This window comes from Nocardioides eburneiflavus, assembly GCF_004785795.1.
Classification (GTDB): domain Bacteria; phylum Actinomycetota; class Actinomycetes; order Propionibacteriales; family Nocardioidaceae; genus Nocardioides; species Nocardioides eburneiflavus.
In genome coordinates, this window is the sequence record NZ_SRRO01000001.1 from 281,206 (window position 1) to 392,755 (window position 111,550).

General features: G+C 72.9%; 109 protein-coding genes, 3 pseudogenes and 1 riboswitch (2 of these 113 running past the window's edge). Of the genes and pseudogenes, 49 read left to right on the forward strand and 63 right to left on the reverse strand.

Annotation, left to right across the window (positions count from 1 at the left end):
• A protein-coding gene (locus EXE59_RS01360) for an ABC transporter ATP-binding protein (protein ID WP_135837293.1) crosses the window boundary here: on the forward strand, window positions 1-23 show its end. It extends 994 nt beyond the left edge of the window; only the last 23 of its 1,017 coding nucleotides appear in the window; its start codon lies beyond the left edge, outside the window; the stop codon is at window positions 21-23.
• Between the two features lie 105 nt (window positions 24-128).
• On the opposite strand, the gene EXE59_RS01365 is transcribed toward EXE59_RS01360, so the two are convergent.
• From EXE59_RS01365 to dacB, 13 genes are all read right to left on the reverse strand, one after another.
• Entirely contained in the window at window positions 129-1,223 is a 1,095-nt protein-coding gene (locus tag EXE59_RS01365; RefSeq protein WP_246056427.1) for a GNAT family N-acetyltransferase, read from the reverse strand.
• Window positions 1,224-1,407: 184 nt separating this feature from the next.
• Complete coding sequence (locus EXE59_RS01370; protein ID WP_135837295.1) at window positions 1,408-2,025, reverse strand: hypothetical protein; 618 nt, start codon at window positions 2,023-2,025, stop codon at window positions 1,408-1,410.
• Between the two features lie 9 nt (window positions 2,026-2,034).
• Window positions 2,035-2,529: a DUF3180 domain-containing protein gene (locus EXE59_RS01375; RefSeq protein ID WP_135837296.1), complete on the reverse strand. Its 495-nt coding sequence runs from the start codon at window positions 2,527-2,529 to the stop codon at window positions 2,035-2,037.
• A gap of 13 nt (window positions 2,530-2,542) precedes the next feature.
• Entirely contained in the window at window positions 2,543-3,112 is a 570-nt protein-coding gene (gene folK / locus EXE59_RS01380; protein ID WP_135837297.1) for a 2-amino-4-hydroxy-6-hydroxymethyldihydropteridine diphosphokinase, read from the reverse strand.
• Window positions 3,105-3,539, reverse strand: a complete 435-nt coding sequence (folB, locus tag EXE59_RS01385; RefSeq protein ID WP_135837298.1) for a dihydroneopterin aldolase — start codon at window positions 3,537-3,539, stop codon at window positions 3,105-3,107. Before folB ends, folK begins: the two co-directional genes overlap by 8 nt.
• 14 nt (window positions 3,540-3,553) lie before the next feature.
• Window positions 3,554-4,363, reverse strand: a complete 810-nt coding sequence (folP, locus tag EXE59_RS01390) for a dihydropteroate synthase (RefSeq protein WP_135841044.1) — start codon at window positions 4,361-4,363, stop codon at window positions 3,554-3,556.
• A 32-nt stretch (window positions 4,364-4,395) separates the two neighbouring features.
• Window positions 4,396-4,974, reverse strand: coding sequence for a GTP cyclohydrolase I FolE (gene folE, locus EXE59_RS01395; protein ID WP_246057026.1), 579 nt, complete (start codon window positions 4,972-4,974; stop codon window positions 4,396-4,398).
• Between the two features lie 38 nt (window positions 4,975-5,012).
• The gene (ftsH, locus tag EXE59_RS01400; protein ID WP_425464500.1) at window positions 5,013-7,079 is read right to left on the reverse strand and encodes an ATP-dependent zinc metalloprotease FtsH; all 2,067 of its coding nucleotides are present in this window, start codon (window positions 7,077-7,079) and stop codon (window positions 5,013-5,015) included.
• A gap of 122 nt (window positions 7,080-7,201) precedes the next feature.
• Window positions 7,202-7,753 (reverse strand): hypoxanthine phosphoribosyltransferase, encoded by a 552-nt coding sequence (hpt, locus tag EXE59_RS01405; protein ID WP_129454905.1) that lies wholly within the window; start codon window positions 7,751-7,753, stop codon window positions 7,202-7,204.
• Between the two features lie 138 nt (window positions 7,754-7,891).
• Window positions 7,892-8,827 (reverse strand): hypothetical protein, encoded by a 936-nt coding sequence (locus EXE59_RS01410; RefSeq protein WP_135837300.1) that lies wholly within the window; start codon window positions 8,825-8,827, stop codon window positions 7,892-7,894.
• A 203-nt stretch (window positions 8,828-9,030) separates the two neighbouring features.
• Window positions 9,031-10,014 carry a tRNA lysidine(34) synthetase TilS gene (gene tilS / locus EXE59_RS01415; protein ID WP_135837301.1) on the reverse strand — a complete coding sequence of 328 codons (984 nt, stop codon included), beginning with the start codon at window positions 10,012-10,014 and terminating at the stop codon, window positions 9,031-9,033.
• A 7-nt stretch (window positions 10,015-10,021) separates the two neighbouring features.
• Window positions 10,022-11,038, reverse strand: coding sequence for a zinc-dependent metalloprotease (locus EXE59_RS01420; protein WP_135837302.1), 1,017 nt, complete (start codon window positions 11,036-11,038; stop codon window positions 10,022-10,024).
• A 63-nt stretch (window positions 11,039-11,101) separates the two neighbouring features.
• Window positions 11,102-12,643, reverse strand: coding sequence for a D-alanyl-D-alanine carboxypeptidase/D-alanyl-D-alanine endopeptidase (dacB, locus tag EXE59_RS01425; protein ID WP_135837303.1), 1,542 nt, complete (start codon window positions 12,641-12,643; stop codon window positions 11,102-11,104).
• Window positions 12,644-12,758: 115 nt separating this feature from the next.
• Here dacB and EXE59_RS01430 point away from each other — a divergent pair, with 115 nt between their 5' ends.
• Window positions 12,759-13,295 (forward strand): inorganic diphosphatase, encoded by a 537-nt coding sequence (locus EXE59_RS01430; protein WP_135841046.1) that lies wholly within the window; start codon window positions 12,759-12,761, stop codon window positions 13,293-13,295.
• 18 nt (window positions 13,296-13,313) lie between these two features.
• On the opposite strand, the gene lon is transcribed toward EXE59_RS01430, so the two are convergent.
• From lon to EXE59_RS01460, 6 genes are all read right to left on the reverse strand, one after another.
• A complete protein-coding gene (lon, locus tag EXE59_RS01435; protein ID WP_135837304.1) occupies window positions 13,314-15,680 on the reverse strand; it encodes an endopeptidase La in 2,367 nt (788 codons plus the stop codon).
• A 218-nt stretch (window positions 15,681-15,898) separates the two neighbouring features.
• Window positions 15,899-16,780 carry an RNA polymerase sigma-70 factor gene (locus tag EXE59_RS01440; RefSeq protein ID WP_281280280.1) on the reverse strand — a complete coding sequence of 294 codons (882 nt, stop codon included), beginning with the start codon at window positions 16,778-16,780 and terminating at the stop codon, window positions 15,899-15,901.
• Window positions 16,777-17,358 carry a carboxymuconolactone decarboxylase family protein gene (locus EXE59_RS01445; protein ID WP_135837305.1) on the reverse strand — a complete coding sequence of 194 codons (582 nt, stop codon included), beginning with the start codon at window positions 17,356-17,358 and terminating at the stop codon, window positions 16,777-16,779. The genes EXE59_RS01440 and EXE59_RS01445 overlap by 4 nt, the downstream gene beginning before the upstream one ends.
• A gap of 45 nt (window positions 17,359-17,403) precedes the next feature.
• The gene (locus EXE59_RS01450; RefSeq protein WP_135837306.1) at window positions 17,404-17,982 is read right to left on the reverse strand and encodes an alpha/beta fold hydrolase; all 579 of its coding nucleotides are present in this window, start codon (window positions 17,980-17,982) and stop codon (window positions 17,404-17,406) included.
• Window positions 17,979-18,659, reverse strand: coding sequence for a class I SAM-dependent methyltransferase (locus EXE59_RS01455; protein ID WP_135837307.1), 681 nt, complete (start codon window positions 18,657-18,659; stop codon window positions 17,979-17,981). Before EXE59_RS01455 ends, EXE59_RS01450 begins: the two co-directional genes overlap by 4 nt.
• A gap of 1 nt (window position 18,660) precedes the next feature.
• Window positions 18,661-20,739, reverse strand: a complete 2,079-nt coding sequence (locus tag EXE59_RS01460; protein WP_246056428.1) for an acyl-CoA dehydrogenase family protein — start codon at window positions 20,737-20,739, stop codon at window positions 18,661-18,663.
• 36 nt (window positions 20,740-20,775) lie between these two features.
• Between EXE59_RS01460 and EXE59_RS01465 the strand changes: the two genes are divergently transcribed.
• Window positions 20,776-21,651, forward strand: coding sequence for a sulfotransferase domain-containing protein (locus EXE59_RS01465; protein ID WP_135837308.1), 876 nt, complete (start codon window positions 20,776-20,778; stop codon window positions 21,649-21,651).
• A 26-nt stretch (window positions 21,652-21,677) separates the two neighbouring features.
• Here EXE59_RS01465 and EXE59_RS01470 read toward each other — a convergent pair whose 3' ends face one another.
• The 5 genes from EXE59_RS01470 to EXE59_RS01490 form a co-directional block, all read right to left on the reverse strand.
• A complete protein-coding gene (locus EXE59_RS01470) occupies window positions 21,678-23,114 on the reverse strand; it encodes a C40 family peptidase (protein ID WP_135837309.1) in 1,437 nt (478 codons plus the stop codon).
• 290 nt (window positions 23,115-23,404) lie between these two features.
• On the reverse strand, window positions 23,405-24,451 hold the full coding sequence (locus EXE59_RS01475) for a phosphatase PAP2 family protein (RefSeq protein WP_246056429.1): 1,047 nt from the start codon (window positions 24,449-24,451) through the stop codon (window positions 23,405-23,407).
• A 21-nt stretch (window positions 24,452-24,472) separates the two neighbouring features.
• Window positions 24,473-25,474: an ABC transporter ATP-binding protein gene (locus EXE59_RS01480; RefSeq protein WP_135837310.1), complete on the reverse strand. Its 1,002-nt coding sequence runs from the start codon at window positions 25,472-25,474 to the stop codon at window positions 24,473-24,475.
• Between the two features lie 4 nt (window positions 25,475-25,478).
• Window positions 25,479-27,113 (reverse strand): ABC transporter permease, encoded by a 1,635-nt coding sequence (locus EXE59_RS01485; RefSeq protein ID WP_135837311.1) that lies wholly within the window; start codon window positions 27,111-27,113, stop codon window positions 25,479-25,481.
• On the reverse strand, window positions 27,110-28,207 hold the full coding sequence (locus EXE59_RS01490) for a thiamine ABC transporter substrate-binding protein (protein WP_135837312.1): 1,098 nt from the start codon (window positions 28,205-28,207) through the stop codon (window positions 27,110-27,112). Before EXE59_RS01490 ends, EXE59_RS01485 begins: the two co-directional genes overlap by 4 nt.
• Window positions 28,197-28,306: riboswitch (TPP riboswitch) on the reverse strand. It overlaps the preceding gene by 11 nt.
• 40 nt (window positions 28,307-28,346) lie before the next feature.
• Between EXE59_RS01490 and EXE59_RS01495 the strand changes: the two genes are divergently transcribed.
• Genes EXE59_RS01495 through EXE59_RS01510 form a run of 4 tightly spaced genes read left to right on the forward strand, consistent with a single transcriptional unit; the run spans window position 28,347 to window position 32,031 of the window.
• Window positions 28,347-28,802, forward strand: a complete 456-nt coding sequence (locus EXE59_RS01495) for a GNAT family N-acetyltransferase (RefSeq protein ID WP_135837313.1) — start codon at window positions 28,347-28,349, stop codon at window positions 28,800-28,802.
• Window positions 28,803-28,857: 55 nt separating this feature from the next.
• Complete coding sequence (locus EXE59_RS01500; protein WP_135837314.1) at window positions 28,858-29,517, forward strand: hypothetical protein; 660 nt, start codon at window positions 28,858-28,860, stop codon at window positions 29,515-29,517.
• Between the two features lie 7 nt (window positions 29,518-29,524).
• Entirely contained in the window at window positions 29,525-31,399 is a 1,875-nt protein-coding gene (locus EXE59_RS01505) for a putative nucleotidyltransferase substrate binding domain-containing protein (protein WP_135837315.1), read from the forward strand.
• Window positions 31,396-32,031 (forward strand): exonuclease domain-containing protein, encoded by a 636-nt coding sequence (locus EXE59_RS01510; RefSeq protein ID WP_135837316.1) that lies wholly within the window; start codon window positions 31,396-31,398, stop codon window positions 32,029-32,031. The genes EXE59_RS01505 and EXE59_RS01510 overlap by 4 nt, the downstream gene beginning before the upstream one ends.
• Before the next feature lie 71 nt (window positions 32,032-32,102).
• Here EXE59_RS01510 and EXE59_RS01515 read toward each other — a convergent pair whose 3' ends face one another.
• Complete coding sequence (locus EXE59_RS01515; RefSeq protein WP_135837317.1) at window positions 32,103-33,788, reverse strand: sodium:solute symporter family protein; 1,686 nt, start codon at window positions 33,786-33,788, stop codon at window positions 32,103-32,105.
• Window positions 33,785-34,063: a DUF4212 domain-containing protein gene (locus EXE59_RS01520; protein ID WP_135837318.1), complete on the reverse strand. Its 279-nt coding sequence runs from the start codon at window positions 34,061-34,063 to the stop codon at window positions 33,785-33,787. The genes EXE59_RS01515 and EXE59_RS01520 overlap by 4 nt, the downstream gene beginning before the upstream one ends.
• Window positions 34,064-34,358: 295 nt before the next feature.
• On the opposite strand from EXE59_RS01520, the gene EXE59_RS01525 reads away from it, so the two are divergent.
• Complete coding sequence (locus EXE59_RS01525) at window positions 34,359-34,811, forward strand: hypothetical protein (RefSeq protein WP_168218355.1); 453 nt, start codon at window positions 34,359-34,361, stop codon at window positions 34,809-34,811.
• On the opposite strand, the gene EXE59_RS01530 is transcribed toward EXE59_RS01525, so the two are convergent.
• The gene (locus tag EXE59_RS01530; RefSeq protein WP_135837319.1) at window positions 34,739-35,866 is read right to left on the reverse strand and encodes an aldehyde dehydrogenase family protein; all 1,128 of its coding nucleotides are present in this window, start codon (window positions 35,864-35,866) and stop codon (window positions 34,739-34,741) included. The genes EXE59_RS01525 and EXE59_RS01530 overlap by 73 nt on opposite strands.
• An 85-nt stretch (window positions 35,867-35,951) precedes the next feature.
• On the opposite strand from EXE59_RS01530, the gene EXE59_RS01535 reads away from it, so the two are divergent.
• The 3 genes from EXE59_RS01535 to icmF are packed head-to-tail and all read left to right on the forward strand — an operon-like array spanning window position 35,952 to window position 40,495.
• Complete coding sequence (locus EXE59_RS01535; protein ID WP_135837320.1) at window positions 35,952-36,707, forward strand: helical backbone metal receptor; 756 nt, start codon at window positions 35,952-35,954, stop codon at window positions 36,705-36,707.
• Between the two features lie 11 nt (window positions 36,708-36,718).
• Window positions 36,719-37,219, forward strand: coding sequence for a MarR family winged helix-turn-helix transcriptional regulator (locus EXE59_RS01540; RefSeq protein ID WP_135837321.1), 501 nt, complete (start codon window positions 36,719-36,721; stop codon window positions 37,217-37,219).
• A gap of 36 nt (window positions 37,220-37,255) precedes the next feature.
• A complete protein-coding gene (gene icmF, locus EXE59_RS01545) occupies window positions 37,256-40,495 on the forward strand; it encodes a fused isobutyryl-CoA mutase/GTPase IcmF (RefSeq protein WP_135837322.1) in 3,240 nt (1,079 codons plus the stop codon).
• A gap of 109 nt (window positions 40,496-40,604) precedes the next feature.
• On the opposite strand, the gene EXE59_RS01550 is transcribed toward icmF, so the two are convergent.
• The gene (locus EXE59_RS01550; protein WP_135837323.1) at window positions 40,605-42,566 is read right to left on the reverse strand and encodes an ATP-binding protein; all 1,962 of its coding nucleotides are present in this window, start codon (window positions 42,564-42,566) and stop codon (window positions 40,605-40,607) included.
• A 121-nt stretch (window positions 42,567-42,687) separates the two neighbouring features.
• Between EXE59_RS01550 and EXE59_RS01555 the strand changes: the two genes are divergently transcribed.
• Window positions 42,688-43,035, forward strand: coding sequence for a response regulator (locus tag EXE59_RS01555; RefSeq protein ID WP_135837324.1), 348 nt, complete (start codon window positions 42,688-42,690; stop codon window positions 43,033-43,035).
• 7 nt (window positions 43,036-43,042) lie between these two features.
• On the opposite strand, the gene EXE59_RS01560 is transcribed toward EXE59_RS01555, so the two are convergent.
• The 5 genes from EXE59_RS01560 to EXE59_RS01580 are packed head-to-tail and all read right to left on the reverse strand — an operon-like array spanning window position 43,043 to window position 47,769.
• Window positions 43,043-43,819, reverse strand: coding sequence for a SurA N-terminal domain-containing protein (locus tag EXE59_RS01560; protein ID WP_135837325.1), 777 nt, complete (start codon window positions 43,817-43,819; stop codon window positions 43,043-43,045).
• A 56-nt stretch (window positions 43,820-43,875) separates the two neighbouring features.
• Window positions 43,876-44,265 carry a hypothetical protein gene (locus EXE59_RS01565; RefSeq protein ID WP_135837326.1) on the reverse strand — a complete coding sequence of 130 codons (390 nt, stop codon included), beginning with the start codon at window positions 44,263-44,265 and terminating at the stop codon, window positions 43,876-43,878.
• A gap of 41 nt (window positions 44,266-44,306) precedes the next feature.
• On the reverse strand, window positions 44,307-45,734 hold the full coding sequence (locus EXE59_RS01570) for an aminobutyraldehyde dehydrogenase (protein WP_135837327.1): 1,428 nt from the start codon (window positions 45,732-45,734) through the stop codon (window positions 44,307-44,309).
• 11 nt (window positions 45,735-45,745) lie between these two features.
• Complete coding sequence (locus tag EXE59_RS01575) at window positions 45,746-46,069, reverse strand: cupin domain-containing protein (protein ID WP_210428842.1); 324 nt, start codon at window positions 46,067-46,069, stop codon at window positions 45,746-45,748.
• A gap of 50 nt (window positions 46,070-46,119) precedes the next feature.
• Window positions 46,120-47,769: a PucR family transcriptional regulator gene (locus tag EXE59_RS01580; protein WP_246056431.1), complete on the reverse strand. Its 1,650-nt coding sequence runs from the start codon at window positions 47,767-47,769 to the stop codon at window positions 46,120-46,122.
• A gap of 97 nt (window positions 47,770-47,866) precedes the next feature.
• Here EXE59_RS01580 and EXE59_RS01585 point away from each other — a divergent pair, with 97 nt between their 5' ends.
• The 7 genes from EXE59_RS01585 (at window position 47,867) to EXE59_RS01610 (ending at window position 57,107) form a co-directional block, all read left to right on the forward strand.
• Complete coding sequence (locus EXE59_RS01585) at window positions 47,867-49,405, forward strand: CoA-acylating methylmalonate-semialdehyde dehydrogenase (RefSeq protein WP_425464501.1); 1,539 nt, start codon at window positions 47,867-47,869, stop codon at window positions 49,403-49,405.
• Window positions 49,398-50,768 (forward strand): aspartate aminotransferase family protein, encoded by a 1,371-nt coding sequence (locus tag EXE59_RS01590; RefSeq protein ID WP_135837330.1) that lies wholly within the window; start codon window positions 49,398-49,400, stop codon window positions 50,766-50,768. Before EXE59_RS01585 ends, EXE59_RS01590 begins: the two co-directional genes overlap by 8 nt.
• Window positions 50,765-52,180 (forward strand): NAD(P)/FAD-dependent oxidoreductase, encoded by a 1,416-nt coding sequence (locus EXE59_RS01595; protein WP_135837331.1) that lies wholly within the window; start codon window positions 50,765-50,767, stop codon window positions 52,178-52,180. Before EXE59_RS01590 ends, EXE59_RS01595 begins: the two co-directional genes overlap by 4 nt.
• Before the next feature lie 17 nt (window positions 52,181-52,197).
• Window positions 52,198-53,400 (forward strand): MFS transporter, encoded by a 1,203-nt coding sequence (locus EXE59_RS01600; RefSeq protein ID WP_210428843.1) that lies wholly within the window; start codon window positions 52,198-52,200, stop codon window positions 53,398-53,400.
• Window positions 53,401-53,715: 315 nt separating this feature from the next.
• On the forward strand, window positions 53,716-53,871 hold the full coding sequence (locus EXE59_RS23565) for a hypothetical protein (RefSeq protein WP_168218356.1): 156 nt from the start codon (window positions 53,716-53,718) through the stop codon (window positions 53,869-53,871).
• Between the two features lie 221 nt (window positions 53,872-54,092).
• A complete protein-coding gene (locus EXE59_RS01605; protein WP_135837332.1) occupies window positions 54,093-55,544 on the forward strand; it encodes an HNH endonuclease signature motif containing protein in 1,452 nt (483 codons plus the stop codon).
• Window positions 55,545-55,853: 309 nt separating this feature from the next.
• Window positions 55,854-57,107, forward strand: coding sequence for an IS256 family transposase (locus tag EXE59_RS01610; RefSeq protein WP_135837333.1), 1,254 nt, complete (start codon window positions 55,854-55,856; stop codon window positions 57,105-57,107).
• Between the two features lie 141 nt (window positions 57,108-57,248).
• On the opposite strand, the gene EXE59_RS01615 is transcribed toward EXE59_RS01610, so the two are convergent.
• Window positions 57,249-58,379 (reverse strand): IS30 family transposase, encoded by a 1,131-nt coding sequence (locus EXE59_RS01615; RefSeq protein ID WP_425464502.1) that lies wholly within the window; start codon window positions 58,377-58,379, stop codon window positions 57,249-57,251.
• 153 nt (window positions 58,380-58,532) lie between these two features.
• Entirely contained in the window at window positions 58,533-59,549 is a 1,017-nt protein-coding gene (gene fgd / locus EXE59_RS01620; protein ID WP_135837334.1) for a glucose-6-phosphate dehydrogenase (coenzyme-F420), read from the reverse strand.
• A gap of 41 nt (window positions 59,550-59,590) precedes the next feature.
• Between fgd and EXE59_RS01625 the strand changes: the two genes are divergently transcribed.
• Window positions 59,591-60,526 (forward strand): TIGR03619 family F420-dependent LLM class oxidoreductase, encoded by a 936-nt coding sequence (locus EXE59_RS01625; protein WP_135837335.1) that lies wholly within the window; start codon window positions 59,591-59,593, stop codon window positions 60,524-60,526.
• Here the strand turns inward: EXE59_RS01625 and EXE59_RS01630 are convergent.
• Window positions 60,523-61,509, reverse strand: coding sequence for an LLM class flavin-dependent oxidoreductase (locus tag EXE59_RS01630; protein WP_135837336.1), 987 nt, complete (start codon window positions 61,507-61,509; stop codon window positions 60,523-60,525). The genes EXE59_RS01625 and EXE59_RS01630 overlap by 4 nt on opposite strands.
• 115 nt (window positions 61,510-61,624) lie before the next feature.
• Window positions 61,625-63,145 carry an AMP-binding protein gene (locus tag EXE59_RS01635; protein ID WP_135837337.1) on the reverse strand — a complete coding sequence of 507 codons (1,521 nt, stop codon included), beginning with the start codon at window positions 63,143-63,145 and terminating at the stop codon, window positions 61,625-61,627.
• A 115-nt stretch (window positions 63,146-63,260) separates the two neighbouring features.
• Here EXE59_RS01635 and EXE59_RS01640 point away from each other — a divergent pair, with 115 nt between their 5' ends.
• Complete coding sequence (locus tag EXE59_RS01640; RefSeq protein WP_168218357.1) at window positions 63,261-63,689, forward strand: PNPOx family protein; 429 nt, start codon at window positions 63,261-63,263, stop codon at window positions 63,687-63,689.
• A gap of 9 nt (window positions 63,690-63,698) precedes the next feature.
• Here the strand turns inward: EXE59_RS01640 and EXE59_RS01645 are convergent, their stop codons facing one another.
• Complete coding sequence (locus EXE59_RS01645; protein ID WP_210428846.1) at window positions 63,699-65,015, reverse strand: GAF domain-containing sensor histidine kinase; 1,317 nt, start codon at window positions 65,013-65,015, stop codon at window positions 63,699-63,701.
• Complete coding sequence (locus EXE59_RS01650; protein WP_135837338.1) at window positions 65,012-65,728, reverse strand: response regulator; 717 nt, start codon at window positions 65,726-65,728, stop codon at window positions 65,012-65,014. Before EXE59_RS01650 ends, EXE59_RS01645 begins: the two co-directional genes overlap by 4 nt.
• Window positions 65,729-65,851: 123 nt before the next feature.
• Here EXE59_RS01650 and cofH point away from each other — a divergent pair, with 123 nt between their 5' ends.
• The gene (gene cofH, locus EXE59_RS01655) at window positions 65,852-68,263 is read left to right on the forward strand and encodes a 5-amino-6-(D-ribitylamino)uracil--L-tyrosine 4-hydroxyphenyl transferase CofH (RefSeq protein WP_135837339.1); all 2,412 of its coding nucleotides are present in this window, start codon (window positions 65,852-65,854) and stop codon (window positions 68,261-68,263) included.
• Here cofH and EXE59_RS01660 read toward each other — a convergent pair.
• Both EXE59_RS01660 and EXE59_RS01665 read right to left on the reverse strand, forming a co-directional pair.
• Window positions 68,214-69,041 (reverse strand): sigma-70 family RNA polymerase sigma factor, encoded by an 828-nt coding sequence (locus EXE59_RS01660; RefSeq protein WP_135837340.1) that lies wholly within the window; start codon window positions 69,039-69,041, stop codon window positions 68,214-68,216. The genes cofH and EXE59_RS01660 overlap by 50 nt on opposite strands.
• 120 nt (window positions 69,042-69,161) lie before the next feature.
• Window positions 69,162-70,130 (reverse strand): helix-turn-helix transcriptional regulator, encoded by a 969-nt coding sequence (locus EXE59_RS01665; RefSeq protein ID WP_135837341.1) that lies wholly within the window; start codon window positions 70,128-70,130, stop codon window positions 69,162-69,164.
• Window positions 70,131-70,313: 183 nt separating this feature from the next.
• On the opposite strand from EXE59_RS01665, the gene EXE59_RS01670 reads away from it, so the two are divergent.
• Together EXE59_RS01670 and EXE59_RS01675 are read left to right on the forward strand one after the other, a co-directional pair.
• Window positions 70,314-70,652: an ANTAR domain-containing protein gene (locus EXE59_RS01670; RefSeq protein ID WP_168218358.1), complete on the forward strand. Its 339-nt coding sequence runs from the start codon at window positions 70,314-70,316 to the stop codon at window positions 70,650-70,652.
• A 10-nt stretch (window positions 70,653-70,662) separates the two neighbouring features.
• Window positions 70,663-71,373: a GAF and ANTAR domain-containing protein gene (locus EXE59_RS01675; protein ID WP_135837343.1), complete on the forward strand. Its 711-nt coding sequence runs from the start codon at window positions 70,663-70,665 to the stop codon at window positions 71,371-71,373.
• A gap of 3 nt (window positions 71,374-71,376) precedes the next feature.
• Here EXE59_RS01675 and EXE59_RS01680 read toward each other — a convergent pair whose 3' ends face one another.
• The gene (locus EXE59_RS01680) at window positions 71,377-72,090 is read right to left on the reverse strand and encodes a GAF and ANTAR domain-containing protein (protein WP_135837344.1); all 714 of its coding nucleotides are present in this window, start codon (window positions 72,088-72,090) and stop codon (window positions 71,377-71,379) included.
• A 154-nt stretch (window positions 72,091-72,244) separates the two neighbouring features.
• On the opposite strand from EXE59_RS01680, the gene EXE59_RS01685 reads away from it, so the two are divergent.
• Genes EXE59_RS01685 through EXE59_RS01715 form a run of 7 tightly spaced genes read left to right on the forward strand, consistent with a single transcriptional unit; the run spans window position 72,245 to window position 79,045 of the window.
• Window positions 72,245-73,402, forward strand: a complete 1,158-nt coding sequence (locus EXE59_RS01685) for a glycosyltransferase (RefSeq protein ID WP_246056433.1) — start codon at window positions 72,245-72,247, stop codon at window positions 73,400-73,402.
• Window positions 73,399-74,466 (forward strand): glycosyltransferase family 4 protein, encoded by a 1,068-nt coding sequence (locus EXE59_RS01690; protein ID WP_210428847.1) that lies wholly within the window; start codon window positions 73,399-73,401, stop codon window positions 74,464-74,466. The genes EXE59_RS01685 and EXE59_RS01690 overlap by 4 nt, the downstream gene beginning before the upstream one ends.
• The gene (locus tag EXE59_RS01695; protein ID WP_135837345.1) at window positions 74,463-75,491 is read left to right on the forward strand and encodes a glycosyltransferase; all 1,029 of its coding nucleotides are present in this window, start codon (window positions 74,463-74,465) and stop codon (window positions 75,489-75,491) included. The genes EXE59_RS01690 and EXE59_RS01695 overlap by 4 nt, the downstream gene beginning before the upstream one ends.
• Window positions 75,492-75,520: 29 nt before the next feature.
• A complete protein-coding gene (locus EXE59_RS01700; RefSeq protein WP_210428848.1) occupies window positions 75,521-76,384 on the forward strand; it encodes a glycosyltransferase family 2 protein in 864 nt (287 codons plus the stop codon).
• Window positions 76,381-76,818 (forward strand): SRPBCC family protein, encoded by a 438-nt coding sequence (locus tag EXE59_RS24315; protein ID WP_135837346.1) that lies wholly within the window; start codon window positions 76,381-76,383, stop codon window positions 76,816-76,818. The genes EXE59_RS01700 and EXE59_RS24315 overlap by 4 nt, the downstream gene beginning before the upstream one ends.
• Window positions 76,815-78,431: a phytoene desaturase family protein gene (locus EXE59_RS01710; protein WP_135837347.1), complete on the forward strand. Its 1,617-nt coding sequence runs from the start codon at window positions 76,815-76,817 to the stop codon at window positions 78,429-78,431. The genes EXE59_RS24315 and EXE59_RS01710 overlap by 4 nt, the downstream gene beginning before the upstream one ends.
• Window positions 78,428-79,045: a methyltransferase domain-containing protein gene (locus EXE59_RS01715; protein ID WP_135837348.1), complete on the forward strand. Its 618-nt coding sequence runs from the start codon at window positions 78,428-78,430 to the stop codon at window positions 79,043-79,045. Before EXE59_RS01710 ends, EXE59_RS01715 begins: the two co-directional genes overlap by 4 nt.
• A gap of 15 nt (window positions 79,046-79,060) precedes the next feature.
• Here EXE59_RS01715 and EXE59_RS01720 read toward each other — a convergent pair whose 3' ends face one another.
• Genes EXE59_RS01720 through EXE59_RS01730 form a run of 3 tightly spaced genes read right to left on the reverse strand, consistent with a single transcriptional unit; the run spans window position 79,061 to window position 81,392 of the window.
• Window positions 79,061-79,267, reverse strand: coding sequence for a CDGSH iron-sulfur domain-containing protein (locus tag EXE59_RS01720; protein WP_246056434.1), 207 nt, complete (start codon window positions 79,265-79,267; stop codon window positions 79,061-79,063).
• The gene (locus EXE59_RS01725; RefSeq protein WP_135837349.1) at window positions 79,264-80,214 is read right to left on the reverse strand and encodes an iron-containing redox enzyme family protein; all 951 of its coding nucleotides are present in this window, start codon (window positions 80,212-80,214) and stop codon (window positions 79,264-79,266) included. The genes EXE59_RS01720 and EXE59_RS01725 overlap by 4 nt, the downstream gene beginning before the upstream one ends.
• A complete protein-coding gene (locus EXE59_RS01730; protein WP_135837350.1) occupies window positions 80,211-81,392 on the reverse strand; it encodes an alcohol dehydrogenase catalytic domain-containing protein in 1,182 nt (393 codons plus the stop codon). The genes EXE59_RS01725 and EXE59_RS01730 overlap by 4 nt, the downstream gene beginning before the upstream one ends.
• Before the next feature lie 42 nt (window positions 81,393-81,434).
• On the opposite strand from EXE59_RS01730, the gene EXE59_RS01735 reads away from it, so the two are divergent.
• From EXE59_RS01735 to EXE59_RS01745, 3 genes are all read left to right on the forward strand, one after another.
• On the forward strand, window positions 81,435-81,716 hold the full coding sequence (locus tag EXE59_RS01735) for a CinA family protein (RefSeq protein WP_210428850.1): 282 nt from the start codon (window positions 81,435-81,437) through the stop codon (window positions 81,714-81,716).
• A 110-nt stretch (window positions 81,717-81,826) separates the two neighbouring features.
• The gene (locus EXE59_RS01740; RefSeq protein WP_135837352.1) at window positions 81,827-82,567 is read left to right on the forward strand and encodes a GAF and ANTAR domain-containing protein; all 741 of its coding nucleotides are present in this window, start codon (window positions 81,827-81,829) and stop codon (window positions 82,565-82,567) included.
• 10 nt (window positions 82,568-82,577) lie between these two features.
• The gene (locus tag EXE59_RS01745; RefSeq protein WP_135837353.1) at window positions 82,578-83,039 is read left to right on the forward strand and encodes a hypothetical protein; all 462 of its coding nucleotides are present in this window, start codon (window positions 82,578-82,580) and stop codon (window positions 83,037-83,039) included.
• A 19-nt stretch (window positions 83,040-83,058) separates the two neighbouring features.
• Here the strand turns inward: EXE59_RS01745 and EXE59_RS01750 are convergent, their stop codons facing one another.
• The 3 genes from EXE59_RS01750 to EXE59_RS23570 all read right to left on the reverse strand — a co-directional run bounded on the left by EXE59_RS01750 (window position 83,059) and on the right by EXE59_RS23570 (window position 85,483).
• Window positions 83,059-84,021 (reverse strand): TIGR03557 family F420-dependent LLM class oxidoreductase, encoded by a 963-nt coding sequence (locus EXE59_RS01750; protein ID WP_135837354.1) that lies wholly within the window; start codon window positions 84,019-84,021, stop codon window positions 83,059-83,061.
• On the reverse strand, window positions 84,021-84,752 hold the full coding sequence (locus EXE59_RS01755; RefSeq protein WP_168218359.1) for a helix-turn-helix transcriptional regulator: 732 nt from the start codon (window positions 84,750-84,752) through the stop codon (window positions 84,021-84,023). The genes EXE59_RS01750 and EXE59_RS01755 overlap by 1 nt, the downstream gene beginning before the upstream one ends.
• A gap of 68 nt (window positions 84,753-84,820) precedes the next feature.
• Window positions 84,821-85,483: a hypothetical protein gene (locus tag EXE59_RS23570; protein WP_168218360.1), complete on the reverse strand. Its 663-nt coding sequence runs from the start codon at window positions 85,481-85,483 to the stop codon at window positions 84,821-84,823.
• Between the two features lie 124 nt (window positions 85,484-85,607).
• On the opposite strand from EXE59_RS23570, the gene EXE59_RS01760 reads away from it, so the two are divergent.
• The gene (locus tag EXE59_RS01760) at window positions 85,608-86,285 is read left to right on the forward strand and encodes an HAD family hydrolase (RefSeq protein ID WP_135837356.1); all 678 of its coding nucleotides are present in this window, start codon (window positions 85,608-85,610) and stop codon (window positions 86,283-86,285) included.
• A gap of 4 nt (window positions 86,286-86,289) precedes the next feature.
• Here the strand turns inward: EXE59_RS01760 and EXE59_RS01765 are convergent, their stop codons facing one another.
• The gene (locus EXE59_RS01765; protein ID WP_135837357.1) at window positions 86,290-86,898 is read right to left on the reverse strand and encodes a flavodoxin family protein; all 609 of its coding nucleotides are present in this window, start codon (window positions 86,896-86,898) and stop codon (window positions 86,290-86,292) included.
• Window positions 86,899-87,232: 334 nt separating this feature from the next.
• Here EXE59_RS01765 and EXE59_RS01770 point away from each other — a divergent pair, with 334 nt between their 5' ends.
• From EXE59_RS01770 to EXE59_RS01780, 3 genes are read left to right on the forward strand one after another with little or no spacing between them, the layout of a single operon-like run.
• Window positions 87,233-88,672, forward strand: coding sequence for an FAD-dependent oxidoreductase (locus EXE59_RS01770; RefSeq protein WP_135837358.1), 1,440 nt, complete (start codon window positions 87,233-87,235; stop codon window positions 88,670-88,672).
• Complete coding sequence (locus EXE59_RS01775) at window positions 88,672-89,154, forward strand: transporter substrate-binding domain-containing protein (RefSeq protein ID WP_135837359.1); 483 nt, start codon at window positions 88,672-88,674, stop codon at window positions 89,152-89,154. Before EXE59_RS01770 ends, EXE59_RS01775 begins: the two co-directional genes overlap by 1 nt.
• Window positions 89,151-90,152 carry a cation efflux transmembrane domain-containing protein gene (locus EXE59_RS01780; protein ID WP_135837360.1) on the forward strand — a complete coding sequence of 334 codons (1,002 nt, stop codon included), beginning with the start codon at window positions 89,151-89,153 and terminating at the stop codon, window positions 90,150-90,152. Before EXE59_RS01775 ends, EXE59_RS01780 begins: the two co-directional genes overlap by 4 nt.
• Here the strand turns inward: EXE59_RS01780 and EXE59_RS01785 are convergent.
• The 5 genes from EXE59_RS01785 to EXE59_RS01805 form a co-directional block, all read right to left on the reverse strand.
• Window positions 90,149-90,610 (reverse strand): hypothetical protein, encoded by a 462-nt coding sequence (locus EXE59_RS01785; protein WP_135837361.1) that lies wholly within the window; start codon window positions 90,608-90,610, stop codon window positions 90,149-90,151. The genes EXE59_RS01780 and EXE59_RS01785 overlap by 4 nt on opposite strands.
• A gap of 51 nt (window positions 90,611-90,661) precedes the next feature.
• The gene (locus EXE59_RS01790; protein WP_135837362.1) at window positions 90,662-91,261 is read right to left on the reverse strand and encodes a rhomboid family intramembrane serine protease; all 600 of its coding nucleotides are present in this window, start codon (window positions 91,259-91,261) and stop codon (window positions 90,662-90,664) included.
• Window positions 91,258-92,991, reverse strand: coding sequence for a TIGR03618 family F420-dependent PPOX class oxidoreductase (locus tag EXE59_RS24975; protein WP_168218361.1), 1,734 nt, complete (start codon window positions 92,989-92,991; stop codon window positions 91,258-91,260). Before EXE59_RS24975 ends, EXE59_RS01790 begins: the two co-directional genes overlap by 4 nt.
• 179 nt (window positions 92,992-93,170) lie before the next feature.
• On the reverse strand, window positions 93,171-93,851 hold the full coding sequence (locus tag EXE59_RS01800) for an HAD family hydrolase (RefSeq protein WP_135837364.1): 681 nt from the start codon (window positions 93,849-93,851) through the stop codon (window positions 93,171-93,173).
• 128 nt (window positions 93,852-93,979) lie between these two features.
• Window positions 93,980-94,768 (reverse strand): DMT family transporter, encoded by a 789-nt coding sequence (locus EXE59_RS01805; RefSeq protein WP_135837365.1) that lies wholly within the window; start codon window positions 94,766-94,768, stop codon window positions 93,980-93,982.
• A gap of 197 nt (window positions 94,769-94,965) precedes the next feature.
• Here EXE59_RS01805 and EXE59_RS01810 point away from each other — a divergent pair, with 197 nt between their 5' ends.
• Entirely contained in the window at window positions 94,966-95,859 is an 894-nt protein-coding gene (locus EXE59_RS01810) for an ArgP/LysG family DNA-binding transcriptional regulator (RefSeq protein WP_135837366.1), read from the forward strand.
• On the opposite strand, the gene EXE59_RS01815 is transcribed toward EXE59_RS01810, so the two are convergent.
• Entirely contained in the window at window positions 95,856-97,469 is a 1,614-nt protein-coding gene (locus tag EXE59_RS01815) for an amidohydrolase (RefSeq protein WP_135837367.1), read from the reverse strand. The two genes, EXE59_RS01810 and EXE59_RS01815, sit on opposite strands and share 4 nt — an antisense overlap.
• A gap of 269 nt (window positions 97,470-97,738) precedes the next feature.
• On the opposite strand from EXE59_RS01815, the gene EXE59_RS01820 reads away from it, so the two are divergent.
• Both EXE59_RS01820 and EXE59_RS01825 read left to right on the forward strand, forming a co-directional pair.
• The gene (locus EXE59_RS01820; protein WP_168218362.1) at window positions 97,739-98,569 is read left to right on the forward strand and encodes a mechanosensitive ion channel family protein; all 831 of its coding nucleotides are present in this window, start codon (window positions 97,739-97,741) and stop codon (window positions 98,567-98,569) included.
• 81 nt (window positions 98,570-98,650) lie between these two features.
• On the forward strand, window positions 98,651-99,814 hold the full coding sequence (locus EXE59_RS01825) for a YibE/F family protein (protein WP_135837369.1): 1,164 nt from the start codon (window positions 98,651-98,653) through the stop codon (window positions 99,812-99,814).
• On the opposite strand, the gene EXE59_RS01830 is transcribed toward EXE59_RS01825, so the two are convergent.
• Complete coding sequence (locus tag EXE59_RS01830; protein WP_135837370.1) at window positions 99,811-100,233, reverse strand: Fur family transcriptional regulator; 423 nt, start codon at window positions 100,231-100,233, stop codon at window positions 99,811-99,813. The two genes, EXE59_RS01825 and EXE59_RS01830, sit on opposite strands and share 4 nt — an antisense overlap.
• A gap of 79 nt (window positions 100,234-100,312) precedes the next feature.
• Here EXE59_RS01830 and rpmE point away from each other — a divergent pair, with 79 nt between their 5' ends.
• The 7 genes and pseudogenes from rpmE (at window position 100,313) to EXE59_RS01865 (ending at window position 103,923) form a co-directional block, all read left to right on the forward strand.
• On the forward strand, window positions 100,313-100,462 hold the full coding sequence (gene rpmE / locus EXE59_RS01835) for a 50S ribosomal protein L31 (RefSeq protein ID WP_135837371.1): 150 nt from the start codon (window positions 100,313-100,315) through the stop codon (window positions 100,460-100,462).
• Window positions 100,459-101,532, forward strand: coding sequence for a CobW family GTP-binding protein (locus EXE59_RS01840; protein ID WP_135837372.1), 1,074 nt, complete (start codon window positions 100,459-100,461; stop codon window positions 101,530-101,532). The genes rpmE and EXE59_RS01840 overlap by 4 nt, the downstream gene beginning before the upstream one ends.
• A 41-nt stretch (window positions 101,533-101,573) precedes the next feature.
• Window positions 101,574-101,696, forward strand: a pseudogene (rpmF, locus tag EXE59_RS25045) (50S ribosomal protein L32); the annotation flags it as partial.
• Window positions 101,684-101,803 (forward strand): hypothetical protein, encoded by a 120-nt coding sequence (locus tag EXE59_RS01850; RefSeq protein ID WP_425464529.1) that lies wholly within the window; start codon window positions 101,684-101,686, stop codon window positions 101,801-101,803. The pseudogene rpmF and the gene EXE59_RS01850, both read left to right, overlap by 13 nt.
• Window positions 101,804-101,876: 73 nt before the next feature.
• Window positions 101,877-102,167 (forward strand): annotated as a pseudogene (rpsN, locus tag EXE59_RS01855) (30S ribosomal protein S14); the annotation flags it as partial.
• A 68-nt stretch (window positions 102,168-102,235) separates the two neighbouring features.
• On the forward strand, window positions 102,236-103,237 hold the full coding sequence (locus EXE59_RS01860; protein ID WP_135837374.1) for a permease: 1,002 nt from the start codon (window positions 102,236-102,238) through the stop codon (window positions 103,235-103,237).
• Complete coding sequence (locus EXE59_RS01865) at window positions 103,234-103,923, forward strand: TIGR03943 family putative permease subunit (RefSeq protein ID WP_168218363.1); 690 nt, start codon at window positions 103,234-103,236, stop codon at window positions 103,921-103,923. Before EXE59_RS01860 ends, EXE59_RS01865 begins: the two co-directional genes overlap by 4 nt.
• 75 nt (window positions 103,924-103,998) lie before the next feature.
• Here EXE59_RS01865 and EXE59_RS01870 read toward each other — a convergent pair.
• The 7 genes and pseudogenes from EXE59_RS01870 to EXE59_RS01900 form a co-directional block, all read right to left on the reverse strand.
• Window positions 103,999-104,277, reverse strand: a pseudogene (locus tag EXE59_RS01870) (HU family DNA-binding protein); the annotation flags it as partial.
• 117 nt (window positions 104,278-104,394) lie between these two features.
• Window positions 104,395-104,853 carry a hypothetical protein gene (locus EXE59_RS01875; protein ID WP_135837376.1) on the reverse strand — a complete coding sequence of 153 codons (459 nt, stop codon included), beginning with the start codon at window positions 104,851-104,853 and terminating at the stop codon, window positions 104,395-104,397.
• Between the two features lie 3 nt (window positions 104,854-104,856).
• Window positions 104,857-105,522: a PAS and ANTAR domain-containing protein gene (locus EXE59_RS01880; RefSeq protein ID WP_135837377.1), complete on the reverse strand. Its 666-nt coding sequence runs from the start codon at window positions 105,520-105,522 to the stop codon at window positions 104,857-104,859.
• A 43-nt stretch (window positions 105,523-105,565) separates the two neighbouring features.
• Entirely contained in the window at window positions 105,566-105,937 is a 372-nt protein-coding gene (locus tag EXE59_RS01885) for a universal stress protein (protein ID WP_135837378.1), read from the reverse strand.
• A 55-nt stretch (window positions 105,938-105,992) separates the two neighbouring features.
• Window positions 105,993-108,056 carry a tripartite tricarboxylate transporter permease gene (locus tag EXE59_RS01890; RefSeq protein ID WP_135837379.1) on the reverse strand — a complete coding sequence of 688 codons (2,064 nt, stop codon included), beginning with the start codon at window positions 108,054-108,056 and terminating at the stop codon, window positions 105,993-105,995.
• Window positions 108,057-108,066: 10 nt separating this feature from the next.
• Complete coding sequence (locus EXE59_RS01895) at window positions 108,067-109,275, reverse strand: type 2 periplasmic-binding domain-containing protein (protein WP_135837380.1); 1,209 nt, start codon at window positions 109,273-109,275, stop codon at window positions 108,067-108,069.
• A gap of 79 nt (window positions 109,276-109,354) precedes the next feature.
• The gene (locus tag EXE59_RS01900) at window positions 109,355-110,476 is read right to left on the reverse strand and encodes a PrpF domain-containing protein (RefSeq protein WP_135837381.1); all 1,122 of its coding nucleotides are present in this window, start codon (window positions 110,474-110,476) and stop codon (window positions 109,355-109,357) included.
• Window positions 110,477-110,687: 211 nt separating this feature from the next.
• On the opposite strand from EXE59_RS01900, the gene EXE59_RS01905 reads away from it, so the two are divergent.
• Window positions 110,688-111,550, forward strand: the 5' portion of a protein-coding gene (locus tag EXE59_RS01905; protein ID WP_135837382.1) for a LysR family transcriptional regulator. 46 nt of this gene lie beyond the right edge of the window; the window shows 863 of its 909 coding nt (coding positions 1-863); the start codon lies at window positions 110,688-110,690; its stop codon lies off the right edge, out of view.

A 111,550-nucleotide genomic window follows, 5' to 3' on the forward strand; every position in this document is an offset into this window, starting at 1 on the left:
CGCTGCGGGAGTCGCTGCGCTGAGGCTCCGCGACCCCTCGGCGGCCCCTTGGCGGCAACCACCGGCCACCCGGTGGTTGCCGCGCTTCTGACCCGTTGCAACGGACAGTAAGCGCACGAAAGGGACTGTCAGCCGACCGCCACGTCCTTGTGCCAGGACTCCGTGACGTACTTCGTGCCCCACCCCATCGAGGTGTAGAGGCCGTCGGCGCCGGTCGGTGAGTCGGCATCGACCTCGAGGCCCACGCGGTCGCGGCCGCGCGAGGCAGCGTCGGCGATGATCGTGCGCAGCAGGCCGGTGGCCACCCCGCGGCCGCGCGCGGACTCGAGCACGCCGAGGTAGGAGACGTACGACCCGTCGGGACCGGTGGCCGACTCGCTGACCGTGCCGACCAGGGCGCCGGCCGGCTCGACCTCGTCCCCGTCGGTGATCTCGGCCAGCCACCAGTGGTCCCAGCGGTGGCCGGGGTCCTCGCGGAGCCGGTGGATGAACTCGTGGAAGGTCTCCTCGGCGGAGTTGAAGTGGTCGGTGAACGCGCCCTCCAGCACGTCGTGGACGGCGCGGAGGTCCGCCTCGTCGGGCATCCCGCCCGAGTCCGGCCCGCCCTGCCGCTCGACGAGGCGGAACACGACGCCCTTGCGCTCCCAGCGCGCCGGGTCGGGCACCAGCTCGGCCTCCGCGGCCTCCACCGACCGGCTCATCTGCCACCAGGTGCGGACGCGGGTGAAGCCGGCGTCCTCGAGCCAGCCGTGCTGGCGCTCGTCCTCGGCGAAGGCACCGGTGTCGATCTGCTGCTCGGCGAGCCCGCGCGCGGCGCCGACGGCCTTCGCCTGCGCCTCGGCCCACTCGAAGAGGACGTCGCTGCACCGGTCGGCGAGGCGCTCGTCGATCTCTCGGTCGACGATGTGGACGAAGAGCATCCGGCCCTCGGCGCGGTCGTGCACGCTGCCCCAGGCCTGGATCCGGCCGTCCGGGTCGCGTACGACGAGGTTCTCGCGCATCGCCAGGCCGCGCTCGGAGACCTCGACCAGGACCTCGTCCTCGCCCGACCCGGCCCAGCCGCGCCCGGCCCGCTCGTGGCCGCGCAGGAGCTCGGTGAGCCGCGCGACGGTGGCCGGGTCGTCACCGTCGGGACTGTCCGCGGACCATCCCGCGGGAAGTCCGGGGTCCTCGGGCAGCGCGTCGCTGGGGTCGCTCTCGAACCGGTTGTCCTCGGGGATCACGGGAGACCATTCTTCCGTACGCCCGCGCGGGCGGTGCGTCACCCACATTCCCGGTCTACGGAATGTGGCTGGGGCACCGCGCAGGCGAGCGACACGGCACGACACGCACGCGAGCGGTGGCCCACCCACATTCCCGGTCTACGGAATGTGGCTGGGCCACCGCTCGGCGGGGCGTACGGGCGCGTCAGGCGCTGCGGTGGTTGCGGCGCGCGGCGGCGGCGCGCAGCGAGTCGAGCTCGGCACGGACGACGTCGATCTCGGCCTCGAGCTCGGCGACGAGGACGATCGCCTCGGCAGCGCGGGACTCCGCCTCGTCGCGACCCCGCTCGGCGGTGTCGCGGCCCTGCTCGGCGGCGTCGGCGCGACGGGCCTCCTGGGCGCGCTTGAGGCCCTGCTCGGCGGCGTTCTTCTGCGCGTCGGAGAGGGCGCGCTCGAGCACGCCGATGGCGTCCTCACGCTCGGCGATGCGGCGCGACATGTCGGCGGCGAAGGCGGCCGACTCGGCCGTACGGCGCTCGGTGATCGCGCGGTACTCCTGGGCCTGGACGGCGCGGTCACGCGCGGCGTCGCGGCGGGTCTGCATCAGCTCGGAGTGCGTGATCCGGGTTGCGGCGGCACCGGCGAGCACGGCCACGACGGCAGCGACAGCGGTCAGCCCGGCCGAGGTGGACACGAGGGCGCCGGTCACGAGCACCGCGCCGACGGCGAGGAGCGCGACGGCAACGGCCAGGCGCGTGCTGCGCTGGCGCCGACGAGCAGGCATCCGGGACGCCTGTGACTGCTGGGGCTGCTGGGAAGGCATGCCGCCAGACTAGGGCTGCGACCGCCCGCCGTCGGCGCGACACGCTCGCTCCAGCGCGAGCGAGGCGAGTGTCACCCCGGTCGCTCCCGCCGCTGCGACGACCGATCGGAGAACCCACCGGTCGGCGAGCTGGGACGCGTCGCCCAGCCAGCTGACGCCGTACCCGACGTATCCGGCGGCCACCAGCGTGCCGCCGATCGCGCAGGCCCGCGCCAGGACGAGCCGGTTGACGGCCCGGTGCGGCTCCAGCCGCTCGCCGCGCACGTGCACCGTCTGCCAGGTCTGCCAGGCGAGGAACGCCATGATCGCGGCGACCATCACCAGCGCCAGCGCCTGGACCCACGACACCAGCGGCGCCCGCCCGCCCAGGGCGACGGCGGCGGGGTGGATCGCCCAGCCGATGACGAGCCCGGCCACCGCGCACACCGTCAGGGCGCGGGCGCTCGTGGGGCGGAGGGTGCCGCGCGGCTCCGGCGGGTCGTCCTCGGGTCCGGACGAGCTCACCTCGGGACTGCGCTCACTCGACCTCGAGCACGAGGTCGTCGCGCTTCTTGACCCCCGCCGTGTCGGTGGACTGCAGCAGCTCCGCGATCGGGCCGCGGTCGGGGAAGACGGCGTCGGGCTCGAGGTCGTGCCACGGCTGGAGCACGAAGGCGCGCTCGTGGGCGCGCGGGTGCGGCAGCCGCAGGAAGTCCTCGTTGGACCGGCGGTCGCCCACGACGATGAGGTCGACGTCGAGCGTGCGGGGCGCGTTGCGCACCTCGGTGCGCTCGCGCTCGAACGCGTCCTCGACCGCCAGCGCGCGCTCCATCAGGCGGGCCGCGGGCAGCGTGGTGTCGGCGAGCAGGACCGCGTTGAGGTAGGCCTTGGAGCCGTCCGGGGAGTCGACCGGCTCGGTCTCGTAGACCGGGGAGACTCCGGTGACGAAGAAGTCCGGGGTGTCGGCGAGCGCATCGACGGCGCCCTGGAGGGAGGCGAGCCGCTCCCCCAGGTTGGAGCCCAGAGCGACCACCACCCGGCGGATCGGGTGCATCTCCCCGGTGAGGGAGTCGGCGTCCACGATGTTGGGGTTGGGGGTCTCAGTCATGAGCGTTGCCTCGCGTTCTGGTGATCGTCAGCGCGACGTCCGAGTACGTCGCGTCGATGGGTGCATCAGGTTTGTGGAGCGTGACCCGCGCCCATTCAACACGAGTGTCCAACAGGCACACATCCGCGATGCGCTGAGCGACGGTTTCTATCAGGTCGACCGGGTCGCGCTCCACGGCGGCCTTCACGTCGTCGACCAGCGTGCCGTAGTTCACGGTCTGCGCAAGGTCGTCGGAGGCAGCCGCGGGCCGGGTGTCGATGCCGAGGACGAGGTCGACGACGAAGACCTGGCCCTCGCGCCGCTCGAAGTCGAAGACGCCGTGGTGGGCGAAGCACTCCACGCCCGTCACGGCCAGCTCGTCCTGAGCGCCGTGCTGAGGAGGCGCGCCAGCACCGTCTCGAAGTAGAGGGCGTCCCGCGCCCGTCACGAAGGGCTCGTCTGTCACGTCGCTCCTCCGGTTCGCGTCATCGCGCCCGCGACGGCCAGCGCGTCCAGCGTGGCGCGTACGTCGTGCACCCGCAGCACGTCGACCTCGCGACCGGCCAGCAGGGCGACGAGCGCGGCGTGGGCGTGCTCGCGGTCGTCGACCGGCCGCGAGACGCCGTCGGCGGCCAGGAGAGCGCCGAGGAACGACTTGCGGCTGGCGCCGACGAGCAGCGGGCAACCGAGCCCGTGCAGCACGTCGAGGTGGGTCAGCAGCTCCCAGTTGTGGTGCGGCTCCTTGGCGAAGCCCAGCCCGGGGTCGAGGACAACCCGCTCGCGCGCGATGCCGGCGGCCTCGGCCGCGTCGAGCCGCTCGGCCAGCTCACGGCGTACGGTCGCGACCACGCCGTCGGGCGAGTAGTCGGTGAAGTCGCGCATCCGGTCGGCGTGGGCGCGCCAGTGCATCGCGACGTAGGTGGCGTCGCTGCCGGCGACGACCTCGAGGATCCGCGGGTCGGCGAGGCCGCCCGAGACGTCGTTGACGATCCTCGCGCCGGCGGCGAGGGCCGCCTCGGCGACCTCGGCGCGCATGGTGTCGACGGACACGACCGCACCACCCGACGCGAGCTCGCGGATCACCGGGACCACGCGGTCGAGCTCCTCGGCGACGAGCGGGCGGGTGGCGCCGGGGCGGGTGGACTCGCCGCCGATGTCGAGGAGGTCGGCGCCCTGCTCGAGCAGGAGCCGTCCGTGGTCGACCGCGGTCTCGGTGGTGTCCCACCGGCCGCCGTCGGAGAACGAGTCAGGGGTGACGTTGACGATCCCCATCACCCGGGGAGCACGCGACGGGGCCGCCCGGCTCACCTGGTGCCTGAGTGGATCAGCGCCATCGCCTCGGCGCGGGTGGCCGGCGTGGTGAGGAACGTCCCGCGCACCGCCGACGTGATGGTGCGCGCACCTGCCTTGCGCACGCCGCGCATCGTCATGCAGAGGTGCTCGGCCTCGATCACCACGATCACGCCGCGCGCCTCGAGGAGCTCCATCAAGGAGTCGGCCACCTGGGTGGTGAGCCGCTCCTGGACCTGCGGGCGCTTGGCATAGACGTCGACGAGCCGCGCGAGCTTGGACAGCCCGGTGATCTTGCCGGTGTCGGCGGGGATGTAGCCGACGTGGGCCACGCCGGTGAACGGCACGAGGTGGTGCTCGCACATCGACCACAGCTCGATGTCGCGCACCAGCACCATCTCGTCGTGACCGAGGTCGAAGGTGGTGGTCAGCACGTCCTCGGCGCTCTGGTGCAGGCCCTGGGTGAGCTCGGCGTACGCCCGCGCGACGCGCGCCGGGGTCTCGAGCAGGCCCTCGCGCTCGGGGTCCTCGCCGATGGCGTACAGCAGCTCGCGCACGGCCGCCTCGGCGCGGGCGTGGTCGAAGGCGGGCACGTCCTGGGGCGCCCGCTCCCGGAAGGTGATCGGGTCGGTCACGGCGCGTCCGGCCTGGGCGGGGTGGGAGTGTCACCGCCGAGCTCGGGGGTGCCGTGGACGTCGCCCCCGGCGCCGGGCGGGGTCAGGATCGCTCCGGCACCACGCGTCTCCTCCTCCTGCGAGGTCGCGTCCGCGAGGACCCGGTCGCGGATCTCCTGCGGGATGTCGACCGGCGGGATCGTCGACGGCACCCGCTGCGGCGACCCGGTCCAGGCCGGACGGGCCGGGCGCCGGGTCAGCGGCTCGAAGATCTCGGCGATCTCGGCCTTGTCGAGCGTCTCCTTGTCGAGCAGCGCGAGCACCAGCGCGTCGAGGACGTCGCGGTTGGTCTCCAGGATCTCGAAGGCCTCCTGGTGGGCGTGGCCCAGCAGCGTCTTGACCTCCCCGTCGACCGCGGCGGCCGTCTCCTCGGAGTAGTTGCGGGTGTGGCCCATGTCGCGGCCGAGGAACGGCTCGGAGTTGCTGTCACCGAGCTTGACCGCGCCGAGACGCTCGGTCATGCCGTACTGGGTCACCATCGCGCGAGCCAGGTTGGTGGCCTTCTCGATGTCGTTGCCGGCGCCACTGGTGACGTCGTGGAAGATCAGCGCCTCCGCGGCCATGCCACCCAGCATGTAGGCGAGGGAGTCGAGCATCTCGCTGCGCGTCTGGGAGTACTTGTCGCGGTCGGGCAGCACCATCGTGTAGCCCAGCGCGCGACCGCGCGGCAGGATCGTGACCTTGTGCACCGGGTCGGTGCCGGGCAGCGCCGCGGCGACCAGGGCGTGGCCGCCCTCGTGGTAGGCGGTGATGAGCTTCTCGCGCTCGCTCATCAGGCGCGTACGCCGCTGCGGACCGGCGATCACGCGGTCGATCGCCTCGTCGAGGGACGCGTCGGTGATCATCTTGGCGTTGCTGCGGGCGGTGAGCAGCGCGGCCTCGTTGAGCACGTTGGCGAGGTCGGCGCCGGTGAAGCCGGGCGTACGGCGCGCGATGCTCAGCAGGTCGATGTCCTGCGCGATCGGCTTGCCGCGCGAGTGCACCTGGAGGATCTTGTGGCGGCCGTTGAGGTCGGGGGCGTCGACCTGCACCTGGCGGTCGAAGCGGCCCGGGCGCAGCAGCGCGGGGTCGAGGACGTCGGGGCGGTTGGTGGCGGCGATGAGGATGACGCCGCCGCGCACGTCGAAGCCGTCCATCTCGACGAGGAGCTGGTTGAGGGTCTGCTCGCGCTCGTCGTGGCCGCCGCCCATGCCGGCGCCGCGGTGGCGGCCGACGGCGTCGATCTCGTCGATGAAGACGATGGCGGGCGGGTTCTCCTTGGCCTGCTCGAACAGGTCGCGGACCCGGGAGGCACCCACGCCGACGAACATCTCGACGAAGTCGGAGCCGGAGATGGAGTAGAACGGCACGCCCGCCTCGCCGGCGACGGCGCGCGCGAGCAGGGTCTTGCCGGTGCCGGGCGGGCCGTAGAGCAGGACGCCCTTGGGGATCTTGGCGCCGACGGCCTGGAACTTGGCCGGGTCGGTGAGGAACTCCTTGATCTCACCGAGCTCCTCGATCGCCTCCTCGCAGCCGGCGACGTCGCTGAAGGTCGTCTTGGGCATGTCCTTGGTGATGAGCTTGGCCTTGGACTTGGCGAACTGCATGACGCCGCGTCCGCCGCCGCCCTGGGCCTGGTTCATCAGGAAGATGAACAGCAGGATGATCAGCGCGAAGGGCAGCAGCGTGGCGAGCAGCGAGCCGAGGAAGCTGGGCTGTGGGTTCTTGGAGTTGTAGGTGTCGAGCGTCCCGTCGGCCTTCGCCTGCTTGACCGCGGCGAGGATCTCCTCCTGCTCGCCCTGGATGTAGTAGGCGACGACCTTGTCGCCCTCCTCGCGGGTGCCCTCGTCGAGGGTCGCCTGGATCTCCTGGTCGCCGTCGATGAAGGTGATCTTGTCGACCTCTCCATCCGCGATGTAGGAGGCGAGGGTCGAGGTGTTGACCTCGTCGTAGCCGTCACTGGGCGCGAGGAACTGGATCGCCAGGAGCACCGCGAAGGCGGACAGGACGATCCACAGCCAGGGACCCTTGATTATGCGCTTCACAGGCAACTTTCACCGGTTCGGAGTTGAGGTGGCGACGCTACACGCCGCCGGGGCCCACATTGTTTCAGGCGGGGTGAAGCGAGCGGTCCGCCCACGCCCGCCACGCCCGTACGAGGGCCTCGTCAGGAGTAGACGTGGGGCGCGAGGGTGCCGATGTCGCGCAGGTTGCGGTAGCGCTCGCGGTAGTCGAGGCCGTAGCCCACGACGAACTCGTTGGGGATGTCCCAGCCGACGTACTTGGGCTCGACCGGCATCGACAGGGCCTCGGGCTTGCGCAGCAGCGTGGCGATCTCGACGCTGGCGGGGTTGCGGCTCGAGAGGTTGTTGACCAGCCAGCTCAGCGTGAGACCCGTGTCGATGATCTCGTCGACGATCAGCACGTCGCGCCCGCTGATGTCGGTGTCGAGGTCCTTGAGGATCCGTACGACGCCGCTGGACTTGGTGCCGGAGCCGTAGGAGCTGACCGCCATCCAGTCCATCTCGAGGTGGCGCGGCATCGACCGGGCGAGGTCGGCCATTACCATGACCGCACCGCGCAGGACGCCGACCACGAGCAGGTCGCGTCCCTCGTAGTCCTCGGTGATCTGGGCCGCCATCTCGGCCAGTCGCTGCTGGATCTGCTCCTCGGTGAAGAGGACGTTGACCAGGTCGTGCTCCACGTGGGACGTGTCCATGGGCTGCAGCCTAGGGCCGCTCGTGGGCGCCGACTCCACCCACCCGATGGATTTCCGCCCGTACGCGTGGAAGTTCAGGACCTCCCGGCCAGGGCCACGCTCAGGCGCCGATGAAGTTCCACTCGTGCGCGTGGAAGTTCAGGTGGCGAGGCGCCCGGGGAAGTGTGGTCGCCAGTCGTCGCTCGGCCGATCGGGCAAGTCCTCCAGCCCGCGGGCGCGCAGGAGGCCGAAGACGCGCTGGACCGTCCGCCCCGGGTCGCCATAGATGCCCGACGCGACGACGACCAGGATCTGCCACCCCTCGTCGTCGATCTCCTCACGCCGGTCGAGGTCGGCCTCCCACTGCTCGATGCGCTCCACGTGGTGCCGGCCGTCGTACTCGACGACGACCTTGACCTCGGGCCAGCTGAGGTCGAACCGTCGGACCTGCTCGCCGTCGACGACGCGGACGCTCGCGTTGACCACCGGCTCGGGCAGACCCGCGAGCACGATGAGCATGCGGAGCCGGGTCTCCATCGGGGAGTCCACCCGCGCGCGGACGTACGCAGCCGCCCTCCGCGCAAGCCGGCCGGCGTGGCCGGACGCGTGCCGCGCGGCGCGCTGTAGGTCCTTGACCCGCACCCGGTGGCGCCTGACCATCCAGTCACCCGCGACGACCAGCTCGACCAGGGAGACCTCCTCGGCGAGCTCGACGAAGAGGTCGACCAGGACCGACACCCGCACGCCGTGGCGCACCGCGACGGCCGCGCCGGCCCGTCGGTGGGTGACGACCCCGGCGCGACGCAGCCGGTGGGAGTCGTCCGGGACGGTGACGTGCTCCCGTGGCCGGGTCTGCACCGGCACCCGCCAGACGCGAGCGGCAGAGGCATGGCTGGCGTACGCGCTGTCGAAGTAGCAGGCCAGCGCGGCCTGGACCCTGAGCAGCGCCGAGTCGGGCACGTCGGCGGCGACGATGACCCCGTGCAGGAGCCGGCGGAAGGCGGGCGAGTCCACCGTCGCCCGCGGGATGCCGGCCTGGAGCGCGCGGAACCGCGGGAAGGGCTGTCGGGGATCGAACGGTCGGTCGCGGTGCACCTCCCCAGCGTGCAGTGATCGCGACCTGGCCCGCGTACGTCATCCACAGGCGGGCACCGCGGCAGCCTGGCCAGCTCGATGAACTTCCACCCGAGCGCGTGGAAGTTCATGGGCTGCTGGGTGGCTCCACGCTCAGGACCCGATGGACTTCCACCCGTACGCGTGGAAGTTCATCCGGACGGACGGGAGGAGGGCGGGAGGGGTCAGGCGGGAGGAGGAGCCTCGAACACCAGCAGCCCGTCGCGGCGCAGCACCCGGAGCGGCCCGGGCAGGTCGATCCACTTCTGGCCGCGCCAGTCGGTGAGGAGCGCGTCGACCGCGAGCACGTGGTCGCGGGTGAGCTCGGTGGCGGGCGCACCGGCGTCGAGCGCGGCACGGTGCAGCGCCCGGCGCCGGAGCGCAGGGGGCACGGCCGCCAGCCAGGCCGCGTCGAGGGCCCCGTCGCGGCGGGCCTCCGCGAGGGCCTCGGCCGCCAGGTCGTCGAGCAGGGCGGTGTCCTCGCGCAGCTGCGCGGCCGTACGCGCCAGCGCCTCGGCGACGCCCGGCCCGAGCTCGGACTCGAGCATCGGCAGCACGCGGTCGCGGACGCGTACGCGGGTGTAGCCGGGGTCGTGGTTGTGCGGGTCGTCCCAGGCCTCGAGCCCTTCCACGAGGCACGCGGTGACGGTGTCGGCCCGGCGTACGCCGAGCAGCGGGCGCGCGAACACGCCGAACGCCGGACGCATCCCCTGCAGCGACCGGCCGCCCGAGCCGCGGGCCAGGCCCAGCAGCACGGTCTCGGCCTGGTCGTCGAGGGTGTGGCCCAGCAGCACGCGCTGCGCCGCCAGGTGCTCGGCGACCTGCTCGAGCACTGCGTACCTCGCCTCCCGGGCCGCGGCCTCGGGTCCCAGCCCCGAGGCCACGTCGACGGCGACGCGGGCGGTCAGCGTCTCGTCGACGCCCATCCGCGCGAGCTGGGCGACCACGCGCTCGGCACGGTCGGCCGAGCCGGCCTGCAGGCCGTGGTCGACGGTGACGCCCACGACGCGCAGGCCCGGCCGGCGGGCCTCGAACACGGTCGCCGACGCCAGCGCCAGGGAGTCGGCGCCGCCGCTGCACGCGACCGCGACGGTGTCCCCCGGGGCGAGGTCGGACAACACCGCGCGGACCGGGAGCCGGACCGCCGCGACCGAGGGGTGCAGGGTCACCGTGTCGTCACAGCACCCGGGCGACCCAGGCGTCGGGGTCGCTGATCTCGGCCTTGGACGGCAGGGCCTCGGGGCCGCTCCAGACGGCGTTGAAGTCGTCCATGCCGACCTTGTCGACGACGTGGCGCACGAAGACCGCGCCGTCGCGGTACTGCGCCATCTTGGCGTCGAGGCCGAGCAGCCGGCGCACGAGCCTGTCGAGGGAGCCCGCGCCCTTGCGCCGCTGGTTGAACTTGGTGCGGATCTCCGCGACCGACGGGATGACCGTGGGGCCGACCCCGTCCATCACCACGTCGGCATGGCCCTCGAGCAGCGACATGACCCCGGTGACCCGGTCGAGGATCTCCTTCTGCTCGGGCGTCGAGACGAGGTCGAGCACACTGCCGTTGCCGCCGCGGAGCGCCTCGACCCCGCGGCGCAGGCCGTCGAGGAGCGCGCTCGGCTCGATGGTGTCGGCGACGGCGTGCATCTGGGCGAGGAGGTGAGGACCGAGCCACGGGTTCGCGGTGAACTGCACGCGATGGGTCTCCTCGTGCAGGCACACCCACAGCCGGAAGTCCGTCGGGTCGGCGCTGATCTCGCGCTCGACGTGGACGATGTTGGGGGCCACGAGGAGCAGCCGTCCGTGCGGGTCGTGGAACGGGTCGAACTGCCCGAGGACCTTGCTGCTGAGGAAGCCGAGCATGAGCCCGACCTCGGCGCCCGTGACCCGCGAGCCGAAGGCCTCGGCGAACGCGGACGGCGGGCCCTTCTTCTCGACGAGCTTGTCGACGACCGGGCTGAGGATCGTGGCGAACCCGTCGGCGTTGGCCCGCAGCCAGCCCGTACGGTCCACGACGAGCACCGGCGCGGTCCCCGTCTCGGTGTGGAGGCCGGTGAAGTCGCGCACGAGCGGGGTGGAGCGCTCGGCACCCTCGCGGAGCTCGACGACCGCCGCAGCGGCCTCGTCGGGCGAGACGTCGGGCCCGGGCCCAGCGATCCGGGATCCCACGGTGACGGCGAAGTCCCAGTCGACGAGGTTCATACGGCGACAGTAGCCGGGGCACGATCACCGGCGGGGTTTCGAGACGGTCGCTGCGCGACCTCCTCAACCAACGGTGGGCGTCGAGCAGCGGCACGCGGCGAGGGCGGCGGCGGCGCGGTCGAGGGCCTCCTGCGCGTCGTAGCGCGCGTCGGGCGGCGACTTGTCGGCGCCGAGGACGAAGGCCATCGGCACCCCGTCCCGGTCCACGGCGATCCCGGCGAGGGCGTGCACGCCGGTCAGGGTGCCGGTCTTGGCGCGCACCAGCCCGCGTGCGACGGGAGGTCCCTCGGTGAAGCGGTAGGTGAGCGAACCGGTGAAGCCGGCCACCGGCATCCCGGTGAGCAGGCTCCGCATGTCCTCGCCACCGGGTCCGGCGGCGTGCTGGAGCAGCCCGATGAGGGTGGAGGTGGCGACCCGGTTGCGCCGCGACAGGCCCGAGCCGTCGTGCACCTCGTCGCCGGCGACGTCGATGCCGAGGCCGGCGAGGGTCTCGAGCACGCCGGCCGCGCCGGCCTCGAACGATCCGCTGCCGGCGGTGGCGAGCCCGACCTGGTGCGCGACGACCTCGGAGCCCTCGTTGTCACTGACGTCGAGGATCCGCTCGGCGACCTGCGAGAGCGGTGCGCTCGCGGCCGAGGCGAGCTCCTCGGCGGCCGCCGGGGCGATCACGCGCCGTGGCTCGCCGGCCACCTCGAGGCCGGCGGCGCGCAGGGCGTCGGCGAAGACCCGGGCCGCGGCCAGGGACGGCTCGTCGTGCTTGCGGTCGCTGTCGGGCTCGTCGCCCCCGTCGACCATCAGCGCGGTGATCGGGCTGACGATGTCGTCGGGTACGTAGTCGCGGCGCCAGGCCGGGTTGTCGCTCGGTCCGGTGAAGAGGCTGTCGTCGAAGCGGACGCGGACACGACCGCTTCCCCCGAGCGCCTCGGCGGCCTCGAGGGCCAGGGTCGTCACGTCGGCGCGGGCCGGGTAGGTGGACTCGCCCTCGGCGAGCGTGAGCGGCCTGCTGGCCAGGAGCGGGTCCCCACCGCCGACGAGCACCACCTCGCGCGGGCGCTCCCCGCGCACCACCCGCGTGGTGAAGGTGTGGTCGGGGCCCAGCGCCTCTAGCGCGGCGCCGAGGGTGAGCAGCTTGGTGGTCGAGGCCGGCAGGTAGCGGCCGTCGCCCGAGGTCCAGCCGGGCGACCCGGGCGCGAGGGGCGCGACCTCGGCGACGACGTGGCGACCGAGGTCGGGGGCGGCGAGGTCGGCGGACAGCGCCGCGGCGACCCGGTCGGGGTCGAGCGCGGGTCCGGGGACGGCGCCGGCATCGGTGCCGGCGTCGATGCCGGCGTCGATGCCGGGAGGAGCATCGTCCACCGAGGGCGGCGACCACTCCGGCAGGTCGAGCCCGGCGGGCGCGAGCACCTGCTCGGGCTCGGTCACCGGGTCGGCGGCCAGCCACGGCAGGTAGCGCGGGCCCCACTCGAACCGGTGGGCGCCCACCCCGGCAGCCAGCAGCGCGAGGACCAGGAGCGTCGGCAGCCACACCGACAGCCAGTGGCGTGCGGTCCCGCCGGAGTGGCGTACCTCACGTCGCCGGACTCTCGACCCTCTCGCTTCGCGCATCGGGGTCATTGTGCGCGACACTGCCCCGAGGACAACGCGTCGGGCCATCGCCGGACGTGGCGAGCTTTGACTTGGCGACGGCCCGACGGTGTGCCGGAGAGTGGAGGAAGACGTGCTGACGTTCGACGTGCTGGTGGAGATCCCCAAGGGTGAGCGCAACAAGTACGAGGTCGACCACGAGACCGGGCGCATCCGCCTGGACCGCATGCTCTTCACCTCGACCGCCTACCCGGCCGACTACGGCTTCATCGAGAACACCCTCGGCCAGGACGGCGACCCGCTCGACGCCCTCGTCATCCTCCAGTCGCCGACCTTCCCGGGCTGCCTCATCGAGTGCCGCGCGATCGGCATGTTCCGCATGACCGACGAGGCCGGCGGCGACGACAAGGTGCTCTGCGTGCCCGCGCACGACCCGCGCCTGGAGCACCTGCGCGACATCAACCACGTCTCCAAGTACGACCGGCTTGAGATCCAGCACTTCTTCGAGGTCTACAAGGACCTGGAGCCCGGCAAGTCCGTCGAGGGTGCCGACTGGGTCGGCCGCACCGAGGCCGAGCTCGAGGTGCAGGCGTCCTTCGAGCGCTTCAAGACCGAGGGCCACGGCAACGACCTCGACAACATCGCCGACGAGAGCCTGGGCGAGGACGCCTGAGCGGCGCCCGCGCCGCGGTCAGGCGGCGCTGACCGTCGCGTCGAGCGTCGCAGCGTCCGGCTCCAGTGCCTCGGCGAGGATCTCGGTGACCCGTCCGACGGGGCGTACGTCGAGCTCTGCCAGCAGCTCGGCGGGCACGTCGTCGAGGTCCGGGCGGTTGCGCTCGGGCACGAACACGGTCGTCAGACCGGCGCGCTGGGCGGCCAGCAGCTTCTGCTTCAGCCCGCCGATGGGCAGCACCCGACCCGCGAGCGACACCTCGCCGGTCATGCCGACGTCCGAGCGCACCGGGCGTCCGGTCAGCAGCGACACCAGCGCCGTCACCATCGTGACGCCCGCGGACGGGCCGTCCTTCGGGACCGCGCCGGCCGGGAAGTGCACGTGGATCGACCTCTCGAACACCGCCGGCTCGATCCCGAGCTCGACGGCGTGCGCACGCACCCAGGACAGCGCGATGGACGCCGACTCCTTCATCACGTCGCCGAGCTGGCCGGTGACGGTGAGTCCTGCCTGGCCCTCCGCCACGGACGTCTCGACGTAGAGCACGTCGCCGCCGAGGCCGGTCACGGCCAGGCCGGTGGCGACACCCGGCACGTCGGTGCGCTCGTGGCTGTCGGGGGTGAAACGCGGGCGCCCCACGAGGTCGACCAGGCCTTCCACGTCGATGTCGACCCGCTCGACCTCGCCGGTGGCGAGCCGCGTCGCCGCCTTGCGGAACGCCTTGGCCAGCAGCCGCTCGAGCTGGCGTACGCCGGCCTCGCGGGTGTGGTTGGCAGCGATCTCGCCGAGCGCGGCGTCTGAGATGGTGACCTCGTCGGCGGTCATCGCTGCGCGCTCCAGCTGCCGCGGCACGAGGAAGTCCCGCGCGATGGCGACCTTGTCGTCCTCGGTGTAGCCGTCGATGGTGACCAGCTCCATGCGGTCCAGCAGGGCCGAGGGGATCTGCTCGACCACGTTGGCGGTCGCGATGAAGAGCACGTCGGACAGGTCGAGGTCGAGCTCGAGGTAGTGGTCGCGGAAGGTGTGGTTCTGCGCCGGGTCGAGCACCTCGAGCAGTGCGGCCGCCGGGTCCCCCCGGTAGTCGGCGCCGACCTTGTCCACCTCGTCCAGGAGGACGACCGGGTTCATCGACCCGGCCTCCTTGACCGCACGCACGATCCGTCCGGGCAGGGCACCGACGTACGTCCGTCGGTGACCGCGGATCTCTGCCTCGTCGCGCACGCCGCCGAGGGCGACGCGGACGAACGTACGGCCGAGGGCCCGGGCCACGGACTCGCCGAGCGAGGTCTTGCCGACACCCGGAGGCCCGGCGAGCAGGACCACGGCGCCGGAGCCGCGGCCGCCGACGACCTCCATGCCGCGCTCGGCGCGACGGGCCCGCACCGCGAGGTACTCGGTGATGCGGTCCTTGACCTCGTCGAGGCCGTGGTGGTCGGCGTCGAGCACGGCTCGGGCCGCGACCACGTCGGTCGAGTCCTCGGTCGTGACGTTCCACGGCAGCTCGAGCACGGTGTCGAGCCACGTCCGGATCCAGGCGGTCTCGGGGCTCTGGTCGCTGGAGCGCTCCAGCTTGTCGACCTCGCGCAGCAGAGCCTCGCGCACGGCGTCCGGGACGTCGGCGGCCTCGATGCGGCCGCGGTAGTCGTCGGCACCCTCGGGCTCGCCTTCTCCGAGCTCCTTGCGGATGGCCGCGAGCTGTTGGCGGAGCAGGAACTCGCGCTGGTTCTTCTCCAGGCCCTCACGGACGTCCTGGCCGATCTTGTCGTTGACCTCGTCCTCGGCGTCGTAGGCCCGGGTCCACTCGACGAGCAGTCGCAGCCGCTCGCCCACGTCGGGGGTCTCGAGCACCTGGCGCTTCTGGTCGTCGGAGAGGTACGGCGCGTAGCCGGACATGTCGGCGAGCGCGTCGGCGTCGCGGACCTGTCGTACGGTCTCGATCACCTGCCACGCCTCCCGGCGCTCCAGGATCGAGACGACGAGCGAGCGGTACTCCTCGGCCAGGGCGCGCAGCTCGTCGGTGAGGGGCGTCTCGGGGACGGCCTCGGCCTCCACCCACAGGGCGGCGCCGGGTCCGGTCACGCCGGCGCCGATGGCGACGCGGAGCTCGGCACGGAGCACGACGGCCGGCCTGCCACCGGCGAACCGGCCGACCTTGTCCACCACGGCGACGACGCCGTGGGTGGCATAACGGTCCTCGAGGCGCGGGGCGACCAGCACCCGGGTCGGCTCGCCGTCGGGCGCGGAGTCGTGCGCGAGGCGGGCGGCATCGATGGCCGCGCGTGCGGAGTCGTCGAGCTCGATGGGCACGACCATGCCGGGCAGCACGACCGTGTCGCGGAGGAACACCACCGGCAGCGAGGTGGGTAGGGAGAGGTTCTGCGTCATGTCCCGTCCAACGCGCGGCTCCTCCGGGCCCATACCCGATCCGGGTTCGCCCAACGCGAACGAGCACGTACGACGGGCCGGCGGACGCCGTGCTGGACTTGTCGACCGACATGGACGCTGGACGCACGGTATTCCCTGTGTCGAGCGGACATCTGTCCGCTCGAGTCCGGCCCGGGGCCGGGGCCGGGGGCGGGGCCGGGACCCGGGGAGCCACGCAGTCACCTCGCCAGCGGCACCTCGTCGACGACCCGGCCGAGCTTGTCGGGGTTGCGGACGAGGTACAGCCGCGTCACGACGCCGTCCTCCACGAGCATGGTGCCGACGCCGTCGGGCCGGCCGGCGACGACGAACTGGATCGCCGGCGAGCCGTTGAGCCACACGGGCACCAGCTCGAGTGCCTCGGGGGTGACCGCGATGAGGAACCGGAAGACCTTGTCGCGTCCGAAGATGGGGTTGAGCGCGGCCTGCACCTTGCCGCCGCCGTCGGTCATCAGCACGACGTCGGGTGCCAGCACGTCCATCAGCGACTGGAGGTCGCCGCCCGCGGTGGCGGCGCGGAACTTCTCGATCACCGCGTCCCGCTCGGCCGCGCTGACCGACGTCCGCGGGCGGCGCTCGGCCACGTGCGTACGCGCGCGGCTGGCGACCTGCCGTACGGCGGGCTCGTTCTTCTCGACCGCCTCGGCGATCTCGGCGTACGGCACGTCGAAGACCTCGCGCAGCACGAAGACGGCCCGCTCGACCGGCGGCAGCGTCTCCAGCACGAGCAGCATCGCCGTGGAGACGCTGTCGGCCAGCTCGACGTCGAGCGCCACGTCGGGCGCGGTGAGCACGGGCTCGGGGAGCCAGGTGCCGACGTAGTCCTCGCGACGCCGCGCCAGCGTGCGCAACCGGTTGAGCGAGAGCCGGGTGGTCATGCGGACGAGGTAGGCGCGCGGGTCGCGCACCTCGTCGACGAGCACGTCGGCCCACCTCAGCCAGACCTCCTGGAGCACGTCCTCGGCGTCGGCGGCGGAGCCGAGCATCTCGTAGGCGACGGTGAAGAGCAGGTTGCGGTGCGTCGTCCAGTGCTCGATCAGGCGGGTCTGCGTCGGCGTCACGTCGTGATCGTCCCAGCCGGCGCGAGCGGCAGCTCGCACACGTCGCTGTAGCCCTGCGAGGCCAGCCCCATGGCCGCGTTGAAGCGCGAGCGCTCGTTCTCCACGGCGACCATCATGGTCAGCTCCACGACGGCGGCGTGGCCGAGCTGCCTGTCGAGGGCGGCGACCATCTCGTCGGTGACCTCGGGCGGCGTCGCGGTCATCGCCTCGGCGTACGCCATCACGTCGCGCTCGAGGTCGGTGAAGGCGTCCGACTCCCGCCAGCGCGGGACCTCGCGCACCTTGGCCTCGTCGAGTCCCTTGGCGTGGGCGAGGAAGTAGCCGAAGTCCAGGCACCACGAGCAGCCGATCGCGCCGGCGGCGGCCATCTCGGCGTACGCCTTGAGGTGCGGGTCGAGCGCGGTCCATCGCGCCACCTTCTGCTCGAAGCCGAAGACTGCCTTCAGGACGGGCTTGTTGTGCCACAGGACGTAGGCGTTGTCGGGGACCTGGCCCCACCTGCGCCGCGCGACGCGGGTCATGATCGCGCCGTACGCGCCGTCGAGGCTGGCCTTCGGGATGCGGAAGTTGCTGGGCATGTCATCTCCATCTCTCGGGTCGATGACATGGAGACACCGACCGCCTCAGGCCTGTGACAACCAGTCCTCGACGGCCTGCGCCACCTCGAGGTGGATCCCGACGGTGCGGACGGCGTCGCTCGGCACTGCCATGCTGTGGTCGGCGTCGGCCACCTCGAGGACCGTGCAGCCGGCATCGGCCAGCTCGCGGGCGACGGCGGCGTCCCACAGCTCGTCCGCCGGGCCGCCCACGAGGAGCTGCGTCCCGGGGTTGGCGGCGATGCCCTCGGCGACGACGGGGTCGACGAGGAGCGGGGTCAGCCAGATCGCGTCGAGCCCGCGCTCGGCGGCGTACGACGCGGCGCGGGTGCCGAGCGACTTGCCGACGAGCAGCACCCGGTCCGCGTCCTCGGCGGCGTGCGCGTCCGCCACGTGCCGGCGTACCCACTGCTCGGGGTCGTCGTCACGGCGGGTGGTCGTGTCCCACCAGATCTGCTGGACGGTGAACCCGTGCTGCAGCAGGGCGCGGCGGGTGAACTCGAGGAGCGGCGCGGAGGGCGAGTACGCCCGGCCGGGCGCGACCAGCGCGACGCCGCGGCTCTCGCCGGACGGCTCCCACCTCGTCGGTGCTCCGCCGAAGGTCATGTCGTCCCGCCCGTCCCCGGACGTACGGCCCGGAAGTAGCCCAGCGCCCCGTGCAGCTGGAGGTCCACCGTGTCGCACCCGGCCGCTCGCATCCACCGGATCGCCTCGCCCGACGAGCACATGGGGCCGAGGATGCCGGCGCGGGCGCCGGCCCGGCGCAACGGCTCGAAGCGCGCGCCGGTGTCGGTGAAGATCGAGCTGCCGGTGAGCACGCCGCCCGGGGCGAGGACGCGCACCATCTCCTCGATCGCTGCGCGCGGGTCGGGGAAGCAGTGCAGTCCGGTGAAGGACGCGACGAGGTCGAAGGCGCCGTCAGCGAAGGGCAGCTCGCCGACGTCGGCCACCACGGGCGACACCTGGTCGGCGACCCCGCGCCGTGCCGCCGTGGCACGGGTGCGGCCCAGCATGGTGGGCGAGATGTCGGCGGCGACGACGCTCACGTCCTGGCCTGGCCGCAGCCCGCGCAGGGCCACGCCGGACCCGCTCGGGACGTCGAGCACCCGCGCGCCCGGCGGGAGCGTGCCGAGCTCGGCGGCGGCCCGGTCGACGAGGCGCAGGTCGCTGCCGGTGCCGATCCGCCACACGTGGCGGCCGACCTCGGGGTGCTCGACGAGCCAGGGGTAGATGTAGGACCACAGCGGGTCCTCGTGCCAGCCGCCGAAGCCCGGGAGCCGCACGTCAGTCGTCCGAGCCGATCGGCCAGCCCAGCAGCTCGGCGCTGCGCAGCATCTCCTCGGGCACCCCGAAGGCGTCGACGAGGTCGACGGCGAGCGGCCGGACCTTGCGGCACAGCGCGTTGATCTCGCGGCTGATCGCCTTGGACCGGGTGCTGGAGAGACGCCCGTGCTCCATGTACCAGGCGCGGTCGGCCTCGATGGTGGTCAGCGCGTGCAGGTCGCAGAGCAGGTTGAGCGCGACCTTGAGGTCGCCGTCGGGCAGCTCCGCGGCCTTGAGCACGAACGCCTCCAGCACCAGCCGCTCTGTGTGCGCGCGAGCCGCTGCGATGACGTGGTCCTGGACGCGCGAGAAGACGGCGCCGGGGTTCATCCCCTGGTCGATGCCGCGCTTGAGGCGCCTCGCGACGCCGCCGATCATGTGCTCCTCGCGGAAGCGCAGCATCGCGAGCTGGTAGTTGGGGTCGAGCAGCCCGGCCTCCTGGTCCCAGCGGTCGCCGCCGGGCAGCAGGTCGCGTACGGACTGGACGAGCTTGTGCACCGCGGTGCGCTCGACGACGGTCTCGACCGCGAGACCCGCGACGAAGCGGGCCATGCCGAGCTGGTCCATGTCCTCGAACTCGCCGGCGTAGTCGGTGAGCAGGCCCTTGGCGACGAGCTGGAGCAGGACGTGGTTGTCGCCCTCGAACGTGGTGAACACGTCGGTGTCGGCCTTGAGGGCGGCGAAGCGGTTCTCGCTGAGGTAGCCCGCGCCGCCGCACGCCTCGCGGCACTCCTGGATGGTGCGGGTGGCGTGCCAGGTGCCGAGGGCCTTGGTGCCGGCGGCGCGCGACTCCAGCACCCGCCGCGCGTGCTCGTCGCTGCCCTCCTCGCCTGCGCCGGGGCCGGAGAACACGTCGTGCAGCTGCCCGGCGACCACCTCCTGGGCGAAGTGGAGGGCGTAGGTCCGCGCGACCAGCGGCAGCAGCCGGCGCTGGTGCATGCCGTAGTCGAGGAGCACCTGCTCCTCGTCGGGCGAGACCGCCTCGAACTGGCGGCGGCGCACGGCGTAGCGCGTCGCGATGGTGAGCGCGACCTTGGCCGCGTTGATGCCGGCGCCGCCGACGCAGACGCGGCCCTGGACGAGCGTGCCGAGCATGGTGAAGAAGCGCTTGTTGGGGTTGTCGATCGGCGAGAGGTAGCGACCCTCGGGGGTGACCTCGGCGAACTGGTTGAGCAGCGCGGAGCGCGGCACGCGTACGCCGTCGAACCACAGCCGGCCGTTGTCGACGCCGTTGAGGCCCATCTTGGGACCGCAGTCCTCGATGCGTACGCCGTCGAGGACCCGCCCGTCCTCGCGGATCGGGACGACGAAGGCGTGCACGCCGTGGCCCTCGCCGTCGACCTCGAGCTGGGCGAAGACCACCGCGAGCTCGGCGTGGGCGGCGGCGTTGCCGATGTAGTCCTTGCGGCTCGGCTCGTCGGGGGTGGTGATCACGAACTCCTGCGCCGCGGCGTCGTACGTCGCCACCGTGCCGAGGGCCTGGACGTTGGAGCCGTGCCCGCTCTCGGTCATCGCGAAGCAGCCCATCGTGCGGCCGGCGACGAGGTCGGCGAGGTGGGCGTCGTGGTGGTGCTTCGTGCCGAGCTGGAGGATCGCGCCGCCGAACAGGCCGAACTGGACGCCGACCTTCACCAGCACCGAGAGGTCGCCGAAGGCGAGGGTCCCGAAGGCCGCGACCGAGGCGCCGATGTCGCCCCCGCCGCCGTACGCCTCCGGGAAGCCCATGCCGGTCTGCCCGGTCCCGGCCATCATCACCACGACGTCCTTGACGCGTTCGCGGAAGTCGGCGGTGGTCATCTGCTCCTCGTCGACGAGGATCTGCGCGTGCTCGGCGAGGTTGGCCCGGACGAGGTCGCGGACCTCGCGGTAGCGGCCGTCGAGCAGCGTCCGGAGGGCGTCGACGTCGACCTCGGGCTGCCGGTAGCCCTTGTCGGCGGGGACGTCGCTGTCATCGATGTGGGCCGTGGCAGCCTCCGGCTCCACGGTGGGCATCTCGTCGAGCGGATCGGAGGAGGTGGGCGGGACCTGGTCGGTGGCCATACCTGTCACGGTAGTGGGGGCGGTAGGTTCACCGCGATGAACGTGTCAGATGCCACCCCTCCGGGCGACGGGCTCGGGTCGATGGCCTACAACTTCGCGGTCGTCGGCGTGCAGAAGGGCGGCACGTCGACGCTCGCGGTCACGCTCAACCAGCACCAGCTGGTGTGCCAGGCGCCCGACAAGGAGCGTCACTACTTCGACGACGAGACCGTCGACTGGTCGGCGCCCGACCACGAGCGCGACTACACCGCGCCCCGCCGCGCCCGGGTCCACCGGCTGCTCGGCGACGCCTCCCCCACCTATCTCTACTGGCCGCACGCCCTCGAGCGGATGCGCGCCTACAAGCCGGACATGCCGCTCATCGCAGTCTTCCGCGACCCGCTGGAGCGGCTGTTCTCGCACTGGGTGATGCTCCGCTCGCGCAACCTCGCGTGGCCGGACTGGCCCGACTTCCTCACCGAGTGGCCGCACACCTCCCTGCCCGACGAGGTGCCCGACGGCGTACGCACGATGCGGTGGCGCCACATGACGGGCCTGGCCCGCGGGTTCTACGGCGAGCAGCTCCAGCGCGGCTTCGAGCTCTTCGACCGGCGACAGTGGCTGCTGCTGGAGCTGCGTTCCATGCTGGGCGACTTCGGGGCCACAGTCCACCGCACCACCGACTTCCTCGACCTGCCGCGCTTCGAGCACGTGCCGCCGCTGAAGAACTGGCACGCCGGCGCCCAGCAGGTGCCCGGCACCGCGCCGACCGCCGACGACCTGGCCCGGGTGGCCGAGGTCTACGCCAAGGACCTCGCTCTCTTCGAGGAGCTCTCGGGCATCGACACCTCGGCGTGGCCGACGCGCCTGGTCCTCGACGGCGCGATGGACCCCGGGGAGCTGGCCGCCCGGTTCGCGCGGAAGGTGCGCTGAGGCGCGGTCCGGCGCACCGGCAGGGTTCAGGGGCGGGCGAAGAAGTTCGGCGCCCGCCAGTAGTACATCGACTCCTGGGTGACCGGGCGGCCCGTACGCGGCGCGTGGATGATCTGGCCGTCGCCGACGTAGATCGCGACGTGGTAGATCGAGCTCGGGCTGCTCGACGAGCCCCAGAACACCAGGTCCCCGCGCGCGAGCTGGCCGGCGCTGATCTTCGTCGACTGGGTGTACTGCGCGACGGAGTAGTGCGGCAGCGACTTGCCGCCCTGCGCCCACGCCACCGACGTCAGGCCCGAGCAGTCCCAGGCGTCCGGTCCCGCAGCGCCCCACTTGTACGGCTCCCCGATCTGCGAGGCCGCGAACGCGGTCGCCGCGGATGCGCCGGTCGAGGCCGGCGGCGGGACCGGGGTGGGCGTGGGGGTGGGCGTCGGCGTCGGGGTGGGCGTGGGGGTGGGCGTCGGCGTCGGGGTTGGCGTGGGGGTGGGCGTGGGGGTGGGGGTCGGGGTGGGCGTGGGTGTTGCGGTCGGCGTGGGCGTGGGGGTCGGGGTCGACTGCTGCTCCTGCTCGGCCTGCTCCTGCGCCTCCTGCTCGGCCTGCTCCTGCTCGGCCTCCTCCTGCTGGGCCTGCTCCGCCAGTTCTTGGGCCGCTGCCTCGGCCTCGGCCTGCGCTGCTGCTGCGGCTGCCTCGGCCGCCGCCTGCTCGAGCGCGGCCTGCCGCTTCTCCGCGAGCCGGATGCTGATGCCCTCGAGCTCGGCGAGCTCGGCGATCAGGTCGGCCTTGGTGGAGGAGATCGCCTCGGCCTGGACGCCGGCTGCGGCCTCCGCGGCTGCCGCGGCGTCGCGAGCCGCCTCGGCGTCGGCCTCTGCCGCGACGGCCCGTTCGGAGGCCTGCGCGGCCGTGGACGCCGTCACCTCGGCGACGGCGGAGGAGGCGATGAAGGAGTCGTACTGCTGGTCGAGCGCGTCGGAGGTGTTGCCCATCGTGACCGTGCGGTCGATCAGCGACTCGATGCCGTCGGCCTCGACGATCGCGGAGAGCCCCTGCAACTGGGTGCCGTCCTCGTAGGACTGGACGACCGTCGCTGCGTAGAGCTCGCGCTGCCGCTCGACGTCCTCCCGGGCGGCCTCCGCGGCCGCTTCGGCCGCCTCGGCGTCCCGGCGCGCCTCGTCTGCCCGCCACCGGGCACCGTTCCACGCCTCGGCGGCCTGGGCGGCCAGGTCGCCGGCGGCGGTCAGCGCGAGGTTGGCGCGGATCAGGTCGGCCTGGACGGCCGCCACGTCGCGGCCCTTCTCGGCCGCCCGCTCCTGCGCCGCAGCGACGTCGCCCTCGCTGGGCACCGGGTCGTCCGCATACGCGCCGTGGCCGCCCCCGACGGCCAGTCCCGCGACCAGGACGACGGCGCCAGCCCAGCGCGCGGTCGAACGCCGGGGCGCGGGCTGCGGTCGCGGTGCGGAGGGCACGGGGGTTCCCCTTGGTGGTCTCGGGCCCGCGCGACTTCCCCTTCGCACGGGCAACGCGAGGCACGTTAGTGAACTTTCGTCACACTGGGAACACTTTCCCCAACTTTTTCACCTTCATGCGGCGTGTCGGCTTGCAAACTACACGATTGTAGTTCCCGTTTCCGTGCCGGCAATCACCGGTTGACCGGTGGTCTCTGAGCTTTCCGACCGTTGCAACGGGTGATAACCCGAGGAACCACCGGGTACCCGGTGGTTGCCGAGAAGGGGCCCGGCAGGGGCCCCGGGCAGCCTCAGTCGGCGTCGACCGGCACCTGACGCGTCGTCGAGGTCGGGTGCGAGGACAATCCGTGTCTGTCGAACTTCTGCCCGCTCGCGAGCCCGCCGAGCCAGAAGGAGAACAGGGCGATCACGACACCGGCGAGGTCGTCGGCGATGTAGTGCCAGCCGAAGTAGAGGGTCGCCACCACGGTGATCGCGAAGTTGGCCCAGAAGACGATGTGGAGGATCCGGTTGCGCAGGGTGTACTGCACCATCAGCGCGACGAGCAGGGTGATCGCGACGTGCAGCGACGCGAAGCCGGCGACGGACTGCACCGCCCCCTCGGCTCCCTTGCGCAGCACGCCGTCCCGGCCGTAGGAGAGGGCGTCCATCAGTGCGCTCGACCCGGTCTCGGGGAGGTCGGTGTAGAGGTAGCTGTAGTTGAAGCCGGGGCCGAGGGTCGGCAGCGCGTAGTAGGACGCGGTGCCGATCGACCAGGCCAGGCACTGCGAGGTGGCGAACCAGTAGCCGAAGGTGATGTTGCGCGACCACACCAGCCACGCGGCGAGGGCGAGCGGCACGAGCGGCAGGAACCACAGGTAGATCGTGGAGAGGATGTGCGCGGAGAACCCGGTGCCGAAGATCGTGTGCAGGATCGTGGCCGGCTCGTGGCCGAACATCAGCGCCCGGTCGATCAGGTGCAGCTCACGGTCGTACTTGTCCTCGCCCATGATGAAGGGCAGGAAGGACTTGAGGTTCCGGTAGCAGACGTAGGTGATGTAGAAGGAGACCAGCCCGAGGACCACCAGGATGATCCGCTCGCGGTCCCAATGGGTGCGGATCCGCTCGCGCGCGATGTCGGGCATCAGCGCAGGCTTCATCCGCGAGTACCACAGCGTCCGCGGCAGCAGGTCGAGCAGGAACGCGCCGAGCACCAGCAGCGGCAGCCTGAGCCAGGAGGGCCCCAGGAACCCTTCGGGGTCCACGAGCGGTCGGTCGAGGGTGAACGACGCGGCCAGCGCCAGCACACCCATGACCGCAGCGACTCCCACGAGCAGGGCATAGGCCGGTCTGTACACGGACGTCAGTGTAGGGACGGGTCAACCCCCGGCCGCGATCGACAGGACCGCGAGCCTCGTCACGTCGACCCGCAGCGCGACCTCGTCGCCGGGCGACACGCGACTGCCCAGCGGCGCCACGGCGTCGACCGCGCCGACGCCGTCGGCCTCCACCACCAGCCGGACCACCTCGGGCGTCACCCGCGCCGACTCCACGACCGCGCGGAGCCCACCGGCCGGGTCGACCACCAGGGCGGAGCGGCGCAGCGCCACGGCGTACGCCGGCGGCAGGTCGGCGGCCGACAGCACCCGCGCTGCGGCGTCCCCGCGCACCACGCGGGCATAGCCCAGGAACAGGGCGGTCTCCTCGTCGACCGGCTCGCGCCAGACCTCGTCGATCGCCCCCTGCTGGACCACGCGCCCGCCACGCATCACCGCGAGCCGGTCGGCGAGCGCGAACGCCTCCTCGTGGTCGTGGGTCACCAGCAGCGCCGTCGTCCCCGCCGCGTGCAGGATCGAGCGCAGGTCGCCGGCCAGCCGCTCACGCAGCGTGGCGTCGAGGGCCGACAGCGGCTCGTCGAGCAGGATCAGCCGCGGCTCCACGGCGAGCGCCCGGGCCAGCGCGACCCGCTGCCGCTCGCCGCCGGAGAGGGTGCCGGGCAGCCGGTCGTCGTAGCCGGTGAGCCCGACCAGCTCGAGCAGCTCGCGCACCCGGGCCGCGACCCGCGCCGAGGGTGTACGCCGCAGCCGCAGGGCGTACGCCACGTTGCGGGCGACGGTGAGGTGGGCGAAGAGCTGGCCGTCCTGGAACATCAGTGCGAAGCCGCGCTTGTGGGTCGGCACGCCGGCGAGGTCGGCGCCGGCCCACGCGACCGAGCCCGCCGTGAGCGGCTCGAGCCCGGCCACGGCGCGCAGCAGGGTGGACTTGCCGCAGCCGGAGGGTCCGAGGACGGCGAGCACCTGACCGGGGTCGAGGACGAGGGACACCTCGTCGACGGCGGCGGTGTCGCCGTAGCGCACGGTGACGTCGGTGAGCTCGAGCATGGCCCTAGAACGCTCCCACACCCGGCACGCGCAGCCGCTCGACGGCCAGCATCACCACGGCGGTGGCGGCCGCGAGGACGACGGACGCAGCGAGCGCCATGCCGTAGTTCATCTCGCCGGGGTGACCGATCAGCCGGAAGATCACGACGGGCAGCGTCGGGCTGGTGTCGCGGGCGAGGAAGGACGTCGCACCGAACTCCCCCAGCGAGGCGGCGAACGCGAAACCGCTGGCGGCGAGCATCGGCTTCCACACGACCGGCAGGTCGACGGTGAGCAGGGTGCGCCCCGCGGACGCCCCGAGCGAGGCCGCGGCCTGCCGCTGACGGTCGTCGATCCCGCCGAGCACCGGGGCGAGGGTGCGCACGACGAGCGGCAGCGCGACGAGCGCCTGCGCCATCGGCACCAGCAGGGGCGAGTCGCGCAGGTCGAGCGGCGGCCGGTCGAGGGTGATGAGGAAGCCGAAGCCGAGGGTGACCGCGCTGACCCCGAGCGGCAGCATGAAGAAGCCGTCGAGGGTCGAGCGCACCCGCCGCTCGGCGACCGAGTGCGAGCGCCGCGTGACGATCACCGACACCACGACGCCCACCAGCAGCGCCATCCAGGTGGCGTCGACGGCGGTGCGCAGGCTGGTCGCCAGCGCGGCGGTCACCGGGACCAGCAGCGCCTGGTTGTCGCCCACGGTCGTGAGCGCGCGGTAGTTGTCGAGGCCCCAGCCGTCCCCGACCGCGAGCGAGCCGACCACCAGCGTCAGGATCGGCAGCAGCATCGCGCCGAGCACCAGCAGCGTGGCGACGACGACGGGTGCGTCGGAGCGGCGTACGGCCCGTACCGGCGACACCGTGCGCTGGGCCGTCGGGTCGGGGGTCGCGCGCAGCCGCGCGGCGAGCGCCAGCAGGACGACGACCACGACGATCTGCAGCACCGACAGGGCGGCTGCCGCCTGGAGGTCGAAGATCGTCGTGGTCAACAGGTAGATCTCGGTCTCGACGGTCGCGTAGCGGACCCCGCCGAGGGTGAGCACGACGCCGAAGGCCGTCGCGCAGAAGAGGAAGACGATGCTGGCGGCGCCGACGATCGCGGGGCGCAGCGCCGGCAGGGTGACGGTCCGCAGCACCTGCCACGGGGACGCCCCCAGCGCAGCGGCCGCCTGCCCGGGGCGCGGGTCGAGCGACTCCCACGCGACGCCCACGGTGCGGACGACCACGGCGACGTTGAAGAACACCAGCCCGGCGACGATCGCGACCGGGGTGCCGTCGAGGCCGAGGAACCCGAGCGGGCCGCCCTCGCCCAGCAGCTGGCGGAACGCGACGCCCACGACGACGGTCGGCAGCACGAACGGCACGAGCAGCGCGGCCCGCACCGCGGCGCGGCCGGGCAGCGCCAGCCGGTGCAGGGCGTACGCCGCGGGCAGGCCGAGCACGACGGCGAGCAGGGTCGCGGTGCCGGAGGTCCACACGGTGAACCACGCGACCCGGTGCACGCGCGGCCGGGCGAGGACGTCGAGCACCGCTCCCGGCGCGAACCGGCCGTCCACGACGAACCCCTCGGCGACCATGCCGGTCACCGGCAGGACGAAGAGCACCCCGAGCACCAGCACCGGCGCGGCGGCCAGCGCGAGGAGGGCGAGGACCCGCCTCATCGCGAGATGACGTCGGTCCACTCGGTCAGCCACTGCTCGCGGTTGGCGGCGATCTCCTCCGGTGAGACCTCGAACGGGTCGGTGGGCTGCGGGGCGAACTCGGCCCAGTCGTCGGGGACGGTCGCGCCCGGCATGACCGGGAAGACGTACATCGCGTCCGGCAGCGCGCTCTGCACCTCGTCGGTCAGCATCCAGTCGACCAGCGCCGCGGCGCCCTCGGGGTTGTCGGCACCCGCGAGCACGCCGGCATACTCGACCTGGCGGAAGCAGGTGTCGAGCAGGGCGGCGGTGGTGGTGCGCCCTCCGCTGACGGTGAAGGCCGGGGAGGAGTCGTACGACACCACGATCGGGCGGGTGCCCTGCTCGGAGCCGGCGGTGAAGTCGCCGTAGTAGGCGTCCTCCCACCCGTCGACGGCCTTGACGCCGTTGGCCAGCAGGTCGGTCCAGTAGTCCTGCCAGTCGTCGCCGTGGGCCGCGACGGTGGCGAGGAAGAACGCCATGCCGGGGCTGCTGGTCGACGCTCCGGGCGTGACCATCAGGTCGGCGTACGCCGGGTCGGTGAGGTCGTCGAGCGTCTCCGGGGGCGTGATGCCCTCCGCCTCGAACCAGTCGGTGTCGACGTTGACGCAGACGCTGGCGGAGTCGATCGGGACGAGGCGGTCGCCACCCTCGGCCAGGGCGTACTCCTCCGGCGGGGTCGCGGTCGTGTCGACCTCGGCGAACGCGCCCTCGCCCAGCGGCCGCGAGGCGAAGGTGTTGTCGATGCCGAAGGCCGCGTCGGCGATCGGGTTGTCGGCGGTGAGGCTGAGCTTGGTGGCCAGCGTGCCGGCGTCGCCGGCCGCGCGGACCTCGAGCCGGTAGCCGGTCTCGTCCTCGAACGACCGCACCAGCTTCTTGGGCAGGTTGAACGACTCGTGGGTGGCGAGGACGACGGTGCCGCCGGGCTCCCCTGCCTCCCCCGGTTCCCCGGGAGTCGCCGTCGAGGTCGAGGGCTCGGTGGCGGTCGGCCCCTCGCCCTCGCCGGCGAGGCTGCAGCTGCTCAGCAGCAGGCTCGCCGTGGCGAGGAGGGCAGCGCGTGCGCGTACGTGCTTCATGTGGACTCCCTTGCGCCGGTGCTAACCGGATCAGGTTCGGAGGGTCTGCGGCTGGTCCGCACTCTCAGCACGCCTGCGCGTGCTCCCCTGTCGTGTGGGACCAGCCTAGCCCCGTGCCCGCTGCCCCTACGCTCGCCCCATGCCCAGCCTCCGCCACGTCCGCGTGCTGACGACCACCGTCGACGAGCTCGCGCCACGCACGGCGTACGACGTGTGGCGGCTGCGGCAGCAGGTGTTCGTCGTGGAGCAGGACTGTCCCTACCCCGACCTCGACGGCCGCGACCTCGAGGAGGGCACCCGCCACGTCGTGCTGCTGGACGACGACACCGTGCTCGGCACCCTCCGCGTGCTCGACGACGGGGACGCGGCGCGGATCGGACGGGTCGTGGTGGCGCCGGCGGGGCGCGGGCGCGGACTGGCGGCGCTGCTGATGGACGAGGCGATGGCGCTGTGCGGGGGCCGCGAGGTCCGGCTCGACGCCCAGAGCGGGCTGGCCGGCTTCTACGCGGCGTACGGCTTCGAGGTGACCGGGCCCGCGTTCGACGAGGACGGCATCAGGCACGTGCCGATGGTGCGGGCAGCAGTGCGCCCGTAGGCCTTGCGCTGGGGCCGGGACGAGCAAGACTGGAGTGACACGGCTTCCGAAGGAGATGACCGCCGTGATCACCCTCGCCCACGACCTCGAGAGCATCCACCACGACCTCGCGCACCGCCTGGCCCTGGCCGCCGACGCACGACCCGACGTGCGCCACCCGCGCGACCACTACACCGCCATCGACACGTTCCTGGCCGCGGCCAGCCGGCACAACGCCGCGATGGTCGACGCGATCGCGCCACTCGTCCGCCACCTGCCCGGCGGCCACGACCTCGCGCACGAGTTCCTGGCCGCCAGCCGCTCCTACGAGGAGTCCCTCGCCCAGGTGAAGGCCAAGCTGTACGGCTCCACGTTCGCCGTCGGGCGGCCGTGGCCACCCATCTGGCAGGACGTGCGCCACGAGTTCGACCGGGTGCGCGACCTGGAGCGACGGCTCGCCGCGACCCTGCTCGCGACGGAGCCGGACGACCCCCGCGACCTGGGCATGCTGCTCCACCACGCCGAGCTGGCCTCGCCCACGCGACCTCACCCCTGGATCCCCCACCAGGGCGTGGTCGGGCACCTCGCGCGCGCTGTCGCCCGCCGGGTCGACCGGTTCTGGGACGCCGCCGAGGGACGCATGGTCCCCGAGCCGGTGCGCCACCACGACCGCGACCACCAGGGTCCGCTGACCCAGTACCTCCTGGGCGACCCGCACCTCGGGGAGGAGTCATGATGATGGAGTGCCCCTCAACGTCGAGCTCGCGGAGATCCGGGACTTCCTCGCGTCCCACGCACCGTTCGACTCCCTCCCGGCTGCGGTCCTCGAGTCGGTCCCGCCCCGGCTGAGCATCGGCTACCACCGCCGCGGCACCGTGGTGCTCGCCGAGGGCAGCACCCCCGTCGAGCTGCTGGTCGTGAGGTCGGGTGCCGTCGAGCTCCGCGACCGCGACGGCGAGCTCGTCGAACGGGGGGCTGCCGGCACCTGCATCGGCGGCGCCGCACTGGCGACCGGGGCACCGCAGCCGGTCACGGTCCACGCGATCGAGGACACCCTGGTCCTGGCCTGCCCGGCCGAGCTGTTCCACCAGCTGCGCGAGCGGCACGCCGACTTCGCCTCCTTCTTCGAGCACCGCGCCGGACGGCTCCGTGAGGCCGTCGCCCGGCAGCGACGGGAAGGGGCCGGCGCAGAGCGGTCGGTGCTGTCCAGCACGGTGGGCGACCTCGTGGGCCGGGCACCGGTGAGCGTCCGCGCCGACGCCTCCGTCCTGGAGGCTGCGCGGACGATGTCGGCCGAGCGCATCTCCTCGGTGCTCGTCAGCGACGGCGAGGTCCTCGTCGGCATCCTGACGGACCGCGACCTGCGCACCCGGGTCCTCGCGGCCGGGGTGGACCCGGAGAGCCCCGTGTCGACGGTGATGACGCCGGACCCGGCGACCACCCGCCCCGCCGCCCCGGCCCTGGAGGCCCTGCTCGAGATGGTGCGACGCAACATCCACCACCTGCCCGTGGTCGACGACGGCCGACCCGCCGGCGTGATCACGGCGACCGACCTCCTCCGGCTCCAGCAGGCGAATCCCGTCTTCCTCGTCGGTGACATCGCCAAGGCCCCCGACGTGGCCACGGTCGCGGAGCTGGCGGCCCGGCTGCCGTGGGTCGTCGTCGGGCTCGTCCGGCAGGGCACGTCGGCCCACGACGCCGGCCGGGTCGTCACCACCGTCGGGGACGCGATCGAGCAGCAGGTCATCGCGCTCGCCGAGGCCGGCCTCGGTGCGCCGCCGGTGCCGTACGCCTGGCTGACCCTGGGCTCGCGGGCCCGGTTCGAGCAGGCCCTCGCCCCCGACCAGGACCATGCGCTGCTGCTGCACGACGACTACCGGTCCGACGAGCACGGGCCCTGGTTCGCCGAGCTCGCCGAGCTCGTCACGCGCGGCCTGGAGACCGTCGGCTACCCCCGGTGCCGCGGCGACAAGATGGCCACGAACCCGATGTGGCGCCAGCCCCTCCACACCTGGCGCGGGCACGTGGCGCGCTGGGTCGGCACGCCCAGCCCGGAGGCGATCCTGGAGGCCAGCGTGTTCTTCGACCTGCGCCACCAGTACGGCGACCCGGACCTGACCGCGGAGCTGGTGGCCGACCAGCGCCGGGCAGCCAGGGGCGCGCCGATCTTCCTCGCCCACCTGGCCGCCGCCGCGGCGTCGCACCACACGCCGCTCGGCTTCTTCCGCGGCCTGGTGGTGCATCGGTCCGGCGAGCACCGCGACACGCTCGACGTGAAGCGGGGCGGCATCAACACCATCGTCGAGATCGCTCGCCTGCACGGGCTGGCGTGCGGGTCGGAGGAGGTGTCGACCCTCGCTCGGCTCGAGGACGCCGTGGCGGCCGGACGGCTCAGCCCGACACTGGGAGCCGACCTGCGCGACGCGTGGGAGTTCCTCGGTCACCTGCGGCTGCGGCACCAGGTCGATCGGGTCCGCGTCGGGAGGCCGGCCGACAACTGGGTCGACCCGTCGACGCTCAGCCACTTCGAGCAGCGCCACCTCAGGGCGGCGTTCGGCGTCATCAGGGCCGCCCAGGGCGGCATCGCACAGCACTACCCCGTGCGTGAGCTGACGTGACGCCCGACGACCGGACCCCGCTCGACCGGCTGCCCCTCCTGGCGGTGGACCTCGAGACCACGGGGCTCTCCCCCGCCCGGGACGAGGTGCTCGCCGTGGGATGGGTGCCGGTGGACGGCCTGCGCATCGTCCTCTCCGGCGGCCGGCGCCACGTCGTACGCCGCGACGACCCCGGCGACGCGGTCACCATCCACGGCCTGACGCACGACGACCTCGAGGAGGGCCGGCCGCTCGCGGAGGTGCTGGCCGAGCTGCGACGCGCCCTGGCGGGACGCGTGCTCCTCGCCCACCACGCCCCGTTCGAGCTGGCCTTCCTCGACGCGGCACACCGGTCCGTGGGCGAGCGTCCGGTCCTGCCGCCGGCCGTGTGCACCCTCGAGCTCCAACAGCGCCTGCTGTCCCGTCAGGGCGAGGTCCGCCCCGGGGACCTCCGCCTGTGGAGGGCCCGGGAGCGCCACGGGCTGCCGGTCACGGCTGCCCACGACGCCCTCGGGGACGCGCTGGCCTGCGCCGAGCTCTACCTGGCGCAGACCGCCGAGCTGGGTGCGAGCGGACCGCTCAGCCTGCGGGACGTACGCCGCCGCGACCCGTGGGTGGACCGCCTCAGGTCCTGGTTGCGCGGACGCCGCTGAACGACGTCGACGCCGGGGTGGTGGGCACCCCGGCGTCGACGGTCCTCAGCGTTGCGCCAGTGGATCTCGCATCAGTGGATCTCGCCCTGGGCGTGCTTGGCGACGAGCTCGGTCTTGCCGGGGTAGCGGATCTCCTCGACCAGCTCCTGCATGACGGGGCTCGGCTTCGGGGTGAACTGGGAGACGATGATCGTCACCGCGAAGTTGATCAGCATGCCGATCGTGCCGAAGCCGGTCTCCAGGATCCCGAAGATGCCCTCACCGTTGCCGTAGATGTCGATCGTCCACAGCATGTAGGCCATCGTCGTGACGAGTCCGGCGAGCATGCCCGCCGTCGCGCCCATGGCCGTGCAGTTCTTCCAGAAGATCCCGAGCACCAGGATCGGGAAGAAGCTCGCTGCCGCCAGCCCGAAGGCCAGCGCCACCACTTGGGCGACGAATCCCGGGGGGTTGATGCCGAGGTAGCCGGCGACCACGATCGCGCCGCCCATGGCGATGCGGCCGACCATGAGCTGACGCGCCTCGGTGGCCTGGGGGTTGATCTTCTTGAAGTAGACGTCGTTGGCGACGGCGCTGGAGATGACCAGCAGCAGTCCCGACGCCGTCGACAGCGCCGCGGCCAGCGCGCCCGCCGCCACCAGGCCGACGATCGGGGCCGGGAGGCCACCGATCTCGGGCGAGGCGAGCACGATGATGTCGTTGTTGATCAGGATGTCGCTGTAGCTGACGACCGTGTCCGCACCCAGGTCGGCGACAGGGGAGCCGTCGGCCTGGGTGATCAGGCCGACCTCGGACCACGTGTTGAACCACGACGGCATCTCGCCCAGCGCGGTGCCGTTGACGTCCTCGATGATCTGCAGCTTGCTGAAGGCCGCCACCGACGGGGCGGTCGTGTAGAGCAGGGCGATGAAGAAGAGCGCCCACAGCGCCGAGTACCTCGCGGCCCGCACGCTCTTGGCCGTGTAGAAGCGGACGATCACGTGCGGCAGGCCCGCGGTGCCGAACATCAGCGACGCCGTGATCAGCAGCATGTTGAGCATGTTGGTGCTGCCGAAGGCGGCGGTGTACTCGGGGATGCCGAGCTCGGTCTGCAGCGCGTCGAGCTCCGCGAGGATCGTCCCGAAGCCGACCTGCGGGATCGGCACGCCGGTCACCTTGGCAGAGACGGCGAACGCCGGGATCAGGTACGCGATGATCAGCACGGTGTACTGCGCCACCTGGGTCCAGGTGATCCCCTTCATGCCGCCGAGGACGGCGTAGAAGAAGACGATCGCCATGCCGATGATGACGCCGGTCGTCGGGTCGACCTTGAGGAAGCGGGTGAAGACCAGGCCGACGCCCGCCATCTGGCCGGCGACGTAGACGAAGGACACGACGATCGCCGCGACCACCGCCACCAGGCGTGCCGTCTCGTTGTAGCGGTCACCGACGAAGTCGGGGATCGTGTACTTCCCGAACTTGCGCAGGTACGGGGCCAGGAGCAGCGCGAGGAGCACGTAGCCGCCCGTCCAGCCCATGAGGTAGACGGAGCCGCCGTAGCCGTTGCCCGCGAAGGCGATGATGCCGGCCATGGAGATGAAGGAGGCCGCGCTCATCCAGTCCGCTGCGATCGCGGCGCCGTTGGCCGGGGCCGGGATGCCTCCGCCTGCGACGTAGAAGCCCGCTGTGGAGCTGACCCGGCTCCGGTAGGCGACGAAGATGTAGATGCTGAACGTGAGGACCACGAAGACGAGGGTCCAGGTCTGGATGTCGCTCACGAGTGGTGCACCTCCTCCTCGTACTCGTCGATCCCGAACTCGGCATCGAGCTTGTCCATGCGGACCACGTAGACCGCGATCAGGATGACGAAGGTGATGATCGAGCCCTGCTGGGCGAACCAGAAGCCGAGCGGGAAGCCGGCGACCACGACCTCGTTGAGGGGCTCCACGAACAGGATGCCCGCACCGAACGACACGAGCGCCCAGACCGTGAGCAGCACGGCCATCAATCTCAGATTTCGGCGCCAGTACTCCCGGCGCTGGTGTTCATCCACGGTGACCTCCACTGGCTGACGACTCGGAGCTTGCGTGTCCAGCAGCGAAACAGCGCTCGTCACAGCGGGTCAAGGCGTGGATGTGAGCGGGGTCACACTTTTCGGCAAGCGGTCGGAAACCGTCGGCAGGTGGCGCGGCGAGGCCGGAGAGGGCCGCTCCGGTCGCCCCGCAGCGCCGTTGGTCGCACAGGACCGACCGTTCGTCGCGCGCCGACCCCCCGTTCGTCGCGCGCGACGGCACGCGGCCACCGGCCGCCGACGCCCGATCACCCGGACCGTTCCGTAGAGTCCCCCCATGACCGCAGCAACGGCGAGGAGTGCAGCCCGAACGCGGCGCAGGCCTGACCCGGCGAAGCGCCGCCTGGCCGGGGCGGTCGCGATGGTGGCCTTCGGGTCCTTCCTCCCGTGGATCGACACGGCCGTCGGCTCGGTGTCCGGAGCCCGCGGCGCCGGCCTGTGGACGTTCTACGCCGCGATGCTCGGGCTCGCGGGGGCCCTGGTCCCGATGCGCCGGCTGGCGGCGGTGCAGGCGGCCGTCTTCGCCGCCGTGGCGGTGGCCGTCCCCGTCTGGCAGGTCGTGCACCTGCTGACCCTGGTCGGGATGAACGGCTGGGTCCCCGGTCCCGGCCTGGTGCTGGTGCTCGGCGGTGGCGTGCTCGGCGGCAGCGCCGCAGCTCAGCTGTTCCGTGCGCCGGCCACGACCATGAGCACCGGGCCGAGCACCTCCTCGCGCACCAGGCGCGACTGACGCGAGAGCCCGCCGATCACGGTGGGGGCGAACCACCAGCCGTCGCGGTCCAGGACGCTGCCGCCGAGGGCGATGTGGCCACCCTCGGTGCGGGCGAGGTCCACGTAGCGGCGCACCCGGTCGCGGGCCACGCCCGAGCGCAGGGGCCCGCACATGGTGTCGGGCTTGGACGGGTCGCCGGGCACCACCTCCGCCATCGCCTCGACGGCGGAGCGGAGGGCCTCGGCGTAGCGGTGGGGTGGCACCACGACGCTCGCGGGCAGCCGGCACGCCTGGCCGGCGTTGGCGGCCACCGTCACCGCGGCCGCGGACACCACCGCCGCCAGGTCGGCGTCGTCGGCAGCCTCGATGGTGAGCGGACCGCCGACGTCGAGGCGTACGCGCTTGCCGGCCCGCTCGGCCGCGACCTGCACGCGCTCGGCCGTGACCGCCGAACCGGTGAACGAGACCTCGTCGACGCGGTCGTCGAGGGTGAGGGTGATGGCGACGTCGACGTCACGGGTGGCCAGCACGTTGAGGACCCCGCGCGGCAGGACGTCGAGGGCGATCCGACCGAGCTCGATCGCGGCGCTCGCCGCCTCGGGCGCGGGCTTGAGCACCACGGTGCCCCCGGCCGAGAGCACCCGGCCGACCTCCTCGATCGCCACCGCGAGCGGCGAGGTGGCGGGCGTGACGACGGCCGTGACCCCCGCCTCGCCGGGTTGCTCGCCGCGCATCAGGGCGATCGGGGCGTCGAGGTGGGCGGCGCGGAGGGACACCGGCACCCCGGTCTCGGCGGCCATCAGGGCGGCGAGGTCGTCGGAGCGCTCGGCCAGCGCGGCCTGCAGGCGCCGGATCGCGTCAGCGCGCAGGCCGACGTCGGTGCTCCACTGCGTCGCGTCGAAGGCGCGCCGCGCGGCAGCGGCCGCCGCGTGGGCCTCCGTGACGCCGGCGTCCGGCACGTCCCAGAGAACCTCGGCGGTCGCGGGGTTGCGGGCGGCGTACGTCCACCCCTCCGCCGTCGGCTGCTCCACGCCGTCGATCGGCAGCCCCCGAGACCGGGCGTGCTTGCTCATGGGGAGAACTCCATCATGCGACCGGTCCGGATCCCATCACCCGGTCGTCCGGTTGCCCGCACCCCATGTGACTAGCCTCGACGCCATGCGTGACGACCTCGGTGCCGACGTCCGGCTGGGCGGCCCTGCGCGACGGGTGGTCTGCCTCGTCCCGTCCCTCACCGAGGCGATCGCGGCGTCCGCGCCGGACCGGCTGGTCGGAGCGACCGACTGGTGCACCCACCCGCCCGACCTCGACGTGCCCCGGGTCCGCGGCACCAAGAACCCCGACCTCGCCGCGATCCGCGACCTCGCTCCCGACCTCGTGGTCGCCAACCAGGAGGAGAACCGCGAGCTGGACGTGCGCCGGCTCCGCGACTCCGGCGTCGCCGTGTGGGTGACCCGGATCGAGACGGTCGAGGAGTCGCTGGCGTCGATGTCGCGGCTGTTCACCGCGGCCCTGGGCCTGGCGGACCCGCCGTGGCTCGGCGAGGCGCGGTCGCTGTGGGCCACCCCGCTGTCCCCGCGGTTGCGCGTGGCGGTCCCGATCTGGCGCGACCCGTGGATGGTGGTCGGGGCGCAGACCTACACCGACCACCTGCTGGCCCGGGCCGGCCTGACCAACGTGCTGGCCCACGGCCCGACCGCGCGCCACGGGCGCTACCCCACCCTCACGCCGGAGGAGATCGACGGCGCCGGCGCCGACCTGGTGCTGCTGCCCGACGAGCCGTACGTCTTCACGGCCGACGACGGGCCGGAGGCCCTGCGCACGCCGACGCGGCTGGTGTCGGGCCGGCAGCTGACCTGGTACGGCCCGGCGATGGTCGAGGCGCACGCCGTCCTGACCGGGCTGTCTGGATAGCCTCCCGTGCCATGACCCGCGACCCGATCAGCGAGGCCCACCGCCAGTGGGTGGCCCACGGATGGGGGGACGCCGCCGACGGGATGGCGATGGTGACGTCGGTGGTCCGCGCCCAGCAGCTGCTGATGGAGCGGATCGACGCCGTCCTGCGGCCGCGCGGCCTGACGTTCGCCCGCTACGAGGTGCTGCGCCTGCTGTCCTTCGCCCGCGACGCCGCGATGCCGATGTCGCGGCTCGGCTCGCTGCTCCAGGTGCACCCCACCAGCGTCACCAGCGCCGTCGACCGGCTCGTCGCCCAGGGCTACGTCGAGCGCGTGCGCAGCGACGAGGACAAGCGGGTCGTACGCGCGGTGCTCACCGACCCGGGCCGCGAGGCGGTCGACGAGGCGACCGCGGCCCTCAACGGCGCCGTCTTCGAGGCGCCCGGGCTGCCCGGGGGCGAGGTGCGTGCCCTCACCGACCGCCTCACCGCGCTGCGCAACGGCCTGGGCGACGGGGAGCCCGACAGGTGACTCGCGAGTAATACTAGGAAGTCCTAGTATCTCCTCATGGCCGACCTCCCCCGTCCCGAGCTGCACCGTCCGCAGCACCCGATCCGCCTCGTCACCGCCTCCAGCCTGTTCGACGGCCACGACGCGTCGATCAACATCATGCGGCGGATCTTCATGAGCCAGGGCTGCGAGGTCATCCACCTCGGCCACAACCGCTCCGTCCAGGAGGTCGTCGACGCGGCGCTCGAGGAGGACGTGCAGGGCGTCGCCGTGTCGTCCTACCAGGGCGGGCACGTGGAGTACTTCGAGTACCTCGTCGAGTCGCTGCGCGCCGCGGGCGCCGACCACGTCAAGGTCGTCGGCGGCGGGGGCGGCGTGATCGTGCCGTCCGAGATCACGCGCCTGCGCGAGTCGGGCGTCACGATCTTCTCCCCCGAGGACGGCCAGAAGATGGGCCTCGTCGGGATGATCAACTCCGTCGTCGCCGACTGCGACACCGACCTGTGGGCCGACCGGGCGGTCACCGTCGACCAGGTCCTGACCGGGGACCGCTTCGCCGTCGCCCGCGCGATCACCGGTGCCGAGGAGGGTCGCCTCGACGAGACGATGCTCGCCGAGCTCCGGGACGCCGCCGCCCGCCGCGTCGTACCCGTCCTCGGCATCACCGGCACCGGCGGCTCGGGCAAGTCCTCGCTGACCGACGAGGTCGTACGCCGCTTCCGCACCGACCAGCAGGACAAGCTGCGCATCGCGGTGGTCGCCGTCGACCCGACCCGGCGCAAGGGTGGCGGCGCGCTGCTCGGCGACCGGATCCGGGCGAACTCGCTCGACGGCGACCGGGTCTTCTTCCGCTCGCTCGCCACCCGCGGCGCCCACGAGGTGCCCGAGCACCTCGGCGACGTGATCACCGTGATGAAGGCCGCCGGCCACGACCTGGTGATCGTGGAGACGCCCGGCATCGGCCAGGGCGACGCCGGCATCGTGCCCCTGGTCGACCACTCGCTCTACGTGATGACGCCGGAGTTCGGCGCCGCCTCGCAGCTGGAGAAGATCGACATGCTCGACTTCGCCGACACGGTCGCGATCAACAAGTTCGAGCGCCGCGGCGCCAAGGACGCGCTGCGCGACGTCGGTCGCCAGCTGGTGCGCAACCGGGAGGCCTTCGGCAAGCAGCCCCACGACATGCCGGTCTTCGGCACGAGCGCCGCCACCTTCAACGACGACGGCGTGACCGCGCTCTACCAGCACCTGCGTGACGAGCTCGCCGGCGTCGGCCTGGCCGTCAGCGAGGGCACGCTGCCGCACACCGACGTACGCCACTCCTCCGGCATCCGGCAGGTCGTCCCGGCCGACCGGGTGCGCTACCTCAGCGAGATCACCGAGACGGTCCGCGGCTACCACGCGAGGACGGCCGAGCTGGCCGAGGTGGCCCGCAACCTCCAGCGCGTGCAGTACGTCGCCGACCAGCTCGCCGACGGCGACCTGGGTCAGGTCGCCGCCCTCCTCGAGTCCGCGCGCAGGGCCGTCCCCCACGAGGTCGCCGACCAGATCGAGCGCTGGCCCGCGGTCGTGGAGTCCTACTCCGGCGACGAGCAGGTCGTCGTGGTGCGCGACCGGGAGATCCACACCAAGCTGACCCGCGAGTCCCTCAGCGGCAACAAGATCCCGCGCGTCTCGCTGCCCCGCTTCACCGACCACGGCGAGCTGGTCCGCTTCTGGCGCAACGAGAACCTCCCCGGCTACTTCCCGTTCACCGCGGGCGTCTTCCCGTTCAAGCGCGACAACGAGGACCCGGCCCGCATGTTCGCCGGCGAGGGCGACCCGGCACGGACCAACCGCCGCTTCAAGATCCTCTCCGAGGGCAACGACGCCACCCGCCTCTCGACGGCGTTCGACTCGGTGACCCTCTACGGCCGCGACCCCGACCCGCGCCCCGACGTCTACGGCAAGGTCGGCACCTCCGGCGTCTCGGTCGCGACGCTCGACGACATGAAGGCGCTGTACGACGGCTTCGACCTCGTCGCCCCGACCACCAGCGTCAGCATGACGATCAACGGCCCCGCCCCGACGGTGCTGGCGTTCTTCCTCAACACCGCGATCGACCAGCAGGTCGACGCCTTCCGCGAGCGGGAGGGCCGCGAGCCGTCGGACGACGAGCGCGCCCGGCTGGCGGCGTACGCCCTCGCCAACGTCCGCGGCACGGTGCAGGCCGACATCCTCAAGGAGGACCAGGGCCAGAACACCTGCCTGTTCTCGACCGAGTTCAGCCTCCGGATGATGGCCGACATCCAGGAGTGGTTCATCGCCCACCAGGTGCGCAACTTCTACTCGGTGTCGATCTCCGGCTACCACATCGCCGAGGCCGGGGCGAACCCCATCAGCCAGCTCGCGTTCACCCTCGCCAACGGCTTCACCTACGTCGAGGCCTACCTCGCGCGCGGCATGGACATCGACGACTTCGCGCCGAACCTGTCGTTCTTCTTCTCCAACGGCATGGACCCCGAGTACAGCGTGCTCGGCCGCGTCGCGCGCCGCATCTGGGCGGTGACGATGAAGGAGAAGTACGGCGCCTCCGAGCGCTCGCAGAAGCTGAAGTACCACGTGCAGACGAGCGGCCGGTCGCTCCACGCGCAGGAGATGGACTTCAACGACATCCGCACCACGCTGCAGGCGCTCATCGCGATCTACGACAACGCCAACAGCCTCCACACCAACGCCTACGACGAGGCGGTGACGACCCCGACGGAGGAGTCCGTGCGCCGCGCGCTGGCGATCCAGCTGATCATCAACCGCGAGTGGGGCCTGGCGATGAACGAGAACCCCCTCCAGGGCTCGTACGTCATCGACGACCTCACCGACCTCGTCGAGGCAGCGGTCCTCCAGGAGTTCGACTCGATCAACGAGCGCGGCGGCGTTCTGGGGGCGATGGAGACCGGCTACCAGCGCGGGCGGATCCAGGACGAGTCGATGCTCTACGAGCACCGCAAGCACGACGGCTCGCTGCCGATCATCGGCGTCAACACCTTCGTCAAGGAGTCGGCGGCGGACGCGCAGCCCAAGGAGATCGAGCTGGCCCGCGCGACCGACGCCGAGAAGGAGTCGCAGCTCTCGCGCGTACGCGCCTTCCAGGCTGCGCACGCCACCGAGGCGCAGCAGGCGCTCGCGCGGCTCAAGGACGCGGCGGTGGCCGGCGAGAACGTGTTCGCCGTGCTGATGGACGCAGCGAGGGTCTGCTCGCTCCAGCAGGTCACCGAGGCGTTCTTCGAGGTGGGCGGCCAGTACCGCAGGAACGTCTGAGCTCGCGGACGAGCGCAGCGAGGACGCGAACGCGAAGAGGTTGAGGAAGCCCCGCGGCCGAGGAACGAGGTCGCGACGGGCGGCTCGAAACCTGAGCTCGAAACCTGAGCTAGCCAGCGGCAGGCAGGTCGAACCGGAACACCGACCCCCGCCCACCGGGTCCGGCCAGGCACTCGATGGTGCCGCCGTGCCGATGCACGATCGTCTGGCAGATCGTCAGCCCCATGCCGGTGCCGCGGAAGTGCGCGCGCACCGACCCGCTGCGGTGGAACCGCTGGAAGATGAGCGAGCGCTCCTCCTCCTCGACCCCGACGCCGCGGTCCTCGATCTCGACCACCACCCGGGCACCGTGCCGCTGCGCGCGGACCGTGATCGCCGCGGGCTCGCCGGGGACGGCGTACTTGACGGCGTTGCCGATGAGGTTGCCGAAGAGCTGGCGCACGGCGACCGGGTCGGCGTGGACCGCGGGCAGGTCGGCGTCGACCTCGAGCACGTCGTCCGGCCCGAGCAGACCGGCGGTCTGGGCGAGGACGCCGTCCGGGCCGGCGAGGCGTACGTCGGTGGCGCGCAGGTCGCCCGCCTCGGCGAGCGCGTGCTCGAGGAGGTCGCCGATCAGGTCGGCCATCTGCTCGGCGGAGCGCTCGGCGCGGCGCAGGGGCATCATCGCGTCGGAGTCGGGCTCGAGGTCGTCGACGGCCAGGGAGAGCCAGGAACGGATGGCCGACAGGGGCCCGCGCAGGTCGTGCGCGGCCGTCGAGGCGAAGCCGGCGAGCGGGCGCAGGCCGGAGCGGTGCTCGGTCACTTCGCGCAGCACGAGCAGCACGCCGGCGCGCCCGGCTCCGCGCGACAGCGCGGCCCGGGACACCGCCAGCACGATCTCCTCGCCGCTGCGCAGTGGGATCACCACGTCGCCCACGCCGAGCTCGGCACGCGCGGCGCTGGCCTCGGCGGCGTCGGGTCGGAGCAGCAGCTCGACGAGGTCGGCGACCGCGTCGGCGTCGGTGGCGCCCGGGCTCACCCGGTGGGCGAGTCGCCGGCTGGCGCCGTTGCTGCGCTCGACGCGGCCGTCGGGGTCGAGCACGACCAGGCCCTCGCCCATGCTCTCGGTCATCTCGGCGAGCAGCTCGGCCTGCTCGGCCGCCTCCTCGCGGGCTCGGGTCGCCGCGGCGAAGAGCACGTCGACGCGGTCGCCCAGCGCCCCCACCGCCAGCCCGGTCAGCAGCACTCCGACCACGAAGAGCTGGGAGATCAGCACCTCTGCCACCGGGTCCACGATCGCGTCGAAGGGGCCGTGGCCGGTGAGGCTCAGCGCGAGGGCGATGGTGCCGAGGGCCAGGCAGTGCAACGCCGCGGGGAAGGTCCGGAAGCGCGCGGCGGACCACACCGCGAACCCGATCAGCATGAAGGTCACCGGGTGGGGCTGGAGGAACACGGCGACCGTGGTGCCCACCGACACGATCCACAGCACGGCCAGCTCCACGCGGCGGCCCTCGTGGGTGCGGGGCGGGATGTCCTGGGTGTGCCACTCCCAGGCGAGGTGGCCGACCGCACCGATCGTGAGGACCCCCACGACGTGACGGGCGAACCAGGCCACGGCGGTCATCGCCGTCGCGTCGGCGGCGTCGGCCCACACGCCGGCCGTGCCGATCAGGGCGCCGGCGAGGCAGCCGACGGCGACGGCCGCGCCGGCCATGGTCAGCGTGCGCGGCGACCGGATGCTGGCGGTGCCGCCGGCGCCGAGCATCTCGGGGCACCACCGCCGCAGGAGCAGGCCGATCACGGCCGTCTGCACGGTGACCGACAGGGCACCGAAGAAGCCCAGGACCGGAGAGACGCCCGTGACGACCACCAGCACCCCGTGGATCGCCATCAGCGGCAGCAGCACGCGGGCGACGTGGCGCGACGACTCCGCCAGCAGCCACAGGATCGCGACCCCCGAGCCCGGCCAGATCAGGCTGAGGACCTGTCCCTCGATCGCGGTCAGCCGGCCGACGACGGTCAGCAGCGCGTACGCGAGTGCGAAGCCTGCGGCCCGAGCCGGCGACAGGGCCGTCGCGGGGGCCGTCGTCATGGCGGACACCCTACGTTTCCCGCACGCTCATCGCCCGTGATCCACAGGGTCGAGGTCACGATCTCCTCAACGCTCGGCGCGCACGTAGGCAGCGGCGCCCGATCGGGTCCAGACTCGGACCATGTGCCTGCGCAGCCTCGTGGCCGACGACGAGCCGGACATCCGCGACTTCATCGGCCACGTGCTCGAGCGGGCCGGGCACCACGTGACGACCGTGGGGGACGGGGCCGAGGCCCTCGAGCGGGCCTCGGAGCAGGACTTCGACCTGATGGTGCTCGACCACCACATGCCCCGGATGACCGGACTCGCCGTGGCCGACGAGCTGAGCCGGGCGTGCCCGGACACGAAGGTCCTGCTCATGTCGGGCGACCTCGACGTGGGTCGCGCCCACCCGCACTTCCTGCCCAAGCCGTTCAACCGCGGCGAGTTCATGGCCGCGGTGGACAGCCTGCTGGGCCCTGCCGACTGATCGGGCGCTAGAGGTTGATCGTGATGTCGGCGTTGGCGCGCAGGTCCTCGACGAGCGCCGTCGCGACCTTGCCGATCTGCTGGTTGGTGGCCTGCTCGGCGAGCTGGTCGCGCACCTGGGCGAACGGCGGGATCTTCTGCGCCTGCTCGCCCGCCTGCGCCTGCTGCTCCTTGGCCTGCGCGTAGAGCTCGCGGAGCTCCTTGTCGGTCGGCTCGATCGGACCGCTCTCGTCCGTGACGAGCTGCTCGACGAGGACCTGGGTCTCGACCTGGTCGCGGGCCTGCTCCGCGGTGACGCCCTGCTGCTCGACGGCCTCGAGAAGCTCGTCGGCGGACTTCATGCCGTTCTGCTCGGCGAGGTCGGTGAGCTCGGCGTCGACGTCGTCGTCGCTGACCTCGAGCCCGCGCGCCTCGGCCTCCTGGGCGAGGAGCTCGGTGTCGACGAGGTCGTCGGCGGTCTGCTTGCGCAGCTGCTCCTCGTCGGGGGCCTCGCCGCCCATCTGGGCCTGGGACGCGGCCTGCGCGAATGCTGCCTCGTAGATCGGGACGAACTCGTCCTTGGTGACCTCCTCGCCGTTGACCTCGGCCACCACGTCGGGGATCGCGTCGAGGTCGGGGCCTCCCTCGGCGCCGGCGCCGGCGCTCGCGCTCGAGGTCTCGCTCGGCGAGGCGTCCTTCTCGGAGTCGGCAGACGAGTCGCCGCTGCCGCCGCACGCAGAGAGGGCGAGAAGGCTGGTGGCGGCCACGAGGCCGAGGGCAGTACGGGTTCGCATCAGGTGAGTCATCGCGATCGACCGTACGCACCGAACCTGAGCGCGCTTCTCAGGATCCCGAGGCCCGTTCAGAGGTGGTCGGGGACGATCAGGGCGTCGGGGTCCTGCCGCACGGGGAGCTGGGCGAGGGCCGTACGGACGAGGGTGAGGCGCGCGGCGACGGCGACCTTCTGGCGCAGGCGGCCCACGCCGCTCTCGCCGAAGGTCTGCTCCACCGCGGCAGCGATCTGCGCGTCGGTGAACGTGGGCCGGGTGCCGGCGGGGACCTCGACGTCGGGGAGGGCGAGCAGCACCGGCAGCACCTGGCTGCCGACGGCGTCGAGCAGGTGGTAGCGGTCGATCTTGCTCATCGACTCCCAGGCCGCCTCGCCCTTGGCGCGGCGCCCGACCTTGCCGCCGGCCACGATCTTGGCGGCGGCGGTGACGGCGACGGTCAGCTCGTGCTCGGTGAAGCGCATGGGTCCAGCATGCCGGACGACGCGCGGCTCCCAGAAGTGCGTCAGTAGTGGGCGGTCATCACGTGCTTGATGCGCGTGTAGTCGTCGAAGCCGTAGCCCGACAGGTCCTTGCCGTAGCCCGACGACCCGAACCCGCCGTGCGGCATCTCGGAGACGAACGGGATGTGGGTGTTGACCCACACGCAGCCGAAGTCGAGCTCGCGGGTGAGCCGGTCGGCGACCCCGACGTCGCGGGTCCACACGCTGGCAGCGAGGCCGTACGGCACGCCGTTGGCCATCGCGACCGCGTCGGCCTCGTCGTCGAAGGACTGGACGGTGAGCACCGGACCGAAGACCTCCTCCTGCACGATGCGGTCGTCCTGGCGCACGCCCGTGACGACCGTCGGCGCGAAGAAGAACCCCGCGTCGCCGTGGCGGGTGCCGCCGGTGCGGACGGTCGCGTGGCCGGGGAGGTCGGCGAGGAACGCCTCCACCTTGGCGAGGTGTGCGGCGTTGTTGAGCGGGCCGTACTCCGCCTCGTCGTCCGACGGCGGCCCGGGGCGGGTGCCCTCGGCCGCCTTCACGAGCAGGTCGGTGAGCTCGTCGTGGACGCTGCCGTGCGCGATGACGCGGGTGGCGGCGGTGCAGTCCTGGCCGGCGTTGAAGTAGGCGGCCGCCGCGATCAGCTCCGCCGCGCGCGGCAGGTCGGCGTCCGGCATGACGACCACGGGAGCCTTGCCGCCGAGCTCGAGGTGGACGCGCTTGAGCGACCTCGCCGCCGACAGCGCGACCTCGGTGCCTGCCCGGACGGACCCGGTGATCGCGACGAGCCCGGGCGTCGGGTGCTCGACGAGGTAGCGGCCGGTGGAGGCGTCGCCGTTGACCACGTTGAGCACGCCCGGCGGCAGGATCGCGCCGGCGATCTCGGCGAGGAGCACCGTCGAGCGCGGGGTGGTGTCGCTGGGCTTGAGCACGATCGTGTTGCCGGCGGCGAGCGCGGGCGCGATCTTCCAGATCGCCATCGCGAAGGGGTAGTTCCACGGCGTCACCTGGCCGACGACACCGATCGGCTCGCGGCGGATGGCGGAGGTGTGGCCCTCGAGGTACTCCCCCGACGACTTGCCCTCGAGCAGCCGCGCCGCGCCGGCGAAGAAGCGCAGCTGGTCGACACCCTGGTCGACCTCCTCGCTGGCGATGTAGCGCACCGGCTGTCCGGTGTCCCGGGCCTGCACCGCACTGATCTCGTCGCGGCGGTCCGCGACAGCGGTGGCGAGGTCGAGGAGGTACGCCTGTCGCGCCCCGGGCGTGAGGCGCTTCCACGAGGCCGACGCGCGCTCGGCGGCGGCGTACGCCCGGTCGACCTCGTCGGGCGTCGAGATCGGGGAGCGCCCGTCGGGCTCGCCCGTCACCGGGTCGACGAGGTCGATGAAGTCGGTGGTGGCCGAGGCGACCAGCTCGCCGTCGATGAAGTTCTGGATCGTGTCGGTCACGGGGATCCCTCTCAGGCGACGTAGATCTTGCGGATGGTCTCGCGGACGACCCAGGTGGTGTGCTCGCCGGCGCGCAGGCGTACGACGCTGCCGGGACCGAGGTCGACCCGCTCGCCGTCGTCGAAGGACACCGTCCCCGAGCCGGACAGCACGACGAACACCTCGTCGACCTCGACGTCGGTCGCGGTGCCCGGGGTCATCTCCCACACCCCGACCTCCACCCCGGCGACGGCGGCGAGGGCGCGCGACCCGGCCTCGGGTGCCCCGTCCACCACGGCGCCCGGGTCGAGCGGCGTGGTCGGCACGAGCGTCCCGACGTCCAGCACACGGTTCATGGTGAGCATCGTCCCCAGCGAGTCGGCCACCGCGGGCCGACGATCTGTCGTCACTTCGAAGGCCCGCCGGACAGTCCGTCAGCCGTCTCCCGGCCCAGGTCACGGGCGACGAGCGCGACGTGGAGCGAGACGCGGACGTCCGGGTCGTCGAGGTCGGCACCGAGGACCGTCTCGATCCGGGCCAGCCGGTCGTAGAAGGCGGCGCGCGACAGGTGCAGGCTGGCGGCCGCCTCGGTCTTGCTGGCGGGGTGCAGCAGCAGGGCGCGCAGCGCGGCGAGGAGCTCGGTGCGCGAGCCGTCGGCGCGGTCGTGGGCCTCCAGCGGGCCGAGCTCGCGCTCGACGAACAGCCGGACGCGCTCGTCCTCCCCGAGCAGCGCCAGCAGGCCGCGCAGGTGGAGGTCGGCGAGCCGGTGCACGTCGGGGTCCTGACCGCGCCGGACCTGCGGGGCGGCGTCGGCGACCTGGCCGGCCTCGGTGACCGTACGCGCGATGCCGCCGCGGTCGGTGACGGCACGGCCGGCGGCGACCACGACGTCGTGGTGGGGCAGCACGCGGGCGGCGAGCCGGTCGACGAGGTCGTCGGCGTCCGCCGCCGGTCCCGCCGACACCAGCACGCGCAGGTCTCGGTCCACCTCGCAGACCAGGGCGGGCAACCGCAGGCCGTGGGCGGCACGCACCACGGTGGCGGCGACCTCGTCGAGGTCGGCGGGCGTGCCGGTGCCGACGCGCGGGCGGACCACGAGGCCGACGAAGGTGCGCCGCCGCACGGGGAAGCCCGCGAGCTCGCAGCGGCGCCCCACCTCGTCGGGGCCGGCGCCGTCGCGGACGGGTCCGGCCATGAGCGCGGTCAGCAGCTCGAGGTGCGTGCGCCGCATGAGGGTGCCGCGGTCACGGTCGTGCAGCCGGTGCAGCGCGAGCGCCGCGGCGGCGCGCTCGGCGACCGCGACGAGCCGCTGCGACGGCGCCTCGGGCGAACCGATCACCAGCCGTCCCCACGCCTGGTCGGCGGTGCCGAGCCGGGTGACGAGCCAGCCGTTCGTGGCGTCCCAGCCGGTGCGCCCGGCCACCTCCACGCGCCGTGAGCGCGCGGGCCAGCCGTCGAGGAAGCCGCCCGGGTCGTCGGGGCCGGCGAAGTAGTCGAGGGGCCGGTGCTGGGCGTTCTCGACGACGACGGGGCCGTCGGAGAGCCGCTGCACCGCCCGGAGGATCTCGACGGGGCCGGCCTGGCCGAAGCTGAGCTCGGTGAAGGTCTCGTGGACCCGCTGCGCCTCGCGGAGCTCGGTGACCTGCTGGTCGACGACCCGCTCGCCGATCTCCTGCGCGAGCGCGGCGAACCGGGTCTCCCGGCCCAGCACGACCAGCGGGAGGCCGTGGCGCTCGCACGCCGCGACGAGGGCGTCGGGGAGCGCGGACCCCCAGCGCCGGCCGAGCTCGACGACCATCCCCGCGCTGCCGACGTCGGCGAGCTCGTCGACGAAGGCGGCCAGCCCGGACTCGTCGTCGTCGGGCGGCAGCCCGGTGCCCATCGTCAGCAGCAGGTCGCCCTCGCGCAGCAGCTCGCCGACGTCGGGTCGCTCCGTGGCGTGCACCCACCGGATCGGGCGGGCCGCACCGGCGGCACCGGCGACGACCTCCGGTGCCGCGCGGCGGAAGGCGGGCAGCGCCAGCGCCTCCCGCAAGGTCACGCCCGTCGTCAGCACACCTGCAGCCTACGCGCGTTCGGGGTGACGAAGTGTCCGGTCGGGGTCGCCGATGCCGACGATCCGACACCCACGCGCGGGCAGTCAGAGCCGCAGGATGGGGCGCATGAGCCACCTCGATCAGCGCGACATCGTGCACTGGGCCGACGGCGCCCCCCTGACCGGCGAGCCCCACGGCTGGGCCGACGTGACCAACCCCGCCACCGGCGAGGTGACCGGCCGCGTCGCGCTGGCCAGCGAGGCCGACGCGGCCGCCGTGATCGCGGCCGCCGCCCGCGCCGCCCGCGCGTGGGGCACCACGTCGCTGGCGCGGCGTACGCAGGTGCTGTTCGCGTTCCGCGAGCTGCTCAACGCCCGCAAGGACGAGCTGGCCGCCATCATCACGAGCGAGCACGGCAAGGTGCACTCCGACGCGATGGGCGAGATCGCTCGCGGCCTCGAGGTGGTCGAGTTCGCGTGCGGCATGTCGCACCTGCTCAAGGGCGGGCACAGCGAGGAGGCCTCGACCGGCGTCGACGTGCACTCCAAGCGGGTGCCGCTGGGCGTGGTCGGCATCATCAGCCCGTTCAACTTCCCGGCGATGGTGCCGATGTGGTTCTTCCCGATCGCGATCGCCGCGGGCAACACGGTCGTCCTCAAGCCGAGCGAGAAGGATCCGAGCGCGGCCGGCTGGATCGCCGCGCTGTGGCAGGAGGCCGGACTGCCCGACGGCGTCTTCAACGTGCTGCACGGCGACAAGACGGCCGTCGACGCACTGCTCACCAGCCCCGACGTGCAGGCGATCAGCTTCGTCGGCTCCACCCCGATCGCGGAGTACGTCTACGAGACGGCGAGCCGCCACGGCAAGCGCGTCCAGGCGCTCGGCGGCGCGAAGAACCACATGGTCGTGCTGCCCGACGCCGACCTCGACCTGGCCGCCGACTCGGCCGTCAACGCCGGGTACGGCAGCGCCGGCGAGCGGTGCATGGCGATCAGCGTCCTCGTCGCGGTCGACCCGATCGGCGACGAGCTGGTCGCCCGGGTCGCCGACCGCACGCGCACGCTGCTCATCGGCGACGGAGCCAGGGGCAGTGACGAGCGCGAGGCCGATATGGGCCCGCTCGTGACCAGGGCGCACCGCGACCGGGTCAGCTCCTTCATCGACTCCGGCGAGGCGGCGGGCGCGAAGGTCGTCGTCGACGGCCGCGACGTCGCCGCGCGCGGCGGGGAGGGCGGCTTCTGGCTCGGCCCGACGCTCTTCGACGACGTCACCCCCGACATGGACATCTACCGCGAGGAGATCTTCGGGCCCGTCCTGTCGGTCGTCCGCGCGGCGTCGTACGAGGAGGCGGTCGCGCTCGTCAACGCCAACCAGTACGGCAACGGCACCGCGGTCTTCACCAACGACGGCGGCGCCGCCCGCCGCTTCGAGGCTGACGTCGAGGTCGGGATGATCGGCGTCAACGTCCCCGTCCCGGTGCCGGTCGCCTACTACTCCTTCGGCGGCTGGAAGCGCTCGCTCTTCGGCGACACCCACGCCCACGGCACCGAGGGCGTGCACTTCTTCACCCGCGGCAAGGTCGTCACCACCCGGTGGATCGACCCGGCCAACCGCCCCGAGGGCGGCCTCGAGCTGGGGTTCCCGCGCAATGACTGACCTCCTCTCCACCACCAGCGACCTGGGCAGCGACCTCTCGGGGACCCACGACGCCGAGCGGGCGTACGAGCTCGACCGCGCGCACGTCTTCCACTCCTGGTCGGCGCAGGCCGAGATCAGCCCGATGGTGATCACCCGGGCCGAGGGCAGCCACGTGTGGGACGGCGACGGGAAGCGCTACCTCGACTTCACCTCCCAGCTGGTCTTCACCAACCTCGGCCACCAGCACCCGCGCATCGTCGCCGCGATCCGGGAGCAGGCCGCGACGCTGTGCACGGTCGCGCCGGCCTTCGCCAACGGCACCCGCTCGGAGGCCGCCCGGCTGATCGCGAGCCACACCCCCGGCGACCTCGACCACGTGTTCTTCACCAACGGCGGCGCCGACGCCAACGAGCACGCCGTACGGATGGCGCGGCTGCACACCGGCCGGCACAAGGTGCTGACGACCTACCGCAGCTATCACGGCGGCACCCACCTCGCGGTCAACATGACCGGCGACCCGCGCCGCTGGGCCAGCGACCACGGCTCGGCGGGGACGGTCCACTTCTTCGGCCCGTTCCTCTACCGCAGCGCGTTCCACGCCACCACCGAGGCCGAGGAGTGCCAGCGCGCGCTCGAGCACCTCGAGCAGGTCGTCGCCCTGGAGGGACCGGCGACGATCGCCGCGATCGTGCTCGAGGCGATCCCCGGCACCGCCGGGATCATGGTCCCGCCGCCGGGCTACCTCGCCGGCGTCCGCGAGATCTGCGACCGGCACGGGATCGTGCTGGTCGCCGACGAGGTGATGTCCGGCTTCGGGCGGTCGGGCCGGTGGTTCGCGGTCGAGCACGGCGGCGTCACCCCCGACCTCCTGACCTTCGCCAAGGGCGTCAACAGCGGCTACGTCCCGCTCGGCGGCGTCGCGATCAGCGACGAGATCCACGCGACCTTCGCCCACCGCGCCTACCCCGGCGGGCTGACCTACTCCGGTCATCCGCTCGCCTGCGCCGCGGCCGTCGCGACCATCCGCGCGATGGAGGACGACGACCTCGTCGGCCGTGCCCACCGCCTCGGCGCCGAGGTCATCGGTCCGGGCCTGCGGGCGCTCGCCGAGAAGCACCAGTGGATCGGCGAGGTGCGCGGCACCGGCGCCTTCTGGGCGCTCGAGCTGGTCAGCGACCGGGAGACCAGGGAGCCGCTGACGCCGTACGGCGGGTCGAGCCCGGCGATGAGCGCCGTCGTGAAGGGCTGCCAGGAGCGGGGCATGCTGCCGTTCAGCAACTTCAACCGCATCCACGTCGTGCCGCCGCTGACGACCACCGACGACGAGGCGCGCGAGGGCCTGGCGATCCTCGACGCGGCGCTGGCGGCCGCGGCGGGGTGAGCGGCCACCTCACCGCCTACGAGCGGCACGCGCCCGACCCGCGGCTGGTCGCCGAGTCCCTGGCCGGGAGCGAGCTGGGCGTCTTCTGGCTCGACGACGCCGGCGCGGGATCCATGCCGGCGTGCGCGCCCCTCACCGCGTCGACGCGTGCCGACCTGACCGTGGTGGGCGGCGGCTACCTCGGGCTGTGGACCGCGGTGCACGCCAGGCGTCGCGACCCCGGTCGACGGGTGGTGCTGCTCGAGGCGCAGACCGTCGGCTGGGCGGCGTCGGGCCGCAACGGCGGGTTCTGCGACGCCTCGATCACCCACGGCGAGGAGAACGGCCGCTCGCGCTGGCCGGAGGAGCACGACACCTTGGCGCGGCTGGGCAGGGAGAACCTAGACGCCTTCGAGGCCGACGTGCGCGACCTCGGCCTGGCCTGCGAGTGGGAGCGCACGGGCGCGCTGTCGGTGGCGGTCGAGGAGCACCAGGTCGACTGGCTGCAGGGCTCGTCGCACGTCCTCGACGCGGCTGCCGTACGGGCCGAGATCGACAGCCCGCTGTTCCTCGGCGGCGCGCTGGAGCCGGACACGTCCGCGCTGGTGCACCCCGCGCGGCTCGCCCTCGACCTGGCCCGGGTCGCCGCCGACCTCGGCGTCGAGGTGCACGAGCACTCCGCCGTCACCGGGCTGCGGCGCGAGGGTCGTGTCGTCGAGGTGTCGACCGACCGCGCGACGGTCACCTCGGACCACGTGGTGCTCGCCACCGGGGTCGCCCCGTCGCTCGTCCGTCGCAACCGGCTGATGACGGTGCCTGTCTACGACTACGTGCTGATGACCGAGCCACTGTCGGCCGGGCAGCTCGCCTCGATCGGCTGGGCAGGACGGCAGGGGCTCGGCGACCTGGCCAACCAGTTCCACTACTCGCGGCTGACCCGCGAGGACCGGATCCTGTGGGGCGGCTACGACGCGATCTACCCCGCCGGCGGGCAGGTCCACGTCCGCCACGAGGACCGACCGGAGAGCCACGCCCGCCTCGCCTCGCACTTCCTCGCGACCTTCCCCCAGCTCGAGGGCATCCGGTTCACGCACCGCTGGGCGGGCGCGATCGACACCTCGACGCAGTTCGCGGCGTTCTACGGCACCACCCACGGCGGACGGGTGGCCCACGCCGCGGGCTTCACCGGGCTCGGGGTGGGCGCGACCCGCTTCGCCGCCGAGGTGGTCCTCGACCTGCTCGCCGGGCGGCCGACGGAGCGTACGGAGCTGCGGATGGTGCGCGAGCGCCCGCTCCCGTTCCCGCCCGAGCCGCTCGCGTCGGTCGGGATCAACCTCACCCGCTGGTCCCTCGACCGCGCCGACCACCGCGAGGGCCGGCGCAACGGCTTCCTGCGGGCGCTCGACCGGGCCGGGCTGGGGTTCGACTCCTGAGCCGTAGGCTGCGGGCCGTGAGCGAGCGGGGGCCGATCTGGCGACAGCCGGGCATGGGCCCGCTGATGGTGATGACGTGCGCGGGGTTCTCCGGGTACGCGGTGCTGCTCACGGTGGCTCCGCTGTGGGCGGTCGAGGGCGGCGCGACCACTGCCGGCTCCGGGCTCGTGAACGGCATGCTCCTCCTCTTCACGGTGCTGACGCAGCTGCTCGTCCCGCGGGCGTTGCGGACCTTCGGATGGGGGTCGGTGCTCGCCGTCGGGCTCGCCCTGCTGGGCGTCCCCGGGGTCCTGATGTCGCTGGACGACGGGCTCGGCGTGGTCCTCGCGCTCTCGGCGGTCCGGGGAGTCGGGTTCGGCGTCCTCACCGTCACCGGGAGCGCGGCCGTCGCCGCGCTCGTGGGCGCGAGGCGGCGCGGGGAGGCGATCGGGGCGTACGGCCTTGCCGTCGCGGCGCCGAACCTCGTCCTCCTGCCCGCCGGGCCGTGGCTCGCCGAGAGCGTCGGCTACTGGGTGGCGTTCACCGTGAGCGCCCTGCCCCTGGTCGGCATCCCGGCGGCGCTCCGCCTCGCGTCAGCACTCCGCTTCAGTGCACCGGACCTGCACCCCGGCGCCACGGCGGGGGCCGACCCGCGCGACCCGCAGTCGGCTGCCTACCGACACCTGCTCCCGCCGATGCTCCTGTTGCTGGCGGTCACGCTCGCAGGCGGCGCGCTCATCACGTTCACCCCCCAGATGGTCGAGAGCACGCCGGTCGCAGTCATCGGCCTGCTCCTGATGGGGCTGTCCGCTGCGCTGAGTCGTTGGCGGATCGGCGCGCTCGCGGACCGTCACGGCGCGCACCGCTTCCTCGTGCCCCTCGTCGTCCTCACGGGAGCGGGCATGGCACTGGTGGCATGGTCAGTCGCGAGCTCCGACGACGTCCGCGTGGTGTCGTTCCTCCTCGCCATGCTCCTGGTCGGCCTGTGCTACGGAGGGCTGCAGAACCTCACGCTGGTGATCTCCTTCGCCGCCGTCTCGCGTCGGCACCACAACCTCGCGAGCGCGGTGTGGAACGTCGGGTTCGACGCGGGCACGGCGCTGGGCTCGGTGGCCGTCGGGGTGATCGCCGGGCTCACGTCCTTCTCCACCGCGCTCCTGGCGGCGGGCGCGGTCGCCGTGGCGACGCTCCCGCTAGCGGTGCGGCGGTCGGGCGTGCGTGAGGCTTCGAGCAGCCGTTGACACGGCTACCCTCCCGGGCATGAGTCGCTCGGGACGGCGAGCCCGTCCGCGACGAGCCCGTCCGACGACGTCACGGACGACGGCACACCGACCGGCCAGTCGTCACGCTCGCTCGCGCTGACGAACGCGCCCGCTGGGGTGAACTACATCCCGCGCGGTGAGGGCGAGACTGGCAGGCCCTCGCTGCGTCGTGGGACCGAGTCTTGTGGACCGGCAGCAGGCTCGCTGCCGGCCGGCGAGCACTCCGCACAGCGGTCGGATGCCTGCACGCGGCGGCCGACAAGTCCTAGCCCGGCGTCCCTGGATGAGAGCCCTGTGAAGGCGTACGGCGCGCACCTGGTGCTGGCACAGACGCTCGCTGGCGGCGAGCACACGGTCTCGTACGTCCAGTTCGACGAGTGCGAGCCCGGAGACGAGGCACGGCAGGCGGAGGTGCGGGTCCGAGGCGACGTGTCGACAGCGTGGTCGTGAAGTCCGACTGGTGTGGTGCCCGGTCGTTCCTGGTCGACGACCTCGACGCCATCTGCGCAGGACTCGACTCGGAGGTGGGGACGCGGATCAGGGAGTTGGCAGCGCAATGGATCGGGGAAGCGATCGCCCAACCGAGCGAGGCCTCACCACGAGGCTCGCCGCAGCAACCGTGTGAACTCGCGGACCGACCACTGTCGGACCCGACGACTACAATCGAGCGCATGATCGAGACGCTGGCAGCCGGGGCACGAGGGGTCGCAGACGACCTCTCACCCGCCGACCTGCTCGCCACGATCAAGGCCTCCCGTGACGTCGAGAACTCCGAGGCTGCCCGCCAGCTCGCTCTCGCCGCCCGGTGGGCGGACCTGCACCCGCCGGAGTCGATCCACACAGCAGCGTCGTTCACGGTGTCGGGGTCGCAGCACGAGGAGCCCATCGCCGGGGAGGGTGCTCCGCTGGTGGCGGAGTTCTGTTGCGCCGAGCTCGGCACCGTCCTCGGGATCACGTCGACGGCGGCGAAGAAGCTCGTCGGTCACGCCCTCGAGCTGCGCCACCGCCTGCCGCGGTTGTGGGCGCAGGTCCACGCCGGGCAGGTGCCGGCGTGGCGGGCGAGGCTCGTCGCGGACACCACGATCCACTCCTCGCCCGCGTTGACTCGTGAGGCGGCGGGGTTCGTCGACGCGCAGGTCGCGGCCGTCGCCGGACGGGTCGGGTCCGCGCAGCTGGACCGGCTCGTCGCGGAGACGATCAGGCGCTACGACCTCGCGACCGCCGACCCCACGCAGGATCCGGAGGACGGCTACCTGCACGTCGACCCGCGTCACGTCACCGTGGACACCGAGGACGTGCACTACGCCGGCACCCTGCGGATCGAGGCCGAGGTCGACATCGCCGACGCCCTCGACCTCGACCGCGCCCTCGCCCACCACGCCGCCACCCAGCAGGCCCTCGGATCCCTGCTGCCACTCGACGCCCGACGAGCCAAGGCCCTCGGGGACCTCGCCAGGACCCAGACTGCTCTGGATCTCGCCGGCGGCGGCGCCGACCTGGAGGACACCGGCGCTGGCGGCGACGACGCCGACGAGACGCACCTGCCCGCCGCCCGCGCGGTCGTGATCCACGCCCACGTCGACGCCTCCTTCTCCGGCGACACCACCGTGTTCGGGCCCACCGGCCGCATGGAGAACGGCCAGCGCCTGGTCCTGCTCGAGCAGGTCCAGTCCTGGTGCGCCGACACCCGCACCGAGGTCACCATCAAGCCCGTCATCGACCTCAACACCACGCTCACCGCGCAGACGCGGAAGGTCCCGGCAACGATCCGCGAACACGTGATCCTGAGAGATCGCACCTGCGTGTTCCCGTTCTGCACCCGCCCGGCACGGCGCTGCGACGTCGACCACATCATCCCGTGGGACAACGACGCCCACGCCGAGGGCCGACCCCAACCGGGTCCGACGACCACGAGCAACCTCGCGTGCCTGTGCCGGTTCCACCACCGCCTCAAGACCCACTCGCCCTGGCGCTACGCCATGGTCGCGCCCGGGGTGTTCGCGTGGACCTCGCCCCACGGGCACCGCTACCGCCGCGACCGCACCGGCACCACCGACCTCGACCCACCGGATCCGCCGGACCTGGCAATCCCACCCGGCCTCCCGCGACCACGCCGACGATGACCCCGCCTCGAACCCCGCCGAGACACGTCCGGCGGGGGCCAGTGGCACGCCCAGCCCGATCACCGCTCTGCGTTGTCGCGTCCTTTCTGGTCCCCGTCGACCGCGAGGCCCTCATGCCGCTTCAACGCGAGCAGGGTCTGCTTCCACCCTGCCGAGTGCCACCGATTGCGGAAGAGCCGCGCTTGGTGAGTTGAGTCCATGGGCGTGGTGTACGACGGGCCCGACGTGAGCGTGGCGTCCTGACATAGCGACGGCCACCGCGTGATCCTTCAGAAGACCTGCGAAAGCACGACTGAAGGAGTCACCACGATGACCGTCGACCCCAACTCTATTGACCTGCCCACGTTCATGACCGAGCACCTGGCGCGTGCCGAGCCCGACCTACTCCGGACCATGTTGTCCACGTTCGTGCAGGCGTTGATGTCGGCCGAGGCCGACGCGATCTGCGGCGCCGGCTACGGCGAACGCAGCCCGGAGCGGACCAACTCCCGCAACGGCTACCGGACCCGGGACTTCGACACCCGCACCGGCACGATGGAGGTTGCAATCCCCAAGCTGCGCGAGGGCTCGTACTTCCCCGACTGGCTCCTCGAGCGCCGCCGTCGGGCCGAGCGGGCCCTGACCACAGTGGTGGCAACCTGCTACCTCCTCGGGGTGTCGACGCGGCGGATGGAGAAGCTCGTCGAGACCCTCGGCATCACCAGGTTGTCGAAGTCGCAAGTCAGCGTGATGGCCAAGGAGCTCGACGCGCACGTGGAGGACTTCCGCACCCGGCCACTCGACGCCGGGCCGTACACGTTCCTGGCCGCGGACGCGTTGACGATGAAGGTCCGCGAGGGCGGGCGGGTCGTGAACACCCACGTCCTGGTCGCGACCGGCGTCAACGCCGATGGGCACCGCGAGATCCTCGGCGTGGACATCTGCTCGGCCGAGTCCGAGGCCGGCTGGCTGACCCTGTTCCGCGGCCTGAACGCCCGCGGCCTGAGCGGCGTCAAGCTCGTCACGTCCGATGCCCACAGTGGCCTGGTGGCCGCGATGACGGCGACCCTGGACGGTGCCGCCTGGCAGCGATGCCGCACCCACTACGCGGCGAACCTGATGTCCGCGACACCAAAGTCGTCGTGGGGCTGGGTCAAGGCGATGCTGCACTCGATCTACGACCAGCCCGACACCAAGGCCGTGCACGCCCAGTTCGACCGCGTCATCGACACCCTGGACGAGAAGCTCCCCGCCGTGGCCGAGCACCTCGAGGAAGCCCGCGCCGACATCCTGGCCTTCACCGCGTTCCCGAAAGAGATCTGGCGCCAGATCTGGTCCAACAATCCCAACGAGCGCCTCAACCGCGAGATCCGCCGACGCACCGACGTCGTCGGGATCTTCCCCGACCGCAACTCCGCCATCCGACTCATCGGAGCCGTCCTAGCCGAGCAGCACGACGACTGGGCCGAGGGCCGCCGCTACCTCGGACTCGACGTCCTGGCACGCTCCCGCATCGCACTCATCAACACCAACGAGACCACCGACCAGAAGGAGGACCTGACACCCGCCGCACTCACTGCCTAGAGTGCAGCCACCGGATCACGCGGTGGCCCCTTCATCCACCACGACCGTGGACTCGACCGCTTGGTGCGCCCTGATGCCACTTCCGGGGGCTGTCGGCAACGCTCCAAAATGAGGCCGATCCGACGCCTTGGTTTCCAGGAGTCATCGCAATCTCTTGGTGGGTGGGGACGTTAGCAGTGCGTTGAACAGCTCGGCTGGCGTGCGGTCGTCGAGGGTGAGTCGCGGTCGGCCGTTGAGCTCGTTCTCGACCCTGGCGAGGTCGCGTGGGGTGTGGACCGACAGGTCTGTCGACTTGGGGAAGTACTGGCGCAGCAGTCCGTTGGCGTTCTCGTTGGAGCCCCGCTGCCAGGGGCTGGCGGCGTCGCAGAAGTAGATCTTCGTGCCGATCGCCGCGGTGATCTCGAGGTGTCGGGCCATCTCGGTGCCTTGGTCCCAGGTCAGGCTCTGGCGTAGTCCCACCGGTAGTTCCTCCATCGTCGTCACCCAGCCGTTTCTCAGCGTTGCGGAGTCCTGGGCGGGTAGGTGCACCAGCTTCACGTAGCGGGTCTGGCGCTCGATCAAGGTCGCGATGGCCGAGCGGTGATGCGGACCGACGATGAGGTCTCCTTCCCAGTGCCCGGCCGCGGACCTGTCGGTCGGCTCGAAGCCGCGGTCGTGGATTGAGAGCATCGGCTGAGCGAACCTCCGGCCGGCGCGCACGATGCGCGTGTGCCCACGCCGGTGGTCACGAGTTGTTCGTAGCGGCGACACTGCCTCCGACGTCTTCGCTCGTCGCAGGAGCCCGGTCTGGTGGCGGTACAGCGCCTGGTAGATGCTCTCGGTCGCCAGCCACATGCTCGGCTCCTCGGGGAACTCGCGGCGCAGTGCCCGGCTGATCTGCTGGGGACTCCAGCGCAGCTTGAGCTTGGCGACGACGAACTCGAACAGCGCCGTGTTCTCCATGATCTTCATCGGCCGGTCCCTGCGTCGTCGGACCGCGGCCTCGCTATGAGCGTGGAAGGGGCGGTACTGCCCGGAGTGGTGCAGGTTGCGTCGCAGCTCGCGGCTGATCGTCGATGCTGCACGGTCGAGCTCGCGACCGATCGCCGTCGGTCCAAGCCCGCGGCTGGCCAGGTCCGCGATCTTGACCCGCTCGTCCTCGGACAGGAAACGGGGCGAGATCTGACGGACAGCGAGCGGCTCCAGAGGTGGCACGACGAGCACCGTGCCATCCGGCCGACGCACCCGCGCGCCGTTCTTCCACCGCTGCCCGGCCGAGCGTGAGACACCCACCTCCACTCATGCAGCCCGTAGCGACCAGCCCTGCGCCATCAACTCCACGAACCTGCGCCCCTGCTGACCCGCCCGGGCCGCGTAACGCCATCATCTCGCCAGATCCGGTAAAAGGGCGTCGGCTTCGAGCACCGGCGTCCGTCTGCGTTCCGATCAGCCGCCCATCCCCCGCACCGCCGGCAGCACCTCGTCGGCGAAGGACGTGAGGAACTGCTCCTGGTCGTGCCCGGGGCCATGGAAGACGAGGTGGTCGAAGCCCGCCTCGACGTAGGGCCGAACCTCCGCGAGCACCTCCTCGGGCGTGGTCGCCACGATCCAGCGCGAGGCGACCTGCTCGATGGGGAGCGCGTCGGCGGCGGCCGCCATCTCGACCGGGTCGTCGAGCTGGTGCTTCTGCTCGGCGCTCAGCGACAGCGGCGCCCAGAACCGGCAGTTCTCCAGCGCCTCCTCGCGCGTCGGGGCGTACGACAGCTTGATCTCGATCATCCGCGAGAAGTCGCGCTGCGCGTCCGACGCGGCGCGACCCTCCTCGACCGCGGGCAGCAGCTTGTCGGTGTAGAGATCCATCCCCTTGCCGCTCGTGCAGATGAAGCCGTCGCCCACGCGCCCGGCGTACTTCGCCATCTGCGGCCCGCCGGCCGCGACCCAGATCGGCACGCCACCTGGGGGCCGGTCGTAGATCGTGGCGTCGACGGTGCGGTAGTAGTCGCCGTCGAAGGTGACCCGCTCCCCTGCCCACAGCTCGCGCAGGAGGCGTACGGACTCGCGCAGCCGCGCCCACCGCTCCTTGAACTCCGGCCACTCGGCCAGCCCGACGGAGATCTCGTTCAGGGCCTCGCCGGTGCCCACGCCGAGCACGACCCGGCCGGGGTTGAGCAGCGCGAGCGTCGCGAACTGCTGCGCCAGCACGGCCGGGTTGTAGCGGAACGTCGGCGTCAGCACGCTGGTGCCGAGCACCACCCGGTCGGTGCGCTCGCCGATCGCGGCCATCGCGGCGAGCGCGTTGGGCGCGTGACCGCCCTCGTGGCGCCACGGCTGCAGGTGGTCGCTGATCCACACGCTGTCGAGGCCGACCTCCTCGGCGCGCACGCCGAGCTCGACGAGCTCGCGCGGGCCGAACTGCTCGGCGGACGCCTTGTAGCCGACAGCGAGGGGGGACGTCTGGGTCACGGGCGGTTCCGTTCGGTCGGGGGCGGTGCCATCGTGGCCCGATGGCCGACGACCTGCCCGCCTTGGGCTTCGGGCTCCCAGTCTCCGGGACCTGGGCAACACCGGGCGCGATGATCCACGTGGCGCGTCTCGCCGAGGAGCTCGGCTATCACTCGCTGTGGACATTCCAGCGGGTGCTCCAGCCGGTCGCCGACGCCACCCCGGCGTACGCCGCGGTGCACGACGCCGTGCTGCCCCTGGCCCACGTCGCCTCGCACACGAGCCGGATCGGGCTCGGCACGGCGACGCTGTGCGCACCGTTCACCCCGCCCGCCCTCCTCGCCAAGGCGATGGCGACGCTCGACCACCTCGCGTCGGGCCGGCTGACGGTCGGGGTCGGGATGGGGTGGCTGCCCGAGGAGCACGAGGCCGCGGGCGTGCCGTACGCCGGGCGCGGGGCGCGCTTCGAGGAGTACCTGCGCTGCCTGGTGGCGCTGTGGACCCAGGACCCCGTCGCGTTCCACGGCGAGCACTACACGGTCCCGCGCTCGCACCTCGGCGTCCGACCTGTCCAACGCCCACACCCGCCGCTGCTCGTCGGCGGCGCCGCACCCGCGGCGCTGCGGCGGGCCGGCCGGCTCGCCCAGGGGTGGATCGCCGGCACCCGGCAGGACCTCGACTCCCTCGCCGACTCCGTGGCGCTGGTGCACGAGGGCGCCCGCGACGCCGGTCGCGACCCGGCGGCCGTACGCATCCTGCTGCGCGCGGTCGTGGACCTCGCGGACGCCGACCCGGGCCCGGGACGGCGACCGTTCCACGGCACCCGCGAGCAGGTGCTCGACGACCTCGCAGCCGTACGCCGCCGGGGTGCCGGCGAGGTCTTCGTCGACCTCAACTTCTCGCCGCGGGTCGGCTCGCCCGACGTCGACGCGGACGCCGCGGTGGCCGAGGCGGAGCACGTCCTGCACGCTCTCGCCCCGGCCCGCTGGGGCTCCTAGGACGCCTCCACCTTGGGCATGATGTCGTTCTTGAGGCGCTTGAGGTCGTCGAGGGTCTTGGACACCGGCACGTCGGCGAAGGGCGGCCACAGCAGCGGCATCGTCATGCCGGCCTCCTGGTAGCGCTTGAGCATGTCGACGAGCTGGCGCTCGCTCCCGACGAGGATGTTGGACACCTTCCCGTTGTCGGACTGGTCGACGTCCTCGTCGGTGATGGTGAACCAGATCATCGAGCACATGTCGAGGTCGTCGATGGACTTGCCGAGCTCGTCGAGCTCGCGGGCGATCGCCGTGCGCCACTCGGTGAACTCGCGCGGGGTGTCCTGGATGCCGATCCAGCCGTGCAGTCCGTACTTGGCGACGCGGTTGGCGGAGCGCTTGGGGTCGCGCAGGCCGCTGAAGTAGATCGGCGGATGCGGCTTCTGCACCGGCTTGTGCCCGAAGCCGCACGGCTCGAAGTCGGCGTGCTCGCCGTGGTACTCGAAGACGTCGTTGGTCCAGATGCCCTGGGCGATCTCGATGGTCTCGCGGACGTGGGAGTGCCGGCGCGGGAACCGGTCGGCGACGCTCGCCGCGGCGAACTCCTCGGGCATCCACCCCGAGCCGATGCCGACGTTGAGCCGGCCGTTGGAGAGGTGGTCGATGGTGGCGCACTCGGCGGCGAAGAGGGCCGGGCTGCGGAAGGGCGTGTTGGTGATGCTCATGCCGAAGCGCAGCTTCTCGGTGCGCGCGGCGAGCCACGGCAGGATCGGCCAGCCCTGGAACCACTGGCCGCGCGACTCCACCGGCAGCTGGGTCGGGAACTCCTTCATCATGCCGAAGCTGTACTGGAGCTCGCCGCGGTCCGAGGCCTCCGGGACCACGAGGCGGTCGAGGGTCCACACCGAGTCGAAGTCGAGCTCCTCGGCCAGGTCGGTCAGGTCTGCGAGCTCCTGCACCGTGACGTGGTTGCGGAAGGTCGGCAGGTAGAGGGCGAGCTTCATCTCACAACATCTCCTCGGGAGGGATCTGGCCCGGGCGGCCCTTGTGACGTATCCCACAACCGGGCCTGCCCACCCGCAAGGCCGAGGCGCTCATGGTTTCCTCAACGCTCCCCACTCAGCGCATCCGCTCCCTCAGCTCGCGCTTGAGGACCTTGCCGTAGTTGTTCGTCGGCAGCGCGTCCACGAAGCGGTAGTCCTTTGGCCGCTTGAACCGGGCGATGCTGTCGAGGCAGACCCGGTCGAGCTCCTCGACCGCAGGCTCGGTGCCGTCGTGGACCACGAAGGCCACCACCGACTCGCCCCACTCGGGGTCGGGGCGGCCCACGACGGCCGCCGCCTCGACGTGCGGGTGGCGCAGCAGCGCCTCCTCGACCTCGCGGGGATAGATGTTCATCCCGCCGCTGATGATCAGGTCCTTGGACCGGTCGTGCAGCGTGAGGAACCCGTCCTCGTCGAGGCTGCCGACGTCGCCGGTGTGCAGCCACCCGTCGCGCAGCGCCTCTGCCGTCTCCTCGGGCTGGTTCCAGTAGCCGGCCATCACGACGGCGCCCCGTACGAGCACCTCGCCGGGCTCGCCCGGCGGCAGCGGGCGCCCGTCGTCGTCGCCCACCCGCACCTCGACGTCGGTGCGCGGGAACCCCACGGACTGCATCCGCTCGCGCCACCGCGGGTGGTCGGTGTCGGCGTGGTCCTGCACGGACAGGCCGGTGATGGTCATCGGCGTCTCGCCCTGCCCGTAGATCTGCGCCAGCCGCGGGCCGAAGGTCGCCAGCGCGGCCTCGAGGTCGGCGAGGTACATCGGGGCGCCGCCGTAGATGATCGTCCTGAGCCCGCTGAGGTCGGCGCCGGCGAGCGCCTCGTCCGCGGCGAGGCGCCGCACCATGATCGGCGCGGCGAAGAACGACATGCCGGGCCAGCGCCGCAGCAGGTCGACGAGCTCGGCGCCGCCCAGCGGGGCGTGGGCCGGGAAGACGCTGACAGCGCCGCGCGCGACGTGCGGCAGGCCGTACAGGCCGGAGCCGTGCGACAGCGGCGCGGCGTGCAGCACGCTGTCGTCCGCCGAGACCGGGCCGATGTCGGCGAAGTAGCTCAGCGAGGCCATCAGCAGGTTGCCGTGGGTGAGCGTCGCGCCCTTGGGCCGGCCGGTGGTGCCGCTGGTGTAGAAGAGCCAGGCCGGGTCGTCGGTGCCGCGCTCGGCCAGCGCCGCCGGCCCGGACGAGGTGAGCCGGTCCCAGTCCGGCCCCGGCGCGAGCACGACCTCCTCGACGGTGCCGATGCGGTCGCGCAGGACCGTCACGTCGTCGGCGTGCGCCTCGTCGGTGACCACCACCCGGGCACCGGAGTGCTCGAGGACGTACGCGATCTCGTCGCGGTGCAGCCGGGCGTTGACCGGTACGGCGACCAGCCCGGCGTGCCACACGGCGTACTGCGCCTCGAGGTACTCCGGGCGGTTGTCCATCACGAGCGCCACCCGGTCCCCCGCCTCCAGCCCGAGGCTCCCGCCGAGGCCGCCGGCCGCGCTGGCCACCCGTGCGGCGAGCTCGCCCCAGGAGGCGTGCACGTCCTGCCCCACGGCGAGGGCGGGCCGCTCGCGCAGCCTGCGTCCCTGCCGCTCCACCCAGCTGGCGAGGTTCATCGCGTCGACCCCATGGCGCCAACCTCCCCGTCCGCCCCGTGCCGGTCAAGCAGCCCGGGCCAGCGTTGAGGAAGGCGTGATGGTCGCGGCGCAGCGGGTGGGGGAGGCTGGCGGCATGCGTCTCGACGACGAGGTGTCCCGGTCCCGGCTCCGCGCACACGTGCACGGCGTGTTCTGCACGCTGCACCCCGAGCGCGGCCCCGCCCCCCAGCCGGTGGTCTACGCCGTCACCGACGACGGCCACGTCGGGGTCCCCATCGACACCGTGAAGCCGAAGCGGTCCTCGCGGCTCCAGCGCGAGGACAACCTCGCCGCCGACCCGCGGGGGTCGCTGCTCGTCGAGCACTGGGACGCCGACGACTGGTCACGCCTGTGGTGGGTGCGGGCCGACTGCGAGCACGTCCCCGACCCGCCGGCCGCCGTCGTCGAGGACCTGGCCGACCGGCTCGCCCGCACGGTCCCCCAGTACGCCGACAAGCCGTTCCACCGCGTGCTGGTGTGCCGCATCGTCAAGGTCACCGGCTGGGCCGCCGCCGAGGACTGATCGGGCCGGTCACGCCCCCTCGCTGCGGGGTGCTCGCGGGAGCCGCAGGTGCATCGAGGTGCCGCCGGGACCGGAGCTGCCGACGGACAGCTCGCCATCCATCGCGCGGACGAGGCCGTACGCGAGGGCCAGGCCCAGCCCGATGCTCTCCGTGCTCGGCTCGGCCGCGTCGTCGTCGGGGGCGGCCCGGGCGTACGGCGTGAAGATCCTCGGCAGCAGCTCGAGCGGGATGCCGGGACCGTCGTCGTCGATCGTGACGAGCACCGACGCACCGTCACCGGCGTCGCGACAGGCGACCTCGACGCGCCCGCCGGCCCGGCCGTGGCGCACCGAGTTCGCGACGAGGTTGATCAGGACCTGCCGCAGCCGCCGCCGGTCACCGAGCACCCGGTGGCCGCCCGCCAGGTCGTCGCCCAGGTCGTGCACCAGGCGGCACTCGCGCCGGCCCGCCTGCGCCGACAGCAGGCCGAACGCCTCGTCGACGACCTCGCCGAGGTCGACGGGCTCGGCAGCGACCGGCAGCACGTTGGCCTCGATCCGGCTGAGGTCGAGGACGTCGGAGAGCAGGTCCATCACGTGCCCGGCCGCTGCGCCGATGTGCTGCAACGCCTCGCGGCGGCGGTCCTCGTCGAGGTCCATGGTGCCGAGCAGCTCGGCGAAGCCGACGATGGCCTGGATCGGCGTACGCGCCTCGTGGCCGACGGCGGCCAGCAGCTCGAGCCGCGCGTGGGACAGCTCCTCGGCGGTGCGCCGCGCCGTCTCGGCCTCGAGCCGCGCCCGCCGCTCCTGGACGAGGCGCGCGTGGTCGATGGCGACCGAGGCGAGGTGGGTGAAGCGGTCCACGAGGAGCTGCTCGCGGGGGTTCGGGCGGTGCGGGCGCGCGTGGTAGACCGCGAACGTGCCGACCGGCCGGCCGTCGCGGCCCTCGATGGGCGTGGACCAGCAGCTGCGCAGCCCGGCGGCGGCGGCGATCTCGCGGTAGCCGGCCCACCGCGGGTCGGACCGCACGTCCGTGGCGACCACGGCGACGTCGAGCGCGGCGGCCGTGCCGCACGAGCCCGCGGCGGGCCCGATCGCCATCCCGTCGATCGCCCCGACGTACGTCTCCGGCAGGCTCGGCGCGGCGCCGTGGTGCAGCGTGCCGCGCTCCCGGTCGAGGAGGAGCACCGAGCACCGGGCTCCGGGCATCAGCTGCTCCAGCGAGGCCAGGATCCCGGTGAGCACCTCGTCCAGCGGGGCAGCGCGGGCGATCATCTCTAGCACCTCGGTCTGCCCCTCCAGGAGCTCGCGGGCGTCCTCGGCCCACAGGTCCGGGGCGGCGCTCACTGGTCCACCAGCTGGTAGCCGACGCCCCGCACCGTCCGCAGCAGCCGCGGGCTGGACGGATCCGCCTCGAGCTTGAGCCGCAGCCGGTGGACGTGCTCGGTCACGGTGGCCTCGCCCAGCCACTCGGAGGAGGAGTTCCAGACCTGGTCGACCAGCTGGGCGCGCGTGAAGACGTGGCGCGGGTGCGTCGCGAGGAACAGCAGCAGGTCGTACTCCTTGGGGGTCAGCTCCTTCTCCTGCCCGTCGAGCAGCACCCGCCGGCTCGCGGGCTCGATGCGCAGCGCCCCGGCGACGACAGCCTCCACCGACGGGTCGAGCGCGCTGCGGCGCAGCACCGACCTGACCCGCGCGGCGAGCTCGCCGGGCGAGAACGGCTTGACGAGGTAGTCGTCGGCGCCGAGGTCGAGCCCGGCGATGCGGTCGCTCTCGCCGCTGCGCCCCGACAACACGATGATCGGAGTGTCCGAGCGGCCGGCCTGCCCGCTGCGTACGGTCCGCAGCACGTCGAGCCCGCCGAGCCGCGGGAGCGAGAGGTCGAGCACGACGAGGGTCGGGTGCTCGTCGCGGATGCACCTGAGGGCGGACGCCCCGTCGTCGGCCTCGAGGATCCGGAAGCCCGCGTCGTCGAGCTGCCAGCGCACGACCGTGCGGATCGCCGCGTCGTCGTCCACGACGAGGACGACCGGCGCCCGCGGGTCCGCCGCCTGGCTCATGCCTGATTGATACCCCACGGCACTGCCGACCGTCACCCGATCGCCCCGGCCCGCCCACGGCCGTTGTGGCTCCGTTGAGCCCGTGGTGGTCGACGGGTGGGCGGCGTTCCCCACAATGGACCCATGCCGCTCCCCAGCCAGGTCGCCAGCACGGCCCCCACCCCGGACCTGACCGCGCTCCCGACCCCCGCGCTGCTCGAGCTGGCCGCGGCCCGCCGCGACACCCTCTTCGGCACCCGGGTGACCTGGTCCCCCAAGGTCTTCATCCCGCTCACCCACCTGTGCCGCGACCGCTGCGGCTACTGCACGTTCGCCGAGTCGCCGCGCACGACCGTCCCCTACCTGGCGCCGGAGGAGGTCGTCGCGATCGCCGGGGCCGGCGCCGCGAGCGGGTGCCACGAGGCACTCTTCACGCTGGGCGAGGCACCGGAGCTGCGCTACCCGGAGGCGGCCGCGTGGCTGGCGGCGCGCGGGCACCGCACCACGATCGACTACCTCGTCGAGGCGACCGGGCTGGTGCTGGAGGAGACCGGCCTGCTGCCGCACGCCAACGCCGGGGCGATCGGCCGCGACGACCTCGCGCGGCTGCGCCGGACCTCGCCCTCGCAGGGGATGATGGTCGAGAGCCTGCGCGACGACCTGCCGGCACACCGGGGAGCGCCCGACAAGGCCCCCGCCCGCCGCCTGTCCACGCTCGACCACGCCGGGCTGCTCTCGATCCCGTTCACCACCGGGATCCTCGTCGGGATCGGGGAGACGGAGGCGGACCGGGTCGAGGCGCTCGAGGCGATCGCCCGCAGCCACCGCGCGCACGGCCACGTGCAGGAGGTGATCGTCCAGAACTTCCTGCCCAAGCCCGGCACGGCGATGCGCGGCGCGCAGCCCTGTCCGCACGAGGACCACCAGCGGGCGATCGCGCTGGCGCGGCTCGTCCTGCCCGACGACGTGCACGTCCAGGCACCGCCGAACCTGTCCGCGCCCGACGAGCTAGCCGGGCTGCTCGCCGCCGGCATCGACGACTGGGGCGGCGTCTCCCCCGTCACCGCCGACCACGTCAACCCGGAGCGCCCGTGGCCGTCGCTGGAGTCGCTGCGCGAGGCGACCGAGGCCGCCGGGCACCAGCTCGCGCCGCGCCTGACGGTGCACCCGGCGTACGCCGCGGAGCCGGGTCGCTGGCTCGACCCGGCGCTGCACTTCCCGGTCCTCGACCGGGCCGACGCCGACCTGCTCGCCCGCGACGACCCGGGGGCGATGTGGCCCGAGCGGCACCGCGACGCCGCCAACGTCGGCACCGGCGCCGAGGTGGTGCAGATCGGGCGCCGCTCGACCGCATGGTTCTCCGGAGCGGGCGTCGATCCCGTGCCGCTGCCGCGGAGGGCCCGGACGGTGACCGGCCGGGTGCGCGAGGTGCTCGACGGTGTACGCGCCGGGCAGGACGCCGGTGCCGCCGAGCTCGAGGCGCTGTTCGCCGCCCGCGGGCAGGAGGTGGCGGCCGTGGCGGAGGTCGCCGACGAGATCCGTCGCAGAGTCGTCGGCGACGAGGTGACCTTCGTGGTCAACCGCAACATCAACTACACCAACGTCTGCACCTTCAGGTGCACCTTCTGCGGCTTCTCCAAGGGCCCGCTGTCGCTCAACCTGCGCGGCGCCCCGTACCTCCTCGGCCTCGAGGAGATCGCCGAGCGCAGCGCCGAGGCGTACGCCCTGGGCGCCACCGAGGTCTGCCTGCAGGGCGGCATCCACCCCAGCTTCGACGGCGACTTCTACGTGCAGGTCGCGCGGGCGGTGCACGAGCGCGTGCCGGAGATCCACATCCACGGCTTCACCGCCCTCGAGGTGCTCGAGGGCTCACGTCGGCTCGAGGAACCGCTCGAGAGCTATCTGCTGCGGCTGAAGGACGCGGGACTGAGGTCGCTGCCCGGCACGGCCGCGGAGATCCTCGACGACGAGGTGCGCGCGGTGCTGTGCCCCGACAAGATCACCACCGACGAGTGGCTCGAGGTGCACCGCACCGCACACCGGGTGGGGCTGCGCAGCAACGTCACGATGATGTTCGGCTCGGTCGAGCGACCGCACCACTGGGTGCGGCACCTGCTCCGGACCCGCGACCTGCAGCGTGAGACCGGCGGCTTCACCGAGTTCGTCGGGCTGCCCTTCGTCCACATGGCGGCCCCGATCTACCTCAAGCGCGGCGCCAGGCGCGGGCCGACGTGGCGCGAGACGGTGCTCGTGCACGCCGTGGCCCGCATCGCCCACGCCGGCGACATCGACCACGTGCAGGCGTCGTGGGTCAAGCTCGGCCGCGTCGGCGCCCAGCAGCTGCTGGGTGCGGGGGTGGACGACCTCGGCGGCACCCTCATGGACGAGAACATCAGCCGCGCCGCCGGCGCCAGCCACGGACAGGGCCTGACCCCGGCCGACCTCGCCGCGATCGCGGCGGAGGCCGGCCGGCCCCTGCGTCAGCGCACCACGCTGTACGGCGAGGTCAGGCGGCCGGTGGGTGGTCCAGCAGGTCAGCCCGCAGGCCGGCGATGATCCGGGCGAGCACCCGGGACACCTGCGCCTGCGTGAGTCCCACCTCGGCGGCGATCTCCTGCTGGGTCAGCCCGTCGTAGAACCGCAGCCCGAGGATCCGCTGGTCGCGGCTGGACAGCTCGCGCACGAGCGGCTGGAGCATCACCCTGGCCTCGACGCGGGCGAGGGCGCCGTCCTCACCCCCGAGGAGGTCGCCCAGGGTCGACGAGCCGTCGGCGACCGTCGCGTCCAGCGAGGTGGGGGTGAAGCACCCGTCGGCGGCCAGCGCCTCGATCACGTCGGGGAGCTGCTCGTCGAGGTGCTCGGCGACCTCGCTCGGCCGCGGCGAGCGGCCGAGTCGCGACTCGAGCTGGTCCTGGGCGGCGGAGATGCGGGTCTGGAGGTCCTGCACCCGCCGCGGCGGCCGGACCGTCCAGCCGGCGTCGCGGAAGTGCCGGCGCAGCTCGCCGCGCACCGTCGGCACCGCGAACGACAGGAAGTCGTGCCCGGCGGAGGGGTCGAACCGCTGCGCGGCCTTCGTCAGGCCGAGCAGCGCGACCTGCTCGAGGTCGTCGAGGTCGATGCCCCGGTTGCGGTAGCGGGAGGCCATGCTGCGGGCCACGCCGGCGTTGGTCTCGATGAGCTGACGGGTCAGCTCGGAGGCGTCCGACGTACGGCGGGCGTCACGGAGGTCGCAGACGATGGCATCGGTGCGACGGGCACGGGCCGCCCCCTCGAGGGGCGGGACGGCGGAGAGGGTACGGGTTCGGACAGGGGTGGTGTCAGAGGCGATCGACATGGAAACCACGGCTCGCTTCCTGGGATGTTGATGGTGCCTGCCGTGGTCTCCAGCAAGACGATCAACATCCACCGTCGCATGGTCTGGACCAGTTGCACAGCCGCAAAGCGAACACCTCCGTCAGGAGGTGTGGCGGGCGAAGGTCTGTCCAGGGTTCTCGCCGAAGACCTGGCGGTAGTCGGATGCGAACCGCCCGGGGTTGAAGAAGCCGAGCCGAGCCGCAGCGTCACCCACGGTGGCCACCGAGCCGGCCATGAGGAGCTGGTGGACCAGATCGAGACGGACCTGCCGCAGGTAGGCGTTGGGCGTGCAGTCGAGGTGGCGGCGGAAGGCGTACTGGAGCGTCCGCGGCGTGACGCCGCACTCGCGGGCGATGTCGGCGAGCGAGACGTCGTCCTGGGCACGCTCCTCGATGATCAGCTGGGCCTGCCACACGGTGGCACGGGTGGCGTCGCGGAGGTCGCGGGCGAGCGTCGAGTCGTCGCTGACGAGGTTGTTCTCGAAGGTGTGCAGGAGGCTGTGGGCCAGCAGCCGGGACGCCTGCCCCACCGCGACCGGGTGGTCACCGACCGATGAGGCACTGAGGCGGTCCACCACCGTGCGCCACTGGGCCGCCGCCGCCGGGGACCGAGGCACGAACCGGTCGAACCGGAGGTCCGCGCTGGTCCGCTCCGGATCGATCTCCGCGATGGCCGCAGTCAGGACGTCGTCGGAGATGCCGGTGTTGCGCACCTCGTAGCCGTTGCCGCGTCCTGCGAAGGGCTCGTGCCACCCCGCGGCCAGGACCGTGTCCCCCTCGCGGCCGCGGTCGGTGACCTGGCCGTGGGTGTACTCGATCTCGCCGCCGAGGACGTCCACGACGACGAGGACCGGCATCGGGTCCGCGTCGAAGCGCACCGGGGCGTCGATACGCAGGCGGTCGAACGAGACGCCGTCGAGCTCGCGTCGCCGGTGGTGCACAGTGCCCATCCGTCCGCTCAGTCCCAGCGACGTACCGTAGGCAGTCTCGAGCCAGTGGCGCGCGTCGTCGCCCTCGCCCTCGAAGTCGAAGGCGTCGACGGTGTCGCGGCGGGACCGGAGCTCGGGCACGTGCACCTCCAGGGGGAGAGTGCGGACGACCCGGCGGCTTGAGTCGGCTTCGACTGTAACCCAGGAGGACGTTCCTCGCCCATCGAGCGATCCGGGTCACACCCTGTAGGATGGACGCCAGTAGCTGTTCGACTCCGCCCTGTGTCCGCGGACCTACGTCATGTGAAGGTGACGATGTCTGGGATGCCCCTACCTCCGGGCGAGCCTGCTCCGCAGGCGGACGCTCCACAGCAGGACGCCCTGCGCGACGAGATCGCGCAGCTGCACGAGGCCGTGCGTTCGCAGCGCGACATCGGCGTGGCCATCGGCCTGATGTCGGCCCGCTTCGGGTGCAGCACCGAGCAGGCCTGGCGCACCATGCTGCGCGTCTCGCAGGACAGCAACACCAAGATCCGTACGGTGGCCCGGGTCCTCGTCGCCACCCACGACGGCACGGCGGACGCGGACGACCGCGAGCTGCTGGCGGGCTTCGGCAAGCACCTCCCGGCGTCGGGCTGGTCGGGAGGACCGGCGGCCGGGTGATAATCCGCCCATGAACATCGACGACGCCGCGCTCGCCGAGAGCTTGCGCCGGCTGTCCCAGCCCCGTGACGACGACGGCTCCATCACCTCGGCCCTCCATGTCGTGGTGACGGCCTGCGTCGACCTCTTCACCGTCGACGGCGCCGGGGTACTCATCGCCGACGAGCAGGACATGCTCGTCTACGCCGCCGCCAGCGACGGTCCCGGCCGGCTCCTCGAGCAGACCGAGGCCGAGGCCGGGGAGGGCCCGTGCACCGAGGCGTTCGTCAAGGCGCGGGTCGTCACCTCGCGCGACGTCACCGCGGAGACCGACCGGTGGCCGACGCTGGCGCGGGCGATGGCCGCGCAGCCGGTGCGCGCTGTGCTCGGCACGCCGGTCGTGCTGGGCGGCGTGCCGGTCGGGACGCTCGACGTCTACAAGGAGCGCCCCCACGACTGGGACGAGAGCGAGGTGGCAGCGATCGGCCGCTACGCCGAGGTCATCTCCACCACGCTCGCAGCAGCGCTCCAGGCGCACACCGCCGGCGAGCTGGCCCGCCAGCTGCAGTACGCACTCGACTACCGCGTGGTGATCGAGCGCGCCGTCGGCTACCTGATGGCCAAGGAGTCGCTGGACGCGGTCGGCGCCTTCAACGCGCTGCGCAACGCTGCCCGCGCCCGGCGTACGAAGATCGGGCTCGTGTCCGAGCACGTCCTCGACACGGGCGCGCTGCCCGCCTAGCACTCAGTCGTCGACCGGCTCGCCGACCCGCTCGTGCGGGATCGCGCGGGTGGCGACGATCTGCGCGGCGACGTCACGCAGCTTGACGTTCGTCGTCGACGACAGCCGGCGCAGCAGCTCGAAGCTCTGGTGCTGGTCGATGCCGTAGCGCTCCATCGCGATGCCCTGCGCCATGCCGATGACGTGCCGCGAGCTCACGGCCGTCTGCAGGGTGCTCGCCCGTCGCGCCGACGACAGCGCCGTCGTGGCGTGCACGGCGTAGACGAGGGCGAGGTCGACGACGTCGCGGTCGGCGAAGGCGCCGGTCCGTGCGCTGTAGAGGTTCAGCGCACCCAGTGGCCCCTCGGGGTCGGTGACCGCGACCGCGAGCAGGGAGCCCACCCCGAGCTCCGCGGCGCGCGGACCCCACGACGGATAGCGCGAGTCGGTGCCGACGTCACCGCTGCGCAGCCAACCGCCCGTGTCGGCGATCTCGACGCAGGGTCCCTCGCCCAATGCGTACTGGAGGGCGTCGGCCTCCTCCGCGAGCGGGTCGCTGCTCGCAAGCGTCTTGTGGCCTGCGCGCGAGGTGCGGATGGTGAGGCTGACCTGGTCGGCCTCGGGGACGAGATCGCGCATCCGGGTGACGATCGCGCGCGAGGTGAGGGCCTCGTCGGGCTCCTGCTGCAGCTCGGCAGCCAGTGCAGCGAACACGGCCAAGGAGTCGTGGGACGACAATGAAGATCCTTGTGGACAATCTGGTCGAGACCCGTGTTCTGGAGTCAGGGGAGAATTTAGCGTCCCCGCGAGCCCGCGCTCAACGCGACACCTCCTCTGGGATGGATCTCACGTCATCCGCGCATGACGCGTACCCCCGCGGGTACCTCTGCGCGTGACCACCTCGGACGTGACCGGCTCGGACGTGACCGGCGCACCCACGACGCCGCTGCTGCCGCGCCCCCGCGTGGGGCGCCTCGTCGTCGCCTCGGTGCCCGCCAACCACGTCTACGTCCGGCACCTCTCGCCCGAGGACGGCTCCGGGCCCGTACGCCTCCCCGACCCGCCGCCCGCCGAGGCCGCGTCCTCCCAGCAGTGGTGGCCGCCGGTGATGCTCGACTCCGCGTGGGTCGAGCGCAACGACTTCGACGTCTTCCACCTGCACTTCGGCTTCGACGCCCGGAGCCCCGCCGAGCTGCGAGAGCTCGTCGCCGCGCTCCGGCGCCGCGGCAAGCCGCTGGTGTTCACCGTCCACGACCTGCGCAACCCCCATCACCCGGACCGCCGCGACCACGACCGCCAGCTCGACGTGCTGGTGCCCGCGGCGGACGCCCTGGTCACCCTGACGCAGGGGGCCGCCCGCGAGATCCGTGCGCGGTGGGGTCGGGACGCCCTGGTGGTGCCGCATCCGCACGTCGTGCCACTGGAGGTGATGCGGCGCGCTGCTGCGATGCGGGAGGTCCAGCGACGCGGGCCGGGCAAGCGGGAGTTCCGGATCGGGCTGCACGTGAAGAGCCTGCGCGCTGGGATGCACCCGCACGCGGTGCTGCCCGTGCTGGTCGACGCCGTCCGCGACCTGCCCGGCGCCGTGCTCCAGGTCAACGGGCACACCGACGTGCTGGACCCGGACGGGAAGCGGTACGACGCCGCGCTCGCCGAGGCGCTGCAGGACCACGCCGGCCGCGGCGAGGTCGACCTGCGCATCCACGACTACCTCGACGACGACGGCCTGTGGGCCTACCTCGCCTCGCTCGACGTGTCGGTCCTGCCCTATCGCTTCGGCACCCACAGCGGCTGGCTCGAGGCCTGCCGCGACCTCGGCACCGCCGTCGTGGCGCCGTCCTGCGGCTACTTCGCCGACCAGGCGCCCGTGCTCACCTACGGGCACGACGAGGACCACCTCGACGCGACCAGCCTGGTCACGGCGGTGCGCGAGGCGTACGCCGGCCACGTCGCCCCCGCGCCCGACGTGGAGGAGCGGCGGGCGCAGCGTGCCCGCATCGCGGCCGCCCACGCGCGGCTGTACGAGTCCCTCGTGGGGGACGGCCGGTGAGGATCTGCCTCATCGCCTCCAGTCGCTACCCCATCCGCGAGCCGTTCGCCGGAGGGCTGGAGTCGATGACGGCCACCATCGCGCGGGGCCTGGCCGCGCGCGGGCACGAGGTCACCCTGTTCGCCGGCGCCGGGTCCGACGAGTCGCTCCCCGTACGGGTCCTGCCGCTGTCGGCCGTGGAGGTCAGCGACGCGGCGATGGCCGACAAGTTCGCTCCCGGCCCCGACTGGCTCGCCGACCATCACGCCTACCTCGCGCTGATGCTCTCGCTCTCCCGCACCGGGGCCGAGGACTTCGACGTGGTCCACAACAACAGCCTCCACCACCTGCCCATCGCGATGGCCCCGGCGCTCGACGTGCCGATGCTCACCACGCTGCACACGCCGCCGCTGCCGATGCTGGAGTCCGCGCTCGCCCTGTGCACCCGGCCGCCGCACTTCGTCTCGGTGAGCGACTGGACCGCCGCCGCCTGGCGCCACGTCGTGGACAGCGACGTCGTGCCCAACGGCCTCGAGCTGCGCGACTGGCCCTTCGGCGAGGGCGGCGGGCCGGCGGTGTGGTCGGGTCGCATCGTCCCGGAGAAGGCACCCCACCTCGCCGTCGAGGCCTGCCGCCTGGCCGGGGTGCCGCTCGTGCTCGCCGGGCCGGTGCAGGACCGCGACTACTTCGACCGCGAGCTCGCCCCCCTCCTGGGCGGGGACGTCCACCACGTCGGCCACCTCGGGGGTAGCGAGCTCTCCGCGCTCCTCCGCGCCGCCTCGGTGGCACTGGTGACACCCGTGTGGGACGAGCCCTACGGGCTGGTCGCCGCGGAGGCGATGGCCAGCGGCACGCCCGTCGCCGGCTTCTCGCGCGGCGGTCTCAACCAGGTCGTGTCGCCACGCTCCGGAGTGCTCGTGGGCGCAGGAGACGTCGCCGCCCTCGCTGAGGCGGTCGCCGCCGCCTCCCGGCTCGACCGGCGCGAGGTCCGCGCCCAGGCCGAGGCCTCGTGCAGCGCGGACGTGATGGTCGCGCGCTACCTCGACCTCTACACCCTTCTCGTCCGCCGGGACGACGCCGCGTGACCGGGGTCGTCGGCTACTACGTGCACCACGTCGGCAGCGGGCACCGGCACCGGGCCGAGGCGCTCGCCGCCCGCCTGGCCGACGAGGGGATCCCGGTGACCGGGCTGTCGTCCCTGCCGCGCCCGCCCTCCTGGCGCGGCGACTGGGTGCGGCTGCCGCCCGACGACGACGGCCGCCCCGAGGACGTCACCGCCCGCGACCACCTGCACTGGGCTCCGCTCCGCCACGACGGCACCCGCGCCCGCGCCGCGGCGACGTCGGCGTGGCTCGAGGCCGCGCGTCCCGACCTGGTGGTCGTCGACGTGTCGGTCGAGGTGCTGCTGTTGACCCGGCTGCACGGCATCCCCACGGTGGCGGTCGTGCTGCCCGGCCGGCGCGACGACCCCGCCCACCGGCTCGGCCTGGGCGTCGCCGAGGCACTCGTCGGCTTCTGGCCGCGGGCGGCTCGCGGCATGACGCCCGGCCTGCCCGACGACCTGGTCGAGCGCCTGGTGCCGGTGGGCGCGCTCTCCCGCCACCCCGTACGCCCCGCGCTCCCCAGCCGGCCGCACGGCGAGCGCAGCGTCGCGCTGCTCCTCGGGTCGGGCGGCCACGACGTCGGCGCCGACGACGTGCGCGCCGCGCAGCGCGCCACCCCCGACTGGCGGTGGACCGTGCTCGGGGCGGGCCGGGAGACCTGGGTCGAGGACCCGTCCGCGGTGCTCGCCGCGGCGGACGTCGTCGTCACCCACGCCGGGCAGAACGCGCTGGCCGAGACCGCCGCGGCCCGCCGCCCAGCCGTCGTGCTGCCGCAGGCGCGTCCCCACGACGAGCAGCGCACGACCGGCGCCGTGCTCGCCGACGGGTGGCCGGCCGTGGTCCGCGCCGCGTGGCCCGACGCGGCGGAGTGGACCGACGTCCTCGACCGGGCCGCCGCGCTCGACCCAGGCGGGTGGAGGCACTGGTGCGACGGCTGGGCGGCCGACCGGTTCGCCGACGTCGTCCTCAGGACCCGTGCCCGCGGCCTCGACGGGGGCGCGCGGTGACGGACGCCGGGCGGACCCGCGTCGCCGTCGTGACCATCGCGAACGGGCGCCACGACCACCTCGCGGCGCAGCACCGCTTGCTCGCCCGCGGGTCCGTGCTGCCCGACACCTACCTCGCCGTGGCCATGGACGACCCCGGCATCGTCGAGGACCGGGTCGGGGCAGGGACGGGCGCGCTGGCTCGCGACGTCGTCCGGATCGAGCGGGGCCGGGAGGGCGCCCTGCCCCTGGCCGCCGCGCGCAACCTCGGGGTCCGCACGGCGCTCGAGCGCGGCGCCGACGTGGTCGTGCTGCTCGACGTCGACTGCCTGGCCGGCCACCACCTCGTCGAGGCGTACGCCGAGGTCGTCACCGCACGACCGCGGTGGATCTGGTCGGGACCGGTGACCTACCTCCCGCCGGCGCCGCCCGACGGCTATCCCGAGGACCCCGCGGGGCTCGCGACCTGGGACGACCCCCACCCGGCACGACCGCAGCCCGAGCCGGGCGAGCTGGTCCACTCCACCGACCCCGACCTGTTCTGGTCGCTGTCCTTCGCCGTCGCGGCGAGCACCTGGCGTCACCTGGGGGGCTTCTGCGAGGACTACGTCGGCTACGGGGGCGAGGACACCGACCTGGCCCGGACGGCGCTCGCCCTCGGCATCGGCCTGGGCTGGGTCGGCGGCGCGCGGGCCTTCCACCAGCACCACCCGGTCAGCAGCCCGCCGGTCGAGCACCTCGACGACATCCTGCGCAACGGGCGCCTCTTCCACGAGCGGTGGGGCGAGTGGCCGATGGCAGGCTGGCTCGAGGAGTTCGAGCGGCGAGGACTGGTCCGCCGCGTGAATGGGCACTGGGAGCGCGAGACTCCCAGCCCGACCTCCAGCCTCGCACCGAAGGAGAGCACAACGTGAGCACCACGAGCCGTCCCGTCGCTGCCACCCCCGAGCAGGTCTGGGAGGTGTTGTCCGACGGCTGGCTCTACCCGCTCTTCGTCGTGGGGGCATCCCGCATGCGCGCCGTCGACGACTCGTGGCCCGCCGTGGGGTCGCGGCTGCACCACAGCGTCGGCACCTGGCCGCTGCTGATCGACGACACCACCGAGGTCCTCGACGTCGAGGAGGGCCGGCGCCTGCTGCTGCTCGCCCGCGGCTGGCCCGCCGGCCAGGCCCATGTCGACATCTCGCTGCAGCCGAGCGGCGACACGACGGTCGTCACCATCACCGAGGACGCCACCGCCGGCCCCGGTACGCTGATCCCGAAGCCGTTGCGCGACGCCCAGCTGCACCTGCGCAACGTGGAGGCCCTGCGCCGCCTCGCCTTCCTGGTGGAGGGCCGGGCCCGGTGACGTCAGGCGCTTACGACGCCGTCGTGGTCGGGGCCGGGCCCAACGGCCTGGTCGCCGCCAACGTCCTCGCCGACGCCGGCTGGCAGGTGCTGGTGCTCGAGGCGCAGCCGACGCCGGGCGGTGCGGTGCGCAGCGACCGCGACGTGCACCCCGACTTCGTGCACGACACGTTCAGCGCGTTCTACCCCCTGGCGGTGGCCTCGCACGCGATGGTGTCGCTGCGCCTGCAGGACCACGGACTGGTCTGGGAGCACGCCCCGTCCGTGCTCGGACACCCGTTCGGCGACGGCCAGTGGGCCGTGCTGCACCGCGACCGGGAGGCGACCGCCGCCGGCATCGACGACCTCCGCGCCGGTGACGGCGAGGCCTGGCTGGACCTGTGCTGCACCTGGGACCGGATCGGCCCGTCGCTGGTCGACGGCCTCACGTCGCCCTTCCCGCCCGTCCGTGCGGGCGCCCGCCTCCTGCCCGCCCTCGCGCGCTCCGGTGGGCTCGACACCGTCCGTCGCCTGGCCACCCCGGTGTCCTCGCTCGGCCGCGAGCTGTTCTCCGGGCCGGCCGCGCAGCTGCTCCTCGCGGGCAACGCCGGGCACGCCGACTTCCCCCTCGCCTCCCCCGGCTCCGGCGTCTTCGGGGTGCTGATGACGATGCTCGGCCAGACGGTGGGCTTCCCCGTCCCGCGCGGCGGCGCCCAGCGCCTCACCGACGCGCTGGTCGCCCGCGCCGCGAGCCTGGGCGTCGAGGTGGTGACCGACGCCGAGGTCACCCACGTCGACGTGCGCGACGGGCGCGCGGTCGGCGTACGCACCCGCGACGGCCAGGCGTACGCCGCCCGCGCCGTGCTCGCCGACGTCTCGGCCACCCACCTCTTCGGCCGCCTCGTGCCCGACGAGCACCTGCCCGCGCGGGTGGTGCGCGGGATGCGCGACTTCGAGCTCGACCCCGGCACGGTCAAGGTCGACTGGGCGCTGTCGGGGCCGGTGCCGTGGACCAACCGGCCGGCCCTCGTGCCGGGCACGGTGCACGTCGCCGACTCCGTCGAGGAGATGACCCAGACCCTGGCGCAGGTGTCGGCCGGGGTCGTGCCCGACCGGCCGTTCCTGCTGACCGGGCAGATGACGACCAGCGACCCGTCGCGCTCGCCCGCCGGCACCGAGTCCTTCTGGGCCTACACCCACGTCCCCCAGCCGGGGATGACCCGGCGCGACGCGGGCGCGGAGGCGGGCGGGGAGGTGAGCGGCGCGTGGGGACGCGACGACTGCGAGCGCTTCGCCGACCGGATGCAGGCGCGGATCGAGGCGCTGGCGCCGGGGTTCGGCGACCTCGTCCTCTCCCGCCGCGTCCTCGGGCCGCACGAGCTCGAGGCCCGCGACGCGAACCTCGTCGGCGGCGCCGTCAACGGCGGCACGTCCCAGCTGCACCAGGAGCTGGTCTTCCGCCCCGTGCCCGCCATGCGGGGACGCGCGGCCACCGGCGTACCCGGACTGTTCCTCGCCTCCGCCTCCGCGCACCCGGGAGGCGGCGTGCACGGCGCCGCCGGCGCCAACGCCGCCCGCGCCGCGATCTGGCAACGCCGTACGGAGCGCCTGCGCCCGGGAAGGTCGCCCGCATGACCGAGCACCTCGCCTTCGGGTCGCTGACCATCGCCTTCGACGACCGTGTGCTCCGCCCGCGGGACTGGACGACCGCCCAGTCCGAGTGGGCCGCGAAGTTGTCGCCGACCACCCCGGGTGGCGCGGTGCTCGAGCTCTGCGCCGGCGCCGGCCACATCGGCCTGCTGGCCGTCGCAGCCACCGGACGGCAGCTGGTCTGCGTCGACGCGAGCGCCGTCGCGTGCGACTACGCCCGCGCCAACGCCCTCGCCGCCGGGCTCGCCGACCGCGTCGAGGTCCGCGAGGGCCGGCTGGAGGAGGCGATCGGCCCCGACGAGACGTTCGCGCTGGTCATCGCGGACCCGCCGTGGGTGCCGCGGGAGCAGACCGGGCGCTACCCCGAGGACCCGCTGAGCGCGATCGACGGCGGCGACGACGGGCTCGACGTGGCCCGGGCCTGCCTCGCGGTGATCGACGCCCACCTGGCGCCGGGTGGCTCGGCCGTGCTCCAGGTCGGCACCTGCGAGCAGGTCGACGTGCTGCGCGGCGAGCCGTGCTTCGCCGAGGGTCGCTTCGCAGTGGTCGAGGTGCGGCAGGAGGAGCGCGGGGTGCTCGCGAGGATCGACCGCGCCTGAGGTCCGAGCGAGCCCTCAGCGCGGGATGACCTTGTGCGTCCCGTCGCACCACGGCAGCCGGCTCGACTTGTCGCAGCGGCAGAGCGCGACGACCGGCCGCTCGACGGGGTGCACGGTGCCATCGGCGTCCTGCACCGACTCGACGCCGCGCAGCAGCATCGGCCCGTGCGGGACGAGCACGACGTCGGGGTGCTCGAAGTCGCGGTCGGTCGGGCCGGTCACCGTGCCCCCCACGACGCCAGCAGCGCGGTCGCGAAGCGGGCCTCGACGTCGAGGCAGGTGTACGCCCCGAAGAGGATCTCGCCGGCCTGGTCGGGCTCGTCCTCGGCCAGGGTGCCGCAGATGTCGCGCGAGGCGAGGTGCTCGTGGATGGCGTCGGCCTCGACGTGCTCGTCGTAATAGGCCGACATCGGGCCGTCCAGCTCGAGCCGCTCGAGGCCCTGCACCATCTTGCGGGAGGGCAGCGAGCTGGTCATCTCGAACGCGGCGAGGTGGCCCATCGCCGCGCCGCGCAGGCGTCGGTGCAGCCCGAGGAGGGAGCCGGCGTTGTTCATCTCGAGGGTCTCGGGCAGCGCGTCGTCGACGTACGCGCCGTACTCCGCCCGCAGCCCGACGGCCTCGAGGCCGCGCGCGAAGAGGTGGGAGTGCAGGCGGTTGGGGTCGCCGTCGCCGTACTCGTCGAACTGCAGCGCCATCAGCGCGGCCTTCGCGCGCACCGGCAGCCGCGGCACCACGAAGGCCGACGGGTCGGACTCCTTGAGGTGGTAGACCGAGCGCTGCCGCAGCAGCTCCAGCACCTGGTCGCGGTCGGCGTGGCGGCGTACGTGGTCGGCGAGCGAGGGCCCGTCGTCCGCGGCGACCAGCGCCTCGAGCGCCGCGGGCACGTCCTCCGGGGCGGTGGGGCCGGGGTCCTTGCCCACCCACCGCTCGCGCAGCCGCCCCTCGAGCGCGGTCTCGAGCTCGTGGCGCACGCCGAGCAGCGTCGGGTCCCACTCCGCGCGGTCGTCGCCGTCCTCGAAGCCGCGGAAGGACAGCTCGTGCAGCGTCCACAGGGAGATGCACTCGTCGTCCCACGAGTCGGCGACGGGCGCGGCACCTGCCACGCCCGTCCCAGCCAGTCGCGCGACCAGCCACTCGCTCAGCGGGCCGCGCGGCTTGGGCAGCCTCATGGGCGGAACACCACCTTCACCATGCCGTCGTCCTTGTCGCGGAACTTCTTGTACGCCTCGGGCGCGTCGTCGAGCGGGAGGTGGTGGGTGGCGAAGGACTCGACACCGAGGTGGTCCTCCTCCTCCTGGAGCAGGTCGAGGATGTCGTCGCTCCAGCGGCGCACGTTGGCCTGGCCCATCCGGATCTGGACCTGCTTGTCGAAGAGCTCGAACATCGGCAGCGGGTCCGTCGGGGCGCCGTAGACCCCCGAGATGCTGATCGTCCCGCCGCGGCGTACGGCGTCGATCGCGCTCAGCAGCGCCGCCAGTCGGTCGGCGCCGACGTTGAGCATGACCTTCTCCTGCACCTTCTTGGGCAGCAGGCCGAGCGCCTTCTGCGCGGTCTCGGCGACCGGCGAGCCGTGCGCCTCCATGCCGACCGCGTCGATCACGGCGTCCGCGCCGCGCCCGTCAGTCAGGTCGCGCACCGCGTCGCCCACGCCGTCGACCTCGGTGAAGTCGATCGTCTCCCCGCCGCGGCCGTGGACGCGGGCGAGCCGCTCGCGCACGGAGTCGACCACGATCACGCGCAGCCCGCGGTGCATGCCGATGCGTGCGGCCATGTCGCCGATCGGTCCGGCGCCGACGACGAGCAGGGTGCCGCCGTCCTCGACGTCGGCGTACTCCACGGCCTGCCACGCGGTCGGCAGCACGTCGGAGAGGAAGAGGAAGCGGTCGTCCGGCGGTCCGTGGTCGACCTTGATCGGCAGGGTGTCGGCGAACGGGACGCGCAGCAGCTCGGCCTGCCCGCCGGGGACCCGGCCGTACAGCTTGCTGTAGCCGAACAGGCTCGCGCCGGTGCCGGTGTCGCGGTTCTGGGTGGTCTCGCACTGGCTGTGGAGCCCGCGGCTGCACATCCAACAGGTGCCGCAGCTGATGTTGAAGGGGACGACGACGCGGTCACCGGCGCTCAACGTGGTGACGGCCGAGCCGACGTCGCGCACGATGCCCATCGGCTCGTGGCCCACGATGTCGCCCGGCGTCATGAACGGGGTGAGCGGGTCGTAGAGGTGCAGGTCGGAGCCGCAGAGTCCGGTCGACGTCACCTCGATGACGACGTCGGTGCGTTCCTCGATCTTCGCGTCGGGGACCTCGACGACCTGCATGTCGAGCTTGCCCTGCCAGGTGACTGCCTTCATGGGGTGCCAGTGCCCCGCCGGCGCGGGACCATGCATGGTGGTGTGGGCCGCGGGCCCGTGGTGACCGACGGCTGCGCACGCGAGATGGCGACGGGCGTACGCACGCTGCTGGGAGCCGACGTCGCGCTCGGCATCACCGGGGTCGGTGGCCCCGGCCCGCAGGAGGGGTGCCCGCCCGGCACGGTGCACCTGGCCGTGGCCCGTGCCGAGGGCTCGCAGTCCAGGGTGGAGTCGCGGCACGTGCTGCTCGACGGCGACCCGACCGAGGTCGTCGCCAGCGCCACCACGCTGGCCCTCGACGAGCTGGTCCGGGCACTGGCCTGAGGCGTGGGACGCGAGGTTGCGGCCCGCCCTTGGGGGTGGGACCGTGAAGGGGCAACACCCACACCCACCTGCGGACTCGCGCACCGGCGCACCACGCCGTACGTCGTTCCGTGACCGAGGAGGTCGACGGAACGATGGACGAGGTGTTCGAGCGACGGCTCGCCAACGCCGTCCGCGAGCTCGAGGCCCAGCCCGACACGCCCCACACGCTCGAGTGCCTGGTGGCGATCGCGCCGGAGTTCTTCACCGCGTGCGACCACGTGGGGGTCTCGCTGGTGGAGCGTGACCGGATCAGCACCCCGGCGGCGAGCAGCGAGCGGCTGCGCGAGCTCGACGAGGCCCAGTACGAGCTCGGGCAGGGGCCGTGCCGCGAGGCGATCCTCGAGCACGAGACCGTCGTCGTCGACGACCTCGCGACCGATCCCCGGTGGCCGACGTGGGGACGGGTCATGGTCGAGGAGCTCGGCATCCGCTCCAGCCTCAGCTTCCGCCTGTTCACCCGCCCCGACCGCACGTGGGGCGCGCTCAACCTCTACTCCAGGACGCCGGGCGCCTTCAGCGACGACGAGGTGGAGCACGGCCGCACCATCGCGGCGATGGCCGCCGTGGCCCTGGCCCGCTCGATCAACGACGAGCAGCTCGCGGGAGCCATCGAGACGCGCACCGTGATCGGCCAGGCGATCGGGATGCTCATGGAGCGCTACGACCTCGATGCCGACCGGGCCTTCGAGGTACTGCGCCGCATCTCCTCGCAGGCCAACACCAAGCTGCGCGACGTCGCGGCCGAGCTCGTCAGCACGCGCGAGCTCCCCGCCCCAACGAACGTGGCGGAGCCGGAGGACGCCCTGTGACGCTCGGGGCATGAGCGACCAGCCCTCCCGCGAGCACCGCCGCCCTGACGGCGTCGACGACGCCACCGTCGAGGCCGTCGGCAAGCTGTCGGCCGCCCTCGACCACGTCGAGGACGCCCGCGGCCACCTCTACGCCTTCCACCGGCTCATGGGCAGCGCCGAGAGCACCCTCGAGGAGGCGACCGAGCTGGTCCGCGACGCCGGCCACGACGACCTGGCCGACGCCCTCGACCGCGACGCGCTCGGCCAGAACCCGCTGCCGGGCATGTGGTCGTTCCAGATGGTCGAGGCCTTCGACGACGGCTTCTACGCCCGCACCAAGGGCCTGCACCAGCGCGCGCTCGACGAGCTCATGGACGGCCGGCGCCACGTCTTCGAGGCGGAGATGAAGGAGCTGCGCCGCACCCGCGGGCGCGAGGGCCACGAGGCCCGTCCCGCGGACGTCGAAGGCCACCCCGAGTACGACGACTGAGGCGCTGTCGGGGTCGGGGCTAGCGTCCGCGGAGCCCGGGCAGCACGTCGGAGCCGTACGCCGCGATCAGGTCGGCGTAGTGCGGGCCCATGTTGGCGACGTACACCTCGTCGAAGCCCGCGTCGACGAACGGCGCGTACGCCTCGACGTGCTCGGCGACGTCGGGGCCGAAGGCGCCCTTCTCGGCGAACTTCTCGCGCGTGACCAGCTCGCTGGCCTGCTCGAAGTGCTGTGGGCTGGGCAGCACCTGGGCGAGCTCGCCCGGGACGCCGGAGTTGGGCCAGAGCTCGTACGCGGCGTCGATCGCCTCGTCGCGCGTCGGACCCCACGCGACCTTGAAGCCGGCCTGCGTCGGGGCGTCCGCACCCTTGGCAGCGCGGAACGTCTCCACCGACTCGGCGTCGGGCTGCGTGGTGATGAACCCGTCGGCGATCCGGCACGCGACGTCGAGCGCCTTGGGGCCGAACGCGCTCATGTAGATCGGCGGCGGCTCGTCGGGGAGCGTGTAGATCCGCGCCGTGTCGACGGTGTAGTGGCGGCCCTCGCGGGAGACCACCTCGCCGGTCCACAGCTCGCGGATCACCTCGACCGCCTCCTCGAGCATCTCGAGGCGGCGCTCGGTGTGCGGCCAGACGTCGCCGAGCACGTGCTCGTTGAGCGCCTCCCCGGAGCCGACGCCGAGGGTGAACCGTCCCTCGCCGAGCAGCACGGCCGACGTCGCCGCGGCCTGCGCGATGATCGCCGGGTGCGTGCGCACGGTGGGGCAGGTGACGGCCGTGGTGACCGGGAGGTCGCACACCTGTGCGACGGCGCCGATCATCGACCACACGAAGGGCGACTGCCCCTGGGCGTTGGTCCACGGGTGGAAGTGGTCGCTGATCCAGAGGCTGTCGAAGCCCGCCCGCTCGGCGAGCCGGGCCTGCTCGAGGAGCTGCTCGGGCGTGTACTCCTCACACGACAGGAAGTAGCCGAACCGAGGCATCAGCGCGCAGCGGGCATGCCGGGCCGGACCGGCGGGACAGCGGCCTGGCGCACGGGCCGGACCTGCTGGCGTACGGGCTGGCGGGTCATCGGCGGCCGCGCCGGCTCGGGCTCGCTCGACATGAGGAGCCCGTGCTGGATCGCCCAGAGGACCGCCTGCGAGCGCGAGCTCACCTCGATCTTGGAGTAGGCACCGCGGATGTAGGACTTCACCGAGTTGATGCTGAGATTGGTCTCCTCGGCGATCTCGCGGTTGGCCTTGCCGGCCGCGATCATCGACAGCACCTCGGTCTCGCGCTGCGTCAGCGGCCACTTCTCGGCGGCGGCCTTCTCCGCCTCGGCCTGGCCGGTCCACGCGTCGACGACGGTGCGACCGTCGGCGATCTGGAGGAGGTTCCAGACCAGGCGGCGACCGGGCAGCCACTTGCTGAGGAAGCCCGCGGCACCGCGCGCCATCTCGGTCGACACGGCCTCGGGGCTGCAGTCCCAGCCGAAGGCGACCATGCGGGTCGGGAAGCGCTGCGGCGCGGGGCGTACGCCGGCGGTGCGGCGGTGGGGTTCGTAGAGGGTGAGGTCACACAGGGGCGCCGGACCATCGGCCCGGTGAGCCACCACGGTGATCAGCGCGGAGTGCGGCTCGAGCATGGCACGGAGGCCGTGCACGACGAGCTCGCTCTCCTCCATGATCGCCACCTTGACGTGGCGGGAGGCGGGGGCAGTAGGTCGTTGCATGACCCCGCAGTACCCCCATGGGCGAGGTACATACACGCCGGGGTGAGGTATCGACCGGTGCGGGATCGCTACCCCAGCAGGACCCGCACCACGCACGCGGCCTGGATCCGGGTCACCCCAGCCTGCTCGGCGGCCTCGTCGAGCAGCGCCGCCGCATCGTGCGTGGTCACCGACATGCGGGCCGCCACGAGTCCCACGGCCACGTCGGCGAGGCGCTGCTCGCGCAGCAGGGCGGGGGCGAGCTCCGCCCGCCGGAGCGTCTCGAACGACAGGTCCGCGTTGGTCACGGCGCCGGCCTGCCATGCCCCGAGCGCGTCGACCAGCCCGTCGACACGGTCGCGGAACGCGTGCGCCGTCGACGCGTACAGGTCGATGGTGAGCACCGCCCGGCCGTGCTCGACGACCGGCAGCGACACGGTGCTCGCGATGCCGGCAAACGCGCGCTCCCGGGCCATGTCCGCCCAGCCGGCCTCGTCGAGCGCGTAGGCTCGCTCCCGCGCCGCGCCGCTCGCGTGCCCCCGGGCGTCCGCGTCCTCGGGCGGTCTCGTCGCCTCCTCGTCGACCAGGGTGAAGGTCAGGTCCTCGTCCAGCAGCGTGACGCTGAGCGCCACGCAGTCGGGGACGGCCCGCGTGGCCCATCCCTCGATCACCCGCAACAGCTCCTCGACGTCGTCGACCGCCTCCGCGACGTACTCGTCCAGCGCCTCCCGACTCTGAGGCAGCAGCTCCATGACGATCCCCTCATCACATCGGTGTTGCCTGAGCCCCTGATGGTCCTCCGCGCGCTGTCGGCACACCACACCCGCCGGGGCGACCGCGGCGCATGGTGCCCCGCCCGACGGGGTACGCGACACTGTGAATGCCCGACCTCTCCTCGCACACCCCGTCGTCGTGCTCGACCTCGACGGCACTCTCGTCGACTCCGTCTACGAGCACGTCGCCGCGTGGCACGCCGCCTTCCACGACGTGGGCCTCCACGTCAGCGCCGTCCGCATCCACGAGGCCATCGGCATGGGCGGCGACCGGCTCGTCGCGCACGTCTCGGGCGACGCTGTCGAGGCCGCCGTCGGGGACGACGTGCGCGAGCTCCACGACAAGTACTTCCGCGCCGGCCTGCGGGTCGTCAACGGGCTCGACGGCGCCTCCGAGCTCGTCGAGGCGCTCGTCGGGACCGGCCACCGCGTCGTCGTCGCCAGCTCCTCGGAGGCCGACCTCGTCGACGAGATGCTCGACCTCCTCGACGTACGCCGCCACCTCGCCGCGGTCGTCACCGGCTCCGACGGTGCCGCCACCAAGCCCGCGCCCGACATGGTGCAGCTCGCGGTCGAGCGGGCCGGTGGCGGCAAGGGCATCGTCGTCGGCGACGCCGTGTGGGACGCGCTGTCCGCGGAGGCGGCCGACCTCCCGTGCATCGGCGTGCGCAGCGGCGGCGTCAGCGCCGAGCGGTTGCGGACGGCAGGCGCATCCTGGGTCTACGACGGCCCGCGCGACCTCCTGACCCGTCTCGGGGAGAGCCCGCTGCGCTCGCGCTGAGCGGTCAGTCGGCCGGGTAGGGCGACGCCTTCAGCAGCCGGGCTAGGTGGGCGGCGTTGCGCGCCAGCACCTGCGTCGTGCCGGCGGTCTTCTCGGGCGTGGCGTCCAGGTCCCGGTAGTCCACCGCCTGCATCGCCTCGCCGACCCAGTAGGTCGCGGCCTGCGCGGGGATCGTGAAGCCGACGTCTCCGAGGGCCTGGAAGACCTCGGCGCACACGTGGTGGGCGCCGTCCTCGTTGCCGACGACCCCCACGCCCGCGACCTTGCCGAACATCGAGGGCCGCCCCTCGGCGTCCGTCTCCGACAGCTCGGCGTCGAGGCGCTCGAGGACGACCTTGCACACCGACGCGGGCTGGCCCATCCAGATCGGGGTCACCACCACGAGGATGTCGGCGGCCAGCACCTTCTCGCGCAGGGCAGGCCAGCCGTCGCCGTTGCCCTCGTCGGTGCTCACCCCGAACGCGACACGGTGGTCGATGACACGCTCGATCGAACCGGTGACACCGAGGTCGGCGAAGGCGTCGAGGACCTGCTGCCCGAGGAGCTCGGAGCTCGAGGCCGTCGGGGCCGGCTTGAGGGTGCAGATCAGGACCAGGCAGGTGGGATCAGTCATGTGCGGCCGTACCCGTTGTCGTCGGAACCATGCGACCCCGCCCCCGTACGAAACCCGCCGGGGCCACCTCGCACGGCGTACGGGAGGTCAGCCCCGGCGGGCCTCACTGCCGCGTCAGGTACCCCTTGACCGGTGATGCATGCGCGACGTCGTACGCATCCGTGGTCGGCAACCGGGTACAAGAAAGGCGTCCCGCTCCACCGACTCCCGAGGAGACGACGATGAGTGCCACCGACCCACAGGCAGACCCGCAGGGCGACCCGCAGACCCATCTGGACACCGACCCGGCCAACCAGCCGGACAGCACTCCTGACGACGACCCCGACGGCGACACGTGACGTCCCTCTGGCTCGACGGGGCGGACACCGTCCCCGACGACGACCTGCCCGCGCCCGGCGCCCCGCTCGACGTGGTCGTGGTCGGCGCCGGGCTCACCGGCCTGACCACGACGCTGCTGCTCGCGCGCGCCGGCCTGCGGGTCGCCTGCGTGGAGGCGCGCCACGTCGGCGCGGTCACCACCGGGCACACGACCGGCAAGGTCTCCCTGCTGCAGGGCACGCACCTGTCGCGGATCTGCAGGCACGGGTCGGAGTCGACGGCCCGCGCCTTCGTCGACGCCAGCCGCGAGGGCATGGAGTGGCTGCTGCGCTTCTGCGGCGACCACGGCGTCGTCACCCAGCGGCGCGCGGCCGTGACGTACGCCGCGACGGCCAGCGAGCTCGGCGCCGTCGAGCGCGAGCACCGGGTCGCCGGCTCCCTCGGCCTGCCCGTGGAGTGGCGCGAACGCCTCGACGTGCCGTTCCCGCACGTCGGCGCCACCGTCCTCGCCGACCAGGCACAGCTCGACGCCATGGAGGTGCTGCTCGCGCTCGCCGCGCAGGTCCGCGAGCACGGTGGCACGATCCACCAGGGACGCCGGGTCACGTCGGTCTCCACCTCCGGCGACGACCGCGTCGCACACCTCGAGGTCGGCCACGACCTCCGCGCCCGGCACGTCGTCCTGGCGACCGGAGCGCCGATCCTCGACCGCGGGCTGCACTTCGCTCGGCTCGAGCCGCAACGCTCGTACGCGATCGCACTCGCCGGCGGCCCGGACCTGGACGGGATGTACCTCTCCGCCGGCAGCGACTCCCGCTCGGTGCGCGACGCCCCCGGCGGGGTGCTGGTCGTCGGCGGCAGCGGCCACGTGGTCGGTCGGACCCGCTCCGCGCAGGCCCACGTCGAGGCACTCCGCTCGTGGGCGACAGCGCACTGGCCGGGGACCACCGAGACGCACGCCTGGTCCGCGCAGGACTACCGCACCCCCGACGGCTTCCCGTTCGTCGGTCACCTGCCGGGCGGGGGCGGACGGATCCACGTCGCCACCGGCTACGAGAAGTGGGGCATGGCCACGTCGGTCCTCGCGGCCCGCGCCATCTCCGGCGACATCCTCGGCGCCGAGCCGTCCTGGGCGGGCGTGCTGCACCGGCGGGTCCCGCACCCGTCGGGCCTGGCCGAGGTCGCCCGCTTCAACCTCGGCGTCGGCGCGTCCCTCGTCACCGGTGCGGTCCGGACGGTGCGCGAGCACCTGCCCGGCGTCTCGGGGCGCACCCAGGCGTACGAGTGCGGCGTCGTCGGCGTCTGCACCCACCTCGGCGGCCTGCTGCGCTGGAACGATGCCGAGGACACGTGGGACTGCCCGCTTCACGGGTCGCGGTTCACCCGCGACGGCGAGGTGCTCGAGGGTCCCGCCACCCGGCCGCTGCGCAAGCGCTCACAGGACGCCCCGGGCTGATGCTGCGGCGCCTGCTCCTCCTCGTGGTCGCGGCCGTGCTGCTCGGCGGCTGCGGCTCCTTGCTGCCCGACGACTTCCCCACCGACCCCGACGGCACGCTCGACCGGGTCCGCGAGGACGGCGTCGTACGCGTCGCCGCGTCGCCGCGGCCCGGCTGGGTCGAGGTCGGGGGCGGTGAGCCCACCGGTCGCGAGCCGGAGCTGGTCGCGGCCTTCGCGGAGTCCCTCGGTGCCGACGTCGAGTGGACCGTCACCGGCGAGGAGGACCTCGTGCGGCTGCTCGAGGAGGGGAAGGTCGACCTCGCCGTCGGCGGCTTCACCGACAAGAACGCCTGGGTCGACAAGGTCGGCCTCACCCGGCCGTACGTCGAGGTCGACGTCGCAGGCACCACCGAGGCGCACGTGATGATGGTGCCGACGGGCGAGAACGCGTGGATGTCCCGGCTCGAGCGGTGGCTCGACGACCACGGCGACCCGCGATGAGTCCCGCGAACGACCCCGGCGAGGGCGGGCAGCACTTCGGGCACACCGAGCTGCCGCCCGAGCAGGCGCACGCGCTGCGGCGGGCGAAGCGGCTCGAGGTGATCACCCTGGTCTACATGACCAGCGCCGTGGCCGTCGTCTTCGCGACCGCCGGTAGCTCGCAGGCGATGAAGACGGCGTGGGTCGAGGACAGTCTCGCCCTCGTCCCGCCGCTGGCGTTCCTCGTCGCCGTCCGGTTCGGCCGTCGACGCCCCGACGCCGACCACCCGTACGGCTACCACCGGTCGACCGGCGTCGGCCACCTGACGGCTGCCGTCGCCCTGCTCGCGGTCGGGCTGCTGCTGGCCGTGGAGTCCGCGATGGGCCTGATCCGCGCCGAGCACCCGCCGATCGGCACCGTCCACCTGTTCGGCCAGACCTTCTGGGCAGGCTGGCTCATGGTCGCGGCGATGACCTACACCGGCATCGGGCCGTTCGTCCTGGGCCGGATGAAGCTCCCGCTGTCCGAGGCGCTGCACGACAAGGTCCTCTTCGCCGACGCCGACATGCAGAAGGCCGACTGGATGACCGCCGCCGGCACCATCGCCGGCGTGCTCGGGATCGGGGTGGGGCTGTGGTGGGCCGACTCCGGCGTCGCGCTGCTCATCTCGCTGTCGATCGTCCGCGACGGCTGGACCAACCTGCGCCACGCCGCGACCGCGCTGATGGACCAGCGCGCCCGGACGTACGACGACGGGCACCCGCACCGGCTCACCCGCGAGGTCGACGAGGTCCTCACCAACCTCTCGTGGGTCCTCGACAGCCGCAGCCGCGTGCGCGACCAGGGCCACGTGTTCCACGTGGAAGCCTTCGTACGCCCCGTGGCGGGCCGCGCCCCCACGCTCGAGCAGCTCGAGGCGGCGGTCAGCGTGCTCCGCGACCTCGACTGGAAGATCCACGACGTCGTGGTGATGCCGGTGCGCGACCTGCCGGACACCATCCCGGCGCCGGAGTCCTAGCGGTTGGCGCAGACCAGATCCGCGGTGAGCGCGGCCTCGGCGGGCAGCTCGACGCCCGGCCCGCAAACCAGGTCGAGCGGGTCGGCGGCCTGCTCGACGGTGGCGACGGCCTCGTCGAAAGCCGGCACGACGTCCGCGCAGGCGTGCTCCAGCCCGACGCGGGTCAGCGCGGAGGTCGACAGGTTGCCGCTCAGCGCGAGCTCGACGGTCCACGCCGCGGCGTCCGTACGCGCGCAGTCGGCCGCCGCGGCCTGCTGGAGGGCGGCGAAGTCGAACGTGTCGGTGCCGAGCTCCTCCTCGAGCGCGGCACGCCACGCCGTGACCTCCTGGCTCTCGGACTGGGAGGCCTGCGACGCCGTACCACCTGCTTCGCCGGCTCCGTCGCCGCCCGAGCAGGCCGCGAGGGCGGGGACGAGGAGGACGGCCAGGACCAGGGAGCGGAGGGCGTGAGCGCGCATGCCCCGCAGGCTAGGAGCGGTCGGCGGGTGCCGTCCGGCGTTCGTTACTGATCAGTACGTGATGCTCGACTCACTGCGCCGGCGGGTGGTCAGCAGCCGCGCCGCGACGAAGCCGCCGATCGCGCCGAAGAGGTGGCCCTGCCACGAGACGCCGGGCTGACCAGGCAGGACGCCGAGCAGCGCGCTGCTGTAGAGCAGGAAGACCGCGACGCCGATGAAGATCTCGGTCGTGCGCTTGTTGAGGAACCCGCGGACGACCAGGTAGACGATCCAGCCGAAGATCAGCACCGACGCGCCCGCGTGGTTGCTGCCGGGCTGGGCGAACAGCCACACGCCGAGCCCGCCGACGACCCAGATGATCGCGGTCGCGGCCAGCCCGCGCGCGATGCCGGTGGCGAGGGTGAGGAACCCGAGCACCAGCACCGGGACCGTGTTGCTGACGAGGTGGTCGAAGCCGAAGTGCAGCGTCGGGGCCGTCGCGATGCCGACGAGCCCGTCCTCGCTGCGCGGGCGCACCCCGTACGCGTCGAGCGGGTTGCCCGTCGTGGCGTCGAAGATCTCGAGCACCCACAGCACCATGACGAACCCGCCGGTGAGCAGCGCGGCGCCCTTCCAGGCGGGCTCCCGGGCGGTGGTCTGCAGGCTGGTCATCTCGCCGCCACCTCGGGCGGGAAGCCGCCGGTCGAGACCGTGCCCCAGCGGGTCGGGGTGATCCGCAGCAGCGACTTGCCCTGGTCGACCATCGCCCGGCGGTACTCGTCCCAGTCGGAGTGCTCGCCCGCGATCGTGCGGAAGTACTCGACGAACGCGTCGAGCGCCTCCTCGCTGGGGGTGTCGCCCTCGCTGGCGTCGAGCACCTCGCAGGTGCCGTCGACCTGCACCCACGCGTCGTCCCAGTCGTCGGAGAGGACGACGACCGACACGTCGGGACGCCGTCGCGCGTTCTTCGTCTTGGCGCGCTGCGGGTAGGTCGCGACGACGATCCGGCCGCTGTCGTCGATGCCGCCGGCGACCGGCGAGGCCTGCGGGCTGCCGTCGGCGCGCCGCGTGATGAGCAGCATGTGGTGGCGCGGGCGTACGAAGTCCAGCAGCTCGTCGAGCCCGACCTCGGTGTTCGTGGCGATGGTGGGTGCCATGGCGTCGAGGTTATCTGCGGGGGTGGAACAGGAAGTCGCCGTTGGCCAGGCGGTCGGCGCGGAAGGCGTCGTCGTGGATGGGGGGTGGTGGTGGCTGCACAGCAGCGCCCCGTCGGCGAGGTCCGTACGCCCGCCGGCGTGCCAGGGGTCGAGGTGGTGGGCCTCGCACCAGGTGCCGGGGACGTCGCACCCCTCGGCGCGGCAGGTGCGGTCGCGGACCAGCATCGCCTTGCGCTGCGCGGGGCTGAAGAGTCGCCGTGTCCGGCCGAGGTCGAGCGGCAGGCTGTCGCCGCCGAGGACGACGGGCAGGATCTTGGCGGTGCAGGCGAGCCGGCGTGCCTGGGCGGCGCTGAGGCGGTCGCCGGTGAGGTCGTCGCCGGGGACGAGTCCGGCGCCGATGAGGTCGGCGGCCGCGAGCTCGGCCCGGAGCGACGCGAGCGGGACGGTGACGACGAGGGTGGTCGCGTCGCCGGCGTGCAGCGGCATCCGCAAGGAGTCGGCCGCCTCGAGGAACTGGGCGAAGGCCTCTCCCAGGCGTCGGGGGTAGGCGAGTCGGGCGACTGCGTCGCCGGGCTTGTCGCCGGCCTTCTTCCCGGCGCCGCGCGGGCTGGCGTACGCCTCGAGGTAGGTCGCGAGCCGGGTGGCCGCGTGGTCGGGGATGCGGCCGGAGACGCGGGTGGTGCCATCGCCGAGACGGCGCAGGGTGAGTCGGGTCTTCCGCGCTGCACCGGCCTCGAGGTCGGCGAGCCGGGCCGCCTCGGCAGGCTCGGCGACGTCGGGGGCGACGACGTCGAGGATCCGACGCCCGATGCGACCGAGCTCCCTCGGCCCGAACTCCGCGGCCCGCTCCACCAGGTGCGCCTCGGCGCGGGACACCGTCTCGGCGTCGACCACCTCGGGCAGCGCGCCGAGCGCGCGGTGGACGACATGGGCCTGCGCCAGCGTCACGGCCCCCTCGCGCATCGCCGCGGCCAGCGCGGGGCGCTCGCGGTTGAGCGCGGTCGCCAGGGCGAGGTCGGCCCGCGCGTCGGCGACCCGGGTGCGCGTGTGGTGCGCCAACCAGCCCGCGGCGTCCTTGGCGGCCGTCTGCTCGGCGAGGTCGCCGGCGTCGCCCAGGATCCGCAGTCGCAGCTCGGCCAGCTGCGACTCGGCGGCGACGAGCTCGCGTAGCGCGACGGCCTTGAGCGACGCGCGTACGTCGGTGGCGGCAGCGACGATGGGGTGGGTCACGCTGGGCTGGATCACCACCAGGCCTCCTCTCGACGACGGGTCCCATGCCGCGCACACGCGCGGCTGGTCGACGGTCGTCGCCCCTGGAGGCCCCCCGGGGGGCTATTACTCACCCTCGCAACTCGCTGCGTCCAGCCAGAGCCCGGGTTGGACGATCACCCTAGGGCCCTGGACCTCTTCAACGTGCGTCCAGACTACACCGATCCTTCACTATCCGCAACGGTGTTCGACATGCTTCCACGGAGGTCTTCGACGGTCCGCCCCTCGAGCGTCGGCCACATCAGGAAGTCACCGCTCCCGGGCAGCACCGCGTCGTGGGGCACGGCAATGGTGGTCGCGCCCGACGCGATCGCCGCGGCCAGGCCGTTGGGCGAGTCCTCGACGGCGACGCAGTCCCGCGCGCGTACGCCGAGCAGCTCGGCGGCACGGAGGTAGGGCTCCGGCGACGGCTTGGTCCGCGCGACGTCCTCGGACCCGACAACGACGCTGATCGCCCCGTCGGGCGCGGCCGCGGCGACCAACGCCGCCATCTCGTGCGAGGAGGTCGTGGCGATCGCGCAGGAGATGCCTTCGCGCACCAGCTCCGCCAGCAGCTCGCGTACGCCCGGTCGCCACGGCACCTCCAATTGCAGCGACTCGATCACCCGACGCTCGAGCGCGGCGACCAGCTCCGCCGCATCCATGTCCACGCCGGCGGCCTGCATCGCGACCGCGGTGTCGTGCATGTCGGCACCGACCAGCGCCAGCCCCTGCTCCCTGGTCCACGTGCCGCCGTGCTGCTCGACCAGGACGAACTGCTGCGCGATCCAGATCGGCTCGCTGTCGATGAGCGTGCCGTCCATGTCCCACAGGACGGCGGCGAGGCGGGAGGTCATGAGATCAGGGTGCGTCGCTGCGCGCGAAGAAGTGCGGACGTTCACACGTGTGGCGGTTGTCGCCCTCAGATCTCCCGACGGAGGGCGACCACCTGCGCTGCAACTCCTTGGTCGGGTTGCGATCGGTGTCAGGCGCCGGCGTGGACGAGCAGGACTGAGCACACAGCTGCCAGCAGTCCCCAGATCTGGATCCGGTGGATGTGCTCGCGGAGCACCAGGACCGCCAAGGCGACGGTGAAGGCGGAGTAGAGAGCGATCACCAGACTGCCCAGCGCCAGGTCGCCGAACTGGAAGGTGAAGTACATGGCGACGTTGGCGACGACGTCGACCAGGCCGATGAGGACCGGGACGGCCCAGCTGCGCAGCCGCTGCGACCACGGCACTGCCTGGCGGCCGCGATGCTGGGTGACGAGGAACGTGAAGACGACGAGCGTGGCGGTCGCGCGGGCCGCGACGAGCGGCAGCATGCCTGACCCCGTCGGGATCTCGGCGGTGAGCACGAAGCTCAGCGCGAAGGCGGTGCCGGCGGCGATGGCCAGGACGAGCGTCGCGGGCTGGACCCTGCGCTGCTTGCCGGTCAGGTCGCAGCTGACCATGACGACCGCGGCGAGGCCGAGCGCGATGCCGGCCCAGGCCCAGCCTTGTGGCTGCTCACCCTGGGCGACGCCGACCACGACAGGGATGGCCGCGACGAGCACTGCGGTGACCGGCGAGACCACGCTGATGGGCCCGGCTGCGAGGGCGAGGTAGAACCACCAGATCGCGAAGGCCATCACAGCGCCCGAGGCGGCTCCCCACGCCAGCCCGGCGTAGGTGGAGTCACCGGGGACCACGAGCGCCAGGAGGGCCATCCCGATCACGGACGTGGGATAGGCCACCGCGACCACGCCGAGAGCGCTGCTGCGTCGCGAGGCCACGCCTCCCAGGTAGTCGCTGACGCCGTATGCGGCTGACGAGACCAAGGGGGGTCAGAGTCGACACGAGCTCTCCTCTCCGAGCAGTCGATGGTGGTGCCGGGCAGTCGTGCCGGGCAGTCCTGCCCGCACCCATCACGCTGCCGCACTGCCCCGGTGAGCACCAGCGAAAGAACCTATAGATGGTTTAGCGTTGCTATATGCGGGTGGGGATCGAGGCGCTGGAGACGCTCATGGCCGTCTGCGACGAGGGCACCTTCGGTGGAGCGGCGGCCCGGCTGCACATCACCACGGGCGCCGTGAGCCAACGGATCGCGGGCCTGGAGAAGCAGATCGGTCACCCGGTGGTCGTGCGGCGGCAGCCCGTCAGCGCGACCCACGTGGGGCGTGAGCTGCTGCGGCTGGCCCGGCAGTCCCTCCTGCTGCAGCAGGAGGCCGGTGTACGCCTCGCCGAGGAGCTGCACGCGACGGAGCCCTCGATCCGGCTGTCGCTGGCGGTCAACGCCGACTCCCTCTCGACGTGGTTCCAGCCCGTGGTGCAGGCCATCGCCGCGGAGGGCAGGCTGCTCCTCGACCTGCGCATCGAGGATCAAGACCGCACCGGCGACCTCTTGCGGTCCGGCACGGTCCTGGCCGCCGTCACCACCGACGCCGAGGCCGGGGCGGGATGCACGACAGAGTCCCTGGGGTGGATGCGCTACCTGCCTGTCTGCTCCCCCGCGATCGCGCCCGCCGCCGGTCAAGAGCTCGACGAGTACCTCGGCACCGTGCCGATGCTCCAGTTCGACAGCCTCGACGCGCTACCGCTGCAGTTCATGGACCAGTTCGGGGTCACCACGCCACCGTCCGCGCACTTCATCCCGTCCAACCGGGAGTACTTCGACGCGGTGCGGCTCGGCCTGGGGTGGAGCGTCCTGCCCGAGGACCAAGTCCACTCGGCCCTCGAGGACGAGGACCTGGTCCTCCTCCATCCCACCGCCAGCGTCGACGTCGCGCTCCACTGGCAGCGGTGGCGCATCTCCTCCGCCACGCTCGACCAGGTCACCGACCTGGTGCGGCAGGCGGCCCATCGAAGGCTGCGTCGCACGCACTAGACCTCCCCACCGTCCACCCACACCCGTTCCACCGAGGCCGCCCCCACCTCACGAGGCTCGTCGAAGACGTCCCGGTCCAGCAGCACCAGGTCCGCCGCGGCACCGGGCGCGATCGTCCCGGGGTCGTCGCGGTGGCACACCCACGCCGATCCCGAGGTGTACGCCGCGAGCGCCACCTCGAGCGACAGCGCCTGATCGGGGAGGAACGGCTCGCTCCCCGCAGGCCCCGGTTCCCCGTACGCCATCCGGTGGACCGCCACGTGGATCGCCTCGAGCGGGTTCGGGGTGCTGACGGGCCAGTCGCTGCCGGCGACGAGGCGAGCACCGGCGCGGTGCAGGTCGCCGAACGGGTACTGCCGCGCGGCCCGCTCCTCGCCGAGGAACGGGATGGTCAGGTCGACCATCTGCTCGTCGAGACAGGCCCACAGCGCCTGGATGTTGGCCGCGACGCCGAGCTCGGCGAAGCGACCGATGTCGGAGGGGTGCACCAGCTGCAGGTGCGCGATGTGGTGCCGCCGCGACGGGTCCGTCCCGACGAGCGCGTCCAGCGCCTCGCGTACCCCGCGGTCCCCCAGCCCGTGGACGTGCACCTGGAAGCCCTCGGCGTCCAGGGCCGCGACAGCCGACCGCAGCAGCGCCGGCGACACGAACGACAGGCCGGAGTTCGACGTGGCGTGCCCGCAGCGGTCGAGGTACGGCTCGACCATCGCCGCCGTACCGTTCTCCGCCACGCCGTCCTGCATGATCTTCACCGACGTCGCGGCGAACCGCCCGTGCGAGTACGCCTCCCGCTTCTCCACCAGGTCGGCCACCTGCTCGAGGCCGCGCTCGCGCTCCCACCACAGCGCCCCGACGACCGTCGCCGTCAGGTCGCCCGACCGGGCCGCACGGAGATAGGTCGGCCCGGCGTCCTGCATCCCGGCGTACGCCCCGACGATCGCGTCCTGCCAGCCGGTGATGCCGAGCGAGTGCAGGTGGCGCTGGCCCTCGAGCAGCCCGGCGTACAGCTCCTCCGCGTCGGGCAACGGCAGCACCGCCAGCACGAGGTCCATCGCGCCCTCGTGCAGCACGCCCGTCGGCTCGCCCGCGGCGTCGCGCTCGACGCGACCGTCGGCCGGGTCGCGGGTGTCGCGCGTGATCCCCGCGACGTCGAGCGCGCGGGTGTTGACCCAGATGCCGTGGTGGTCGCGGTTGACCAGCGCGGCGGGTCGGTCCGCGACCACCGTGTCCAGCTCGGCCGCGGTCGGCAGCCCGCCGGGGAAGGCCGCCATCGCCCAGCCGCCGCCCTGCACCCAGTCGAGCTCAGGGCGCGAGGCGGCGTACGACCCGACGTGCGCGAGGTAGGAAGCGCGGTCGACCGGCAGCCCGCTCAGGTCGCAGGTGAGCCGCTCGATCCCGCCCAGGACGGGGTGGACGTGCGCGTCGACGAAGCCCGGCAGCAGCAGCGCGCCGTCGCAGTCGACGACCTCCGCGCCGTCCGTACGCACCGTGCCGCCCACCGACACGATCCGGCCGTCGCTCACCAGCACGTCACCGACCGCGCCGAGGTAGCGGACGCCGTCGAAGACCCGCGCCCCGGTGAGGACCAGCTCGGGCAGGTCGGGCGACATGGCGCCAATCTCCCCGATCCGGAGGGGTGGGACAAGGCGGTCCCCCGCACCCCTTCGGGCGGTTTGTCCGAAGGACCCGTGCCTGCTGTCGAGGCAGATCGGCGGCGTGAGCACCGTTCGACGTGACCACCTTCCTCGCCCGCTCGGCCACCTGGGTCGGTCTACCCCGTTCGTCCTCATCCATACGGATCCTCGGGGTGTGACATCGCGGGCGCAGGTCTGGGGAACGTGGGAGGGCACACCCCCACCACCCGGTGAAAGGACTCCCCGTGGACATCGGTGACAGCTTCCAGAGGACGACCGACGGCATCTTCGACTTCCTGCCCAACCTCGTCGGCTTCCTCCTCATCCTGCTCGTCGGCTACCTCGTCTCGAAGATGGTCGCCAAGATCGTCAGGACGGTCCTCGACAAGGTCCACCTGGACCGACGGCTGCACGAGAGCTCGGCCAACAGGTACGTCGACGCGGTGCTGCCCGGGGCCTCACCGGCCAACGGCATCTCGCGCGTCGTGTTCTGGCTGATCTTCATCTTCTTCATCACCGCGGCCATCGGCGCGCTCGGCATCCCGGCCGCGACGAGCTTCATGAACGAGGTGCTCGCCTACCTGCCCAACGTGATCGTGGCGATCCTCATCTTCATCGTCGCCGCGCTCCTCTCGGGTGCGGTCGCCGGCGCCGTCGTGCGGTTCATGGGCGACACCCCGACCGGCAAGGTCGTGGGCGCGGTCGCTCCCGCGGTCATCATGACGATCGCGTTCTTCATGATCCTCGAGCAGCTCCAGATCGCGCCCGAGATCGTGCGGATCGCCTTCACCGCGATCATGTTCGCCCTCGCCCTGGGCCTCGCCCTCGCGTTCGGCCTCGGCGGCCGTGAGCTCGCCGCCGACCTGCTCCGCCAGGCCAAGGACAAGGGCGGCAAGGCGGCCGACCAGACCAAGCGCGACGTCCAGCTGGGCGCCAACCGCGCCCGCGACGAGGTGGGCAGCCACACCGGCAGCTCGCACAGCAGCGGCAACGGCACGACCGGCACCAACTACCCCACGAGCGTGGACCCGGAGGCGACCCAGCACATGACGCCCCCGGCCCCGCCCAACCGCTGACCCGCACCCAGAGGCACACGCAGGCGGCCCCCACCGGAGCACCGGTGGGGGCCGTCGCGCGCGTGGGATGCTGGAGGACCCATGGGCACCCACCACCACCGCGGCCCCGCCCGTACGGGCTCCCGGCTGCACCGCACCGCCGCGCTCGCGGTCGTCGCGCCCCTCGCGCTGCTGACGGTCGTCGCGCTCGTGTGGCTGTGGCCCTCCCCGGGGGCGATCGGGGACGGCGCCGACGCGGCCCCCGAGATCCCCGGCCGGGTCGTCGCGGTCGAGGAGGAGACCTGCCCCGAGGGGACGCCTGCCGACGTCGAGCGGTGCGGGAGTGTACGCGTGTCGGTCGGCACCGAGGACCCCGTCGAGGTGACCGCCCCGTTGCCCGGTGGGCTCGGCGCGCCCGAGGTCGAGCTCGACGACGACGTCGTGCTGATCCGCAACGAGACCCCGGACGGCGTCGCGTACGCCGTGGTGGACCACCAGCGCGGCACCGGGCTGTGGTTCGTGGGGCTCGCGTTCGTGCTGGCGTTGGTCGCCTTCGGCCGGTGGCGCGGCGTGGCGTCCCTGGCCGGGCTGGCGGCGACCTTCGCGATCCTCGCGTCCTTCGTGATCCCGGCGATCCTCGACGGCAGCCCGCCGCTGCTCGTCGCCGTCGTCGGGTCGGCGGCGGTCGTGCTCGTCGTCCTCTACCTGACCCACGGCTTCGGCATCACCACGACGACGGCCGTGCTCGGCACGCTGGCCAGCCTCGCCCTGACCGGAGCCCTGGCGTGGCTCTCGGTGGCGGCGCTCCACCTCACCGGCGTGACCGACGACCTGTCCGCCTCGGTCGGCGGCACCCAGGGCGTCGACATGCGCGGCCTGCTGCTGGCCGGCATCGTCATCGGCTCTCTCGGCGTCCTCGACGACGTCACGGTCACCCAGGCGGCCACCGTCGCCGAGATCGCGCACGCCGACCCGGCCGCCGGGTTCGGCCGGCTCTTCCGCGCGGGCAGCCGCGTCGGGCGTGCCCACGTGGCGTCGGTGGTCAACACCATCGTCCTGGCGTACGCCGGGTCGTCGCTGCCGCTGCTCGTGCTGCTGGTCGCCGACAACGGCTCGCTGACCGCGGTCGTGCCGAGCCAGGTCGTGGCGCAGGAGATCGTGCGCAGCTCCGTGGCCACCATCGGCCTGATCGCGGCCGTGCCGCTCACCACGGCGCTGGCCGCGTGGGCCCACCGCAACCGGCAGGCCGGGGGGATGGCCGGCTAACGCCGCGAGCACTCCGCGCAGAGGCCGAAGAGCTCGACCACGTGCGTCACCTCGGTGAAGCCGTGCGACTCGGCGGCCTTGACGGCCCACTTCTCGACCGCGGGGCCGTCGACCTCGACGGTGACGCCGCAGCTGCGGCAGACCAGGTGGTGGTGGTGCTGCGGGCCGCACTGGCGATAGAGGACCTCGCCCTCGTCGGAGCGCAGCACGTCGAGCTCGCCGGCCTCGGTCATCGCCTGGAGGGTGCGGTAGACGGTGGCCAGGCCGACCCGGTCGCCGCTGGCCCGGAGGTCGTCGTACATCTGCTGGGCGCTGACGAACGCCTCCTGGCGCGACAGCTGGTCGCGCAGCAGGCGGCGCTGGCGGGTGTCGCGGCGGCCGGGTCCGGCAGGCGCGGAGCCGGCGGTGGGCGCTGTCATGGCGGTCAGCCTAACCGGGCTTCCCCTCGACCGGGACGTGGTCTACTATTGAGAACGATTCTCGTTACAAGGAGGCGAAGTGAAGCAGGGCATCCACCCCGACTACGGCCCCGTCGTCGCCGTCGACATCACCAGCGACAGCCACCCGTTCTGGACCGGCACCGCCCGTAGGCTCGACAGCGAGGGGCGCGTCGAGAAGTTCCAGCGGCGCTACGGCGGGTCGCGATGAGGACGCCGCTGGTGGTGGTCACGGGAGTCGACCCGGCCGCGATGGACGCGACGCTGCTCAGCCTGGCGTGGGACCTGCCGCGGGCGGTGTCGGTGCGGCACGCGATCGACCCCGAGTCGCAGGTGCTCACCCGGACCGTCAGCGACGCGACCGGCGTCGTGGAGCGGCACGAGGTCCAGCTCGAGCACGCGTGCGTCAGCTGCGCACTGCGCGAGGACATCCTGCCCACGCTCCAGCGCCTCGCCCGCGACGAGCGGTGGAGCTCGATCGTCTCGGGCCTGCCGACTGCGACCGAGGCGGGCCAGCTCACCCACGCCCTCGCCACCGACACCCGGCTGGCGCGACACCTCAAGCTCAGCGCCGTCATCGCCGCCGTGGGCGCGAGCGACACCGTGCGCGACCTGCTCAGCGACGACCTGCTCCGCGAGCGGGGCGTGCACACCAACCCCTACGACGACCGCGGCGTGGGCGAGGTCGCCTGCGCCCAGGTCGAGCTCGCCGACGTGGTCGTGCTCGACGCCGAGCCCCGGCCCGAGGCCGCCGACCTGCTGCATGCACTGGCCCGCCCGGGCGCTCCCGTCCTCCCCGGGGCCGACCAGGTGGACGGCCCTGCGCTGGTCGCCGACCGGCACCACCACAGGCTCGCCGACGCGTGGTGCTCCCCCGAGCTCGACCTCGACCTGCCTGCCCTCGAGCGGAGCAGCGCGTGGCGGCTGGACCTGCGCTCGTCGCGCCCGTTCCACCCCGAGCGGCTGCTCGACCACATCGAACGCCTCGGCACGGGCGCGCACCGCGCCCGCGGCTGCTTCTGGGTGCCCACCCGCCCCGGCGACCTGCTGGAGTGGTCCGGCGCCGGCGGCCAGCTGAGCATCGGCGGCTACAGCCCCTGGGGGCGGCGTACGCCCGTGACCCGGCTGCTCTACACCGGCCTCGGCGCGCCGCCAGCCGACCTCCGCGCCGCGTTCGAGGAGGTCCTCCTCACCCCTGCCGAGGCCCGGCAGGCCCAGCCGTGGGACGTCGTCGAGGACGGCCTCGAGCCGTGGCTCGGCGACATCCGCGACGTCGCCTGACCCATCCGCCAGAGAACCCCTCGACACACCAGGAGGAACCCGTGGCCGTCCCCAAGCGCCGCACCTCACGCAGCAACACCCGCCACCGCCGCTCGCAGTGGAAGGCGACCCCGGTCGTTTCGACGTCAACGTCCAGTCCAAGAAGTACTGGGTGCCGAGCCTGCGACGCAGCGTCACGCTCACCGTCAGCGCACGCGGCATCAAGACGATCGACCAGCGCGGCATCGAGGCGGTCGTCGCCGACATCCACGCGCGGGGAGGGAAGGTCTGATGGCGGCACGCGGCAACCACTTGCGACCCAAGGTGAAGATGCGCTCCACCGGAGGAACCGGATGGCCAAGAAGTCGAAGGTCGTCGCCAACGAGCGCCGCAAGCGCACCGTCGAGAGGTACGCCGCCCGGCGGGCGGAGCTGAAGGAGGCGGTGCGCACCGCGTCCAGCGCCGAGGAGCGCGACGCCGCCGTACGGGCGCTCGGCCGGCTGCCGCGCGACGCGAGCCCCGTTCGGGTCCGCAACCGCGACCAGGTCGACGGCCGGCCCCGCGGCTACGTCCGCAAGGCCGGGCTGTCCCGGATCAACCTGCGCACCCTCGCCCACCGCGGCGAGCTGCCGGGGATCACGAAGTCCTCCTGGTAGTCGCCGCTTCCGCTGATAACGGGAATCACTTACGCTCCACCGGTGATCGAGGCTGAGCAGGACCCCGCATGAGTGGTTCCACCAAGCAGGACGCGCCGCCCGCGCCCGGGCGCACCGTGGGAGGACTCCCCCTCCAGGTCTACGTCGTCTTCGGCGTGCTCGGGGCCCTGGTGGTGTCGCAGCAGTGGCTGCTGCCGCGCCTCGACTCACCCGCGCTGGCGACGTGGAGCACCATCTTCGTCGCGATCGTGGTGCAGTCGATCCCGTTCCTCGTCGGCGGCGTGCTGCTCGCCGGCGTCATCGCGACGCTGCTGTCGGAGAAGGCGTTGCGCAGGCTGGTGCCCGCCAACCCGACCCTCGGCGTGCCCGTCGCGGGACTGGCCGGCGTGGCCCTTCCGGGGTGCGAGTGCGCGTCGGTCCCCGTCGCGGGCAGCCTGATGCGGCGCGGGGTCGCGCCCGCCGTCGCGCTGACCTTCCTGCTCGCAACTCCCGCGGTGAACCCGGTCGTGCTGGTGTCGACGGCCGTCGCCTTTCCTGACCGCCCCGAGGTCGTGCTCGCCCGATTCCTCGCCTCGCTGGTGACCGCCGTCGCGGTCGGGTGGCTGTGGCTGCGGTTCGCCGGACGCGTCCCGATCCTGCACCGCCAGCGCGGTCACGACCACGGTGAGGGCGCCGCGCAGGCCTTCCTCGGCAGCGTGCGCCACGACTTCATCCACGCAGCCGGGTTCCTCGTGCTGGGCGCGATGATCGCCGCCGCGATCAACACCTTCGTGCCGCGCGAGATCATCGACAGCGTCGCGGGGAACTTCTTCCTCGCGGTCGGCTCGATGGCGATCTTCGCCTTCGTCGTCGCCCTGTGCTCCGAGGCCGACGCGTTCGTGGCGGCCAGCCTCAGCGCCTTCTCCGACACAGCCAAGCTCGTCTTCATGGTCGTCGGCCCGGCGATGGACGTGAAGCTCGCGTCGATGGAGTCGGGCCAGTTCGGCGGCGCCTTCGCGCTGCGGTTCGTGCCGCTGGTGATCGTCGTGGCGGTGCTGTCTGCCTGCGGCATGGGATGGTGGCTGCTGTGACCCGCGCGACCCAGACCCTGCTGCTGGCCGTCACCGGCGCCGTCCTGGTCCGCATGGCGGCGGGCGACGCCTACCTGCGCTACGTCAACTCGTGGATGCGCTGGCCGCTCGTCGCGTGCGGCGTCTTCCTCATCGTGCTCGCGCTCGCCGACCTGTGGCGCGAGCAGGGATCCGAGGACGAGGACCACGACGCCCACGTGCCGCGGGCCGCCTGGCTCCTCTTCGCGCCGTCCCTGGTCTTCTTCCTCGTCGCTCCCCCGGCCCTCGGCGCCCACTTCGCCGAGCGCGCCCAGAACGCGACCGTCCCGATCAAGGAGGCGAGCGAGGTCTCGCTGCCCCCGCTGCCCGAGGGCGACACGGTGCCCCTGACGCTCGACGACGTCCTGTTCCGCGCGGCGTACGACGACGGCGCGACCCTTGCCGACCGCCGCCTCGAGCTCACCGGATTCGTGAGCCGGGACAAGTCCGGCACCTGGTACGTCACCCAGTTCGGGATGAACTGCTGCGCCGCCGACGCCACGGTGATGCGCGTGGCGGCGACCGGCGTGGAGCCGCCCGCGGACGACCAGTGGGTGCGCGTGGTCGCCACGCACGTCCCCGGCACCGGCGACGGCGGCCTGGACTCGCCGGAAGTGGTCGTCGAGGAGCTCGCGCTCATCGAGGCACCGAAGAACCAGTACCGCTGAGACCCCGACATGCCGAGGAGGCCGCACCGAGATCGGTGCGGCCTCCTCGTCGTACGGGGCGTACGGGGGCGTACGTCAGCCGTTGAGGCTCTGCTTGAGCGCAGAGGCCGGCTTGAAGCCGGCGCTGCGGGACGCGGCGATCTCCATCGCCTCGCCGGTCTGCGGGTTGCGGCCCGAGCGGGCCGCGCGCTCACGGACCTCGAACGTGCCGAAGCCGGGCAGGGTCACCTTGTCGCCGTTGGCGAGGGCGGACGAGATGGCCTCGACCACGGCGTCGACGGCGGACTCGGCGCCGGACTTGGACAGGTCGGCGCCCTGGGCGACGGCGTCGACGAGCTCACGCTTGTTCATCGTGTTCTTCTCCTTGGTGCTTCAGGAATTGGGAATGATTCTCATCATAGGCGGAGAGGCGCTGCTCCCCACCACACCACACTGTCAGAGCGCGGCGACGTCCGCGCGCACAGGTCACCCTCAGGGCGGGCAGGACTGCTGGAGGTACGCCGAGAAGGCGGCGTCGCCGCCGTCGACCGGATCGGCCGGCGCGCCGACCGCCTCGTGCTCGAGGTCGAGGCCGACGGAGTCGTACACGCTGCCGATCAGCGTGTAGTAGCCGCTGCGGGCGGGCAGCGACATCCCGGCCGGGACGCCGGTGTCGACCAGCGCGTCGGCGGACTCCGCCAGCGCGGCCTCGTCGCTGGAGCCGGCGACGAACTGCGCCTGGCTGTCCGCGAGGGCGCGGAACCCGGCGCAGAACTCCTCGTCGCTGGCGACCACCGGCGCGCCCCGCTCGGAGGCGGCCGGCTCGTCGGTGCCGGCGTCCCCCGCCGGCCGCTGCACGAGGACGATCAGCGCGACCAGGGCGAGCACCCCGAGGGCGAGCACGACGCGGGAGGTCGAGGAGGACCGCACGCGGTCTGCCGGCTTCGTCATCGATCAGCCGGACTGGGCAGCCGTGCCGGGCGCGTCGGCGTAGAGCCGCTGGAGCATGACGTGCGGTGACGGCGACCGGCCGCGGGTGGGCGTCAGGTTGTCCCCCGCGGCCACGACCAGCAGGCCGGCGATGTCGCGCACCTTGCGGTTGGAGTCGGCGCTGAAGGCACGCAGGATCGCCCAGGCGGTGTCGGGGCCGACGCTGTAGAGCTGCACCAGCACGCCCTTCGCCTGCTCGATCACTGCCCGGTGCTCGACGAAGTCCTCGACCGCTCCGTCGAGCTCGCGCGCGACCGCGTCCTGCCGGACGTCGGTGATGTCGATCAGGTGGCCGACGATGGCCGCCGTCTCGTCGTGGCGCTCGAGGTGTCCCGCCGCGACGACGACGCGGAGGCAGCCGGCGGCGGTGGTGATCCGGTGGACGAAGGAGAACGGCTCGTCTCGTTCGAGGGCGGCCTCCCGCGACTCCCAGGCTGCCTCGCGGTCGTCGGGGTGGATGTGGCTCATCACCAGCTCCATGGTGGGGACGACCTGACCGGGCTCGAACCCGTGGATGCGGAACATGCCGTCCGACCACGACCACGCGTCCGCGTCAGGGCGGTAGGAGAAGTGCCCGACCAGAGCAGCGTGCGGCGCGATGCTGGCGCCGCCCGAGGGACGAGTCGTCATGCTCGGATTTTGCCCACTCGGGGTGTCGGCGACAAGCCGGGTCTCACCCTGGCGGCGGCTTCACCGCCAGCACCGGGCACGTCGCGTCCAGCAGGATCCGCTGCGCCGTGCTGCCGAAGACGAGCTTGCCGACCGGCGTACGAGCTCGCAGGCCCAGGACCACCAGGCGGGCGTCGCGGCGCTGGGCGACCTGGACGACGGCGTCGCTCGGGTCACCGAGGTCACCACGCGCGACCTCGATCCGCCCGGCGGCCTCGGGCCAGCGCCGCTCGAGATCCGCGACCTCCGGCGGGGCATCGCCGCGGACGGCGGGCACCAGGACCACCACCTCCTCCTCCCGGGCGGACTCGGCGACGGCGGCAGCCACGGCTGCGTGCCCGGGCGGGGTGTCGGCATAGGCGACGACGACGGTCATCGGCTGTCCTTCCTGGTGGTGGGGTCGAGGTGCGGCGTCGAGCCGGGTCGGGTGGTCACTGGAGCAGCCCCATCGGCAGGTCGACGGGCAGCAGCGAGGGCAGCGTCAGCAGGACCGCGCCCAGCACCAGCGTGTAGACGATCGCGGTGCGCGGGCGCACCCGGGCGGCGTACAGCAGGAACGCCGGGGTGAAGACCAGCGTCGCCGCGAGGTAGCCGCCGACCATGGCGAGCCCCAGGAACACCGCCATCGCGACGAACGTGCGGGCAGCGATCCGGAGGTCGTGCGCGCGGGCCAGGGCGCGCTGGTCGGCGACCGGCTCGACCCGCGTGGCCACCAGCGTGGACCCGCCGGCGCCGAGCGGCTCGTCGGCAGCCTCCGCCGCCGCCCCGTCCGGACGCGAGCGGCGGACCCGGGCCTCCTGCCAGACGAGGACGAGCGCGGCGACCAGGCCGCAGGTGGCGACCAGTCGTGGCATCAACCGCGCCTCCTCGGAGAAGGAGCCGCTGACCCACAGGGCGCCCGCGAAGACCAGCACCGTGACGACGGCGAGCGCGGCGGACCAGGCGGTGCCGGCCATCGAGCCCTCGAGGTCGTCCACGTCGGCCTCAGGGCCGTCGTGCTCGTCGCGGTGGCCGTCGTCGGCCTGGCCGGAGGTGCCGCGCAGCTTCTTGAGCAGCGACCACAGCACCGGCACGACCAGGACGGCCGCGAAGACCAGGACGCCGGGGCGCAGCATCCACGACGCGCCGTCGTAGAGGTTGGCGGTCAGGTAGTAGTAGCGCTCCATCGGGATGGCGAGGACGAAGCCGATGAGGAACGGTGCCCGCGGGGTGCCCGTCGCCTTGAGGAGGAACCCGACCACACCGAGCAGGACCATCACCCACAGGTCGCCGACCTGGCCGCCCTCCTGGAAGGCGCCGAGCAGCATGATCACCAGCAGGCCGGGGCCGAGCACGGCGAACGGGACGCGGGTGAGCTTGGCGAGCGTGCCGGTGGCGAGGAAGCAGAGGAACGCGCCGGCCACGGACGCGATCGCGAAGGCCCAGACGATGAGGTACATCAGGTCGAGGTGCTCAGTCACGATCGCGGGCCCAGGCTGGATGCCGTACGTCAGGAGCATCCCGAGCAGCATCGCGGACGGCACGCCGCCGGGGATGCCGAAGAGGAAGGTCGGGATGAGGTCGCCGGCCTCCACGGAGTTGTTGGCGCTCTCGGGGCCGACGATGCCGCGCGGGTCGCCCTTGCCGAACTTGCGCTTGTCCTTGGCGGTCGCGACGGCCTGCCCGTACGCCAGCCAGGTGCCGGCGGTCGCGCCGACGCCGGGCAGGACGCCGGCCCAGATGCCGATGAGCGAGCCGCGGACGACCTGGGTCCAGTGGGTGAGCCACTCGCGGATGCCGGCCCCCCAGCCGCCGGTCAGCTCGACCGGCGTCTCGGTGACCTTGCGCTGCCCGACCCGGCTGGCGATCTCGGCGAGGCCGAAGATGCCGAGCGCGACGGCCACGAGGGAGACCCCGTCGCTGAGGAAGAGAGACCCGAAGGAGAAGCGCTCCTCGGCGGTGGTGGGCGAGGTGCCGACCAGGCCCAGCAGCAGGCCGAGGAAGCCGGCCATCAGGCCCTTGACCACGTTGCCGCGGGAGAGGACCGCCGCGAGGGAGACGCCCAGGATGGTGAGCATGAAGAGCTCGGGGCTGCCGAACGACAGCACCAGGGGTCGTGCGAGCGGGATCGCCAGGGTCAGGCCGACCGCGCCGATCAGGCCGCCGGCCATGGAGGAGAGGAAGGCCAGCGAGAGGGCCCGCTTGGCCTGCCCCTGCCGCGCCATCGAGTAGCCGTCGAGCATCGTGACGCTCGCCGACGCCGAGCCCGGCGCGCCCAGGAGGACGGCTGCCACGGTGTCGGAGGTGTGGACGACGGCCAGGGCGCCGATGAGCATGGCCAGGGCCGCTTCGGGCTCCATGCCGAAGGTGACGGGCAGGAGGATCGCCACGGCGCCGGTGCCGCCGAGGCCCGGGATCAGTCCGATGACCAGGCCGGCGACGACGCCGATGGCGAGCATGAGCAAGAGGGAGGGGTCGGCCAGGGAGGCCAGTGCCGAGAAGGCTGCGTCTGTCATGGTGGCGTCCTCAGTCGATCGTGATGTCGTGGTCGGTCTCGAGCAGCTCGAGGACGTCCTCGCGGACGGAGTCGTCCACGCGGTAGGCGTCCCCGATGCGCTCGGCGAGGTCGGGCGAGGCGTCGAGCGGGTAGCCGCCGAGCACCTCTGCGGCCGCCTCCTGGAACTCCGGGTCCGCCCCCATGTCCTCAGCGGTCGAGCGGAGCAGCTCGAGCGCCTCGTCGGGAGTGTCCTCGGGGACCCACAGGGCCTTCTGGTACGTGTACGTCAGCGCGAGGATCGCGCGGTAGGTGGCGAGTGCGTCGGGGTCGGGCTGCTCGCCGTTGAGCTCCTCGTAGACCTCCACCACCGTCGGGAGGTCGGGGAAGTTGGGGTCGCGGACGATCTCGCCCGACTCGTCGACCTGGCCGAGGGAGAAGAGGGGCACCGCGGTGCCGTCCTCCACGAGCGGCTCGACGGCGGGTCCGTACGACGAGGTCGTCTGGTAGTCGATGTCGACCTCGCCGCGCTGGAGGGCCAGGTTGACCGGGCCACGACCCTCGAAGCCGAACGTGGACTCGACGTCGGCACCCAGAAGGTCGAAGGCGAGGAGCGTGGTCAGGTCGAGGCTGGTCGCGGCGATGCCGCCGAAGACCAGCGGCCGGTCGCGGTCGACGAGGTCCTCGACCCCCGTGACCCCGGCCGCCGAGCGGGCGTAGACGACGGCGCCGGTCCCGTTGGCCAGGATCGGCCGGAGCTCGGCGAAGTCGTAGCGGACCGCGGGCATGTCGAGCAGGTAGGGCACCACGGTGGACGCGGTGCTCACCAACACCTCGGTGCCGTCGGTGCGCGCGGAGCTCATGAAGTGGTTGGTGCCGAGGATGCCCTCGCCACCGTCGTCGTTCACCGGCGCCAGGCCCGGCGAGCCGGGGACCTCGTGGGTGAGCTCGGTGGCGACGAACCGGGCCCAGGTGTCGGTGCCACCGCCCTCCGCGAGCGGGATCATCAGCTCCACGGTCTCGCCGGCGTAGTCGCCGTCGGTGGTGGAGGCGGCGGGGTTGAGCAGGTCACCGCCGAGGACGGAGACCCCCACGGCAAGCGCGGCGAAACCCGCTACCACGGCGGCCGCGAGCCGCGGGTTCGGCGCGGCCCGGTCCTCTGCGGCCTGCGGGTCCTGCGTGGGCACGGCGCTCCCGTCCGTCTCGGCGGTCACGTCCTCCAGGTCGACGTGCTGGGTCATCGGTTCCTCCAGGTGAAGCGAGCCCCTTCGGGGCAGGTCGTGTCAAGGGGGTGGGGGGTTGATGGGGCCGGCGGGGTGGTCATGCGGACGCCGAGGGCTGGAGTGGCGGGTCCGGCAGCAGCACCGAGCCGCTGGCCAGTCGGCGATAGGTCCGGACGACGCCCACGACCGGGACGCCGTCGTGCTCCTCGACGAACGTGCTGACGCAGCCCGCCGGGGTGGCGAGCCGGAGCCCGCGGGCGGGGCCCTCGGCGAGGCCGTCGGGTGCGACCAGGTCGTGCACGACCGTGCCGGCGGCGCCGGCGGCGAGGGTGAGGGCGACCGACCCGGTGACCGGGACGGCGGGGTGGAAGCGGCCCATCGACAGCATCCGTACGGTCAGGTCGGTGTCCGGGCCGTCGTCCGGCGCGGCGTCGGAGACGACCGCCAGCTTGGGCACGGCCCGCGCGACCGCCTCGGGGGTCGCGGCGAGGCCCATGCGGACGCCGGCCTCGCGTCGTACGGCATCGAGCCGCGCCAGCAGGCCCGGGACGGCGTCGAGCGCGGCGATGTCCTCGTCACCGCGCACGCCGACCTCGGCGGCGCGGACCGCGACGACCGGGGCACCCGCGTCGACCAGGGTCACCGTCACGCCGCCGACCGCGTCGGAGAGCCGGTCGCGCTCGCGCCCGGTCGGGAACAGGTGGCCGGTGCTGCGCCCGGCCGGGTCGACGAACCCCATCCGCACCGGGGCGCCGGGGAAGGGGACGCCGGGGATGTGCTCGGTCGCGGCCTCGTCCAGGCGCCCGCCGGGGGTGGGGACCCGCTGCACGATCAGCTGGCGCGTGTTGGTGTTGAGCACCCGCACCGAGGTCTCGGCCGCACCGGTGGCGACCCAGCCCTCCCGGATCGCGAACGACGCCACCACGGCCGAGCAGTTGCCGCAGTTGCTGCCCCAGTCGACCTTGGCCTCCTCGATCCCGACCTGGGCGAAGGTGTACTCGACGTCCACGTCGGGGTCGGATGACGGAGCCAGGATCACCGCCTTGCTGGTGGTCGAGGTGCCGCCGCCCACGCCGTCCACCTGGCGGTGGTCGGGACTCCCGTAGAGACGCAGCAGCACCTCGTCGACCGACAGGTCGGGGATCGTCAGGTCGTCGCGACGGAAGACCCAGCACTTGCTGGTGCCTCCTCGCATCCACGTCGCGTCGATCTCGCGCATCTGGCCTCCCGGGGTGTGCGTCCGGGCCGTCCGGACCACCACAGGTTGCGCCCCAGTGAGGTGTAGCACAATCACGAATCTGCACATCTCGATGAAGCATCACTACATGCTTAGTGCGACGCCCCGCTCCTGGAGCGGCCCCCGGGGACCTTCAACCGCAGGGAGAGCGATCTTCATGGCCGTGAAGCGCTGCTTCAGGCAGACTGGTCCCGTGCTCGACGTCAAACGCCTCCAGGTGCTGCTCGCGATCGTGGAGGAGGGCTCGGTCACCGGGGCCGCCGCGGCCCTGGGCTACACGCCCTCCGCCGTGTCCCAGCAGCTGCTGCGCCTCGAGCGCGAGGCGGGCCAGCCGCTCCTCGACCGGCACGCCCGCGGAATGCGGCCCACCGACGCCGGGCTCGTGCTCGCCACCCACGCGCGCAAGGTCGTGCGCCAGCTGGCGGCGGCGGAGGCCGACCTGCAGGACATCGCCGGCGTACGTCGTGGCAGCGTCACGCTCGGCACCTTCCCCACCGTGGGCAGCTCGTTCCTGCCGCTGGCCGTGCGCCGCTACCGCGAGCTCTACCCCAACATCACCCTCACCATCAGCAGCGGGCGTGAGGACCACCTGGTGCGGATGCTCGAGGAGGGAGCGGTCGCCATGTCGTTCCTCTGGGACTACGAGTGGGACCGCGTCCACGACGACGAGCTGGTCCTGACCGAGCTCTTCACCGACCCGACCGTGCTCCTCGTCGGCGCCTCGCACCGTCTCGCCCGGCGCCGCACGGTCGATCTCGCGTCCCTGGCCGCGGAGCCGTGGATCATCCGTGCCGGCGGCCACCCCGTCGTCGAGGTGCTCGAGCGGAGTGCGGTCGCCGCGGGCTTCTCCCCCACGATCGCCTTCCAGGCCAACGACTACCAGGAGGCCCAGGCGATGGTCAGCGTCGGCCTCGGCATCGCGCTCGCCCCGCGTACGGCGACCGTCAACCAGCACCCCGACGTCCGCGTCATCTCGCTGGGCTCGAGCGCGCCGTCGCGCCGCGTGCTGGTCGCCCACCGGGCCGGACGCGTGCGCGGCGCGGCCGAGCTCGCGCT

Excerpts from the sequence above, each read along its gene's own strand:
- EXE59_RS01370 (WP_135837295.1), bottom strand. The coding sequence starts at position 2,025 with ATGCCTTCCCAGCAGCCCCAGCAGTCACAGGCGTCCCGGATGCCTGCT.
- folK (WP_135837297.1), bottom strand. The coding sequence starts at position 3,112 with ATGACTGAGACCCCCAACCCCAACATCGTGGACGCCGACTCCCTCACC.
- folP (WP_135841044.1), bottom strand. The coding sequence starts at position 4,363 with ATGGGGATCGTCAACGTCACCCCTGACTCGTTCTCCGACGGCGGCCGG.
- hpt (WP_129454905.1), bottom strand. The coding sequence starts at position 7,753 with ATGGACACGTCCCACGTGGAGCACGACCTGGTCAACGTCCTCTTCACC.
- EXE59_RS01420 (WP_135837302.1), bottom strand. The coding sequence starts at position 11,038 with ATGAACCTCGTCGACTGGGACTTCGCCGTCACCGTGGGATCCCGGATC.
- dacB (WP_135837303.1), bottom strand. The coding sequence starts at position 12,643 with ATGCGCGAAGCGAGAGGGTCGAGAGTCCGGCGACGTGAGGTACGCCAC.
- lon (WP_135837304.1), bottom strand. The coding sequence starts at position 15,680 with ATGACGCAGAACCTCTCCCTACCCACCTCGCTGCCGGTGGTGTTCCTC.
- EXE59_RS01445 (WP_135837305.1), bottom strand. The coding sequence starts at position 17,358 with ATGCCCAGCAACTTCCGCATCCCGAAGGCCAGCCTCGACGGCGCGTAC.
- EXE59_RS01450 (WP_135837306.1), bottom strand. The coding sequence starts at position 17,982 with ATGACCTTCGGCGGAGCACCGACGAGGTGGGAGCCGTCCGGCGAGAGC.
- EXE59_RS01460 (WP_246056428.1), bottom strand. The coding sequence starts at position 20,739 with ATGGCCACCGACCAGGTCCCGCCCACCTCCTCCGATCCGCTCGACGAG.
- EXE59_RS01465 (WP_135837308.1), top strand. The coding sequence starts at position 20,776 with ATGAACGTGTCAGATGCCACCCCTCCGGGCGACGGGCTCGGGTCGATG.
- EXE59_RS01480 (WP_135837310.1), bottom strand. The coding sequence starts at position 25,474 with ATGCTCGAGCTCACCGACGTCACCGTGCGCTACGGCGACACCGCCGCC.
- EXE59_RS01485 (WP_135837311.1), bottom strand. The coding sequence starts at position 27,113 with ATGAGGCGGGTCCTCGCCCTCCTCGCGCTGGCCGCCGCGCCGGTGCTG.
- EXE59_RS01490 (WP_135837312.1), bottom strand. The coding sequence starts at position 28,207 with ATGAAGCACGTACGCGCACGCGCTGCCCTCCTCGCCACGGCGAGCCTG.
- EXE59_RS01495 (WP_135837313.1), top strand. The coding sequence starts at position 28,347 with ATGCCCAGCCTCCGCCACGTCCGCGTGCTGACGACCACCGTCGACGAG.
- EXE59_RS01500 (WP_135837314.1), top strand. The coding sequence starts at position 28,858 with ATGACCGCCGTGATCACCCTCGCCCACGACCTCGAGAGCATCCACCAC.
- EXE59_RS01525 (WP_168218355.1), top strand. The coding sequence starts at position 34,359 with ATGACCGCAGCAACGGCGAGGAGTGCAGCCCGAACGCGGCGCAGGCCT.
- EXE59_RS01530 (WP_135837319.1), bottom strand. The coding sequence starts at position 35,866 with ATGAGCAAGCACGCCCGGTCTCGGGGGCTGCCGATCGACGGCGTGGAG.
- EXE59_RS01535 (WP_135837320.1), top strand. The coding sequence starts at position 35,952 with ATGCGTGACGACCTCGGTGCCGACGTCCGGCTGGGCGGCCCTGCGCGA.
- EXE59_RS01540 (WP_135837321.1), top strand. The coding sequence starts at position 36,719 with ATGACCCGCGACCCGATCAGCGAGGCCCACCGCCAGTGGGTGGCCCAC.
- icmF (WP_135837322.1), top strand. The coding sequence starts at position 37,256 with ATGGCCGACCTCCCCCGTCCCGAGCTGCACCGTCCGCAGCACCCGATC.
- EXE59_RS01550 (WP_135837323.1), bottom strand. The coding sequence starts at position 42,566 with ATGACGACGGCCCCCGCGACGGCCCTGTCGCCGGCTCGGGCCGCAGGC.
- EXE59_RS01555 (WP_135837324.1), top strand. The coding sequence starts at position 42,688 with ATGTGCCTGCGCAGCCTCGTGGCCGACGACGAGCCGGACATCCGCGAC.
- EXE59_RS01560 (WP_135837325.1), bottom strand. The coding sequence starts at position 43,819 with ATGACTCACCTGATGCGAACCCGTACTGCCCTCGGCCTCGTGGCCGCC.
- EXE59_RS01565 (WP_135837326.1), bottom strand. The coding sequence starts at position 44,265 with ATGCGCTTCACCGAGCACGAGCTGACCGTCGCCGTCACCGCCGCCGCC.
- EXE59_RS01575 (WP_210428842.1), bottom strand. The coding sequence starts at position 46,069 with ATGAACCGTGTGCTGGACGTCGGGACGCTCGTGCCGACCACGCCGCTC.
- EXE59_RS01585 (WP_425464501.1), top strand. The coding sequence starts at position 47,867 with ATGGGGCGCATGAGCCACCTCGATCAGCGCGACATCGTGCACTGGGCC.
- EXE59_RS01590 (WP_135837330.1), top strand. The coding sequence starts at position 49,398 with ATGACTGACCTCCTCTCCACCACCAGCGACCTGGGCAGCGACCTCTCG.
- EXE59_RS01605 (WP_135837332.1), top strand. The coding sequence starts at position 54,093 with ATGATCGAGACGCTGGCAGCCGGGGCACGAGGGGTCGCAGACGACCTC.
- EXE59_RS01610 (WP_135837333.1), top strand. The coding sequence starts at position 55,854 with ATGACCGTCGACCCCAACTCTATTGACCTGCCCACGTTCATGACCGAG.
- EXE59_RS01625 (WP_135837335.1), top strand. The coding sequence starts at position 59,591 with ATGGCCGACGACCTGCCCGCCTTGGGCTTCGGGCTCCCAGTCTCCGGG.
- EXE59_RS01630 (WP_135837336.1), bottom strand. The coding sequence starts at position 61,509 with ATGAAGCTCGCCCTCTACCTGCCGACCTTCCGCAACCACGTCACGGTG.
- EXE59_RS01635 (WP_135837337.1), bottom strand. The coding sequence starts at position 63,145 with ATGAACCTCGCCAGCTGGGTGGAGCGGCAGGGACGCAGGCTGCGCGAG.
- EXE59_RS01640 (WP_168218357.1), top strand. The coding sequence starts at position 63,261 with ATGCGTCTCGACGACGAGGTGTCCCGGTCCCGGCTCCGCGCACACGTG.
- EXE59_RS01650 (WP_135837338.1), bottom strand. The coding sequence starts at position 65,728 with ATGAGCCAGGCGGCGGACCCGCGGGCGCCGGTCGTCCTCGTCGTGGAC.
- cofH (WP_135837339.1), top strand. The coding sequence starts at position 65,852 with ATGCCGCTCCCCAGCCAGGTCGCCAGCACGGCCCCCACCCCGGACCTG.
- EXE59_RS01660 (WP_135837340.1), bottom strand. The coding sequence starts at position 69,041 with ATGTCGATCGCCTCTGACACCACCCCTGTCCGAACCCGTACCCTCTCC.
- EXE59_RS01670 (WP_168218358.1), top strand. The coding sequence starts at position 70,314 with ATGCCCCTACCTCCGGGCGAGCCTGCTCCGCAGGCGGACGCTCCACAG.
- EXE59_RS01675 (WP_135837343.1), top strand. The coding sequence starts at position 70,663 with ATGAACATCGACGACGCCGCGCTCGCCGAGAGCTTGCGCCGGCTGTCC.
- EXE59_RS01715 (WP_135837348.1), top strand. The coding sequence starts at position 78,428 with ATGACCGAGCACCTCGCCTTCGGGTCGCTGACCATCGCCTTCGACGAC.
- EXE59_RS01725 (WP_135837349.1), bottom strand. The coding sequence starts at position 80,214 with ATGAGGCTGCCCAAGCCGCGCGGCCCGCTGAGCGAGTGGCTGGTCGCG.
- EXE59_RS01730 (WP_135837350.1), bottom strand. The coding sequence starts at position 81,392 with ATGAAGGCAGTCACCTGGCAGGGCAAGCTCGACATGCAGGTCGTCGAG.
- EXE59_RS01745 (WP_135837353.1), top strand. The coding sequence starts at position 82,578 with ATGAGCGACCAGCCCTCCCGCGAGCACCGCCGCCCTGACGGCGTCGAC.
- EXE59_RS01750 (WP_135837354.1), bottom strand. The coding sequence starts at position 84,021 with ATGCCTCGGTTCGGCTACTTCCTGTCGTGTGAGGAGTACACGCCCGAG.
- EXE59_RS01755 (WP_168218359.1), bottom strand. The coding sequence starts at position 84,752 with ATGCAACGACCTACTGCCCCCGCCTCCCGCCACGTCAAGGTGGCGATC.
- EXE59_RS23570 (WP_168218360.1), bottom strand. The coding sequence starts at position 85,483 with ATGGAGCTGCTGCCTCAGAGTCGGGAGGCGCTGGACGAGTACGTCGCG.
- EXE59_RS01765 (WP_135837357.1), bottom strand. The coding sequence starts at position 86,898 with ATGACTGATCCCACCTGCCTGGTCCTGATCTGCACCCTCAAGCCGGCC.
- EXE59_RS01775 (WP_135837359.1), top strand. The coding sequence starts at position 88,672 with ATGCTGCGGCGCCTGCTCCTCCTCGTGGTCGCGGCCGTGCTGCTCGGC.
- EXE59_RS01780 (WP_135837360.1), top strand. The coding sequence starts at position 89,151 with ATGAGTCCCGCGAACGACCCCGGCGAGGGCGGGCAGCACTTCGGGCAC.
- EXE59_RS01785 (WP_135837361.1), bottom strand. The coding sequence starts at position 90,610 with ATGCGCGCTCACGCCCTCCGCTCCCTGGTCCTGGCCGTCCTCCTCGTC.
- EXE59_RS01790 (WP_135837362.1), bottom strand. The coding sequence starts at position 91,261 with ATGACCAGCCTGCAGACCACCGCCCGGGAGCCCGCCTGGAAGGGCGCC.
- EXE59_RS01800 (WP_135837364.1), bottom strand. The coding sequence starts at position 93,851 with ATGACCTCCCGCCTCGCCGCCGTCCTGTGGGACATGGACGGCACGCTC.
- EXE59_RS01810 (WP_135837366.1), top strand. The coding sequence starts at position 94,966 with ATGCGGGTGGGGATCGAGGCGCTGGAGACGCTCATGGCCGTCTGCGAC.
- EXE59_RS01815 (WP_135837367.1), bottom strand. The coding sequence starts at position 97,469 with ATGTCGCCCGACCTGCCCGAGCTGGTCCTCACCGGGGCGCGGGTCTTC.
- EXE59_RS01825 (WP_135837369.1), top strand. The coding sequence starts at position 98,651 with ATGGGCACCCACCACCACCGCGGCCCCGCCCGTACGGGCTCCCGGCTG.
- EXE59_RS01830 (WP_135837370.1), bottom strand. The coding sequence starts at position 100,233 with ATGACAGCGCCCACCGCCGGCTCCGCGCCTGCCGGACCCGGCCGCCGC.
- EXE59_RS01840 (WP_135837372.1), top strand. The coding sequence starts at position 100,459 with ATGAGGACGCCGCTGGTGGTGGTCACGGGAGTCGACCCGGCCGCGATG.
- EXE59_RS01860 (WP_135837374.1), top strand. The coding sequence starts at position 102,236 with ATGAGTGGTTCCACCAAGCAGGACGCGCCGCCCGCGCCCGGGCGCACC.
- EXE59_RS01875 (WP_135837376.1), bottom strand. The coding sequence starts at position 104,853 with ATGACGAAGCCGGCAGACCGCGTGCGGTCCTCCTCGACCTCCCGCGTC.
- EXE59_RS01880 (WP_135837377.1), bottom strand. The coding sequence starts at position 105,522 with ATGACGACTCGTCCCTCGGGCGGCGCCAGCATCGCGCCGCACGCTGCT.
- EXE59_RS01885 (WP_135837378.1), bottom strand. The coding sequence starts at position 105,937 with ATGACCGTCGTCGTCGCCTATGCCGACACCCCGCCCGGGCACGCAGCC.
- EXE59_RS01890 (WP_135837379.1), bottom strand. The coding sequence starts at position 108,056 with ATGACAGACGCAGCCTTCTCGGCACTGGCCTCCCTGGCCGACCCCTCC.
- EXE59_RS01895 (WP_135837380.1), bottom strand. The coding sequence starts at position 109,275 with ATGACCCAGCACGTCGACCTGGAGGACGTGACCGCCGAGACGGACGGG.
- EXE59_RS01900 (WP_135837381.1), bottom strand. The coding sequence starts at position 110,476 with ATGCGCGAGATCGACGCGACGTGGATGCGAGGAGGCACCAGCAAGTGC.